The organism is Microbacterium sp. MTN4-26, assembly GCF_042846595.1.
GTDB lineage: Bacteria > Actinomycetota > Actinomycetes > Actinomycetales > Microbacteriaceae > Microbacterium > Microbacterium luteum.
This window is the reverse complement of the sequence record NZ_BTGO01000011.1, coordinates 54,977-144,092: the sequence shown is the minus strand read 5'-3', so window position 1 is coordinate 144,092 and position 89,116 is coordinate 54,977. Positions and strand designations below refer to the sequence as shown.

At 65.4% G+C, this 89,116-nt stretch carries 85 protein-coding genes and 1 pseudogene (1 of these 86 only partly in view); 49 read left to right on the top strand and 37 right to left on the bottom strand.

What is annotated here, in order from left to right; all coding sequences use genetic code 11:
• Window positions 1-271: 271 nt before the first annotated feature.
• A complete protein-coding gene (ald, locus tag ACGG9C_RS11260; RefSeq protein WP_194384062.1) occupies window positions 272-1,369 on the bottom strand; it encodes an alanine dehydrogenase in 1,098 nt (365 codons plus the stop codon).
• Between the two features lie 190 nt (window positions 1,370-1,559).
• On the opposite strand from ald, the gene ACGG9C_RS11255 reads away from it, so the two are divergent.
• Entirely contained in the window at window positions 1,560-2,063 is a 504-nt protein-coding gene (locus ACGG9C_RS11255) for an Lrp/AsnC family transcriptional regulator (protein ID WP_194384063.1), read from the top strand.
• Window positions 2,064-2,105: 42 nt separating this feature from the next.
• Here ACGG9C_RS11255 and ACGG9C_RS11250 read toward each other — a convergent pair whose 3' ends face one another.
• Window positions 2,106-3,035, bottom strand: coding sequence for an NAD(P)/FAD-dependent oxidoreductase (locus tag ACGG9C_RS11250; protein WP_194384064.1), 930 nt, complete (start codon window positions 3,033-3,035; stop codon window positions 2,106-2,108).
• Between the two features lie 137 nt (window positions 3,036-3,172).
• On the opposite strand from ACGG9C_RS11250, the gene ACGG9C_RS11245 reads away from it, so the two are divergent.
• Entirely contained in the window at window positions 3,173-4,153 is a 981-nt protein-coding gene (locus ACGG9C_RS11245) for an endonuclease/exonuclease/phosphatase family protein (RefSeq protein WP_194384065.1), read from the top strand.
• A gap of 25 nt (window positions 4,154-4,178) precedes the next feature.
• Here ACGG9C_RS11245 and ACGG9C_RS11240 read toward each other — a convergent pair whose 3' ends face one another.
• Window positions 4,179-4,787, bottom strand: a complete 609-nt coding sequence (locus ACGG9C_RS11240) for a LysE family translocator (protein WP_194384066.1) — start codon at window positions 4,785-4,787, stop codon at window positions 4,179-4,181.
• A 64-nt stretch (window positions 4,788-4,851) separates the two neighbouring features.
• A complete protein-coding gene (locus ACGG9C_RS11235) occupies window positions 4,852-5,223 on the bottom strand; it encodes a DUF2834 domain-containing protein (protein ID WP_194384067.1) in 372 nt (123 codons plus the stop codon).
• A gap of 134 nt (window positions 5,224-5,357) precedes the next feature.
• On the opposite strand from ACGG9C_RS11235, the gene ACGG9C_RS11230 reads away from it, so the two are divergent.
• The 3 genes from ACGG9C_RS11230 (at window position 5,358) to ACGG9C_RS11220 (ending at window position 7,525) form a co-directional block, all read left to right on the top strand.
• Complete coding sequence (locus ACGG9C_RS11230; RefSeq protein ID WP_194384068.1) at window positions 5,358-5,816, top strand: MarR family winged helix-turn-helix transcriptional regulator; 459 nt, start codon at window positions 5,358-5,360, stop codon at window positions 5,814-5,816.
• Entirely contained in the window at window positions 5,813-6,199 is a 387-nt protein-coding gene (locus tag ACGG9C_RS11225; RefSeq protein ID WP_194384069.1) for a hypothetical protein, read from the top strand. Before ACGG9C_RS11230 ends, ACGG9C_RS11225 begins: the two co-directional genes overlap by 4 nt.
• Window positions 6,200-6,475: 276 nt before the next feature.
• On the top strand, window positions 6,476-7,525 hold the full coding sequence (locus ACGG9C_RS11220; protein ID WP_194384070.1) for a zinc-binding dehydrogenase: 1,050 nt from the start codon (window positions 6,476-6,478) through the stop codon (window positions 7,523-7,525).
• Between the two features lie 55 nt (window positions 7,526-7,580).
• On the opposite strand, the gene ACGG9C_RS11215 is transcribed toward ACGG9C_RS11220, so the two are convergent.
• Together ACGG9C_RS11215 and ACGG9C_RS11210 are read right to left on the bottom strand one after the other, a co-directional pair.
• Window positions 7,581-8,600: an aldo/keto reductase gene (locus ACGG9C_RS11215; protein WP_071045273.1), complete on the bottom strand. Its 1,020-nt coding sequence runs from the start codon at window positions 8,598-8,600 to the stop codon at window positions 7,581-7,583.
• A 44-nt stretch (window positions 8,601-8,644) separates the two neighbouring features.
• A complete protein-coding gene (locus ACGG9C_RS11210) occupies window positions 8,645-9,499 on the bottom strand; it encodes an aldo/keto reductase (RefSeq protein ID WP_071045274.1) in 855 nt (284 codons plus the stop codon).
• Between the two features lie 170 nt (window positions 9,500-9,669).
• Between ACGG9C_RS11210 and ACGG9C_RS11205 the strand changes: the two genes are divergently transcribed.
• From ACGG9C_RS11205 to ACGG9C_RS11185, 5 genes are all read left to right on the top strand, one after another.
• Complete coding sequence (locus tag ACGG9C_RS11205; protein ID WP_194384072.1) at window positions 9,670-10,551, top strand: helix-turn-helix transcriptional regulator; 882 nt, start codon at window positions 9,670-9,672, stop codon at window positions 10,549-10,551.
• Complete coding sequence (locus ACGG9C_RS11200) at window positions 10,548-10,910, top strand: DUF2255 family protein (protein WP_194384073.1); 363 nt, start codon at window positions 10,548-10,550, stop codon at window positions 10,908-10,910. The genes ACGG9C_RS11205 and ACGG9C_RS11200 overlap by 4 nt, the downstream gene beginning before the upstream one ends.
• An 80-nt stretch (window positions 10,911-10,990) precedes the next feature.
• Entirely contained in the window at window positions 10,991-11,269 is a 279-nt protein-coding gene (locus ACGG9C_RS11195) for a DUF6412 domain-containing protein (RefSeq protein ID WP_194384074.1), read from the top strand.
• Between the two features lie 103 nt (window positions 11,270-11,372).
• Window positions 11,373-12,131 carry a membrane protein insertase YidC gene (locus tag ACGG9C_RS11190; RefSeq protein WP_194384075.1) on the top strand — a complete coding sequence of 253 codons (759 nt, stop codon included), beginning with the start codon at window positions 11,373-11,375 and terminating at the stop codon, window positions 12,129-12,131.
• A gap of 127 nt (window positions 12,132-12,258) precedes the next feature.
• Complete coding sequence (locus ACGG9C_RS11185; RefSeq protein WP_194384076.1) at window positions 12,259-12,816, top strand: AAA family ATPase; 558 nt, start codon at window positions 12,259-12,261, stop codon at window positions 12,814-12,816.
• 165 nt (window positions 12,817-12,981) lie between these two features.
• On the opposite strand, the gene ACGG9C_RS11180 is transcribed toward ACGG9C_RS11185, so the two are convergent.
• Both ACGG9C_RS11180 and ACGG9C_RS11175 read right to left on the bottom strand, forming a co-directional pair.
• Window positions 12,982-14,103 (bottom strand): hypothetical protein, encoded by a 1,122-nt coding sequence (locus tag ACGG9C_RS11180; protein ID WP_194384077.1) that lies wholly within the window; start codon window positions 14,101-14,103, stop codon window positions 12,982-12,984.
• Window positions 14,104-14,307: 204 nt separating this feature from the next.
• Window positions 14,308-16,062 (bottom strand): hypothetical protein, encoded by a 1,755-nt coding sequence (locus ACGG9C_RS11175; protein WP_194384078.1) that lies wholly within the window; start codon window positions 16,060-16,062, stop codon window positions 14,308-14,310.
• Between the two features lie 712 nt (window positions 16,063-16,774).
• Between ACGG9C_RS11175 and ACGG9C_RS11170 the strand changes: the two genes are divergently transcribed.
• From ACGG9C_RS11170 to ACGG9C_RS11160, 3 genes are all read left to right on the top strand, one after another.
• Window positions 16,775-16,954: a LysE family transporter gene (locus tag ACGG9C_RS11170; protein ID WP_005050722.1), complete on the top strand. Its 180-nt coding sequence runs from the start codon at window positions 16,775-16,777 to the stop codon at window positions 16,952-16,954.
• 309 nt (window positions 16,955-17,263) lie between these two features.
• Complete coding sequence (locus ACGG9C_RS11165; protein ID WP_250646196.1) at window positions 17,264-18,088, top strand: alpha/beta fold hydrolase; 825 nt, start codon at window positions 17,264-17,266, stop codon at window positions 18,086-18,088.
• The gene (locus ACGG9C_RS11160; protein ID WP_171024213.1) at window positions 18,085-18,999 is read left to right on the top strand and encodes an alpha/beta hydrolase; all 915 of its coding nucleotides are present in this window, start codon (window positions 18,085-18,087) and stop codon (window positions 18,997-18,999) included. The genes ACGG9C_RS11165 and ACGG9C_RS11160 overlap by 4 nt, the downstream gene beginning before the upstream one ends.
• A gap of 33 nt (window positions 19,000-19,032) precedes the next feature.
• On the opposite strand, the gene ACGG9C_RS11155 is transcribed toward ACGG9C_RS11160, so the two are convergent.
• On the bottom strand, window positions 19,033-19,779 hold the full coding sequence (locus ACGG9C_RS11155; protein ID WP_274636617.1) for a class II aldolase/adducin family protein: 747 nt from the start codon (window positions 19,777-19,779) through the stop codon (window positions 19,033-19,035).
• A gap of 145 nt (window positions 19,780-19,924) precedes the next feature.
• Between ACGG9C_RS11155 and ACGG9C_RS11150 the strand changes: the two genes are divergently transcribed.
• The 7 genes from ACGG9C_RS11150 to ACGG9C_RS11120 are packed head-to-tail and all read left to right on the top strand — an operon-like array spanning window position 19,925 to window position 25,323.
• Window positions 19,925-21,319 (top strand): aromatic-ring-hydroxylating dioxygenase subunit alpha, encoded by a 1,395-nt coding sequence (locus tag ACGG9C_RS11150; RefSeq protein WP_005050729.1) that lies wholly within the window; start codon window positions 19,925-19,927, stop codon window positions 21,317-21,319.
• Window positions 21,316-21,909 (top strand): 3-phenylpropionate/cinnamic acid dioxygenase subunit beta, encoded by a 594-nt coding sequence (locus ACGG9C_RS11145; RefSeq protein WP_005050730.1) that lies wholly within the window; start codon window positions 21,316-21,318, stop codon window positions 21,907-21,909. Before ACGG9C_RS11150 ends, ACGG9C_RS11145 begins: the two co-directional genes overlap by 4 nt.
• On the top strand, window positions 21,906-22,220 hold the full coding sequence (locus ACGG9C_RS11140; protein WP_005050731.1) for a hypothetical protein: 315 nt from the start codon (window positions 21,906-21,908) through the stop codon (window positions 22,218-22,220). Before ACGG9C_RS11145 ends, ACGG9C_RS11140 begins: the two co-directional genes overlap by 4 nt.
• 14 nt (window positions 22,221-22,234) lie before the next feature.
• Window positions 22,235-22,429, top strand: a complete 195-nt coding sequence (locus ACGG9C_RS11135) for a ferredoxin (RefSeq protein ID WP_005050734.1) — start codon at window positions 22,235-22,237, stop codon at window positions 22,427-22,429.
• 1 nt (window position 22,430) lies between these two features.
• Window positions 22,431-23,654 (top strand): NAD(P)/FAD-dependent oxidoreductase, encoded by a 1,224-nt coding sequence (locus ACGG9C_RS11130; RefSeq protein WP_298745227.1) that lies wholly within the window; start codon window positions 22,431-22,433, stop codon window positions 23,652-23,654.
• 39 nt (window positions 23,655-23,693) lie between these two features.
• Window positions 23,694-24,473, top strand: a complete 780-nt coding sequence (locus tag ACGG9C_RS11125) for an IclR family transcriptional regulator (protein ID WP_390178654.1) — start codon at window positions 23,694-23,696, stop codon at window positions 24,471-24,473.
• Window positions 24,474-24,489: 16 nt separating this feature from the next.
• Window positions 24,490-25,323, top strand: a complete 834-nt coding sequence (locus ACGG9C_RS11120) for an aldo/keto reductase (protein WP_138173439.1) — start codon at window positions 24,490-24,492, stop codon at window positions 25,321-25,323.
• 516 nt (window positions 25,324-25,839) lie between these two features.
• Here ACGG9C_RS11120 and ACGG9C_RS11115 read toward each other — a convergent pair.
• From ACGG9C_RS11115 to ACGG9C_RS11105, 3 genes are read right to left on the bottom strand one after another with little or no spacing between them, the layout of a single operon-like run.
• On the bottom strand, window positions 25,840-26,586 hold the full coding sequence (locus ACGG9C_RS11115) for an rRNA methyltransferase (protein ID WP_175987716.1): 747 nt from the start codon (window positions 26,584-26,586) through the stop codon (window positions 25,840-25,842).
• An 8-nt stretch (window positions 26,587-26,594) separates the two neighbouring features.
• Entirely contained in the window at window positions 26,595-27,425 is an 831-nt protein-coding gene (locus ACGG9C_RS11110; RefSeq protein ID WP_212743493.1) for a TrmH family RNA methyltransferase, read from the bottom strand.
• Window positions 27,412-27,894: a GyrI-like domain-containing protein gene (locus tag ACGG9C_RS11105; RefSeq protein ID WP_138174566.1), complete on the bottom strand. Its 483-nt coding sequence runs from the start codon at window positions 27,892-27,894 to the stop codon at window positions 27,412-27,414. The genes ACGG9C_RS11110 and ACGG9C_RS11105 overlap by 14 nt, the downstream gene beginning before the upstream one ends.
• A 247-nt stretch (window positions 27,895-28,141) precedes the next feature.
• Here ACGG9C_RS11105 and ACGG9C_RS11100 point away from each other — a divergent pair, with 247 nt between their 5' ends.
• The 4 genes from ACGG9C_RS11100 (at window position 28,142) to ACGG9C_RS11085 (ending at window position 30,296) form a co-directional block, all read left to right on the top strand.
• Window positions 28,142-29,020, top strand: coding sequence for an AraC family transcriptional regulator (locus ACGG9C_RS11100; protein WP_138174568.1), 879 nt, complete (start codon window positions 28,142-28,144; stop codon window positions 29,018-29,020).
• Window positions 29,021-29,201: 181 nt separating this feature from the next.
• Entirely contained in the window at window positions 29,202-29,813 is a 612-nt protein-coding gene (locus ACGG9C_RS11095) for a LysE family translocator (protein ID WP_138174570.1), read from the top strand.
• A 75-nt stretch (window positions 29,814-29,888) separates the two neighbouring features.
• The gene (locus ACGG9C_RS11090; RefSeq protein ID WP_212743495.1) at window positions 29,889-30,068 is read left to right on the top strand and encodes a hypothetical protein; all 180 of its coding nucleotides are present in this window, start codon (window positions 29,889-29,891) and stop codon (window positions 30,066-30,068) included.
• Between the two features lie 18 nt (window positions 30,069-30,086).
• Window positions 30,087-30,296 (top strand): hypothetical protein, encoded by a 210-nt coding sequence (locus ACGG9C_RS11085; protein ID WP_212743496.1) that lies wholly within the window; start codon window positions 30,087-30,089, stop codon window positions 30,294-30,296.
• A 481-nt stretch (window positions 30,297-30,777) separates the two neighbouring features.
• On the opposite strand, the gene ACGG9C_RS11080 is transcribed toward ACGG9C_RS11085, so the two are convergent.
• Complete coding sequence (locus tag ACGG9C_RS11080) at window positions 30,778-31,728, bottom strand: LysR family transcriptional regulator (RefSeq protein ID WP_138174572.1); 951 nt, start codon at window positions 31,726-31,728, stop codon at window positions 30,778-30,780.
• Between the two features lie 63 nt (window positions 31,729-31,791).
• Here ACGG9C_RS11080 and ACGG9C_RS11075 point away from each other — a divergent pair, with 63 nt between their 5' ends.
• Window positions 31,792-32,652, top strand: coding sequence for a sulfite exporter TauE/SafE family protein (locus ACGG9C_RS11075; RefSeq protein WP_228480871.1), 861 nt, complete (start codon window positions 31,792-31,794; stop codon window positions 32,650-32,652).
• Window positions 32,653-33,374: 722 nt separating this feature from the next.
• Here ACGG9C_RS11075 and ACGG9C_RS11070 read toward each other — a convergent pair.
• Complete coding sequence (locus ACGG9C_RS11070) at window positions 33,375-33,770, bottom strand: peroxiredoxin-like family protein (protein WP_212743497.1); 396 nt, start codon at window positions 33,768-33,770, stop codon at window positions 33,375-33,377.
• A gap of 236 nt (window positions 33,771-34,006) precedes the next feature.
• On the bottom strand, window positions 34,007-34,669 hold the full coding sequence (locus ACGG9C_RS11065) for a LysE family translocator (protein WP_228480872.1): 663 nt from the start codon (window positions 34,667-34,669) through the stop codon (window positions 34,007-34,009).
• A 48-nt stretch (window positions 34,670-34,717) separates the two neighbouring features.
• On the opposite strand from ACGG9C_RS11065, the gene ACGG9C_RS11060 reads away from it, so the two are divergent.
• The gene (locus tag ACGG9C_RS11060) at window positions 34,718-35,254 is read left to right on the top strand and encodes a CGNR zinc finger domain-containing protein (RefSeq protein ID WP_138174574.1); all 537 of its coding nucleotides are present in this window, start codon (window positions 34,718-34,720) and stop codon (window positions 35,252-35,254) included.
• A 228-nt stretch (window positions 35,255-35,482) separates the two neighbouring features.
• Here the strand turns inward: ACGG9C_RS11060 and ACGG9C_RS11055 are convergent, their stop codons facing one another.
• The 4 genes from ACGG9C_RS11055 to ACGG9C_RS11040 all read right to left on the bottom strand — a co-directional run bounded on the left by ACGG9C_RS11055 (window position 35,483) and on the right by ACGG9C_RS11040 (window position 39,148).
• On the bottom strand, window positions 35,483-35,827 hold the full coding sequence (locus ACGG9C_RS11055; RefSeq protein WP_138174576.1) for a hypothetical protein: 345 nt from the start codon (window positions 35,825-35,827) through the stop codon (window positions 35,483-35,485).
• Window positions 35,824-36,279, bottom strand: a complete 456-nt coding sequence (locus ACGG9C_RS11050; protein ID WP_375237438.1) for an LD-carboxypeptidase — start codon at window positions 36,277-36,279, stop codon at window positions 35,824-35,826. Before ACGG9C_RS11050 ends, ACGG9C_RS11055 begins: the two co-directional genes overlap by 4 nt.
• A gap of 287 nt (window positions 36,280-36,566) precedes the next feature.
• Window positions 36,567-37,961 (bottom strand): hypothetical protein, encoded by a 1,395-nt coding sequence (locus tag ACGG9C_RS11045; RefSeq protein ID WP_138174580.1) that lies wholly within the window; start codon window positions 37,959-37,961, stop codon window positions 36,567-36,569.
• Between the two features lie 167 nt (window positions 37,962-38,128).
• Entirely contained in the window at window positions 38,129-39,148 is a 1,020-nt protein-coding gene (locus ACGG9C_RS11040; protein WP_138174582.1) for a PIN domain-containing protein, read from the bottom strand.
• Between the two features lie 638 nt (window positions 39,149-39,786).
• Here ACGG9C_RS11040 and ACGG9C_RS11035 point away from each other — a divergent pair.
• The 7 genes from ACGG9C_RS11035 (at window position 39,787) to ACGG9C_RS11005 (ending at window position 50,613) form a co-directional block, all read left to right on the top strand.
• The gene (locus tag ACGG9C_RS11035) at window positions 39,787-42,354 is read left to right on the top strand and encodes an AAA family ATPase (protein ID WP_138174587.1); all 2,568 of its coding nucleotides are present in this window, start codon (window positions 39,787-39,789) and stop codon (window positions 42,352-42,354) included.
• A 242-nt stretch (window positions 42,355-42,596) separates the two neighbouring features.
• Window positions 42,597-44,033 carry a DUF3375 family protein gene (locus tag ACGG9C_RS11030; RefSeq protein WP_171024258.1) on the top strand — a complete coding sequence of 479 codons (1,437 nt, stop codon included), beginning with the start codon at window positions 42,597-42,599 and terminating at the stop codon, window positions 44,031-44,033.
• Window positions 44,030-44,695 (top strand): DUF4194 domain-containing protein, encoded by a 666-nt coding sequence (locus ACGG9C_RS11025; protein WP_138174591.1) that lies wholly within the window; start codon window positions 44,030-44,032, stop codon window positions 44,693-44,695. Before ACGG9C_RS11030 ends, ACGG9C_RS11025 begins: the two co-directional genes overlap by 4 nt.
• Window positions 44,695-48,105: an ATP-binding protein gene (locus ACGG9C_RS11020; RefSeq protein WP_138174593.1), complete on the top strand. Its 3,411-nt coding sequence runs from the start codon at window positions 44,695-44,697 to the stop codon at window positions 48,103-48,105. The genes ACGG9C_RS11025 and ACGG9C_RS11020 overlap by 1 nt, the downstream gene beginning before the upstream one ends.
• Window positions 48,102-49,307 (top strand): Wadjet anti-phage system protein JetD domain-containing protein, encoded by a 1,206-nt coding sequence (locus ACGG9C_RS11015; protein WP_138174595.1) that lies wholly within the window; start codon window positions 48,102-48,104, stop codon window positions 49,305-49,307. Before ACGG9C_RS11020 ends, ACGG9C_RS11015 begins: the two co-directional genes overlap by 4 nt.
• A 128-nt stretch (window positions 49,308-49,435) precedes the next feature.
• A complete protein-coding gene (locus ACGG9C_RS11010) occupies window positions 49,436-49,897 on the top strand; it encodes a zinc ABC transporter ATPase (RefSeq protein ID WP_138174597.1) in 462 nt (153 codons plus the stop codon).
• An 80-nt stretch (window positions 49,898-49,977) separates the two neighbouring features.
• Complete coding sequence (locus ACGG9C_RS11005) at window positions 49,978-50,613, top strand: metallophosphoesterase (protein ID WP_171024259.1); 636 nt, start codon at window positions 49,978-49,980, stop codon at window positions 50,611-50,613.
• Between the two features lie 153 nt (window positions 50,614-50,766).
• Here the strand turns inward: ACGG9C_RS11005 and ACGG9C_RS11000 are convergent, their stop codons facing one another.
• From ACGG9C_RS11000 to ACGG9C_RS10975, 6 genes are all read right to left on the bottom strand, one after another.
• The gene (locus ACGG9C_RS11000; protein WP_175987719.1) at window positions 50,767-51,156 is read right to left on the bottom strand and encodes a hypothetical protein; all 390 of its coding nucleotides are present in this window, start codon (window positions 51,154-51,156) and stop codon (window positions 50,767-50,769) included.
• Window positions 51,157-51,408: 252 nt separating this feature from the next.
• Window positions 51,409-53,499, bottom strand: a complete 2,091-nt coding sequence (locus tag ACGG9C_RS10995) for a TniQ family protein (protein ID WP_390178653.1) — start codon at window positions 53,497-53,499, stop codon at window positions 51,409-51,411.
• Entirely contained in the window at window positions 53,496-54,653 is a 1,158-nt protein-coding gene (locus ACGG9C_RS10990; RefSeq protein WP_138174604.1) for an AAA family ATPase, read from the bottom strand. The genes ACGG9C_RS10995 and ACGG9C_RS10990 overlap by 4 nt, the downstream gene beginning before the upstream one ends.
• Window positions 54,650-56,785: an integrase gene (locus ACGG9C_RS10985; protein WP_390178652.1), complete on the bottom strand. Its 2,136-nt coding sequence runs from the start codon at window positions 56,783-56,785 to the stop codon at window positions 54,650-54,652. Before ACGG9C_RS10985 ends, ACGG9C_RS10990 begins: the two co-directional genes overlap by 4 nt.
• A gap of 60 nt (window positions 56,786-56,845) precedes the next feature.
• Window positions 56,846-57,157, bottom strand: a complete 312-nt coding sequence (locus ACGG9C_RS10980) for a hypothetical protein (protein WP_138174608.1) — start codon at window positions 57,155-57,157, stop codon at window positions 56,846-56,848.
• On the bottom strand, window positions 57,154-57,843 hold the full coding sequence (locus tag ACGG9C_RS10975) for a TnsA-like heteromeric transposase endonuclease subunit (protein WP_228480874.1): 690 nt from the start codon (window positions 57,841-57,843) through the stop codon (window positions 57,154-57,156). The genes ACGG9C_RS10980 and ACGG9C_RS10975 overlap by 4 nt, the downstream gene beginning before the upstream one ends.
• Before the next feature lie 314 nt (window positions 57,844-58,157).
• Here ACGG9C_RS10975 and ACGG9C_RS10970 point away from each other — a divergent pair, with 314 nt between their 5' ends.
• From ACGG9C_RS10970 to ACGG9C_RS10960, 3 genes are all read left to right on the top strand, one after another.
• A complete protein-coding gene (locus ACGG9C_RS10970; RefSeq protein WP_138174610.1) occupies window positions 58,158-58,481 on the top strand; it encodes a hypothetical protein in 324 nt (107 codons plus the stop codon).
• 177 nt (window positions 58,482-58,658) lie between these two features.
• A complete protein-coding gene (locus ACGG9C_RS10965) occupies window positions 58,659-58,985 on the top strand; it encodes a helix-turn-helix domain-containing protein (protein ID WP_138174612.1) in 327 nt (108 codons plus the stop codon).
• A gap of 31 nt (window positions 58,986-59,016) precedes the next feature.
• Window positions 59,017-59,613: a hypothetical protein gene (locus tag ACGG9C_RS10960; protein WP_138174614.1), complete on the top strand. Its 597-nt coding sequence runs from the start codon at window positions 59,017-59,019 to the stop codon at window positions 59,611-59,613.
• Here the strand turns inward: ACGG9C_RS10960 and ACGG9C_RS10955 are convergent.
• From ACGG9C_RS10955 to ACGG9C_RS10940, 4 genes are all read right to left on the bottom strand, one after another.
• On the bottom strand, window positions 59,564-60,709 hold the full coding sequence (locus ACGG9C_RS10955; protein WP_138174616.1) for a hypothetical protein: 1,146 nt from the start codon (window positions 60,707-60,709) through the stop codon (window positions 59,564-59,566). The genes ACGG9C_RS10960 and ACGG9C_RS10955 overlap by 50 nt on opposite strands.
• Window positions 60,706-61,749, bottom strand: coding sequence for an ImmA/IrrE family metallo-endopeptidase (locus ACGG9C_RS10950; protein ID WP_171024262.1), 1,044 nt, complete (start codon window positions 61,747-61,749; stop codon window positions 60,706-60,708). Before ACGG9C_RS10950 ends, ACGG9C_RS10955 begins: the two co-directional genes overlap by 4 nt.
• 340 nt (window positions 61,750-62,089) lie before the next feature.
• A complete protein-coding gene (locus ACGG9C_RS10945) occupies window positions 62,090-62,857 on the bottom strand; it encodes a hypothetical protein (protein WP_390178651.1) in 768 nt (255 codons plus the stop codon).
• 215 nt (window positions 62,858-63,072) lie between these two features.
• The gene (locus tag ACGG9C_RS10940; protein ID WP_390178650.1) at window positions 63,073-63,981 is read right to left on the bottom strand and encodes a hypothetical protein; all 909 of its coding nucleotides are present in this window, start codon (window positions 63,979-63,981) and stop codon (window positions 63,073-63,075) included.
• 131 nt (window positions 63,982-64,112) lie between these two features.
• Here ACGG9C_RS10940 and ACGG9C_RS10935 point away from each other — a divergent pair, with 131 nt between their 5' ends.
• The 3 genes from ACGG9C_RS10935 to ACGG9C_RS10925 all read left to right on the top strand — a co-directional run bounded on the left by ACGG9C_RS10935 (window position 64,113) and on the right by ACGG9C_RS10925 (window position 66,107).
• Window positions 64,113-64,541 carry a hypothetical protein gene (locus ACGG9C_RS10935; protein WP_375237097.1) on the top strand — a complete coding sequence of 143 codons (429 nt, stop codon included), beginning with the start codon at window positions 64,113-64,115 and terminating at the stop codon, window positions 64,539-64,541.
• A complete protein-coding gene (locus ACGG9C_RS10930) occupies window positions 64,541-65,743 on the top strand; it encodes a hypothetical protein (protein ID WP_390178649.1) in 1,203 nt (400 codons plus the stop codon). Before ACGG9C_RS10935 ends, ACGG9C_RS10930 begins: the two co-directional genes overlap by 1 nt.
• Before the next feature lie 79 nt (window positions 65,744-65,822).
• Entirely contained in the window at window positions 65,823-66,107 is a 285-nt protein-coding gene (locus ACGG9C_RS10925; protein WP_279071115.1) for a helix-turn-helix domain-containing protein, read from the top strand.
• On the opposite strand, the gene ACGG9C_RS10920 is transcribed toward ACGG9C_RS10925, so the two are convergent.
• The 5 genes and pseudogenes from ACGG9C_RS10920 to ACGG9C_RS10900 all read right to left on the bottom strand — a co-directional run bounded on the left by ACGG9C_RS10920 (window position 66,061) and on the right by ACGG9C_RS10900 (window position 72,405).
• Window positions 66,061-67,857, bottom strand: a complete 1,797-nt coding sequence (locus ACGG9C_RS10920; RefSeq protein ID WP_390178655.1) for a LysR family transcriptional regulator — start codon at window positions 67,855-67,857, stop codon at window positions 66,061-66,063. The genes ACGG9C_RS10925 and ACGG9C_RS10920 overlap by 47 nt on opposite strands.
• Before the next feature lie 168 nt (window positions 67,858-68,025).
• A pseudogene (locus tag ACGG9C_RS10915) lies at window positions 68,026-68,424 on the bottom strand (TniQ family protein); the annotation flags it as partial.
• 26 nt (window positions 68,425-68,450) lie between these two features.
• Complete coding sequence (locus ACGG9C_RS10910) at window positions 68,451-69,572, bottom strand: AAA family ATPase (RefSeq protein WP_375237530.1); 1,122 nt, start codon at window positions 69,570-69,572, stop codon at window positions 68,451-68,453.
• Window positions 69,569-71,686 carry a hypothetical protein gene (locus ACGG9C_RS10905; RefSeq protein WP_390178648.1) on the bottom strand — a complete coding sequence of 706 codons (2,118 nt, stop codon included), beginning with the start codon at window positions 71,684-71,686 and terminating at the stop codon, window positions 69,569-69,571. Before ACGG9C_RS10905 ends, ACGG9C_RS10910 begins: the two co-directional genes overlap by 4 nt.
• The gene (locus ACGG9C_RS10900; protein ID WP_375237608.1) at window positions 71,683-72,405 is read right to left on the bottom strand and encodes a TnsA-like heteromeric transposase endonuclease subunit; all 723 of its coding nucleotides are present in this window, start codon (window positions 72,403-72,405) and stop codon (window positions 71,683-71,685) included. The genes ACGG9C_RS10905 and ACGG9C_RS10900 overlap by 4 nt, the downstream gene beginning before the upstream one ends.
• Window positions 72,406-72,655: 250 nt before the next feature.
• On the opposite strand from ACGG9C_RS10900, the gene ACGG9C_RS10895 reads away from it, so the two are divergent.
• From ACGG9C_RS10895 to ACGG9C_RS10855, 9 genes are all read left to right on the top strand, one after another.
• Window positions 72,656-73,009, top strand: a complete 354-nt coding sequence (locus ACGG9C_RS10895) for a helix-turn-helix domain-containing protein (RefSeq protein ID WP_300595077.1) — start codon at window positions 72,656-72,658, stop codon at window positions 73,007-73,009.
• A gap of 52 nt (window positions 73,010-73,061) precedes the next feature.
• Complete coding sequence (locus ACGG9C_RS10890) at window positions 73,062-73,457, top strand: hypothetical protein (RefSeq protein WP_390178647.1); 396 nt, start codon at window positions 73,062-73,064, stop codon at window positions 73,455-73,457.
• A 28-nt stretch (window positions 73,458-73,485) separates the two neighbouring features.
• The gene (locus ACGG9C_RS10885) at window positions 73,486-73,890 is read left to right on the top strand and encodes a hypothetical protein (protein ID WP_375237731.1); all 405 of its coding nucleotides are present in this window, start codon (window positions 73,486-73,488) and stop codon (window positions 73,888-73,890) included.
• On the top strand, window positions 73,883-74,692 hold the full coding sequence (locus ACGG9C_RS10880) for a hypothetical protein (protein WP_375237732.1): 810 nt from the start codon (window positions 73,883-73,885) through the stop codon (window positions 74,690-74,692). The genes ACGG9C_RS10885 and ACGG9C_RS10880 overlap by 8 nt, the downstream gene beginning before the upstream one ends.
• A gap of 48 nt (window positions 74,693-74,740) precedes the next feature.
• Window positions 74,741-74,923: a helix-turn-helix domain-containing protein gene (locus ACGG9C_RS10875; protein WP_390178646.1), complete on the top strand. Its 183-nt coding sequence runs from the start codon at window positions 74,741-74,743 to the stop codon at window positions 74,921-74,923.
• A 68-nt stretch (window positions 74,924-74,991) separates the two neighbouring features.
• Window positions 74,992-78,480, top strand: coding sequence for a helicase-related protein (locus tag ACGG9C_RS10870; protein ID WP_390178645.1), 3,489 nt, complete (start codon window positions 74,992-74,994; stop codon window positions 78,478-78,480).
• Entirely contained in the window at window positions 78,477-81,173 is a 2,697-nt protein-coding gene (locus tag ACGG9C_RS10865) for a DUF1156 domain-containing protein (RefSeq protein WP_375237081.1), read from the top strand. The genes ACGG9C_RS10870 and ACGG9C_RS10865 overlap by 4 nt, the downstream gene beginning before the upstream one ends.
• A gap of 28 nt (window positions 81,174-81,201) precedes the next feature.
• On the top strand, window positions 81,202-84,558 hold the full coding sequence (locus ACGG9C_RS10860) for a DUF499 domain-containing protein (RefSeq protein ID WP_390178644.1): 3,357 nt from the start codon (window positions 81,202-81,204) through the stop codon (window positions 84,556-84,558).
• 3 nt (window positions 84,559-84,561) lie between these two features.
• Window positions 84,562-85,569: a hypothetical protein gene (locus tag ACGG9C_RS10855; RefSeq protein WP_375237079.1), complete on the top strand. Its 1,008-nt coding sequence runs from the start codon at window positions 84,562-84,564 to the stop codon at window positions 85,567-85,569.
• Between the two features lie 265 nt (window positions 85,570-85,834).
• Here the strand turns inward: ACGG9C_RS10855 and ACGG9C_RS10850 are convergent, their stop codons facing one another.
• The 3 genes from ACGG9C_RS10850 to ACGG9C_RS10840 are packed head-to-tail and all read right to left on the bottom strand — an operon-like array spanning window position 85,835 to window position 88,089.
• On the bottom strand, window positions 85,835-87,058 hold the full coding sequence (locus ACGG9C_RS10850) for an MFS transporter (RefSeq protein ID WP_101305188.1): 1,224 nt from the start codon (window positions 87,056-87,058) through the stop codon (window positions 85,835-85,837).
• Entirely contained in the window at window positions 87,055-87,435 is a 381-nt protein-coding gene (locus tag ACGG9C_RS10845) for a metalloregulator ArsR/SmtB family transcription factor (RefSeq protein ID WP_067121069.1), read from the bottom strand. Before ACGG9C_RS10845 ends, ACGG9C_RS10850 begins: the two co-directional genes overlap by 4 nt.
• Before the next feature lie 48 nt (window positions 87,436-87,483).
• Window positions 87,484-88,089 carry a TetR/AcrR family transcriptional regulator C-terminal domain-containing protein gene (locus tag ACGG9C_RS10840; protein ID WP_067121071.1) on the bottom strand — a complete coding sequence of 202 codons (606 nt, stop codon included), beginning with the start codon at window positions 88,087-88,089 and terminating at the stop codon, window positions 87,484-87,486.
• 93 nt (window positions 88,090-88,182) lie between these two features.
• Here ACGG9C_RS10840 and ACGG9C_RS10835 point away from each other — a divergent pair, with 93 nt between their 5' ends.
• On the top strand, window positions 88,183-89,116 hold the 5' portion of the coding sequence (locus tag ACGG9C_RS10835; protein ID WP_067121073.1) for a cation diffusion facilitator family transporter. Its footprint extends 8 nt past the window's final position; the window shows 934 of its 942 coding nt (coding positions 1-934); the start codon lies at window positions 88,183-88,185; its stop codon lies off the right edge, out of view.

The window sequence follows — 89,116 nt, the reverse complement described above, 5'->3', positions numbered from 1 at the left end:
AGATTCATCGATCGACCCTCACCCTGACACGGGGGTGAGGGTCACCCCCGTCACCATCGACACTCGGCGGCTCTGAACCGCTACGCCTGGCGGCTCGCACGGCCTCGACGGCGGCCGAGGGGGACCCCCCGGAACGCCGGGCCGTGTCCCGGGCGCACCCGATCCGCGTCCAGCCCCGCCAGGCCTCGGCCCGCCTCCCCGGGGTCAGTCGGCCTGGGCGTAGCCGAGCGCCGCCGCCACCCCCGCCAGGCCTCGGCCCGCCTCCCCGGGGTCAGTCGGCCTGGGCGTAGCCGAGCGCCGCCGCCACCCCCGCGTTGACGACCTCGCCGCCACGCACGTTGAGGCCCTTCGCCAGTGACGGGTCGGCTGCGGCCGCGGCATCCCACCCCCGGTCGGCGAGCGCTGTGACGTATGGGAGCGTGGCGTTGGTGAGTGCGCGGGTCGAGGTCTCCGGGACCGCGCCCGGCATGTTGGCGACGCAGTAGTAGAGCGCGTCGTGCACGGGGAACGTCGGTGCGTCGTGGGTGGTGGCGTGCGACCCCTCGAAGCAGCCACCCTGGTCGATCGCGATGTCGACGAGCAGAGACCCGGGCTTCATGCCCGCGACCATGTCGTCTGTCACGAGCTTGGGGGCCGCGGCGCCCGGGATCAGAACCGACCCGATCACGAGGTCGGCGCTCTGGAGGGCCTCGGCGATCGCGTAGCGGGTGGACGCACCGGTCTGCAGTGCGTTGCCGTAGCGGTGCTCGAGCTCGCGCAGTCGCGCCAGGTTGACGTCGAGAACGGTGACCTGCGCACCGAGGCCGATCGCATTCGCGGCGGCGTGCTCGCCGGCCACTCCGCCACCGATCACGACCACCTGCGCGCGCCGGGTGCCGGCGACTCCACCGAGCAGCATCCCGCGGCCACCCTGTGCGCTCATGAGGTGGTACGAGCCGACGGCGATCGACAGCCGCCCGGCGACCTCGCTCATGGGTGTCAGCAACGGCAGCGAGCGGTCGGGCAGCTGAACCGTCTCGTAGGCGATGGCCGTGGCACCGGATGCGACGATCGCATCGGTGAGCGGGCGATCGGCGGCGAGGTGCAGATACGTGAACAGGGTCAGGTCGGGCCGGAGATGGGCATACTCGGCGGCGATCGGCTCTTTCACCTTCACCAGCAGGTCGGCGCCATCCCAGACCTCGGCGGGGTCCGGCACGATCACGGCGCCGGCGGCGGCATAGTCCTCGTCGTCGATGCGCGAGCCCGCCCCCGCACCGGCCTGCACGAGCACCTCGTGCCCGCGGCGGGCGAGCTCGTCGACGCCGGCCGGGGTGATCGCGACGCGGTTCTCGTTGTTCTTGATCTCCGTGGGGATGCCGATGCGCATGTCGTTACTCCTGAGTGACGAGGAAAGGACGGCCGTACTCTTCGATGATCGCCGGATGTTCGTTACAGTGGGATTTCCTCCGAAGATACTTCCGCGATGCGTGACCGAATGACCGCACGGGCGGCACGAAGAGCACATCGGTGACCGTGCGACGAAAGCATCTTCGCAGGCTCCGACGAAAGGATCGGATATGCCCGGGCCGCAGCGTGACATCCGCGTGAAAGAGGTCGCCGACCTCGACGCCGTCGACAGGCAGATCATCGCGATCCTGTCCCGCGACGGCCGCACCACCAACGCCGACCTCGCCGCGTCGCTGGGCGTCGCCCCGTCGACGGCTCACACCCGGATGCGCTCCCTCGTCGATCGCGGCATCATCACCGGCTTCCACGCCAGCGTGGATCACCAGCGACTCGGCCGAGGTCTGCAGGCCATGATCGGGGTGGCGCTGCGCCCGGGCGCCCGCCACGACAGCATCGTGGCGTTCGCCGACGAGGTGCGCAAGCTGCCGCAGGTCGTCCAGTTGTTCTTCGTCGGCGGCGTCGACGACTTCATGGTGCACATCGCCGTCGCGGACGCCTCGGAAGTGCGCGAGTTCGTCGTTGAGCACCTGTCCGCGCAGCAGTCGGTCGCCACGACCCGCACGAGCATCGTCTTCGAATACCACCGCAACGCCGTTGCGGCATCCTTCCGCTGAGACCTCGCGACCGAGGAGTCGCGTCGCCGAGCGAGGGATGCGTCAGGCGGCGGCGAGCGCGAGGCCGAGGGCGTGACCGGAGCTCCACGCGGTGCGGACGGCCGGGCTGTCGCCCCACGCGTCGCCGCATGCGGACAGGCCGGGACCGCGGAAGTACGACGCACCGGCCGTCTGAGCGGGTCGGGCGAACCTCCAGCGGTGGGCGAAGGTCTCTTCGGGCTCGGTGTGGATGCCCAGCAGGTGCCGGGTGGCGGCGACGACAGCGGGGACCGCGGTCGCCGGCTCGTCGAGATGCTGCCGCGCACGCTGTGCCGTCGTATGCACCACGAGCACGGGCGCCGCGTCGCCCCGGCGGTCGCCGTCGTCGGCGATGAAGGACACGTCGGGGTGCTCGTCGACGAACGCGCCGTGCAGGTCCCCCGGCCACTGCCGGCGGTCCCATCGCAGGGCGACGGCGATGACCGGCTCCCACTCCAGGTCGGCGCCGGGTGCGGCGCCGGTGAGGCGGGCCGCCTGCGGGCCGGGCATGGCGAGCACGACCTCACCGGCATCCTGCCAGTCGACGCGGTAGGGCTCGACACGTTCGATCGTGCGGTCCAGGTGCACATCCAGGCCGTCCGCAAGGTCAGCCGCGAGCGATCGCAGACCTCGCGGCGCGGCCCAGCGGATCGGCCCGGGCTTCTGCGTCTGCGACCCGTCGGCGCCGATCACGACGAACGTGTCGGTCCACGGGCGCGCAAGTCCACGTTCCTGCCACCCGGCGACGACCGCTTCGAAGGGCGCAGAGTCGCCGACGACGAAGTACGACGCGCCGTGGTCGACGGGGCGCCCCCAGAGCGTGCGGCTCGCCAGGCGGCCGCCGACGCGGCGCCCCCGGTCGAGAACCCGCACCGAGAGTCCCGCGGCGGTTGCCGCCCGTGCGCACGCGAGACCCGAGATCCCCCCACCGATGACGGTCACATCCGCTGCCATACGCCCATCCTTCCGTGTGCTGATCTAACGAGGCGCGGCACGATCAGCGCGACAGCGGACGGAGCTGGTCTTCTGCGACCGGGAACGCCACGGGGTAGGAGACCTGGGTGACGGATCCAAGTGACAGGATGAGGGCGATGGCCAGCGAGCAGGGACGACGCATCGTCCGCCGCAGAACCCGACGCCAGGTGATCACCTGGACGACTGTCGCGGCGACGATCTCCCTCCTCGCTGCGGCGCTCCCCTATCTCGAGATTCGCGGAGTGGCCGCCATTCCGGTGCTTCAAGCGCTCGTTCCGCTCGGAGCTGTGGCCCTGCTGGTGTTCGCGTTGACGTCGATGGTCTTTCGACTGTGGGCGGCCGCGTTGGTCTTCGTCATCGGCGCCGGGATCAGCGGCATCCCGACCCTCACCCCGATTCGCGAGGGAGAGGTGTGCGAGGCCGGAACTCCCCTGACCGTGTTGTCCTTCAACGCGAAGCTCTCGGGCGCCGATCCTGCCGCGCTGTCCGAGCTCATCCGCACCGGTCGACCGGATGCCGTCGTCCTGCTCGAGACGAATGAAACGCTCATCGACGCGGTGCGCATCCAGAACGACCTGGCCGACGCGTTGCCCTACCGAACCCGCGAGGTCACCCAGGGCCAGGCGAGCGGAAGTGTGATCCTCTCTGCCCACCCGCTGTCGCTGGAGGAGAACGTCCCCGGGAGTGAGTTCGACCAGGTCAGCGCCGTGGCGACGATGCCGGGAGACGTCGACGTGAGGTTGGCCGCGGCGCATCCGCCGCCACCGGTCTGGCAACCGAACGGCTGGCTCAGTGGTCTCGACGACATGGCCGCGTGGGTGGATCAGACCTCCGACGACCGACTCATCGTCGCCGGTGATTTCAACGCCTCGTTCGCTCATCCGGCGCTTCGTCGCCTGGCGTCGGAACTTCGCACCGGCGCCGAAGCGGCCGGTCCCATTCCCTGGCCCACCTGGCCGGAGGGGAGATTGGTGCCGGCGTTCACGGCGATCGACCACGTCTTCGCGAGGGATGCCGCACCTACCGACTGGCACAGTTACGCCGTCGACGGCAGCGACCATCGCGCTGTCGTCGCTCGGTGGACTCTCTGCGCGTGACGCGCGACCACGGGGGCAGACGCCGTTAGCGGCTCTCGATAGCGAGGCGCCCCGCAAGCAGCACGTAGGTCGCCGCGAACGTGCGCCGCAACCAGGCGACCACTCTCGGCCGCGTGATCACGTGCGTGCGAACCGACGCGGCGAACGCACCGTAGAGCCCGAAGACGATGAAGGTCACCGCCATGAAGATCAGGCTCAGTCCGACCATGTGCCAGGTGGCGTCCGCGCGGGCCGGAACGAACTGGGGGAGGAAGGCGAAGAAGAAGATCGTCAGCTTCGGGTTGAGCAGGTTGATGAGCACAGCGGTGCGGATGACGCGCCACGACGACACCGGGGCGGCGTTCACATCCGGGTCGATCGTCGAGGTGTCGCGCAGGGTGCGCCAGGCCAGATAGAGCAGGTACGCGACACCGAGCCACTTGATGGCCTCGAAGGCGACGGCGGATGCGTGCAACAAGACCGCGAGGCCGGTGATCGCGGCAATGAGGTGAGGGATGACGCCGAGTGTGCACCCGAAGGCCGCCACGATGCCGGCGCGGACACCCCGCGACAGGCCCGCGGCGACGGTGTAGACGGCGCCGGTGCCAGGGGTAGCCACCACGACCAGCGTCGTCAAGAGGAAGGCGAGGCTCATGGGGATCCTTTGTGGAGTCTTCTTCGGACACAGTAGTGCGGCGGACAGTGCCCACGTGTCCGGCTCACACCGCGCCATCCGGTGCCGTTTCGTCACGACCGCTCTCCGCACGCCGGGCGGCGAGCCGGCGCTCGCGCATCGCGAGCCACAGCGGAAAGGTGAACGCGAACGCCGTCAGCGCCGAGCCGACGATGTACAACCAAGCGAAGCGCATCCCGATCCGGCGCGACTCGACGATGATCAGGATGCTGCCGGCCACGGCGACAAACAGCAGATCGTTCGTGATCGACGACACCGCCGGGCCGCTCGAGAGGAGGTCGCCGATGAAGTCGTTCCCCTCGGCGATCGCGATCGCGTTGAAGGTCCAGGTGACGACGAGGCCGGCAACCGCGAGAACGAGGTAGACGACGGCGAGCGGAGTCCAGTGACGGGTCATGCGCCCAGTGTGGCGGTCGGCTCCGTCACGACGACGGATGCCGCGGCCGCGCGTCCTGACGACAGGTAGCGGCGAGAGGCGGCGCCACGGAGGTCCGTTGACAAGATCGATCCAATATTGTTAAGTACTTAACTATGAGAGAGGACGAAACCCGACGGGCGCAACACCTTGCGCTGACTCTTCACCGCGCCACAGCGCTCGTGGACCGCGTCGCCGACGCATACCTCCGCCCCGCTCATGGCATCGGCATCTCGGCATTCGCTGCGCTTGTCACGATCGACGCCCTTCAGCCGGCGCGACAGAGCGAGATCGCGCGGGGGCTCGACATCTCACGCGCGGCCGTGACCCAGCAGCTCGGCGGCCTCTCCACGCGAGGACTCATCGCGATCGAACCGGATGCCGCGGACAGCCGTGCCAAGCTCGTGCGCCTGACGCCTGCCGGTAGACGACTGCTCGCTGCCGCCTGGGAGAGCCTGGCCAGCCAAGACGACGGCGTGGAGGACGGAGTCGACCTCGACGCGCTGCAGTCGGCGCTGGACACTCTGATCGCGAATGCCACCCGCTACCTCGATGGCGTGGAGGCGACGCGATGAGCGAAGCGGCGACTGTCGTCGCGGCCACGGTGGCGATCGTCGTGCTCGCAGCGCTGGCCGTGCTACAGGTCCTCGTCGCGCTGGGCCGCCCGTACGGACACCTGGTCTGGGGCGGTCAGCACCGCATCCTCCCTCGGCGCCTGCGGATCGGCAGCGCGGTGTCGATTCTCCTCTACGCCGCATTCGCCGCGATCCTCCTGTGGCAGGCCGGGGTGTTCGGCGATGCGGGCGCCGTCGCACAGATGGCGACCTGGGTGCTGTTCGCGTACTTCGGCGTCGGCGTCGTGCTCAACGCCATATCGAGGAGCCGTCCGGAGCGCATCATGGGCACGCTGGCGTCTGCTGTGCTTGCCGCCTGCACGCTCGTGATCGCGCTCCCGTGACGATAACCCTGCCGGAGCGCGGTCCCGTCAGCCGCGCACGGTCCGCGACATGCGGGGCTGGTCGACGCCGATTCTCGTGATCGGGCTGTGGTCGGCGTCGATACCGGCACCGATCCCACGCTCCCGAGAGGGGGTACTGCTGGTACCTGTACGAAGCGTCACTCCCGCGACCGCGGGTGTGACGATTGGGTGGGTATTGGTCGGAGATGCCGCGCGTCCGGAGACCGGATGGTGGGGCCCACAGCATCCGACCGCCGAGTCACAGGAAGAGACTTTATGAAGGCCACGCTCATGTACGGCGCCGGTGATGTTCGCATCGAGAACGTCGCCGACCCGATCATCCAGTTCCCGACGGACGCGATCGTCCGCACCACCCGCACCTGCATCTGCGGCTCCGACCTGCACCCCTACCACTCGATGGCCGCGTCAGAGCACGGCACCTCGATGGGACACGAGCTCATCGGCGTCGTCGAGGAGATCGGCGCCGAGGTCCGGACCGTGAAGAAGGGCGACTTCGTCATCGTCCCGTTCGCATTCAGCGACAACACCTGCGTGTTCTGTCGCGAGGGCTTGCACACGGCGTGCAGAAACGGCGGCTGGTACGGCACCCCCGCCGCGGCCGGCCTGCAGGCCGAGTACGGCCGGGTTCCCCAGGCCGACGGATCTCTGGTCGTCGTGCCCGGCGTCGATCCCGACACCGTCGACGAGGGTCTGCTGGCTTCGCTGCTGACCCTGTCGGACGTGTACCTCACCGGGTACCACGCGGCTTTCATGGCGGACGTGAAGCCTGGCCAGTCGGTCACGGTGATCGGGGATGGCGCCGTGGGCCTGGGAGCAGTGCTCGCCGCGAAGCAGATGGGTGCCGAGCGGATCATCCTCATGGGCCGTCACACGGTGCGCACCGATCTCGGCATCGAGTTCGGCGCCACCGACGTCGTCGCCGAGCGCGGCGGCGAAGGCGTTGCGAAGGTTATGGACCTCACGGACGGTGAGGGCAGCCATGCTGTGCTCGAGGCGGTCGGCCACATGCCCGCATACGAGCAGGCGTACGGCATCGTCCGCCCCGGTGGTGTGATCTCGCGCGTCGGTGTGCCCCAGTACGAGAAGGCCGGGGTCGGCTTCGGCTCGCTGTTCGGCAAGAACGCGCGCCTGGCCGGCGGCCCGGCCCCGGTGCGCGCCTATCTCGAGCCCGCGATACAGCAGGTGCTCGACGGAGTCATCAACCCCGGTCTCGTCTTCGACCGCACCGTCTCGCTCGACGAGGTGCCGGCGGGCTATGCCGCGATGGATGCCCGCGAGGCGTTGAAGGTCATGGTCACCGTGTGACCTCAGCATCCACTCTCGGCCGCCGGCGACCCGGGCGCCGGCGGCCGAGCCTGTCTCAGCGACGGCGCGCGTGCGGCAGCAGTTCGTGCGCACCGTAGCTGTTGTCACCGGGGTTGATCGTGACGCCCGGGGCGACGAGTTCGTCGATCCGGTCGAGGATCTCGCTCGGCAGGGTGCGCTCGACCGCGGGGAGGTAGGACTCGAGCTGCTCCATCGTGCGTGGTCCGACAATCGCCGCGGTGACGCCGGGGTGGTTGATCGCCCAGGCGATCGACATCTCGATCAACGTCATCCCGTTCGCTTCGGCAAGGCTGGCGAGCTCCTCGACGATGTCGAGTTTGCGTTGGTTCTCGGGCAGGCTCATGTCGAACCGCACGCCCGGCCGGGCGGCCGAGGTCGGCTTGCCGACGGCATCCTTGCGCCACCGTCCGGACAGCCATCCGCCGGCGAGCGGACTGTAGACGAGCGTGCCCATGCCGTAACGCTGCACGGTCGCGAGCACGTCCTCTTCGATCCCGCGGACGAGGATCGAGTAAGGCGGCTGCTCGGTGATGAACCGCTCGAGGTTGCGGTCGCGGGACGCCCACTGGGCTTCGACGATCTGCGAACCGGAGAACGACGACGAGCCGATGTAGCGCACCTTGCCCTGGTGCACGAGATCGCTGAGCGCGCCGAGAGTCTCCTCGATGTCGACATGCGGGTCGGGGCGGTGCACCTGGTACAGATCGATGTAGTCGGTGTCGAGACGACGCAGCGAGTTCTCGACCTCGCGGATGATCCACCGCCGTGATCCCCCGCGACGGTTCGGGTCGTCGGCGTCCATCGGCATGAAGAACTTCGTCGCGAGCACGACGTCGTCGCGACGGCCCTTCAGCGCCTTGCCGGTGATCTCCTCCGACCGACCGGCGGAGTAGACGTCGGCGGTGTCGACGAAGTTGATGCCCTCCTCGAGCGCGCGATGGATGACGCGGATCGCATCCGCCTCATCGTCGTTGCCCCAGGGGCCGAACATCATGGTGCCGAGGCACAGTGGCCTGACCTGCACACCGGTGCGGCCAAGCGAGCGGTACTTCACTTCTGATCTCCTTCGGTCCTGCCGGGGTATTCGTCGCGGTACTTTCAGTCTTCGGGGATCGGGAACAGCGTCTTTTCGCCGAACTCACGGTCGGGGTCAGGACCGCTCTCGCGGCCCGTGTCGAGCGCGTCGATGCGGGCGAGCTCGTCAGACGCGAGGTCGAAGTCGAAGACGTCGAAGTTCTCGGCGATCCGACCCGGGTTCGTGGATTTCGGGATCGCCGAACGACCCTGTTGCAGGTGCCAGCGGATCATCACCTGTGCGGGCGTCTTGCCGTGCGCGGCCGCGATCGCGGCGATGGTGTCGTCCTGCATCACGTTGCGGCGCTCATCACCCCACGGGCCGGGGTAGAAGGTGATGCCGCCGATCGGCGACCAGGCCTGGGTCACGATGCCCAGCGCCGCATCCGCCTTCTGCGTGGCAGGCTGCGAGTGATACGGGTGCAGTTCGATCTGGTTCACCGCCGGTACGACCGTTGCGGCATCCATCAGTCTGTCGATCGCGGCGGGGGTGAAGTTGCTCACGCCGATCGCCCGTACTCGCCCGTCGGCGAGCAGCGTCTCGAGCGCCCTGTAAGCGGCGATCGTGCGGTCGAAGAGGTTGGCGGCCTGCTGGTGCAGGATGAGCAGGTCCAGCTGCTCGACGCCCAGCTTGCGGGTGGACTTCTCCCACGCGTGCAGGGTCTCGTCGTACCCGTAGTCGGATGGCCACACCTTGGTCTCGATGAAGACGTCTGCGCGGTCGATCCCGGAGCGTCGGATGCCTTCGCCCACCTGCCGCTCGTTGGCGTAGGCCGCGGCGGTGTCGATGTGCCGGTAGCCGACCTGCAGTGCCGTCTCGACGGCCGCAGCGGTCTGTTCGGGTGCACTTTGGAACACGCCGAGCCCGAGTGCGGACATGCGGACGCCGCTGTTGAGGGTCAATTCTTCTGTCACGACCGCGACGGTACGCCGACCCTCGGGCAGGAGGGAGGCCCCGGCGTTACCCCTTTCTTGGTGCATCGCGATGTGGTGAGCGAGGTAATGGCAGGGCCTCCCATCGCGTCTCGCCGCGGCATAGCGTGGTCCACATGGGAGACATGCGAGCCGAGGTCAAGGAGTTCCTCGCCACCCGCCGTGGCCGGCTCACGCCGGAGCAGGCGGGGCTGCCGGTCTACGGCGGCAACCGTCGCGTCACGGGGCTGCGCCGTGAAGAGGTCGCGATGCTCGCCGGGGTGTCGGTCGACTATTACGTACGCCTCGAGCGAGGCAACCTCGCCGGCGCCTCCGAGAGTGTGCTCGACTCGCTCGCGACCGCGCTGCAGCTCGACGACGCCGAGCGGCAGTACCTGTTCGACCTCGCCCGCGCCGCCGGACCAGCCGCGCGCCGCAAACGGAAGTCGGCGACCGTCGTGCGGCCCGCCGTGCAGCAAGTGCTCGACGCGATGGCCGACGCGCCCGCGTGGGTGCGCAACGCTCGACACGACATCATCGCGACGAACACCCTCGGCCGCGCGCTCTACTCACCGGTGTTCGACGACCCGCACCGTCCCGTCAACACCACCCGATTCGCCTACCTCAACCCGACCGCGAAGGAGTTCTGGCGCGACTACGACCAGATCCTGCACGACGCGGCATCCATGCTCCGAATGGAAGCCGGCCGCAACCCCCACGACCCCGACCTCATCCAACTCGTGGGAGAACTGTCGACCCGCAGCGAGACATTCCGCGAGCGATGGGCGTCGCGCGACGTGAAGTTCCACCGCACCGGCGTCAAGCGGCTGCATCACCCCGTGGTCGGCGACCTCGACCTCAACTACGAATCGATGGAACTCCCCGGCGAACCCGGACTCTTCCTCAACGTCTACACCGCTCCCGCCGACTCACCGTCGGCCGACGCGCTTCGGATGCTGGCGTCCTGGGCCGCCACCCGCGAGGGCACTCCCACGACCACACAGGAGAAGACACGGTGACCTGGACCGCTGACGAACTGCGCGAACTCGACCGCGCCCATGAAGTGCGCGTCGCGGGGCGCCGCGTCGACGGGTCGTCGCGCACCCTCACGATCGTGTGGCACGTCGTCGTCGACGACACCCTCTACCTGCGGTCCGTGAAGGGCCCCGCTGGCGAGTGGTACAAGGGCGTCGCCCGGCACTTCGAAGGATTCCTCCGATGGGGATCGACCACACGCGAGGTGACCTACACGCTCGATTCCTCACAGGATGCCGCGATCGACGCCGCTTACTTCGCCAAGTACGGCACCGGTTCCCCCAGTCAGGCCATCACCAGCCCCGCCGCGAAGCAGACCACACTCCGGGTCGTTCCGCGCTGACCAGGATGCCGGGGATATCGCCGAGTGATGCCACGGCGAGTGCTACGGTGGGCGCATTCCAGCGGGGAGGTGACGGCGCGATGATCGACGCTCTGACGTCCTTCCTGCAGGTCCTGCTCTTTTCTTCGACTCTGGTCGGCGCGTCCGCTGCCGGCTCGGCACCGATGTGGGCACTGGTCTTGGCGGCGGTCGTCGTCATCGTTCTGCTGCGAGCCGCGGGTTCGCCCCGATCGATCCGAGCCTCCCTGGCCCGTCCGGCTCGGGCCATCGGCGTCTCGGCGACGGTGGCGCAGAGTGACCCGGATGCGGCGGGCCATCCGCGTTCGCGCGCTCCGGGGATCGCGGCTTCGGCCGCGTAAGCACCCGACGCTCCTCCACCCCTTCTGCAGGGGTGATGTCTGTGTTCGTCGATGTCTGGCGTGGCCGCTCTGCGACCACCTCTCACCTCACCGGACGGACATCATGGACCTCTTCTCCTTCCCACCCCTCTCGGCCACCCTCGACGCGGCATACGCCGTGATGATGGGGTTGGCGTCACTGCTGCAACCGGTCACGGGCGGGCTATCCGCCGCCGTCGCCGTCGTCATCCTCACGCTCGTGGTGCGGACGATCCTGATCCCCACGGGTGTCGCGCAGGCCAAAGCCGATCAGACACGCGCGCGTCTGGCACCGAAGCTCCAGGCGCTGCAACGCCGACACAGGAACGACCGCGAGCGGCTGCAACGCGAGACGATGAAGCTCTACGCCGACGAGAACGCTTCCCCGTTCGCCGGGTGCGCCCCGGTGCTCATTCAGGCGCCGATCGTCGGAATCATCTACGCGCTGTTCCTGCACAACGCCATCGCCGGTCACCCCAACGAGCTGCTCACCGAAGACCTCTTCGGCGTCCCGCTCGGCGCGAGCCTCATCGGATCGATTGGAAGCGGATCACTGACGCTACCGGCCGTCGCCGTCTTCGGCATCGTGATCCTGGTGATCGCGGCGGTTGCCGAGCTCACCCGCCGGCTGCTGCGCCCGGATCCGTCGGCGTCGACGTCGACACCGGGCGGCGAGGGGATGCTGCGCATGGCAGGCCTCCTGCAGTTCGGCACCGCCGTCGCGGCGATGCTCGTTCCGCTCGCCGCCGGCCTCTACCTTCTCGTCACGGTCGCGTGGAGCCTCGGCCAAAGACTCATCCTGCGCCGCAGGTTTCCCCTCGAGCCTTCCAGCCATCGGAGTTAGGAGCCCCGGGCGTGGATGGTTCGCGAAGTCCAGACAGGATCCTCGTACGGGCATGGCTCGGTAGAGGTCCGCGTGGGCATTGGGGTCAGCGCGGGCAACGTCCATGGCGTCGTTCTAGAGTCGCGACATGCGGATCGTCGTTTCCGGGACCCATGCGAGCGGGAAGAGCACGCTCGTGTCCGACTTCGCGCTTCGCCACCCGGAGTTCGTCGTGCTCCCAGATCCATTCGAGCTGGTCGACGAGGCCTGGGACAGCCCGAGTGCCGTGTTGTTCGCCGCCCAACTGCGCCTGTCGGCCGCGCGGCTCCATCCGAACGGGACCACGGAAAGCCTCATCGCCGAGCGCGGCCCGATCGACTTCCTCGCCTACCTGCTGGCGCTGGATGAACTCAACAGAGCAGCTGCTTCGCGGGAGCTCATCGAACAGTCGATCGACATCACCCGGGAGGCGATGCGACATGTTGATCTCCTCGTCGTCCTGCCTCTCGATACCGGCGCCGGAATCTTCGCTCCTGCCGACGAGGACCTTCCGTTGCGCGAGGTGATGAACGACGTGCTGCTGGATCTCGCCGCCGATGAAGAGATCGCCGGCGCCGCCATGAACGTCGTCGAGGTTACCGGCGGTCGGAACCAGAGACGCGCAGCCCTTGAGGAACTCATAACCCCGGCGCCCCCTCACCCCTGAAGATCGGGCGATCCCTATACGGGCGCGGCACGAGAAGGGGACCTCAGCGCGCGTTCTACAGGTGAGACGCCGCTGGCGTATGGAGTCAGGCCCTGGGCTGCGAGGCGTATTCGTGAGGCTGGGGTCGTCCGCGGTCAGCGTTCGCTCCGCGTTGAGAAGCGCCGCCTAGATCACAAGCGTCGTGTTGACGATCGTGCTCGTCTCGTCCGGACCACGGAGGAAAAGTACCGCGACCTGTTGGTTGCCGTGCTCGTCAAACCACTTGACGGACAGATTGACGCCGAAGGTGATTCCCTGCGGAGTGAAGACACCCATGAACGTGCCAGACGCGCCGCCCGTCTCGGTGCCGGACAAGTCCTGCCAATGTCCAGCATCGACGATCTTGAAGTCCGGATCGGCGTCAAGTCGAACCTCCCGCGCCACACTCCGAGGAACCGAGTTGCGCAAGACGTACACGTCCTCCTCGTCCGTGTTCTCCGGCGCGACCATCCATCGCGGTGCGGGCAGTGGAATGGGCGCAAGCCGACTCGCTTCGGCCTCCGCGATGGCGTTCTCATAGAACTCCTTCGCGTGTGCGTACCCCTCCTTCCAGCCAGCGGACCTGGCCTCTTCTGCCGCGCTGTCGGTTCCCTTCCGAATCTCCTCAGGCGACATGAACACCTGTCGCGAGTAGTCGTTGCCGTGCCCGTCGAGCCACGTCACCGTGAACGTAACGCCATCCATGCGGCCCTTCTCGGTCGGTGCGCCGCGGAAGTACTTGCCGATGATCCCGCCAGGACGCGCGTCACCGAACTGGCCTCGAAAGAACACCTCGCCGTCCGTTCTGAACTCAGACGAGTCAGCGGTCAGGCGTACGTCGTAGCCCGCGTAACCGTGGTTGTGAAGCCAGTGGAGCGCCATGTCGCCCATCAGACGGTCTTCCGCGCTCACGCTCCAGCGCGGTTGACGAGCGCGTTCACGCTCGGTCTCGATCTCGGCCTTGTGGCTCTCGTATCCCTCGCCGATGAGAGCTGCACGCTGCTTCGCTGTGACGGGGCGAATGGCCAGCGCCCACTTGGCGAAGCGTTGCACATTTCCCCACGTGGCTCGACGCCAGACCGGAATCACCGCTGATCCGATCAGCAGGGCTACCCCGGCGACGACAAGATACGCCCAGAACGGGAGGTTGGCCTTCGTTGCTTCAGAGATCAGCGCGGGGACGCCCCAGACGATTACGGCGACGATAAGGCCACCGACGACATTCGCCGATAGCTGGCGGTCGTACCATTTCGACTGGTCCCCACTCACCGCGCCAGATTACTGGAGTGGTGGCGTCCCACTGAGCGTCAGGAAATATTGGCCCACCTTGGCGTGGAGGAGCGAACGACTCCTAAGCGGTCTCTCGCTTCTCGATTTCCTTCAGGGGCATGCCCGCTATCGTCGGCGCGCATGTCGGTTGGCAAGCGTGCGCGCAGTCCAAACGTTGCGGCGGAAAGTGGAAGTGTCGCCCCTTCAATCTGCGGCGTGTGGAGGGAGACGAACGCCGGCCTCGGCGAGTCGGGCCGCTCGTAGCGCTTTGGGCTCCGGCGGCCAACTCGCCATTTCGAGTGTTGCAGCGAATTGGCTGTAGCTCTCCGCCCGCGTGAAGAAGAGGTCATTGTGTCCGAGTCGCAACAACTCACGGGAGTCGCTTCTCGGTGTGAAGACCAGCTCTGGCATTAGCACGAACCCGTCGATTTCGTAGCCGGAGAAGTCATAGTTATCTCCGACGGGGTTCTTGGTCAGCGTGGCGATTCGGTCCTGCCATTGATCCAGCGCCTTGTTGAGCCGGTCGGTCCCACTCCGCACCGCGGCGTGCTCGCCGGCGAGGTAGTCGACGGCAGTAAGGAACCGCTTGCAGGAAATTAGGAAGAGCTTGGTGCCGACAACGAGCAGAGCGTCGGCGTCGGTTACTACCGATCCGTTCAGGCGGAGTTCCTTGCCGCGCATTGGGCGGAGCTCAGCGGACGGAGCGAGAACGCTTCCATCGATGAGCTCCTGGACGACGAGCTCGAATTGCGCCCCGGTCAGATTCGATATCAGGCCTCCACTCGGCGACAGTTTGAGTCCCTGCGTCACGTGCCACGCGTACGCCCACGCGTCGACCAGAGTCCTTCCCTCGTGGTCCTGGAGGACTGGTCCAGGAAAGCTGCGTCGACCCGCTTCGTACAGGCCCTGGACGTGATCCATGACCTCGCCCGGGGTGAGGCTGCTTTGGCCATGGGCTGACAACCACTTCGAAACATCCACATCTCCGAGGGCGGCCGCGACTTGTGCTTCCAGGTCTTCTGTTGGGAGCGACATGAGTCCAAGGCGGGGCAGAGTCCGTCCAGCGTCGTTGTCGGCGAACATGACGCACCGGAGGAGGGTGTTGCCGAAGACAATCAGCGATACGACCCGTGCAGGATTGTCGAACGACGCGAGCACATCGTGCCGCTCGAGGACCATGTACTTCTCGTCCCCTGTGGTGAAGGCCCTGACCGTGAACTGCACGGCATCTTCGGTTGTCGCTGCAGCGGCGTAAGGTCCATCCCAGGTCTCGTCGAGCGCGTACCCGTGCGTGAAGCGGAATGCGACGAGCATCGGCGGGTCGCCCTCGAACGAGTCGACGTCGATCTTATTCAGACGGATCTCATCGTCAGCGGAAGACCAGGAGGTGCGGACGTCGAATTCGTGGAGAGCATCGAGCAGTGCGTCGCTGTCGACGACGGCAGGGCGGCGCGTGCTCTGGACCTTGTACTTGACGCCTTTGGAAGCGCTGCGAATTGCGCCCTCTAGCTCGTCGACCAATCGGACGAGCGCCATGAACTTTGCCAACTTCGCTGAGACGGCGATCGGAACGGTTTCGGCCATCGCGTCGAGCCTGTCGCCGCGAGCGGTGCCGACAAGGTTCTCCGCAATACGTTGTCTCGAGTCGCCTTGGGTATCCGTCGTACCTGATTCTGCGAAGGTCAAAGCGTGAGGGGTGAGCCTACGAATGAGATGTAGCCATGTCGCTGAGTCGTAGGCCGCGGCAACTTCCGTCGCAGCAGTCACAATCCCTTGGCGAAGCGCGATCATGTAGTCGAACGCTGGCGCCCCTTCGAGTACAACGCCGTCCTCAACCGCAGGCAGCGCGGCGCGCAGGGCCTGAGTCGCCGCCTCGGCGGCGGACGAGTAGCACCGTACGAATGCCTCATCGAATGCGTTAAAGCCTGCCCGTGTCTGCGGGCCCGCGTGCGTGGGCATAGGAGTCGCCGCAGACGGCGCCGGCGGCGGAACCAGCCGGGGCAACGCGCGCAGATCGGGGCGACGAAATGAGTCTCCTTGGGCCACCTCCACATCATGACGCACAGCCTCGTCAAGGCGAGCGTGTCGTCGCCCGATCGGTGCGCGATTGCCGTCACGGGCCAGGTCCCGTCGCCCACCGCGCGGTTGCGGCCTGCAATTCAGACGCAGCCGTCGTGCACGCAAGCCGGTGCCTCAACGAGCGTTCTCTTGATCGGACACGCTTCAATTCCGACGTCACCGCATCAAGGGGTCGGATTCTCACAAACCCCGCCCGGGTGGACTCTCGCTTGCCGGGGCCTTTGCGCGCAGGAGTCGTGGCGCTGCTGTGGGTTCCCGCTCGAGATGGCATGAACCCCTCGCGATTCCACGGTAGTTGGCAACGGTTTCAGGGCCAGGATTCCACGCGAAATGGCATTTTCCTACAGTTGGTCCGACTCAACTCAGATGCCCGCTTGCGGCAGGCAGATCGACCTAGAGTGTGTTAACGAGTGAGCAGCCGCGCCGTTCAGAGGCGAGGGCGATCGCCGACGGGGCGGCTCACTCTTCTCCTCATCCCGGTGTTGCTCAGCGCGACCGGCGTCCTCGATCTCCGCATTCCTTGGCCGTGGCTCCATGGCGAGTCCGCGGGGGATCGTCCGGTCGAGCACTCACCCCTGAGAGCCCTGTCAAGGTGAGCTGGACCGGGACAGCCGCTGGAGTGCTCTATCTCGCGTGGCTGGCGTCCGCAACCCTGCGCCCCGGCGGCAACGGGCTATTCGAGACACAATCCCACGCGCGCGACTCCCGGTCGAAGCTGTTCCGGATGGGGCTCGTCACCAACCTGCTCAACCCCAAGGCCGCTGTCATGTAACTCGCGATCATCCCGCAGTTCATAGATCACGGGCAGGGAAACACGACCGCTCAGGGATTCGTTCTCGGCGGAGTTCAGATCATCGTCAGGATGATCGTCAACTCCCTCATCGTGCTGGGCGCCGGCACAATCTCCGGATTCGTGTCGACGCGACTCACATGGATCCGGCACCCCGCTCGGCGCAGTGGCGGTCACGCTGGCCAGAGAGGTCCCGCAATGCATCTCGCCCCTGAACCGGGCGATCATGCTGCAGGACCTCCGTGAGACGCCGCTCAGATAGACCGTCCTCCGGAAGCTCGACGAGTACGAATGACCCTTTCTGAAGGGATTGAACAGGACTGTTGTTCTGCACAGATTCTGCTAGGTAGAGTGGGATTCCATCCGACGGAACCCGCCGTCGGTGAACAAAGGAGTTCCAGAATGCGCATCGTCTTGGTTCATGGAGGTTGGCAGGGTGGTTGGGCGTGGGACGGCGTTGTCGCTGAGCTCACGAAGGCAGGCCACGAGGTATGGGCCCCAACCTTGCAGGGTCACGGTGACAACGACGACCGTGCAGGTGTCACGCTCTCGACCATGGCGGACAATCTCATCGGCCGGATCGCCGACAAGGGGTGGGACCGGTTCGTCGTAGTCGGCCACAGTGGCGGCGGCCCGCTCATCCAACTCGTAGCTGAGGCGATGCCGGAGCAGGTGGAGCAGGCGATCTTCATCGACGCGTGGGTACTCGCCGACGGCGAGTCGATCAATGCGATCCTCCCCGCCGAGTTGGCGAATTTCGCCCGTGGCACAGCCGCGTCCTCGCCCGACCAGAGCGTGCCGATCCCGCCGCAGCTATTCATGACGGCTTTCTTGCAGGACGGATCGGAGGAGCTTCACGCGCAGGTCGAGCCTCGTCTGGTGCCGTCGCCTGGCGGTTGGCTCGACGAGCCGATCCGTCTTCGGACGGCCGGCACCGGTGACGTGCCGAGCGGCTACATCTTCCTGCAAGAGGATCGGGCTGTGCCGCAGGAGTTGTACCGCGCATCAGCAGACCGGCTCACGAACCCCACGACCGCGAGCTCGCCGGGGAGCCACCAGGCAATGTTGACGCGCCCTGTGGAACTGGCAGCAGCCATCGTCTCCGTCATGTCGTGACGACGTTTCGCTCTTTCGCGACTTCCGCTGGGACCGTCGCTTACGCCGAATGGCTGCCCGGCGGCCCCGCCCGTGCGACGGTGCTGCTCGTTCACGGCGGGGGGGTGGGCCCCGATGGCTGGAGTCGAGCGATCGGCGGGCGACCCGGGTGGGCGCCCCGTCTCGCCGAGGCCGGATACCGCGCGGTCGTGATGACGTGGCCTGGGTTGTCGGCTGGCGGCGCATGGGACCCCGACACGCCGCTGGATGGGGCGGCGGTCGCCGGCGCGATCGTGGAGCTAATCGCTGCGCTCGGCGGCCCGGTTGTCCTCGTGGTCCACTCCATGTCCGCCGCTTTCGGCTATCGGGTCGCTTTCCACCATCGGGATTCACTGATCGCCCTAGTCGCGCTGGCGCCCGCTCCCCCCGGGGATATCCAGCCCGAGCCCGCCGTGCTGGAAGAGGACGCCGATCACATCGTCGTCCAGGGACGCCCGCTCACCTGGAGGCTTCCCCGTCGCGGCTGGTGGCATCCCGGACCAGAGTTCATCGAGGCGAAGCTGGTCGGTGCGAGCGAGCAGTTCCCACCCGGTCACCTGGACGAGCTCCGTTCACAGCTGGTGCCAATCCCAGCCGGGCTCCTCCTCGAGCGGCAGAACGTCCGCGGTGCGCAGGTCCACATCGGCGACAGGGAGTTGGACGGCCTACCGACCCTCGTGATGGTCGGTACCCACGACACCGATCATCCGATCGAGTCGGACCGCGCGACTGCAGACTGGCTCGCCGAGCGGGGCGGCGATGTCAGGTTCGTCGCGTTGACGGCAGCGAACGTGGCTGGCAACGGCCACATGCTGATGCAGGAGTCGAACAGCGATGCGGTGCTCAACCTGGTGACGGAGTGGCTCGGTCCAAATGTACGCCCGCGGCGGTGAGGATGGTGCAGCTGATCGCGACCCGGGCGCCGGTCATCTCTGATGGCCCGAGTACAGCAGGAGCCGTTGCTCAGCAAGTTCCTGCAGCAGGAATCGCCAGAGATGCCCGTCGTTGAATGCGTCACCCAGGTCGGGCAGGTCGGCGAGATCGTCGTCGTCGATCGGCATAGGCTCGGCCCCTGCCTGCAGAACGGCGAGGTGCACGCGAGCCAGGCTGTCGACATTGATCGCGCGGATGACGGCCTGCGGGACGCTCTCGCCGACGGCGGTGAGGCCGTGACCGCGCAGGATGCCGACGGGCCGCGTGCCGAAATCGTCCGCCATGGCCGTCGCGCGTGCGTGGTTGCGGATCAGCGCAGACGAGGGGTGCGCGGGGATGCCGCCGCGCGCCATCCGCATAGCGGGGATGTTGAAGGCACCGACAATCGGTAGCAACGTCCGTCCGGTCAGCGAGAACGCGACGACAGCCGGCGGATGCGCGTGGACGACGGATCGAGCCGCAGGATTGCGGCGCAGCAGCTCAAGATGCAGAGACAGCTCGTTCGGCGCCCGGTACCCGCCGGCGAGCTCGAACGATCCCTCAAGGGGCACGGCGAGGATGTCGTCGGCGGTGGTGAACCGCAGCCCTCGCTCCTGCGGTCCGCGGGCTCGGATGAGGACGGTGTCGTCGTCGACCCGCAGGCTGACGTGCCCGAGGATGTCGTCCACGAGCCCCCGGACCGCGAGCACGCGGCAAGCATTGGCGACGAGCATGCGTTCGTCGACGTAGTCGTTCATCATCCACTTCTCCTTCGAGGCGTGATCTCCGATTGCGAATTCCTGGAAAATCTAGCAGAATCAGATTCTGTCTTAAAGAAAACCGGTCTCGACCGACATCATCTTCAAGGCGCGGAATAGGACTCTGACATCAGGAAGCAGCGACCCAATGGCGAGCAAGACGACGATCTTCGAGGACGTGCGGCGCGGCATGATCCCGGCGCACATCTATAACGACGAGGAGATCTTCGAGCAGGAGAAGAGCAAGCTCTTCAGCCGCGCGTGGATTTTCGTCGGACATGAATCCGAGATCCCTCAGCCCGGTGACTACGTGGTGCGGCATGTGCTCGACGACTCGTTTATCGTCGTGCGCGATGAGAGTGGTGAGATTCGGGCGCACTTCAACATGTGCCTGCACCGCGGGATGCAGGTGTGCCGCGCCGAGGTCGGCAACGCCTCCCACTTCCGTTGCCCCTACCACGGGTGGTCATACCGCAACGACGGCCGGATTATGGGCCTCCCGTTCCACGAGGAGGCCTACGGGGGTGAGGCAGGGTTCAACAAGAAGGGTGCACGACTGCTCCCGGCGCCGAACCTGGACACATACAACGGTCTGATCTTCATCAGCATGGACCCGAACGCGCCGACCCTGCGGGAATACATCGGCGACTTCGCGTTCTACCTCGACTACTACACCGGGCAGAGCGCCAAGGGCATCGAGCTGCGTGGCCCGCAGCGGTGGCGCGTCAACGCGAACTGGAAGATCGGCGCCGAGAACTTCGCCGGCGACATGTATCACACGCCCCAGACCCACACCTCGGTCGTCGAGATCGGGTTGTTCCGTGAGCCGAAGGCGGAGAAGCGCAAGGACGGCAACACGTACTGGGCCGGCAACGGCGGCGGCACGACCTACAAGCTCCCGCCGGGCAGCCTCGAGGAGCGGCTGCGCTACGTCGGATATCCCGACGCGATGATCGAGCGGATGAAGGAGCAATGGTCGCCTGAGCAGCTCGATGTGATTGGCCGTGACGGGTTTATGATCTCAGCGGCATCGCTCTTCCCGAACATGAGTTTCGTGCACAACTGGCCGAAGGTGGAGGACGGGGACGACGTGCTGCCCTTCATCTCGATCCGTTCGTGGCAGCCCATTAGCGAGAACGAGACGGAGGTCTACTCCTGGTTCGCGGTCGATGCCGAGGCGCCGGAGGAGTTCAAGGAGCTCTCGTACAAGGCCTACCTTATGTGCTTCGGTAGCACGGGAATGTTCGAGCAGGACGATGTCGAGAACTGGGTCTCGCTGACCACGACTGCCAAGGGTTCGATGGCTCGACGGCTCCTGCTCAACAGTCGGATGGGGACTCTCAAAGACGACACTCCGGTCGTCGCTGCGCTGACGCCTGAACAGTTCGCCGGTCCAGGCGTCGCGCACGTTGGTTACGGCGAGTACAACCAGCGTCATCTGCTCGATCGCTGGGCCGACTACCTCGACACCGATGACGAAGTCGAGGTGCAGGTCGCGAGCATCGGTACAGGCATCACCAACAACGGGGAGGCACCCGCATGATGAACACCGAGACCGGTGTCCAGATATCCGAGCAATCGCCTCTCGGCGCCCACGCCACGCGCGCCGATCGAGTCGGGCGGTCCCTACTGTTCTCCGACGAACTGCATCTCGAGGCGCATCGTTGGTTGATTGAAGAGGCTTACACCCTCGACGAGCAACGGTACGAGCACTGGCTTGAGACGCTTACAGAGGATATTCACTACATCATGCCGGTGCGTCAGACGACGGCTCTCGGGTCTTCCTTCACGACGGCGAGGGGGATGTCGCACTGGGACGAGAATAAGTACTCGCTCAGCCGCCGGGTCGCGCGATTCCTGACTGAACACGCTTGGACGGAGGACCCTCCCTCACGCCTGCGTCACTACGTGACGAACGTGCGCGTGTTCCTGTCCTCGGTCGAGGACGAGCTCATCGTCGACTCCGCCGTCCTGCTGTTCCGCAGCCGGGGAGACGTCAACGAGCCGTCAATCATCTCCGCTCACCGCGAGGACGTATTGCGTCGCGTCGGTGACGACCTGCAGTTGGCACGTCGGGTGATCATGGTGGACGAGTCGGTGCTCCGCACCCAGAACCTGGCGATCTTCCTGTGAGCGGCCTCGACTGGGAGGGTGCCGACGTCGATCGTGATGCCGCGGCGGCTGCGGCGGCGGAGCGCGAGCGTCTTATTGCCCGCACCGTCGGAGAGCCGCTCGTCATCGCCAACGAGTTTTCGGAGATCGAAGTGCGCCGCGTGGAAACTCACAACGGCACGAGGCTACTGATCGACGCCCCGAAAACTGGCCAGTGGATCGCGATCGACCCCATGGAACTCGAGGCCCTGACCTGGCAGACCACGCAGACGTTCTCCGAGATGATCGCGCGGCCTGACCAGCCGATGTTTCCCGAAATGCGACCGCAGTAGAAAAGGAGAGACCGATGGCACGGATCATCGCCGACCGCAGCGCCTGCCAGGGCTACGCCAATTGCGTTGTCGCCGCGGGCGACTACTTCGACCTAGATGACGACGCCCTAGTGATCGTTCTGCGCGAGGACCTGCCCGACAGTGACCGCAAGCGAGTAGAGGAGGCGGCGCGCAGCTGCCCCGTCTCCGCCTTGGTTGTGGAGGACTGACGTGTCCCGGGTCGTCATCGTCGGCGCCTCTGTTGGTGGGCTCAAGACCGCCCAAGCTCTTCGAAGCGAGGGGTTCGAGGGCGAGATCGTCCTGATTGACCAGGAGCGCCATCCCACCTACGACAAACCTCCGCTCTCGAAGAAGTACCTCACCGGTGAGACGGCGCGACACGAGATCGAACTTCTTTCCGAGCACGAGACGCGGGGGATCGGAGCCATCTCGATCTTCGGCACGCCCGCGGCATCCGTCGACCTCGAAGGCCAGGTTGTGACGCTCGCGGACGGTGCAGCTGTCTCATACGACACACTCGTGATCGCCACCGGGTCACGCGCCCGTCGCTCTCCGTGGGGTGAAGGTGAGCATATTCACTTGCTGCGTACCAGCGGCGATGCCGAGCGCTTGCGGGATGAGCTGGCCACAGCGAGGCACCTTGTGGTCATCGGCGCAGGCTTCATCGGGGGGGAGGCTGCCGCGACCGCGATCACGGCGGGCGTGCGGGTCAGCATGGTTGACCCGTTCCCGGCGCCGATGTCGCGGGTGCTCAATGCCGAAGTCGGCCAGATCTTCAGCCGCAAGTATGCGCATGAGGGCGTCGAGGAGTACTTCGGAAGGACAGTCGAAGGCGTCGAACAGACGGCAGACGGGGTGCGCGTGGTGCTCGATGGCGGCGAGATCATCGAGGCCGATGCAGCTCTCGTCGGTATCGGAGCTGTGGTCAACACGGAGTGGCTCGAGGGTTCCGGCATCGAACTCGACAACGGGGTGATCTGCGACTCTGGGCTGCGGGCCATCGGGCATCCTGAGATCTTTGCCGTCGGCGATATCGCACGTTGGGCGAGTGCGTCGCGCAACGTCTCGCTGCGCCTCGAACATTGGACCAATGCCGTTGATCAGGCTCGCGTCGTCGCACACAACATCGTCCACCCTGATGATTGCGAGGACTACGACACGACCGAGTATGTCTGGAGCGACCAGTACGACTGGAAGATCCAGGTGGTCGGGCGCACCGGCGCCGACGACATCGTCATCATCGGGTCCGAGGAGGACCAGCGCTTCGCCGTGCTCTACTCGGAGAGTGGCGACTCGCTGACCGGCGCGCTCGTCGTCAACTGGCCGCGGGCGCTCGTTAACACGCGGCGAGCGGTGGCTACGAGAACCGATCGAGCCGAGGTCGCGGCGCGCCTGAGCGGCGACGGCGCGCGGTCGGTCACGCCCGCGGTCTGAGGATGGTCCCCGTGACCACAAGAGGATACGATTTCTGTTGTGCAGAAATCGCCCGGCGACGGTGTAGCGCCCCAATACCCGATCGAGTCAGTGGACAACGCACTGCGGTTGCTCCTCCTTCTTGGCGAGCGTACGGAGGAGGTAAGGCTGACCGACGTCAGCGCCGAACTCGGGGTGGCGTCTTCGACGGCGCACCGCATCCTCGCAATGCTCATCTGGCGCGGATTTGCCCGTCAGGATCCGCGCACGAAGACCTACGGTCCGGGTCCGACACTCACGAGCGTGGCCTTCTCGATTTTCCGGCGCATGGATCTTCCGCGCCTGGCGCAGCCGATCCTCGAGGATCTCAGTTCCTCGATGGGCGAGACGAGCCATCTCGGCATCCTCGAAGGCGCGAACGTCCGCTTCATCGCGGCGTCCGAGCCGGCGGCGGCAGTCCGCGTCGCCTCACGCCTTGGACAGGAGATCCCGGCGTACGCGACCTCGACCGGCAAGGCGATGCTTGCCAGCCTGCCGACAGAACAGCTCGGGCGCTTGTTTCCAACGGACTCACTCCCCGCGGTGACCTCGCATACCGTTCAGTCCCTTGCGGACCTCGAGAAGGAACTCGAAACCGTTCGGCGCCAGGGCTACTCGACGAACCGCGAGGAGAGCGAGGACGGTGTGGCATCGGTCGCAGTCTCGGTCGCGAACTCAGCAGGCATCAATCTCGCCATCAACCTCGCTGCCCCAGTCCATCGTCTTCCGGTCTCGAAAGTCGCGACCTTCGGGCGAGCACTCAAGGACGCCTCGATGCGGTTGAGCGAGGCGTTGGGCTAATCACGGGGGTGCTCCAGTGAACCCCGCCCCGATCCCGCTCCTCCACGGACACTCGATTCCGCGTCTGGGTCTCGGCACGTGGCCGCTCAAGGGCGACGCGGTGCACGAGATGGTCGCGCTGGCGCTCGACATCGGCTATCGACTGATCGACACGTCTCACAAGTACCTCAACGAGGCCCCGGTTGGCGCGGCGATCCGAGAGAGCGGGATCGCTCGCGAGGAGATCTTCGTCACCAGCAAGTTCAACAAGGAGAATCACAGCGTAGATGGTGTCCAGCGCGCCTATGACGAGAGCCTCAGACGGACCGGGCTCGACTACCTCGATCTATTCCTCATTCACTGGCCAGTGCCTTGGCTCGACACCTACGTTGCGGCCTGGCGGGGTCTTGTAAGACTCGTCGAGCAGGGGCGGGTCGGGGCGATCGGCGTCTCAAACTTCAAACGACCACATCTGGAACGGATCGTCGCCGCTACCGGACGCGTGCCCGACGTCAACCAGATCCAACTGAGTGCCGACCTGGCGCGCGACGATATCCGTGATCTGCACAAGCGGTGGGGCATCGTGACCGAGGCCTGGAGTCCGCTCGGGCGCGGCGGCCCCTTGCTCACACATCCCGTCGTGGTAGACATCGCAGACCGGGTCGGTCGCACCCCCGCGCAGGTGTTGTTGCGGTGGCATGTGCAGCACAACATCGTCCCGATTCCGCGCGCGGACGACCCCAGACAGCTGCGGGAGAACGCGCAGATCTTCGATTTCAACCTCACTCACGACGACCTTGCGGAGCTGAGGAACCTCGATCGCGGTGAATCAGCGGCACGAGATTCCGACTCAAAAGAGAACGGACATTAGCGCGTTTCTCCCTGACTCGATCGCGTTTCAAGTTTCAGGGGCCGAGCGATCACGTCGAATCCGGAAACGATCAATTTCGGGATGCGTGCGGAGGCTAACCGTTGTCGAGCAGTTCGAGCAGCCGTGTAGTTACGCGCCAGGTTCGGACTGTCATCTGTTGAAACATCGGCATAGCGAGTACGCGCTGAACGCGGGTCTTGGTCGCTTGCGCGGCTACCCGCGAGAAGTACAGGACACCCGGCCCGATTGCCATCGCGTCGACGCCCTCGCGCATTTCGGGAGGATCTGCAAACGCCGCTTCGGCCGTGAGGGGATCCTTTACGAAGAACACTTCGCTGCGTAGCCGATCTGATCCGTGGTCCGATGGTGCTTGGGCGATAATCGCTGCTAGCTTCCAACAACGTCGCCGGCCAGTACGGTCGGAACCAAGACAGTGCTCAACGCTGTAACCGGGCTCTATGCAGCCCCACGAATTTTCTGCCCGAAGGAACAATGCTGACGAGCTACACGGAAGATTCAAACTCGATGCTGGAGTCGGCTGGCGATGCGGCAGAGGATGACTGCTCGGCTTCCGATTCGGAACCATGCGAGAGGTCGCCGGGGGCCGGTTAGGCGCACCTTGCGGGCGCGGGTCGTCACTGCGATCACGGTTCCCTCGTCGAGTACCTCTTCCAGCGAATTCAGCATGCCGTCGAGGCCTCGTGCAGCATCCGGTCCGTGCCACGCTGTCTGCTCGCCGTAGGGGATATCGGTGACCACGACATTGGGGCGTCGCCCGTTCAACGCGCGCCGGAGTTGTGCGGGGTCGAAGACGTCGGCTGGTGCGATGTTGTAGTCGAATGAGCCGTCGCCTGACGCGAGCCGGCGAGCGAGTCGCTGTGCAGCGGCGGCGGCATCGAGGTAGGCGGGTTTGCTCAGGCGCTCGGCGCGGGCCTGCAGTTCATTCGCGCGGGCGGTCATGCCGTGCTTGCTCAGAAGGGCGAGGTTCTTCCGGGCGAGTTCCAGCGCCGCGTGATCGACGTCGGAGCCGAGGACGCTGGTGATTCTGTCTCTATGCAGGAGTGTGAGAGTGGTGAGGAGGTGGCCGCTGCCGCAGCATGGATCCCATACCTGGGCGGTGGGGTTCGGGGTGAGCGCCAATGCTCGCTGGAACATCTCGCTGGCGAGGCGTGCGGGGAAGGCGGGGAACCCGGGGGCAGAGTGGAGCACGCCGCCGGAGAGGTCGGCGTAACTCTCTCGCGTGACGGCGTAGCGGTAGGCCATTCGCGTGCCTATGCCCGTCCGCGCTGGCGCGCGGCCTCGTAGAGAGCGATCGATGCCGCGTTGGCAGCGTTCAGCGAGCTGGCGGCGCCGCCGATGGGGATGCGTGCGACGACATCGCACGCATCGCGCCATCCCGCGCTGAGTCCGGCGTTCTCATTGCCGATCGCGAGCAGGACGGGGCCTGTCAGATCCACGTCGGCGATGTCGTCGGACCCGTTCTCGTCGGTTCCGACGATCGTGAGGGGGATGCCCGCAGCGCGTTGCTCCCGTACCCAGGTCACCAGTGGTTGATGAGATGGTTGTCGGATCACCGGCACCGCGAACAGCGACCCAGTGGAGGCGCGGACGGCTCTGGGGTCGTACGGATCTGCGCCGTGTCCGGTGACGATCAGGCCCGACCCGCCGAAGGCATCCAATGAACGGATGATCGTGCCGATGTTGCCGGGCAGGGAGGGGCGGTCGAATGCCATCCCGAGGAACGACGGCCCCATAGGTATGCGAGACAGCTGATCGTCCGGCACGGCGGCTACGGCGATCAGCTCGGGGGAGCCGTCGTCTTGGTCGCTCAACTGATGCAGCAGCTGAGCCGCGACGGCTACCCGCTCGCCTCCTGATCCTTCGATAACCTGTGCACCCCACCGCGACAGCGGCCGATCCGCGTCATAGAGGACTGCGCGGATCGGCCAGCCCCGCTCGAGTGCGAGGCTGATGGGGCGCACACCCTGCACGATGAACTCGCCGGCCCGCTGGCGCTTGTTGCGGTTGTGGAGCAGAGCTTCCCACTGTTGGAATCTTGCGTTCGGCCGGGAGACGCGCAGAGTTGGCTTACGCGCGTTCAACGGGAATCCAGACCTCGGCGGTTGCGGCGCGCTGCTCGCCTGGTCGGCGCTCAGTGACGATCGACGGCCCCGGACGCAGGCGCCACGGGTGTGACGGAAACCACTCGCTGACAATGTCCATCCAGGCCGACGCAAAAGGAGCGCCCGTGCGGAACACCGCCCATTTGCCGGCAGGAACCTCGATCACATCGAGGCGCTCAGGTGCGGGCGGAGCCGCATCGAGGGCGACACCGACCATGAACGTGAACCGACTGTTCACTGCGTAGTCGGCGTCGACCTCCGTACTCACCTGAAGCAGACCCGAGGGCTCCGAGCAGCCCAGTGCTCGGAGCCGCTCCACGTTCTCCGCAGACAGCGCCGTGATGTGTGCCTCGACATGAGGATTCCGGAATTCCGACACGACCGGGACGCACGCGGCGTAACCGATCAGGCGGAAGGCCGTCCGCTCGACGATACGGGCGTCTAACATGCTTCCCTTCAGCTTGGACTCTCGTGGTGCGAGACGATTTCCAGGGTGTTCGTCACGCCGGGTCCAGCGCCCGACAATTGGAGACCGATCAAGTCGGGTGAAGGCGCCCGGGACGCCTGATGGTGTGTGGTGTTGCGTGTCGTCGGACGTCGCCGGCCGTCACGAGCCGGCCCGCTCGGATCGGAGTCGCACGTTCGGACAAACCACTGCACCCCGGCAAGCAGAATTGGAATGAAGGGAGGCTTGTGTGATCAGTGAGCTCAACAGGCTCATCGAGGTCGTCGAAGCGGATCTGTCCGACGACCTCGACATCGGTGCGCTGGCTGCTTCCTTCGGCACCACGGAGTACCACTTGCGGCGGATGTTCGCATCGCTTGTCGGCATGCCGTTGTCCGAGTATGTGCGGCGTCGGCGGATGACGGTCGCCGCGGCCGACGTCATCGCGGGCGATCCGCTTCTCCAGGTTGCGGTTCGATTTGGTTATGGCTCGGCCGAGGCATTCGGACGTGCGTTCCGGGCGGTCCACGGTGCGGCGCCTATCGAGGTGCGGACGAACGGCGGCCCGCTTCGGTCACAGCCGCAACTCACGCTGCGACTGACTGTCCACGGCGCCACGTCGATGGACACGCGTATCGTGGATCGACCCGCGTTCCGGCTCGTCGGCCATGCTGCACGCGTTCCGCTCATCCACCGGAGCGCGAATCCTCACATCCAAGCGCACGTCGCTTCTCTGCCGGCGCACGAGCACGCGCGACTGACGGCGCTCGGCAACACGGATCCTCACGGACTGCTTCAGATAAGCGCAGATGTCGATTCCGACTACACCGAGGGAAGCACACTGACCTATCTGCACGGCGTTGCCCGGGACGCCGCGACGACCACGCCGGAAGGACTCGACGTGATCGAGGTTCCTGCCGGCACGTGGGCTGTGTTCCGGGCATCTGGACCATATCCCGCGGCTCTGCAGGAGACGTATGCGGCATCGGCATCCGAGTGGTTTCCGTCGAACCCGTGGCTGCTGCGACCAGGCCCCTCGATCGTCGCGATCCTCGATCGCGCTGAAGACTTCCGTTCCGCGACGACGGAGTTGTGGCTGCCGATCGTCCGCCAGCGTGATGACGTGTAACCGCGACACGACCATGACCTCGCTACCCGAGGGGCGCGACTTCATGCCATCCCGATCTCGCGGACGAATGTCTACACGGTGTCCATCTGGGCGATTCGCTCGTCTTCGGCTGATCGCTCGTGTATTTCGGGATTACGCGGACGCGGTACTGTGCGGAAGCAACGACTCTCGAAGGACGACGATGAGCATTGCATTCCTGCTGACCACCCTCGTGGTGGTCGCCACCCCCGGCACCGGCGCCGTCTACTCGATCGCCGCTGGGCTCTCCCGCGGCGCAAAGGCTGGCATTATTGCGGCGTTCGGCTGCACCCTCGGGGTCATCCCTCACATGGTGGCCGCGATCACCGGACTGGCCGCGATCCTGAATGCCTCCGCGATCGCGTTCCAGACGATCAAGTGGCTCGGTGTCGCCTATCTGCTTTACCTCGCCTGGCAGACATTCCGCGACAAGACGATGATCGACGGCGACGCGAACCCCGCCCCGGTTTCGTTCTGGCGGGTCATCCGTACCGCCGTGCTCATCAACCTGCTTAATCCGAAGCTGACCATCTTTTTCTTCGCGTTCCTCCCTCAGTTCGTTCCCGCGGGCGAGGCGAAAGGCACGTGGCACATGATCTGGCTCAGCCTTGTGTTTATGGCGTTGACGTTCGTCGTGTTTGCGCTGTATGGGGTGTTCGCCGCGGGGATGCGCAACCAGGTCATCACGCGCCCGAAGGTCATGGCGTGGCTGCGTCGCACCTTCGCGGGCACGTATGGGCTGCTCGCCGGCCGTCTCGCCCTCGAAACCCGCTGATGCAGCTCAGTTCATGACTCGGCGCTGCGCGCTCATTTCCCTCAGCTCGCCGTCGCGACACTCACCCTCGATGGCGTGACCGACACGGCGGACGTCTCGGCGACCGCGGCACCATTCCGCGAGCGGGCCTCCATGCGCCTCTCCGAACGACCGGAGAGCGAGTTCCCCGAGATCGTCGCCTGGCGGCGCGCATTCAGTCAGATGGGACTCAAACCCACCCAGTACCGGTGCGCGTCGGAAGCGCTGCCACGCTGATTCAAGAGCGACGGGGAATTGCCCTCGATCCACCCGCTCGTCGACCTGTGCAACGCCGTCTCACTCGCTTACGCGATTCCCATCGCCGTGTTCGACCTCGTCCACGAGGCGCCCCTGCCCGGTGGCAGCGGCACCTGGGCGGAGAAGGTTCTCGTGACCAGTGCCCACGTCGCGCGCGTGCCCGACGGCTTGGCGCCGGCGGCCGCTCACGCGGAGTCAAGTACGTGATCGAGCTCTGACAGCGCCGGACGTGAACGCCGGGGTCCTCGCTGCGCCCACGAGTTGTTATCGATAGTTCAGGGCGCTCGTGCCCGTCATTGTGGCGCTCGTGGTGTCGGCCATTTGCTTCACGATCATCGTCGCGGGCTCCGGATATGAATCCGGCCACGATGAGTGGAATTGGCACGGGCCACGGCAGACTGCCTACGCGCGTTGTTCCATGCACTCGTGGTCGTCAACAACATCGGTGCGCTGAGCATCTGCTCCCGTTCGGAGGGGGTGAGGGGAGGATCGCCGATCGGTAGCCGACCTTGCATTCCAGTAACAGACGCTCTCGGTGCGGTCTGGGTTGCTTGGGCCAGCCGGAATCTTGCCGCGCTGCGCCAGCGAGTCGTTACGCTCGGCAACGCTCACTAACTGGTGCCGAGGTCCTTTCCGAGCTTGGCGTACAGCTCTATCACCGACCGGGGTGGATCTCGTATCGGGTTCGCTACCCGCGGCGGGCTTGCTCAGGGGGCGAGCCGAGGATGACGACTCCGAGCGGCTCGGTGACATCGACTTCATCCCGGTAGCGCAGAAGCGCGTCGATGAACTCCTGCTGCGCGGGGGACGGAACGTAGGTAGACCGAGTGATGAGGAGTGCGCGGCGGTCGGCCCATTCCTCTGCCACCGGATGTATGGCAGCAGGCAGTGTGGGAGAGCGGCTGACGGTCCCATACGGGACGATCGCCGCGCCAGCCCCAGTGCTGGCGACGGCGTACACCGCGTTGAGGGTTGGCAACCGCACGCGGTACGCCGGTGACACACCGAGGATGCGCGCCTGCTCGTCGATGAGTGTCTGAAGCGGGTTTGCCGCTGGCAACCCGATCAGCGGCCCCCGCATCACCTCCTCGAAGGAAGGAGCCACGTCGTCTCCGCGGAACACCGAGCCACGAACGACGACAAGGGGATCCGCCCATAACTCACGAGCGATCAAACCGTCGCCCGTCGGTGGGAGGGAAACGATCCCGAGGTCAGCACCCCCCTCGCGGACCCGAGACGCGACCTCGACGCTGCTTGTCTCGACCACCGCGATCCGCATCGTAGGGAATCGTGCGAGAGTCGCGGCCAGGAACTCGGTCAAGGTATCGACGGCTGATGTGTTGCTGGCGAGCCGGATCTCGTGGGCAGAGTCCCCGCGCAGCCCGTCCATCGCCTGCCGCAGTTCATCAGCACGTTCGAGAAGGGCACGGGCATGTATCGCCAGGGTCGTGCCGGCCGTGGTCGGCACGATCCCACCTCGTCGACGCGACAACAGCTCGACTCGCTCTTGCCGTTCCAGTAGAGCGATCCGGCTGCTGGCCGACGACAGCGAGACCCCCACGGCGCGGGCGCCCGCCGTGATCGAGCCGGCGTCGATGATCGCGACGAACAGCTCCAGATCCCGCAAGTTGGGCGCCACGAACTAGCTTTCGGATTTCGCGTACATCCCTTCCGATTCTATCAACCTGCGTCCAGCGCACTTTTGGAAGCCTTGAAGGCCTCCGGGACATCTTGTGACCCGGGCGAGGAGGAGGCCAACGTGCTGATAGAAATCGCGCCGCTTCTGCGAGGAGCGGCGGTCGTCGGCGCAGGCTTCCTTGCAGGAGGTCTGAACGTCGTCGTAGGCGCGGGGACACTGGCGTCCTTCCCCATCCTCGTTCTGCTGGGGTTTCCGCCGTTGACGGCGACGATGGCGAACACGGTCGGCATCGTGCCCGGCAGCCTGTCGGGGGTATTCGTCTACCGACGCGAGCTGCGCGCACACTACCGCGTTACTCGCCTACTGCTTCCCTCATCCAGCGCCGGCGGCGTCACCGGCGCGCTCCTCCTCCTGCACTTGTCCGCCGACATCTTCGCTGCCGTCATCCCTTGGCTGATTGGTATCGGTACGCTTCTGGTACTCAGCGGACCCGCCATCAAGAACCGCATCGGCCGCGTGGCGGCAACCGACGACGTCGACGCGACGCCATTCCCTCGCCGAGGTTCGAAAGTCGCCTCCGTGGTCGGCGCGTTCCTGCTCGGAGTTTATGGTGGCTACTTCAGTGCAGCGCAGGGGATCCTCCTCGTCGCCCTGCTCGGGATCACGACGACGTTGCTGATGCAAGAACTCAACGCCGTGAAGAACGCCAGCGTCGCCGCGGTCAACATCATCGCCGCCACGGTCTTCATCTTCGTCTCACCAGAACTGATCTCGTGGCCCATCGTCGCCCTCGTTGCTCTCGGCTCGATCCTGGGAGGATTGGTCGGCGGCAGGTTCGCAAGACGACTCCCCGCAGGCCTGTTCCGCGGGTTCGTCGTCATCGTCGGCATCACCACCGTCACGGCAACGGTCTTAAGCCATTGACCACCCTCGGTCGGCAGGAACGGTCGAGCCAGATGTCAGCGCCGGAATCACCCCGGCACGCGACGATCGATCTGCCCGTCCGGGCCCCGGGCGTAGGCCGAACTCGTTGACGTGGAACCGGTTCACGGAGTTGCTCGCTCAGTGCAGCCGCTGGCGGCCGCCGCCCGCGAGGTCGGCGCGATGCGGACGGCCGCGTACCCCCGGCGCGATGGCACCGCGGTGCGGCGCAAGGATAGCGCGGTGAAGGTCGTGCCACAGCCCTGGCCCGCTTTCGCTTCTCCCCATCTCCTCGAGGCTTCTTTTCGAAGAGGAGCGCGTTCTGATCGCGATCTCGCGAGCCGAGGTGCGCGGCCAACGGAGATCGCCGCGCTGCATGACCGATCTCCGTCCACAACCAGCCGGGAGTTGCGTCGCAGCGCGCACGGTCGCACGAGAGGCGCGTGACTCCTCCGTCCGTCGCCTCTGCAGCAGTCAGCGGATCGCATCGAGCGCTGCGATGATGTCCCGCGGTTCCGCACGTCTGGTGTGGTCGCTGTCCACGAACGACCACGATATAGACCCGCTCTGCCTGATCACATAGGTCGCGGGGATCACAAGCGTTCGACCATCGCCACCGTTTCGACGGATGAGATCGTGACCTCGTCGCTCGTAGAGCGCAGCCAGCTCCGTAGGAATGACGAAGGACAGGCCGTAGCTTTGGGAGACAGTGGCCCCCACGTCGCTCAGAACGTCAAAGTGAGGCTGTGTTTCTCAGCGGTCGACAATGACTCGTCAGGCACCTGCGGCGAGATCGCAACGAGCCGCGCGTTGCGCGCCTTGAACTCCATGATGTTCGCTTGAAGCGCCCGCAGCTCGAGATTGCAATACGGGCACCAGCTGCCTCGGTAAAAGCTCAGCACCACGGGGCCATCCTCAAGCAGATCACTCAAGGTCACCGTTTCGCCAGTGGCGCTGGGGAGAGAAAACACCGGCGCCACATCTCCGACGGCCTTCGCGCGGTCTGCCGTACCGGCGTCGAAGAGCTCCGCAGCCGCACGATCCGTCGTCTCGTTCTCCTCGGAGGACCGGTTGGACCGCGCGTCCTCGTAGACACGCAGAAGCTCTTCCCGCAGGTTCATCTCGCTCCCATTCTGCGGCCGTTGACATACACGCTCAGCTGTCCACGCCCTCGGCTTCTGATGTACGGGGTTGCCGTCGTCGGCGCTCGTGCGCACGTGGCACTCACGACGTGTGCCGCGAGAGCGATCAGTCGATGTCGCAACGAATCGGTTGAACGGATTCGTCCATTTCAGGTTACATCGGCGCTGCGATGGCTGGCGCGCTGGCCACACGCGCGCGACCACCTGCAGGTTGTCTACGCGCGGGCAGCCTGGGGAACTTCCCTGGCCAGCATGACGGCGACCGCGGCAAGAAGGCTGCCGGTGATGCGGCGCTGCCACTTGAGCCAGGACGGGCGGGTTCCGATGAATCCTGCGATCGTCCCGGCGGCCAGCACGATTGCTGCGTTGACGATCACGCTGACAGTGATCTGGACTGTGCCGAGCGTGAACCCCTGCGCAATCGGGTTGCCGTGCGATGTGTCGATGAACTGCGGGATGATCGCCAGGTACATCACCGCCGCCTTCGGATTCAGCAGGTTGGTAAACAGCCCCATCCGGAAGAGCTTCCCGTGCGTATCGCGGGTGAGCGGTCCGGGTTCGAACAGTCCTGTCCCTCCTGGGCGGAACGTCTTGAACGCGAGCCAGGCGAGGTACAGCACTCCTGCGGCCTTCAGACCGATGTAGAGCCACGGAACCACAACGAACACGACACTGAGCCCCAGGTTCGCCATCGTCATGTAGGTGAGGAATCCCACGCCCGTCCCCGCCAGCGAGACCAGACCTGCGATTCGCCCCTGAGCGATACTGCGCGACACGAGATAGATCATGTTCGGCCCAGGCGTGAGCACCATCACCAACGCCGCCAACCCCATCCCGCCGACCGCGGCCCACGGGAGTCCAGTACCCAGCACCGTCATAGTCAGTTCCTTCCAACGATTCACGTTCCAGTGTGATGTAATGCCCTTATGCATCTCAACCCTTACGGCGAGTACGCGGTCCTGCTCGCCGCGTCACTGGCAAACGACTGGCCCGAAGATCGAGCGGGCATTGTCGACCGTGCGGAGTCTTATGGGATGCAGACGCCGTTCGCGAATCCGCAAGCGGACGACTACACCGGTGTCCGCAGGGTAATCGACCGATGGCTCGAAGTCGTTGATGAACCTTTGCCGCAACGACGCGCCGACCTCCTCAACCAACACCTCGCAGAGGCGGCCGCCTACCCGCGCCTAACCGACCACCATGATGAAGGCTGGCACCTCCACTATCGAGACCAAGACCAAGCCCTGCCGCATGTGCTGGAGGCCGTCATCAGCGTCGGCACCGCACTCCACCTGACAACGCGGGGAATGCACCGCCTTCACCGATGCGACGCCGGCAAAGTCCCGGGTGACCCGTGCCACAACGTCGTGGTAGACGTCACGCGCAACGGCCGCCAGCGGTACTGCAGCGTCCGCTGCGCCAACCGCGCTGCAGTACGTCGGCACCGCGCGCGACACGCGTGAACATGGAGACCTGACTACGCCCGGCCACCCACATCGCAATGAGCCTCATCGCCAGCAGCACCGGATCCCACACGCCGGTAGCGGCATCGTCGCCTCCCGCTGGCCCGCTCAGAAACGGAACTACGCCTCTCGACCTCCTCGAGGAAGGCGCCGACGCCGGGGAAAGTACGGCACCAACGTCGCATGCCGTGGCTCCACGAGCGGGGCGGCAACGCGGCTGACTCGCCCTCACCGGAGTCGGTCGACGCCCAGGTTCCAGATGGTCACGTTCGGTTCCGCGCCGTCGTGGCGAGCGGCGTACTCATGGAGCGCGTCCGTGCGCACGTGCTCCGGGTCCTCGCCGTCCGCGAGTCGGCGGATGAGCGGAGCCATCCATTCCCATCCCTGATCGACGAGCCGACTGGACCACCGCGACAGGAACCCGTCCGCCGTCCAGACTCCCGCGTGATCGTCGGGACCGTACCTCTCGCCGGTCGCGACGAGGCGCTCCTCGAACGCGACCCAGACGAACACGGAGCGGTAGGGCTGCGGCGTCCACCCAGCGAGCTCGGTGAACCGAACCGGGGACGTCATGCTTCCGTGATGCGCACAGGCGAGCGACTGGTCAGAGTCGGTCGTGGTTCGCCGGACTGTTCTGCACGAGCCACCTCCCCGTGAACGGGTAGACGAGGTCGACCGGATCCACCGTAGAAGCTCCGCACGCCGAGGTTCCAAAGAAGGTTGTGCAGGTTCGTGTTATCGCTGTACCCGAGGAACGGCTTCGGGTTCGCCGCGATCACGGCGGCATCGAAGTGCGGAATGACAGTGATCTGGTCATCACCACCGATGGCGGCCAGCACCGCGCGAATGCTCCGATCCGCGAACACCGCGTTCACGTCTGCCGCACGGGCTTCCGCGCTCGCGCCGAGTTGCCGCGTCGTGGGGTACTCGACCGGGATGAACCCGGTCGCCTCCTTCAGACGCCGCATCGCTTGCTCGTGGAGAACGGGCGAAATCGCTGGGGCGGCGAATGCCGGCGAGATCACGGCGACACGATCACCCGGACGGACTTTGGGAACGGCTTCAACGAAGCTGCGACCATCCACCGATTAGACCAGACTCCCGCACCGCGGCCCCGTTCGTCGGAGAATACGCCCACTTCGAGCGTATCTACACGCGGCCCCTTGGCTGGCGCGCCAGCGGCGGCGGGCGGCGGGCAGCGGCGGCGGCGGCGATTACGTCCCCACGACACTGCAATTCGCAACTCGCTCGAAAGACCTCGTGGAATTGGCATCTCGTATCGAGAACCTTCAACTGCCGGTCGTGTCGGCCCTCAGGCCTCTCCCGGCCTTGAACTGACCACGATTACCTTGGGTTCGACTGGTGCTCCGTGGGAACCCTTCACATACGACGCGATCCAGATCAGTCGGGTGCGCACGTGGCCGTCGTCGTCGAGCCCGAGTGAGGGGTAGGGCTGTCGCCGCCAGTGGCCGCGAACCGACCAGGCCGCACGATCGGGCGGCTCGCCGTCGCTCCCCTCTCGATAGACGGATACGTGATCGCTGCCCGCTTGCACGCGCACGATCGTCAGCTCGCCCTGCGGCTCGCCGCTGGGCACGACGACGCCTGTGACGCGTTCCGACTCAGTTATGCCGCCCTGGGCCATTAACGCCCACACCGCGGCAAGCAGTTTCTGTTCCGGTCGGGTGTCATCCCAGACCGGGACGAATGGCACGCGGCCGGACAGCTGCGGCCCGACCTGTTTGACATTGACCGCGCCGGATCCCGCAACGCCAGCAACGTATGTGCGTATGCGCCACATCGAGCCGCCCTGCCGGTACCAGACCGCGCGGACATGGCGGTCGCTGTCGCCCGCCCGCTGCATCACGATCGGGCGCGCGAAGAACCAGATCGCGTTGATATGCACGGGCAGCGGATCGAGAACGTCCGCGTCGACGAGGCTGTCGACAGCCAGACGCAGAAGCTCTTCGTGAAGGAGGAACGCTTCTTCGGGACGATCCGACCCCTCGCCGACCGCCGCGACGACGGACGGCACTTTGTTGGCGGTGAAGAGCTGTGCGCGAGGGTTGATGCGGGGCGGTTCACCGGCGCTAGGGGGTGGCACCCGCACGAGCGAGTCCGCAGCCAATCGTTCACCAGGATGCCCGATCGTCTTCAGCGACCTTCCTAGCCAGACGTGTTGATGGGCGAGGTCGAAGGCGATGTAGAGATTGGGTGGCGTCCACCCGCGAGCGACATAGTCGCGGTCAACGTCCCGCAACGGCGCCAACAGCCTCCGTGCATCCGAAGCGTTGAGCACAGTGGGTGGCAGCGGCCCGCCCGACAGGGTGCAGAACCCGTACCGCGCGACGGCGTCACGGTTGTGGAATGCGACGATGACTTCGTTACCCTCGGGCAGCCGAGCGGCAACGGTCAAGCCCGCCGCGATGGTGGGGATGACGCGACGGATTGCGTCGTCATGCTGCTCCCGAATGCCTTGAGCAAACCTCGACCGGCGGCGCGCTGGCTCCACACCCCGCCGCCGCTCCGGCACAGCCCCGCCACCATTCAAATGCACTCGCACCTTGCGAGCGAGCGACTCACTCAGCTGCGCCTCAGGGCGCACTTCCGCCTCACCCAGGCTCCGCAGCGCGTCGAGCACGGTGCGCACGTCAACGCCGAGCTCATTTGCAACCTCGAACACTCGGCGTCGGTACACGAAGTCCATGATGACTTGCCGAGCGTCACCGCCGAACCGCGAAGGCCGCCGACATAAAGCGAGGACAGCCGAGTGCCGATCAGATGCACGCCCCACCTGAACAGCGGCGGCCGCGCCGGCGGCCCTCGAGGTAGCTCCTACCCGCCCACTGTCTATGCCGGTGCGTCTCCTTCGATCTATGCCGGTGCGTCTCCTTCGATGGTGTCGAGACGCAGGGAGGCGACCTCGTCGATGCGGTTCCCTGACGAGTAAGCATTGCCGCTGAGATCCAGGACCCATACGGCGGTGTCCCGATGGGTGGCGTAGTCGCCGGCGTCCTCGTCGAGGATCTCGACGCTCTCGAGCTTCACGAGGCACGTTGCCTGGGCGGTGTAGTTGATCCATAGATCGCGCGACTTTCGCTCGATCTGCACCCCTTCCACGTTCACATCCAGTAACAAGACTTCAAGCACATCAGCAACGTCGAACTCGGTCTTCGCTGCCAGCGAGTGAGTGAAGTCCTTGGGTGTTCCGCCTGCCAGCACCGCATCCTGTACCGCGTCGTGAAGCTGTCGCTCCTGCTCGTAGTCCAATGAGCCCTCGTCATCGAGGAACTGCCCGGGAACCTTGAAATCGGAGATGCTTTCAAGGATCTTCACCTCCCACTCCACATCGAGTTTCTCGATCTCGGCCAAGAGTTCGCGCCGTCGCGCTGGTCCGAACGCACGCTTGTCAGCCGACAGAAGAAACGCGTGCGGATCTTCGGGTTCGCACGTGAGAAGCAGATCGACAAAGACGTACCAGTGCAGCGCGTCACGGTATCCGTTGCCCTCCCTGTCGAACGGTGCCGACCGTGAGATCGCCCGCAACGCGACCTCACGATGCTCTACCTCCGGGTAGCCGACGATCTCTGCACCCATCTGTTCGAGGCGCGCCCGCAGAAGACTCTCGTACTCGGCGGCGAAGGACTCTGAAGCGTTGATGGCTTCCTGGACGAGTTCCCGTGACCTCGGCGGCCATGTCTTGAGAGCCTTCTTCGCCTCGCGTTCACGCAATGCTGCACTGTCGCGGTACCGTGCCACGGCTTCATCGACCGCAAGCTCGGGCACATAAAGATCGAGCGCTTCGGAAGCGACCGCATCCGCGACGGCGTCCCACTGCCGCCCGCGCAGAAGCGGATTGCCGACGATCACGTTGGCGTCAAGCAGCAAGAACACAGCTCGACGGTACCCGGTGGAGTGTCAAGGTGAACGTGGGGCCGCTCCGATGAAGCAGAGCTCGTGATTCGTTACAGGTTCAGCCCGTGAGCACGCGCCAGCAGATCGGCGACATCGTTCAGCCCCTGATGGCGGAGGTAGGGGATGAAGTGGGTCATGGGTGGCTGATTCGAGCGGTACGGGTTCGGGTCTGCACCGTCATACAGCCCACCCCCAGGCAGCGAGGAGAGACCTCCGCCAGGAAGCGTAGACAAGCCGCCCCCGGGAAGCGTCGACAGACCACCGCCAGGAAGCGTCGACATACCGCCACCAGGGAGCGTGGATAAACCGCCACCAGGAAGGGTCGACAGGCCACCACCTGGGAGTGTCGACAGACCACCGCCGGGAAGCGTAGAGGCCCCGTCACCCGGCAGGGTGGACAAGCCGCCACCAGGAAGCGTCGACAGGCCACCGCCAGGAAGCGTCGACCGGTTGCGTGGCCAGGTGTTTCGTTCAGTCATCCGATCAGCGTGCCCCATCTCCCGCACCAACTCCAGCGGCCCGCGCGACGCACAGCTCGGCGTCCTGTCAGGGCGACGATAGAGTCGGCGGTGAGCAGCGCGTTCCATGGACACCGCTGTCGCGACGGAGGTCGGTCGATGACGGACGCGGTGCAAGCGGACACACGGGTGGACCCCCGTCAGCTTCTTGGCGCGTGGGCGAACAGTTCCGACGAATGGGTGCGGTACATCGTGCGCGTCGTACTCACCGGAGCTGGCCCTCTCAACTCCGACGAAGAGGACCACGCGTACACGCTGTTCCGGCAAGAGAAGGCGCTGGACGCCCGGGAACTGTCGACCGAGGATCAGCTCGCGATGATCGACGGGGAGGACGAGGCGCTCGAACCTTTGACCGTGACCTCACTGTCAGAGGTTGCGGGGGTGAACGCTCTGATCGGTGGTGGGGTCATCGAACCGCATCAGGGCCTCACCATTCTGTTCGGTGAGAACGGCACCGGCAAGACCGGGTACTCGAGAATCTTCAAAGCGCTTGCTGCCAGCCGCACCGCGGACGTCATCCTCGGGGATATCGAGGCGACGGCGCCGCAATCCCCGTCCGCGACGATCGGCTACCAACTCGGAGCGGAAGCGAAGACGTACGCCTGGACAGGGCAACGGGGGGTTGCCCCGTTCACGCGCATCTCGATCTTCGACAGCCCATCGGTGAGCTTCCATGTCGACGAAGACCTCGAGTATGTGTACGTCCCCGCCGCGCTTGCCTTGTTCAACCACGTCATCGCCGGAATCAAGGCCGTCCAGGCCCGCATTGATGCGGCAATCAGCGACCTGCGATCCGGCCCCACAGGACTGCTGGGCCGATTCCCGCGAGCGGCGTCGGTGTACCCGCTGATCGAGACGCTCGGCGCCGCGACAGACCTGGACCAGCTCAGGGCGATGGCCGACCACCACACCGACGCTGATACCCGCATCGGGACACTGCGCCGCACCGTGGCCGCGCTGGAGGCCGACACGATCAGCGCCGAGATCACCCTGCAACAACGCGCCGAGCGTGTCCTAGCCGAGGCGAGCACGGCCGCACAGATTCTCGGTCGGTTCAGCCCCGCCACGTACAGCAGCGAGCTCACCGCCCTGGCGTACCTGCAGGAGGAGTATCGAGCCTTCCGCGCGGCGCTGTTCGAAGCGGCGGACCTGCCCGCCGCCCCCGACGACACCTGGACCCGGTTCATCCAGGCCGGTGAGGAGTACGAAGCACACCTGAGCGCACACGACGCGCACGACGCAGACCGGTGCCTCTACTGCCGCCAACCGCTCAGTGACCCGGCACGGGCGCTGATCGGAAAGTATTCCGAGTTCCTCGAGGAAAAGATCGCCGGCGACATCGAAGCCGCCAAGGGGCGGCTCAGCGCCCTGACCTCACCCGTGTTCGGCATCCGGACCAGCGATGTCGACGCCTACGCGCGCGACCACGCCACGAGCAACCCGCAGCCCGTGTTCTTGCCACTGCTGGAACGCACGCTCAGCACTGCCACCGCGCTCCTTGACCACCTCCGCGACAACACCCCCGTCACAGCCGACCTCCTGGCTCACGTGGCCGCCGACGCAGATGGCCTCACCGAAGCACTCGAGACCACCAGCGGCGCCCTGGTGGAACTGCGAGGACAAGCCGCGCGGCGCGCGGAAACACTCGCTGAGAAGAAGAAGGAACTGGTCGAACTCGAAGCTGCCGCCGAACTCGCCCGGTCCTGGGCGATCATCGAACAACAGGTGCGCGACGCGAAACAAGCCGACCGCCTCGCACTGCTCGCCAAGCCCATGCCTGCGCTACTACGCGCGGTCACTGGCCTTGCCAAAACCGCGAGCGACCAGATGATCAACGAAAGCTTCGACGCGCTGTTCGCCGAAGAACGCACCGCGCTCCGTGCACCCGAACTTCAAGTCGAGTTCGTGGGCCGTCAGGGACGAGCGCACCGCCGCAAGGTCCTCACCGGCAAGCACAAGCCGTCGAAGGTCCTCTCCGAGGGCGAGCAGAAGGTTCTCGCGATGGCGGACTTTCTCGCCGAAGCACGCCTCGCCGGCATCACCGCACCGGTGATCTTCGACGACCCGGTCTCCAGTCTCGATCATCGCCGCATCAACGAGGTCGCGCAGCGTGTCGCGGCACTCGCCGACACGACCCAGGTGATCGTGTTCACCCACGACATCTTCTTCGCCACCACACTGCTGAACCTGATGGCAGCGTCCAAACGATGCTCGTACTTCCACATCACCGACGAGGACGGCAAGGGGCAGGTCACCCGAGCTACCGGGCCCCGCTGGGACAGCATCAGCAATCTGAAGAAGAACATCAACGAGACCATCCAGGCCGCCAAGTCCCAGCAGGGTGATGCGCGCGCCGCGCTCGTACGCACCGGCTACGACTGGATCCGGGCCTGGTGCGAGGTGTTCACCGAAACTGAGCTGCTGCAGGGGGTGACGCAGCGTTACCAGCCCAACGTGCGGATGACCGCGCTACCGAACATCAAGACGGCCGCCCTGCCTGCCGCTATCGAGACTGTGAACCGCGTGTTCGAAGAAGCCTGCCGCTACATCGACGGACACTCCCAGCCGCTCCCCACCCTGAACGTCAGCCCCACTCTGGCCGGCCTCGAGGCGCACTGGGCAGAGTTGAGCGAGGCCAGAGCCGCGTACCTCAGCGCCGGCGCGTGATTGGCCGTCGTTCGGGTGGGAGGAGACCCCGGCCTCGACAAGAACGCTACGTACCCCGGGCTGCCGACCCCGACCACATACCGCCGAGGGCATCTGGCGGATGAGGGTGCCCAGGCGCACGCATCCTCGCCCTCCTCGAGCCCCCGTCCGCCCGCCAAAGCGGCACCGTGTCGTCGGTATAGGAGATACTGGCGACACCTGAGGCCGGCAGGGGGGACCCGTTGACAGCAACACCACAGCAGTTGGCTGAAGCCGTCGACACCAACCCGACTCTTCGTCTTCTCGGCGCATACAGTCGCGACTGGGTCCTGCCGCTGTTCGCCACCCACCTGGGGACCATCGATGGTTCCGTCTCCGCGGAGTGGTTCCATGAGCGGGTCGCTGAGACCATCGACGCCTTGCCGAGCATGACGGGAGATCGTACTCCCGCCGAGCACTGTAAAAAGTGGGTCGAGGACCGGTGGCTGGAAACGGAGATGGACGCTGGCCGCCTGCGATACCGGCTCTCCGCCTACTCGCTGCGAGCCCTGCAGTTCGTCCGTGAGATCGTCGACGGTGAAACCACTGTCACCACGGCTCGGTTAGAGAGCATCGCGCATGCCGTCCACACGCTCGCGGATATGACCAACCCCGACCGGCGCGTGCAGGTTCGTCGGATCGATCGGGAGATCTCCCGGCTCAAGAAGCAGCGGGACGACATCAAGTCTGGTCGGACCCGGCTGTCTACCGTGGAGGAGCAGCAACAGCAGCTGCGTGAGATCTTGGCGATGACCCGCACGCTGCCTGCGGACTTCCGGCAACTGCGCACCCTTGTCGAGGACCGTCACCAGCGAGTCGCCCGACGAGCGATGGCCGACGGTCCTACCAAAGCAGAGCTCGTCGAGGACTACCTCCACGAGCACGACCTCCTCGGCGACACCCCCGAGGGCCGCTCCTACCAAGGGTTTTCGAGGCTGTTGACGTCCAAGCAGGCCCAATCCATCCCGGACGACATCGATCAGATCCTCTCCCAGGAGTTCGCCCGCGAGCACATGACTGTGACCGAGCGGGCGCAGCTCGAGACGATGTTCTCGACCCTGCTCGCCGCGCAACTTCGCGTACAGCAGAGCTACGTCAAATGGACCTCGTCACTGCGGCGCTTCCTCACCAGGAGCACACACGAGAAGCACCGGCGCCTCCTCGCCCTCGCTGACCGGGCGCTCAGCGCCGGCGCCGAATGGGTCGAACGGCACCCCGGCCCCGCGGTGATCGACAGCGACGTGCTCGGCATCGGAACGATCGACACCACCGACATCTCCCAGACCCAGTTTTGGATCGACCGGGGACCTCAAGAGGTTCAGGTCCGCGCGATCTCGCCGCACGCAGACCTCCCGACTGCGGATCGTGAGGCGTTGCGGCTGGCGGCTGGGACGAGCCCGAGAGTCGTCGCCCGGACCGTGAACCGGCTGATCCGTGAGCGCGGTGCGGTGACCGGCAGCGAAGTCTTCGACGCGACGCCGCCAGACTTCCGACGGCTGGGAGCACTCGTCTCCCTCCTTGATCTAGCCATCACCTACGGCCAGGTATCAGACCACATCAGAGATCGCGTCGCACTCCAGCCCGCGCAGGAACGTGCACTCCACGTCGCGCTCCCCCATCTACGCTTCGACACACCCATCATGATCGGTGAGCACGAATGAGCGACGGACACGGCACCACCGATACAGGAGAGCTAGCGCCTGACGCCCCCGAGGATTTCCCTGACGGTGCCCGCCGCGCGCTCGTCGTGCTTCTCACGAACCGGTTCATCACCCGGACGAGGAATCGCGCCGTGTGGGACATCCTGCGTGGGTATGAAGAAGAGATCCGCGGCCGCCTCGCAGATCTCTACCTGACACTGGAGATCGACCACGACCACGGCGTCGCATTCAAACGGCAGATCATGGAGGAGGACACTCCCCGCATCCTCCGCAAAGATCGCCCGCTCAGTCGCGACGCCTCGTTCCTGCTCATCTTTCTCTGCCAGGAGTGCGCCCACGCCGACCCCCAGGACGAGCTCGTCGTGGTCACCCGGGCTCAGATCGACGAGTTCCTTAGCGCCTACCGCCAGGATGACGACGGCGACCAGGCGAAGTTCGATCGTCGCGTCACCGCCGCCATCCGGCAGCTGCAGGATCTGCGGCTGCTCAACCAGGACCCTGACGCCGACTACCTCTACACGATCTCGCCAGTCGTGGTACCTCTTGTCGGTGTCGATGAACTGACGCGGCTGGAAGCGGCATACCGGCTCGGGGCAGGCGCCACCGCAAATGACGGGAATGGCACCGAAAACTCAGCCCAGCTCCTTGACGAGGAGTCCTGATGCTAATCAATGGGCAGTTCCGCATCGAGAAGGTCCAGGTCCTGAACTGGGGCGGATACTCCGACCTACAGGTCATGCATGTCGAACGTGCCGGCACCGCGATCCTCGGACCGTCCGGACGCGGCAAGTCCACCCTGCTCGATGCGATGGCCTCGGTCATCCTTCCCAACCCGCAAGAGTTCAACCAGGCCGCACGCGACGACAAAGGCCAGAAGCGCGAGCGCACCGTATACACGTACGCGCGTGGGCTCACTGACCGGCGGCGTGACGAGAACCGACGCTCCGGCACAACCACCTACGTGCGTCCACCCGGCACAAACGGGTTCGCCAGCGGCGCTGCGATCACGTGGGCTCATGACGATGGCCGACGGGTCACGGTGTTTCGACTCGCATGGGTTGCCAGCGACACCACCGGCGCCGACGCGATCAACGCGAATACGATCTACGGGTTCGTCTCCGGCGACTTCGACCTGGACCGCCTGAACGGGCTCACCGGTGTCCGCTCCGGCTCATCGCCCCTGACCAAGACGACGCTCAGCGGCCTGATCGACACCAGCCGCGGTGATCTCGTCGATTCCTCACAGAGCAAGATCCACGCGAAGATGCGCTCCGTGATGGAGATGGGCAAGTCCGACGAATCCCAGCGCCTTGCCATGCACCTGCTGCGCCGCGCCCAGGCCTCCAAAGGCATTTTCAACATCAACGCGCTGTTCAAGGAGTTTGTGCTCACCGAGCCGCTCGCGCTCGACCGGTGGGGAACCGCGCTCGAGGCGTACCGAGAGGCGTCACGTCTGTATGACGAGTACGAAGCCACCCGACGCCAGCTGGAGACCCTCACCCGCCTCCCTCAGCTCGCCGAGAAGTACCAGCACGCGGGCAAAGACCACACACGCAAGACTTCACTCCTCTTGGAGCGGGCCGAAGGGACCCCCGCGCGCCTACGGATCTGGCACGCCCACAAGCTCCTCGACTGGTTGCGCGCACGGATCGATGACAATCGCCTGACGACGGCAGAGACCAACGAAGATCTGCAGGCAGCGAACACGCGAAGGACACACGCGAAGACAACGTTCGACAACCTCCTGCTCAGCCTCACCTCGGCCGGCGGAGACAAAGCACCCCTCCTCAAGGTCCAACTCGACACCGCCCAGCACAACCTGGACCGGATCGGCATTCACCGCGCAGCCGTCTCCCGTCGCCTATCTGAGTTCGACCGCACCCTGCCCGCCTCGCAGGGTGATCTGTTGCTTCTGCAGGACGACCTCAGCGATATGCGCACCCAACTGGAGACCCAACAGATCGCTCTTGACGCCGAGGCCAAGGCTGCGGTGCTCCGCGCGGGCATGATCGCCGGACAACGGAAGTCGGTCGCACACGAGCTGCATCAACTCAGCTCCCGACGATCCAACATCTCTCCCGAGGCGGCTCAGCTGCGCGCCGACATCGCCGCAGCTACCAACGTGCCGCTGGACCGGCTGCATTTCTTCGGTGAACTCATCCAGATCAAGGCCGAGCACCAATCATGGGAGGCTGCCGTCTTCAGTGTTCTGCGCGGCGTCGCCAAGGATCTCGTCGTCGATCAGGAACACTTCATCACCGTTCGGCGATTCATCAATGAGCATGACACCCGGATGCACGTGTCGCTCGTTCCCGTTCGCGAACAGGGCTCTCAGCGCGAGCCGGTACCCGGCACCGTACCGGCGATTGTCGAACTGGCGGACTCACCGTTCGCCCCGTGGGTACTCAACGAGCTCGTCGACCGATTCTCCTACCAGCTCGTGGAACGCGACTCGGATCTGGACACCAAACGTGCGTCACACCTCAACGGCGCCGTCACCCGCGCAGGGATGCGCACCGCAGCATTCGGACGGTTCGCGAAGGACGACTCGGTACAGAGGTACTCGTTCATCGGCTGGGACACCGCCGATCTACGCCGCGACCTTGAGCAGAACCTCGCGTCGCTTACCGCGGAACTGGCACCCGCTGACGCCGCGTCCAACACCGCTCAAGCCACACGCGACGACGCACGCGATCGGGCACAGCGCCTCACGACACTCCTCGAAGAACTCGACTGGTCATCCATCGATACGGCACCTGCAGCCGACCAGGTGCGACAGCTCCAAGAGGAGATCGCCGAGGCCAACACCCCCGAAGTCACCGAACTCCAGAAGCAACTGGACGACGCGCGAACAGAAATGACCGAGTCGGAGCTGCACGCACGCGAGATCGAGACGAAGCTCACGACTCTGAACGCAGCGTGGGGAGTGCTGGTCGACCTGGAAGACGAGTCATCTCTTCTCATCGACGACTCCGCCGTGTTGGACGCCGACGAACGCGAGGCCACCGGCACACTCGGATTCCTCGCACCTCCCGTCGATGTCACGACGGCGACGGGTCGCGCGCTCCGTGCGGCAATCGAAGCCAGCTACGGGCAAGCGGCCACGGATCTGCAGAACCAGCTCGTCTCACTCAGGAAGGAACGCGAAGCACTCGAGACCGCTGTCCTCGCCACCATCCGTGCATTCCGCGGCCTGGAGGATCGAAACCAGAGGGAAATCGACGAGAGCATCGACAGCCTGCCGGCGCTGCTCTCCATTCACGACCAGCTGCTCACCGATGACCTCCCCCGCACCAAGCAACGCTGGCTCGAGCAGGTCGACCAGGACATGAACACACAGCTGCGAGGACTTCTCGTCCAGATCGATGACGATCGCCGCTCAATCGTCCGAGGCCTCGCCCCCATCGATAGGGTTCTCGAGCGTGTGGCGTTCCGCGTCGACTCCACCCTCACGATCGACGTCTCCGACAAACCCAGCGGTGAGCTCAACGAGTTCCGCTCCACGATCTCGGAGTACACCAGCAACACCCTCCACCAATCCATCGAACGCGACGCGGAGAAGATCGAACGCGACTTCAACCGGCTGCGCCGCAAACTGGCCCTCCTCGACGACCTCACCCGAACCGGCGAGAGCTGGCGTCGCCGCGTATTCGACGCGCGCGAACACGTCGAGTTCAAGGCAATCGAGAAGAGAGCCGACGGCGTCGAAATCGTGCACGACGGTGTCTCCGGGATGAGCGGCGGGGAGGGGCAGGAACTCATCGCATTCATCCTCGGCGCAGCCCTGAGATATCGGCTGGGCGAAGGAACGGACGCCCCTCCCACCTACGCGTCGATCGTGCTCGATGAAGGATTTGTCAAAGCCGATAGCGACTACACCGGACGGGCCCTCGCCGCCTTGTCCGCGCTCGGGTTCCAGCTCATCATCGGCGCGCCGCGTGAGAAGGCAACGGCGTTCGAGTCCCACGTGGAAACCGTCGCATACATCAACTCCGACCCAGCCAACCCGCAGGGCGTGCGCATCTTCGAGATGACGATCAGCGAAGCGCTCAGTATCGAGGAAGCCGCGTGAGGAGCCCCGCAGACGTTGAACGTCTTATCACCACCCGCTACAAGTCGTCCTGGCGCGCCTGGCTCACACAATCCTCCCCTGAACAGATCACCTTCCCCCTCCAGCCACCCACCGCGTCAACCATCCCCGCACAAGAAGAGGCCGTCCGGACGTGGCTACATGCGTGGCGTGCCTGGCACGACCTGCACCCCGCTACCAGCCTGCGAACCGCGACCGTCCGCACGGCCGCTGGCGCTCAGGTCGTCTACACACACATCGACATCCCTGGGCCAACAGCGCTCGCTGGACTCGACCCCGCGACCGCTAACCACTGGCAGACCGCGATTTCCCGCTACCCCCAACTGGCAGACCTCGACGTCTCCACCGACCAGCTGCGGCCGATCCTGCCCCGCATTGTCGACCTCGACGATTACGACTTCGAACTGCTCCTGCGCGTCGTGGAATGGTTCCGCAACAACCCCGCATCCGGGCTCACCGCCCGCCAAGTCCCTGTCACAGGTCTCCACACCAAGTGGCTGGGACGGCACAAGGCGATCGTCATCTGCCTGCTTCGAACCGACATCCCCAACCGGGTGGCTGATCTTGGCGCAGAAGCCGTCGACCCTGAACTCGACATCAACGACCTCGATCTACTCGGACTGCGGCGACTGCCGAACCACGTCGACGTCATCCTCGCCGACCCCGCCGACCGCCGACTCGTGGGCGGCATCCGCCAACTCCGAGCACCCGTCGAAGAAGTCGCCGGCCTCCCCCTCACCCCCGATGACGTCCTGATCATCGAGAACAAGGAGGCCGCGACGCCAATAGAGGACCGAGCAGGGCTTGTAGTGATTCATTCGCTTGGCAACTTTCTCGACGTGCTCGACGCGCTCCCATGGCTGCGGTCCGCACGCACCTGGTACTGGGGAGACCTCGATCGAGCCGGGATCACACTGCTGTCGCGTGCCCGGGCTAGGGTGCCCGAGATCGCCTCCCTACTCATGCACGCCGACACTGTCCGGGAGTTCGAACCACTCGCGAACGCCGACCCGAGCGGTCGCGTAGACCCACCCGAACCAGTCCTCACGCAAGATGAACGTGCCGCGCTGGAATATCTCGACGCTGGACAGCCGCCGCTCCGCCTCGAACAAGAACGCATTCCATGGCACACAGCGCAAACCACCATCAACCTGGCGATCGACCAGGCCGCTGTCCTCGATTAGCGCTCGTGTGGCACCATCCCAGACCACCTCGAGGACACCCCGACGTGGACGGGCTCTGATCCCCGATGCCGTGGACACCGCGTCATCGGCATGACAGACTGCTCTGTTCTGCTGGAAGGGGAACCACCGTGCCGCACACAGACGACCACACCGACTGGGAACAGATCATCCGCGACATGATCGCGCGGAGCAGCGAATCCGCACCTACCGAGCCAGGCGTGTACCGGATGCCGTGCGGGAACTGCTACGTCGACTTCTTCCGCACCTCGGACGGCACCGAAAGTTGGCTCGTCCCCGGCGACGAGCGCAGCTACACTCGCGACACTGTCGCCATCGACCGGCACGGCGACCACCCGTGGGAGCGGATGTACACCCTCGGCCACGCCGCCGCCGAGATCCGACGCCGCGCGACCGCCGACGATACGCCCGTCGAGGTGCTGGTCGAGCAGCTGGCGGCGATCGCCGCGGTGGAGGACGCGGCCGAGGCGGAGGAGATCGCCCGCATCGCCCGGGAACGTCCCGCCGACAGCCCGGACGTCCCGCTCGCCGATGTCGCTCGGAAGTTCGGGATCGATCTCGACGAGCTCTAGCGATACCTGTCGTCGCCTACTGGCACGCTAGAGACACCAGATCATGCGAGACACCGATCACCTGCGAGAGGGGCGTCGTCGTGAACCTGTATCCGCGGTTCGACTTCGACCAGGTCGACTTCGTCACCGCGGACACCCACTTCAGCCACGCGCGGATCAGCGAACTCGCGGATCGCCCGTTCGCAACGGTCGACGAGATGAACGCTGAACTCATCCGCCGCTGGAACGAAACGGTCAGTCCGACAGAGGTGGTGCTCCACCTCGGAGATGTCGCGCTCGGCCCGATCGAGGAATCGATCGGTATCACCGCGCAACTGCACGGCCGCCGATTCCTGGTCCCCGGAAACCACGACCGGGTGTCACCGGCGACGCAGTCGAAGAAGGCGATCGAACGGTTCGCGGCGCTCTACGAAGCGGCCGGTTGGACGATTCTGCCGGAGGTCATCGAAGGCACCCGACGCGGGTATCGGATCCTCGCTTCTCACTACCCATACAAGGGCGACTCGCAGGAGTCGGATCGGCACACCACCCATCGACCGCGCTGGGACGACGGGATCCCACTCCTACACCCACGCCCGCGACCACGGACCGAACGGGCACCAGTTCCACGTCGGCGTCGACGCCCACGGCTACACGCCCGTCCCCTTCACCGAAATCGACGCGTGGATCCGCGGCCTCCCAGACGCCGAACCATGGCTCGACATCGCAATCCGTGAGGCCCGCCAGACCATTACCGACCTCGACGGCAGCGAAACCTCAAACTCCGACGCGCTGTTCTACACGATGGGCTACAACGAGCTACGGGTCGCGCTGGAAGAACTCCTCGGCGCGTTCGACTCCGCCCACCCCGACTCGCCCCCGGGGACTGTCTAGGCGCGGGACTTCCGCGTCGGCGTATACCGCGTGGGCCCGAGTGTAAACAGTTCGCCTGCCGCGGGACCTGATCGGAGGGTACGCGGTTCCCGTCGGAAGCGGATCCATCCGCGACGCCGCCAGTGCACCATCGTCAGGTACCGCACCGACGCCGAAGACCACGCCTCCTGACGCTCCGCGGCGTCGGGGTCGTGGGCGGCGAGCTCCGCGAACACCTCACGGAAGGTCGGCGGCTGACCACGCTCGCGGGTGTGGCGGTGGATGAACCTCACGGCGCGGCGCGCCCACACCGGCGCTGTCTCATCAGCGGTGAGTTCAGTGAACAGCGGCACGAGGTGCGGTGCCGACCACGGCTTCTCGTACACTTCACCGTCGTTCGACACCACCCTGCAGCTCCCCTCAGCGGTCATCCCAGATATACCGCCGCCGAGCCCAGCCAGGGGCGCGGGCGTCGTCAGAAGGATGATCCTCGCCAGGGGAGGATGTCAGTGTCTCGCGTGGGGCGGTCGGCGAGGATGTGCTCGGCAACGGCGCCGCATCGATGAGTGCTTGCAGTGCCGTGGTGTACTTCTCTCCGGTCGCCTTCATGCGTTCCCTGGCGGCTTGCTGCAGCCGACGGGAGGTTCGCTTCTCAGTTGTCATGACGTCCCTGCTTTCCCGCGGGGGCGGACGGTGATGCCGGCGGCGTGCAGGTGCCGGTTGATGGTCATCTCGCTGCATCCGGCAAGGTGCGCGATCTGTGCCATAGTCCTCCCTTGCGTCTCATAGTGGTCGCGTAGCCAATCGGAATCGAGGGTGAAGGTGGGGGGTCGTCCGCGACGCGACTTGGTGCCCGTGTCGGCGAGGATGCGGCCCACGGTCTGCCGGGACACGTTCACGTCCGCGGCGATCTCGTACGTCGACGCCCCCGCCGCATACGCCCGCGCTAACACATCGGGAGGCATCACGTCCGCGGCCGTTGATCGTGCTGGGCGGCTCCGCGCCCACGCCGCAGGCGCGTCCGGGACACCGTCCGAAGGCTCGGGTGTCCATGTGACGGGCTCATCGATGCCGTTGACGAGAAGGAAGTCCGCGGCGAGCTGGTCGAGTCCCGTCCGCACCGCTGACGGCAGTCCATCGGCGAAGCGGGCGACGGCCGGCGCGGTCACCCCTGCCTGATCCCACTCCGGCGGGATCGAATGGATCGGATTCCCCGACAGTGTCCGGTGCAGGAGCGCCCGGGCCAAACGCCATCGTCGTCCACCCCCAGCCGATACCCCCGCCACCCGGCACACCTCCTGCCACTGGGATTCGAGGAGGATCCCGCTGTAGTCGAGGGCGCGACGTCGGGCGTAGTCAACGGGCACGTCATGCGTATCGAGGAACGCGGCCAGCCGGAGGATCGCGTGCAGGGTGCCCACGTCATGAGAGCTGCGACCGAGGTCACGCATCACATGGGTCACCTGGCGGGCCGGCGCCTGCGGATCGAGCAATGCAAGAGCGGCGGAGTGTGTGAGCCTCGTGCCCGTGAACACCACCGCCGCCGCCAACGCCGACGCCACCACCTCACTGCCGACCCGTTGCGGCGCGTACCGGGTGATCCACTCGCCCCACAACTGTGCCGGTACCTTTCGCGCTCGTTCGACCGGGCTGACCCCTGACGGTGGTGCGGACTGCAGGAACACCGTCGGCCGGCGACGACGCCCCAGCGCGGCCGCGATCAGGGTCTGCAGTTGCGGCGTGTGCGCCGTGTACGACGAACTCTGAGCCAGCCGCCCCTGCAGCAGCGCGGCGACACTGCCCGGCTTCGCCAGTGCGGTGACGGCGAGGGTGGTGCCGACGGCGGCCCCGACGGCAGAATCCGGTCGTGCCCGTACTGCCGTCGTCCAATCCTCGCTCGCCCTAAACAGCGCCACGAGCTCCTCACCAAGCGGACTGATGTCGAGGCGATCGCCGGCGGCAATCGCGTGCCGGGCGGTACGGGACAGCAACCGAGTGTCTTCCAGCACCGCGACCGCCGGCTGCGGCGCCTCCGCATAGATCCCGAACCCTGCCCCGCCGGTGGAAACGATCCGCATCAACGCCCGCTGCGCATCCAGGACCGCCCGCGACACTGGAGTGCGGGTCGGGTCGGCCGTGAGGTCGGCCCGACACCGGTTCGCTTGCGGGCCCCGTCCCGGCCCTTGGACGGGATTGTGGCACCGGCCAGGAACGGGAACAAGCGCGAGCGGGTGGGCACGGTACCGGGCAGGACGATCACACACGGGGCACCGGTCCACGAGCAGGCGGCGGTGGCGAAAACTGGCGAACCCGAACGGGAACTGCCACGACATCCGCCACCGGCCACCCGAATCGACCAGGCACTCCGGGCAGTAGCGTCCCGCGGTCCCCGCCGCCGGGCATTGCGAACTGATCCGCCCCCGCCGGGTGTACCGGATCGCATGGTGCGCGAACCGCATTCTCGTCATCTCCTGGAACTGATCCGCCGGAATGCCCGTCGACGCCTCGAGCCGCGACGCCTGCTCATCAGTCAGCGCGGTGGCCCAACTGTCCGCCATCCACGCGGTCGCCGACACCGCCACACCCTCCTGCTGCTCGATGAGGCCGAGCGCGCAGGCCATCTCGTTCATCGTCGCCCCATAGGTGGCCGCCATCTTCTCCAGCCAAGAGTCGAACGGCTCATCAGGCAGCGGCCGCACCCGAAACGGCAGCACCCGCACCTCATAGGAAATCGTCGACGTCGTGGTCATGCGGCGGCCGCCTCGCCGTCCTGGTTCTTGCGGCGGCGTGCCTGGTGGTTTCGCAGCTGCTGATCCAGCTTCGCCTCAAGCTCGCGGCGCTCCGTCTCCGCGCCCTCATCGATGCGGATGTCGTCGAGCAGTTCCCGATCGATGACCTCCCGCCCTGTGCGGATCGCGCGGGACGCGCCGCGACGGATCAGGTCCATGAGGGATCCGATGTTGCCGGTGGTGCGGGCGAACAGGTACCGGGACAGGTCGACCAGCATCCCGGGGCGAGCACCGGTGAGGACGAGAGCTTGTTCGACGCCGAATAGCAGCCGGTCCCACTCCTCCCTGCCCCTCTTGTGGGTAAGCGTGAAGGGGCTGAGCCCGAGGACGGTCCATCGGCGGAAGGTCTGCGCCATCGCCGCCTCCCGGCCGGTCTCCCCTTCACCCACCAGGCCGCGGGCGCGGAGGGCGACGCCGGCGAACAAGAACGTCGCGTTGTATTCGTTTGCGAGCCACTTCAGCTGGTTGGCGACTTCGACCCCGTCGCGGGTGCGCATGTTCAAGAAGTGCAGGTCGTCAACGATCACCAGCCGGGTGTCATGCCGTTCGATGCACTCCGCCGCCGCCCGGGCCAGGTCCCGGCCGGCCATGGAGCGGTGCAGGATGCCGGCGGTGGCGGGGTGGGCGTAGAAGCCGAGGATCATCATGTGCAGGCCCTTGATCGTCAGCCGCCCCGTCAGCGTCACATGACACACCGGCAGGTGCCGCACGTCCCTGTCCGCGTCCAGCCATCCCCCGGCCTCCGCGATCCGCTGCTGGTGGAACACGCGGCCGAAGTTGTTCACCACGGTCGACTTCCCGAGCGCCGGCGGGGCGTCGATCGCTGCGGCTGACTTCACCCGGTCGGAGTCCTGCAGGTTGGAGTCGAGGATGTCCGCCAGCTGCAGTTCGATGTCCTCTACCTGCCGTGTGCGCAGCAGGATGTTCGCGTGCCACACCCGCCGCTCCAAGTCGTAGACGACGCGATCGCGAGCAGGCAACGACTCCAGCTGGGCGCGCGAGAGCTCCTCAGGGCGAGCGCGGGGAGGCCGTTCGGCGAAGTCTGTCCAGCCCTCGTAGGTGGAGAGGCTCCGTTGGCGGGGCGGCTGCTGCGGGGCGCTCGTCGGGCTGGTCATCGGAGCATCTCCATCGGTTCGAAGTGGTAGTCGCCGCGGATGGTGGGCTCGTCGATGTCGTCCTCGTCGTCATCATCACCGGTCTCGGGCGTGTCGACGCGTCGGCGCGGGTCGCGGACGGAGCCGGTGAGCTCGGTTCCGAGATCAGACGAGGCGGTCAGTTCCGCGTCGAGCATCCGTTGCACGGTGCGTAGCGACCACACCCCGTCCGGGTCCGGTTCCTTGTCGTTCAGCTGTGCGGCCATCCGGGCGCTCATCCGCCGCTCCGATGGCGTCAGACCACGGCCGGCGCCCCAGTCCTCCAGCAGCTGCGCGGCGACGTCGTCAACCTGGGAGGGGCGACCCTGCCGGATTGCGATCTTCTTCGCGTACTCCAACGCGTCCAGGCTGAACGGGGTGTCGAAGCTGCCCTTGTGCTCCCATTCGAGGGTGTGCCAGGTGTGGTCCTCGGGGTCGTGGAAGTAGATTCTGGTGAGGTCGTCGGGGTTGACGAAGAATGGCCACTCCGTACCCTTGTCGCGGTGGATCGACCGGGCCCGGTTGCGGTACTTCGCGACCGACTCGCCGGTGTAGCGGAGTTTGTGGATCTCCACCCCGTAGTGGTTGAACTGCCGCTTCACCACCGGCAGCAGCTCCAGCAGCACGTTCCGGTCGGTGGGCAGACGCAGCTGTCCCGCGACAGCCAGGCCCTGTTCGTATCGTTGCGCGGGGCTGAGCTTTACCCCGGGCAGGTTTGGATCCTCCAACGAACTGTGGGGACGAAGGTGGTAGACGGTGGCTACCCATTCCCGGATGATCTGCTCCAGCTGCGGCACCGTGTAGACGGCCTCTGCTTCGGGGTCCTCGCCGCGTCCGGCGACGTCCGCGCCCTTGTAGCCGGGCAGCTCTTGCAGCAGGTCGTCGAGGGTGCGGAAGAATCGTTCCACGGGGCTCTTGTCGGTGGGCTGGTAGATCCGGGCGGGTTGGATCGAGATCCCCAACCGGGCGCACCCGCTGGTGAGATGCTCCGACAGGTAGGCGGCGCCGTGGTCGACGACCAGCGTCTCCGGCAGGATGCCGGCGCGGGTGAACCGGGACACCTTCGTACGGGTCGGGTCTACCAGCAGCGTGTCGGGCAGACCGTGGTACGGCCAGCGAGCGGACGTGCCCCAATCCGTGGGCGTATCAAACGGTTGCAGCGCCTCCATCAGCACGCCGGTGACGTCGATCGATTTCGTCGAACCCGGCGTGAGCCGCAGTCCGAGGATGCACCGCGAGTACAGGTCCATCGCGATCGTGAGATCCGCTGACACCCATTTCCCGGTCACCGGGGCGACGGCGAACACGTTCAGCGGCGTGGTGTCCATCAGCACGTACTCGCCCGGCCGGACCGCCGACAACCGCCCGTAGGGTGCGGAGGGTCGGTTCGCGGTCGACCGTTTGCGTTTGGTGGGGCCGGTGAATGTGGCCCGGCCTCGATCCAGCTCAGCCAGCGCGTTGTACGCGCTCGCGCGCGAGGGGCGCTTCACTGTCCCCGGGCCGTGGACGCGCTCGGTGCGTGCATTGATCCGGTCGATGATGATCTTCTTGGAGACCTTCGCTTCGGGGGTCTGCTCATCCAGGACCGTCTGCGCGGTAGCGATCCACCGCGGGTCGAACCCGGTCAGCGCGTTTCCGGCTTGGGAGGACCGGTAGTCCATCAGGCCCGCCTCCCCGGACTCCCGGTACTGCGCCACCCAGCGGCGCACGGTCCGTTCGCCCTTCCCGAGTTCGGTCGCCTTCGCCGCAGTCCGCTGTCGCAGACTGTGCTGCGGGTGGTATTCCAGGCGCGGCTCACCCTCCCGCGGGATCTGCGGAGTGCCGGACTTGTATCCGGTGAGCACCTCGCGGACGTGGTCGGCGCGCTCCATGGTGCGTGCCTTCGCGGAGTCGGTAGCGTCCGCCCACAGCACCCCCAGCGGAGTAGCATCCCTTTCCCGCGTGTGGCCAGGGATGTGGGCCTTGCCGCCCTCGGCGGCGGGGCGCAGCACGTCGACCATCCGGAGTCGGCGGTGCCGGCCCGTGCGGTCGCGGATGATCACCGCCCCGTCAGCGATCTCCGCGACCGTGCACGCCTCCCCGTCGTAGACGAAGTCCATCCCAGGTCGCAGCATCCAGCTATCCATCATCATGCTTCCTCTCAAAGTGAGTAGTCGGGGATCGGGTGCCGGGACTCAGGCCGTGTCACGGAGGGATGAGCCGCTCTCCGCCGTCACGCGAAGATGCCGCGCCGGTGGCTGCACGACGCGCGTACCGAGCACTTGCCGCAGGTACTCCTCAACGGCGCGCAGCAGCTGGGCTGCCGCTTCCTTGTCCGCTCTCGGTGACTGCGGGGGCACCGGCAGGGCCACGGGGATGCCCAGCGCCTCGCATGCTCGCGCCGTGTCGGCCTCGCGGTCGCGCTCCGATCTCGTCGACCGCTCCGGGCCAGCCTCCTCGAAGAGCAGGGAGGGAGTGCCAGGTCGAAGGTCGTCTCGTGCGCTCATGTCAGCTCCAATACGCTCGTCGTGCTCAACAGGTGGGACAGGTCCGTGCGCAAACGCTGTGTCCACAGCAGGTGCAGCACGAGGGAACGGGCGAACCGCTGCTCTCCCGCGATCGGAGTCACGGCACGCACCGCTTCCCCGAACGTCACAGCGGCTCCCAGCACGGTCGCCGCGGCATCGACCTGCCCGGGATCGAACTGGAAGCTGCGCCGGTACCCGGCGAGGAACTGCACATTCGCCAGCAGCACCGGATCGGGCTCGGAGCACACCCGGTACTCCCAGCCATGCGCCTCGACCTCCCGCCGCGTCCAGTCCAGCGAGTCCCGCACCGCCGGGACCTGCAGCTTCGCCGCCGGCTTCACATCGACAACGCACACCAACCGGTCTGTGTGCGAGATCAGATAGTCCGGGATGTGCCTGCGGGTCGTGCCGTGATCGTCGCCCTCCATCAGGAACGGCTGGGACAGGATCCAGTCCACTCGCGGGTCGAAGTCGCACAGCAGCAGGTTCGCGTACTCCAGCCGCGACTCGTACCCCACGGGCGCCTGCATCGTCGCGGACCAGTACGAGCCGGAGAAGTGACGCTGCTTGCGGTACCAGCGGAACTCACGCCACGGCACCGCCGCCGCGAACACCCCCAACCGGGCATCCGGCAGCGAAACGACGTCGACGTGATCCTGCATCATACGGATCCGGATCGTCGACGCCACCGCGATCATCCCCGACCCGGCTCCCCGGCCCGCAGCTCACCATCGCCCGTGTCCCCGGTCGGAACCTGACAGCGGTGCGTGCGCATGAACACATGCTGTTGCCCCGCGACCGCGCAGCGGAACTCACCGACGCCACAGAAAGAAGTGAGCAGCTTTGTACTAAATCACTAAACAGCTAATCACTAGTAAATGTCACATTCACTACCAAGCTCGATGTTGCGCCTGTCAGATACACAACAAACCTCCGCCGACCAGTCGGCGGCGTCCGACGCATATGAGACACTCGGAGCATGACGGCGATCCACCCGATTGCCCCCGAAGACTCCAAAGCGCTCTTCGGGAACAGCTACATGCACACCGTGCTGGTCGAGATCACCCGGCACGGCGATGAACCGTTCTCCCCGAAGCAGATCATCGACGCCACCGGACTGCCCGGCGGGATCATCCACCCGCTCATCAAGAGGCTGAAGTCCAGGCATTTCATCGAGTACCTGGGCCGTGTGCCCGGGGAGAAGACCACGCTGTACCAGGTCCGCGACAACCCCTACATGCGCGCCGCCCGCGAGTACGCCGAAGCTGCGCCCGAGATCCCGCAGCATCGAGCCGCCAGCTAACCCACGGCGCCCCGGATCGACCCACAGCTCGGTCGCGACGACCGGTGAGCGACGTGTTCGACGTGCGTCGCGCCACCACGTGCCACCGCTGCCGAATTCGCAAGGTGCGGCGTCCAGAGCACACACTGGTGCGTTCTCCATGTTTCATGAATCTTGAATTTGATCTAGACTGGGTAGGTGCCAACCCTTGCCCGCGCGGCCGAGCTGTCGAAGGCGGTCTTCGGCAGCGAGCACATGCTTTCCGTGATGTGGCAGATCTCGCAGGCACCGGACGCAACGTTCAACGCTCCCGCCATCGAACGGGCCACGGGCCTGGCCGGGAGCATCGTGCACGGCATGCTCGCACGACTCAAACGCGCCGGCCTCATCGAGGTCGTGGGCCATCTCGAGGGAGAACGCACCCTCGCCTACCAGCGTCGCGACCATCTCGTATGGCAGGCGGCATCTCAACTCACGTCCGAGGTGACTGACACCCTGGGCATCGGAGGCCCCTATGACAGCTAGCCCCTCCACGACCGTCGCCGGGACGTCCGGGGTGAGTTGGCAAACCGGTGCCCATCGCGTCCACGTCGACCTCGAGCTTCACCTCCCGGAGATCCAGCGCCGCCGCGCCACAAACGCGGCGGGGTCTGTACAAGACCTGGACACTCTGCGGTTCCTGCTGACGCTCCCCGTCGATCAGCCCACCGCCCTCGCGGGCCTCGATGCGTACGAGCGGCGCCTGGCTCGGCGAGCCGTCCGCTGCGGGTTCGCCGAAGAGCGCGCCGTCGCCCGCAGCCAGTCCACTCTCATCCGAAGAGCGGAGCCTCCCGTGACGGTGCGGCTGATATCGGTGTTCGGCCCGTTCCGTCGCAGCACCCTGCAGTTGGCGACGACATTCGCCCCCTACGGGCGTCGTCGACTCGTCGTCCCCTCTGGACGGCTCGACGAGATATTGTTGCTCGAAGCAACCTTCTACGGTGTCGGCGTTACGGTGGCCGACGCCAACGGCGAGCGGACCGTCGCCGCGTCGGCGCCCTTCCAGCCCGCCCGGTTCACTGGCGCCTCCTGGCTGTTCGCTGAGCGCATCTACGGCCAGGCGCTCAGCTCAGCGACCGCCACCGGGCAAGTGTCGGCGGCATCGAGATCATGACACCCGTGTGCTGGGCGAGCCGAACATGCTCCGCTTCAGCCTCCGCCAGACGCTGATTCCACCACCGTGCCACTTGAGAGGTCCCCATCGAGGTGACGATACCTGCGATCTCGTCCAGCGCGGCCAGATTGTGCAGGTGAGCCCGGAGCCGATCCTCATCGGAGCCGGTGAACGAGTCCACCGCGCGTCCCTCACAGTGGCGACACGGGCACGGCCACGGAGTCGCGCTGGCGAACCACTTCAGGTGCATCTCGCTGGACCGGGCGAATCGCATCAGCTCCGGCATCAGCACGTGCGGCGTGCGATCACCAGGGCGACTCGAGTACGGTCGGCTGCCCGGCACCGGCAGGCGCCGCAGGCTCGGGATCTGCCCGATCACGGCCGCGCGAGCGCCGGACGCGAACGCATCGATGCCAGCGAAGTCCGCCCGCCACGGCACCGCACCCTTCACCTCGCCGAAGAACCGGCGATACGACTCCGGCGCCCCCTTGAGATTCAGAGGATCACCCGCCTTCGCTCCCAGCGCCAACGCCACCGGATGACGGCTCCGCGCGGCGACCGCGATCAACTGCGAGATGTGATCCGGCGTCGACCACTTCTGATGGACGGCCAACGGGAGGATCACGTCGTCGCGGTCGATATTGTCCGCAGCCGCGAGGACCGCCTTAAGCGCCCCCGGGTCTGCGACGTCCACAAACCCCGCTGGGATCACCGCGACCGCCGCGCCTGCATCGCGCTGCGCCTGGAGAGTCTCCTCCACCGTGGGCGCGATGAGCGCATCCACCGGTTCATCGATAATCAACGGGCGCTCGGCCGTCGCCGGAGCGAGCACCGAAGTCGGCTCGATAAGGAAAACCAAATCCTGATGCCGCGCCCGCAGGCGCCAGGCGGTCTGAAGAGCCGTCGGCCCCGACAACACCATGCCGCCGTGTTCCATGTTCACGTGCGGGGCGGTCTGCATCGTCTCACCGCCAGCCATCGTGAACACTCGCCCGCCCAAAGTGCGCTCGACCAGCGTGGCACCGGCGAGCGACTCACGCGTCGTCCGCGAAACCAGAGAGCTGTCGACCACCTCGATGTTGGCCCGATCGGTCATGCTGCGCTCCTCACGTAAAGGTCTTCGAACTCGTCCTGAACCAGGAACGCGTCGCGCGCGAGCTCTGCGACGCTCTCACCCTCATTCAGCCGCTGCTGCACCACCCGGTCGATCAGACCAGGATGTTCCTCGGCGATCGCTACCGGCTCTACGCTCCGATATCCGGCGCGGGAGAGCTCGATGTTCAACTGCCGGTAACGGCCCTCGCTGATCACATCCAGATCCACCGCACGCCGCAGCAGCGCCGCGATCGACACCCGCCACTTCGACTTCAACCGTGCCAAGCCCGGGATCGTCACCGGTGCCGCCGCCAGATCCATGCGCACATCCTGCGCCGGCATCAAGAACTCCGCCGCGAACCGATCCGCCTCAGACTCCTGCGTCTCCGACGGCACCTGATGCATCACCGCGTGCGCAAGCTCATGCGCCAGCGAGAACCGCTGCCGATCCGGCGGAATGTGATCTCCCAGCAGCACCACTGGTCGCTGTCCTTCCGGCCAGCTCACCATCGCATCGATCCGCTCCGACCCCAACGATCGCTTCACCACCACAACCCCGGCATCCTCCAGCGAGCGCACGAGGTCTTCCAGCGGACCGGACGCGATACCGATCGACGCACGCACCTCCTGCGCGATCTCCTCCGGAGTATCGAAGCCATCGGGCGGAAGCGGGTGCCGCACCAGCCGCACCGGCGTGTCTCCCGCGACGAGCCCCGTCACTTGCAAGTGCAGCAATTCCAGTTCTGCCCGCAACCGGTTCGCCACCGACAGGGGCAACGTGGAGCGCTTGCGATGGAACACATACGGCGCCGCTCCCTCATCCACCGGGACCGTCAGCAGCACCGGTGGAACACGCAGCACACCGCTCAGCTTCTCCAGGCGGTCGGGGTCCAACTCCACCAGCCCGGATTCCGCCTTCGACAGCACCGCTTGCGAGATCCCCGTGGCTTCGGACAACGCACCCTGCGTCCACCCACGCGCAACTCGGACCGTGCCGAGCATCACCCGGCCGGTCCGGCGATCAGAAGCAAACTCTGCCATGACTCCCATCTTAGTCAGCGCCTCCGACAATCGCGCGATCCATGTGCAGAAATATTCTCGCGTGTTGGATGTGAACAGCCCACTCTGACCGCGACCCCACGCCAGACCGGGTCGACGGAGATGAGCCGCCCGATCACGTCGATGCCAAATCCATCCACCGCACTTGGCCGAATGGCCAAGTGTAGGAACCGCTTAGAGATGTCCAGGATGCTCGCCATACTCCGCGGGGGGCCGGGGCGAAATGTCCACGATTCGATCGCGCAATCGTGCCACGACTTGTCCACTGGGCGGCTGCGCCGTGCGACTGTCTGAGCCGACGAGATCGCGCGGCAGCCACGGTCTACCTCGCGAAGCAGACGGTGTCGCCAGCAAGCCCATCGACGCGCAACTCGTACCGGACGTCGTCAAGGTCGGCGACGTTCCACTCGTCCGTGAAGGTGTGCGATTGTCCAGGCGCGACGTCCTCAGCGCCGTAGCCGGTTGGCCATTCGCCGTAGTTGATCACGGAAGTGTCCATGTCGGTCGCCGGAACTGCCAGAGCAAACAAAGAAGGGTCCCAGGTTCGGTCCTCCGATAGGTTCGCGATCGTTACCGTGAACACCGCGTTCGCCTCGGGATTGCTTCCCTCCGGAAGCGCGGTCGGTGGTTCCACCGTGATGGTGACCGGAATGTTTCCCTGTGTGTAGCGGAGCTCGATCGGGGCTGCGTTGCCGAATCCACCGCCGTCCTCACACCAATACGGCAGATCAACCGTCGCGGTCTCGGCGTCTTCCGGATCTGAGGCTTCTGGTGAAGGCTCCTCTTCGTCGGGGAAGGAATGGTAGTTGACCACGATGTTGACGTCGCGCTGAAAGACCTCGCCCTTTTCGAACGACGCGACGCCGCCGATCTCGACCTCGTCGACCTCCTCGGGCTTGTTTAGCCAGCCAGTGATGAGGTCACCAAGGGCGTTTGTCTCGATGCTCGTAAACCCAGCCGCCTCGAGCGCTTCGACCACATCCGTGTACATCTCACCCTCGAGATCCTTGGACGACGCTGGCATCCGCGCCTGGTCGGGCGGCAATGCCTCGGACTCCGACCCACTACACGCAGTGAGCGACAGAGTCATCGCGATCAGAAGGCTTGCAGCGAGAGCACGCATGGTCATCCCCGTCGTTCCCCAAATTCCCGAGCATCCGACGTTCGGACCCGATCACTGATGACCACCCTAGATGGGGCCCACCCCAACCCGACCACCTGCGACCGCGACATCCCCGGGTGATGCCGATAGTTTGCCGCGTAATGGTCCACGGCTGTCGGGCATACGTCGGCACGCTTCTGACCTCAGCCAACCCCTTCGGGGTTGGTATCGAATGCCGCTCCTTCAGCCCGAAACTCGGCCAGATGCTCGGGATCCATCGAATTGATCAACTCAGCGAGATGAAGCTGATCGACGAAAGGCTCGTGCTCGGCGCCGACCCAGGAGTGGATTGCGCGAGACCAAGCCTCAACCGAACGGTGGACAACCACCCCAATACGTCGTACGTAAATGTCGGGCGCATCCCACGAAACGGATAGGTGGGTGGAGTCCCCATGGGCGACCGCGGAAAGTGACGAGTAGAGGGCACCAACGGCCGGAATCTCGCTTAGGACACGCTGCGAGTATTGATAGCTCGTCTTGGCGTGGGAGCGGCCGACCGTGACGACAGCGACGTCGTCTTGCGCCTTCCCCCGCTTCTCACGGCGCTGGACACGCACCTGCTGATCCGCAAGCTCGACAATCAGCATCTCGCGGATTCGAGTCGCGCGCTCAGCGACCTGCGCACCGGATGTGGCGATGAGATTCTCTAGCCCTCGAAAGAGCGAGGCGTAGCTGCGCGCGGCGCGTTCGTCGACGTCTACATCGGCGAGCATCCAGCTGGAACCTGCTGCCACTTCGGCGATTCCGCGAGCTATCAGCGTGGCGGGGAGCGTGTAGAGCGTGTCGGCATTCATCACGACCTCGAGGCCGCGCAGATGTGACCGGAGGGCGTTGCTGGTCGTCTCCACGTACTCAACTCGCTCGTCGAAGGCCCGATGGTGCAGCCTGTTCGATGCCGCGTCCAAGTCCTGGGCATATGCCGTTGCCGACTCGGCTGCCAGCATTCGGTTCGTGAGGCCCTTGATTGTGCGCTCGACGTGCGATCGCGATTGAACGAGTACTTCGCGCGCTGCAGCCGCCACTACCTGGAGCCGTTCCTCATCTCCGTCCACACTCTGATGATGGCTCAGGTCGCAGCGGCGCAGCGCGACCGGCTCTCACCCGCGTGGCGGGATGCCCGGCTGATAGCCTCCATGAACTGGATGCGGGCATGGCGTCCTTCCTCGAGGAGTACTGATTTGGCATGACCCACCTGCGCCTCAGCAATCCGCCTGGCTCGCGATTCACGACCTGCAACGGTCGCAACTACTTCAGCCATCCCCACCATCGAGACCGCGGGATGTCGAACACGAAGTCGATCTGGGCGATCGCAGATGAGGTCGAGTGCCACGTCTTTTGCGACACCGAGACCAGGGAGTCGGCGAAGGTCGCCGCGCCATCGCAGGTGTGGGCGGTAGCCGCTGACCTTACACAGCCGTTCGGCACGAGGGGCGAGGTTCTCGCCAGATTCTTGCCACCGCAAGCGGGATCTGCCGATTGGCACGGTCACCCAGTTGGAAAGGGGAGCCCCGGAACGACCAAGACCGCGCCGGCCGATGTCATTGCGGACTGGGAGGCCAGCGGTTTGGTGTCACATGCACTCGCCAAGAAGTTGCGCAAGCAGGTGATGTGATGGACATCCGTCGCCTCACTTTGAGGATTCCCGGGCTATGGGAGGACGCCTGGCTATATAGAGAGAATCTTCTCGTTTGGGACCGCCGTGGGCAGCTCTTCTACGTCCCGATCCACACACTTTGGAGGCGAGTCGAGCAAGCACGGGATCATCACCATGCTGTCTTGGCCGACCACCTTGTGTTCCGAAGCGAACGGAAGTCCTCTCACGAGTTTCAGGGTCTACTCGCCATCCCATCAGTGAAGCGCGAGTTCGTTGCGCCGCTCACAATGACCGCAGAGGTCATAGTCGAGATCGACGCCTCCGACTTCCGGCAGGCTTCGATCGAGGCGACGCCTGGCAACCTCACCGACACCGTTGCGTACGGCAACAGGCTCTTCACGACGAGTGATGCCGGCGTCTTCGAGACGCAGTTCGACGCTCGCTACGACGAGGGCTCCCCGCTTCTTCAAGTGCACTCGGCTCCAGCGACCGCGATCGTCGCCGGAAACGGACAGTTCGCGGTCTCACTTGGCGAGGTTGGCTTGCTGTCCCGCGAGGTGGGATTCGGAGACGGTTACGGGTGGATCGACTCGGCACAGGAAGCGATCCTCGAGACGCTGGCACCGTACTCACGCCACGTCACACGATCCTCCGTTCACCTGGTCAACTATGGTGAGTCACCCATCCCGGACTTCATCCGTGCCACGACGCACATAGAACGCCGTCCAAATGGTTTCACGGAGAACATCATCACCGAGTTCAGTGAACCGGCCTCACTCGATGAGTCGCTCCGCCAGGTGGTCGGACAAGACATCACCTCGGATGAAGTCCGGTCAGGTGAGGCGTTTGATGTTCTAGGCAACGCGAACTACCGGCTTCTCATCCAGATTGGCAACGAGGTCAGCGTGCTGAACATGCTTGCAACACGCGACCGGCCCCTTCGGGTTAACCCGTACCGCCGGATCGATGTCAGCAACGAGACACCAAGGACCCTCAACCAAGCTCTCTCAACGCAGGCGTTGCGCTCGGGGTTCCTCGTCGAGCACGTGGGCGGCGTCCACGTTCTTGGCGACTCAGGCGTTATCGAACTCGCGAACGAACTAGTCGTGCAGGCTCGCACTTTCCCAGCCTCCCGCCGCTACGTCGACACGGTTGTCTTGGTGCGAGAAGGCAGCTTGGATCTTGTTGGCTTCATCGACCTTGATGGGACAGGCGTCTAAGCCAAGTAATGACACCCTCCAGGAGGAATGCCATACCGATTAGGCCATACCGACATGCGTTCGCGGGAACGCTGGATCGGTGGCGAAGCGGACCAGACCCGAGGATGCGGCCTGGAGTGACTACGCCGGCCAGCTCGCCACGAACCTTCAACGACTTCGCCACGAGCGCGGGCTCAGCCAAGAGGACGTCGCGTACCGGTCCGGACTGACGCGCTACACGTATCAAAAGTACGAGAAGGGCGAGTCGAAGCCGGGCACGCCGGCGAATCCGACGATTCGCACGCTGCTCGCGATGTCGCAGGCGCTCGGCGTCGAGCTCACCGAGATCCTTCCGCCGGACGCGCCGGATCTTCGACTCCGCTGATACCGAAGGCGCGCGACAACTCGAGACGCACTCTAACGCCGAGCTCGGTGAGAGCGAGGGGCTGACCTCGAAACGCGCGCTGGATCAGCGGTCCGCCGGCATCGACCCCGATGCGCCTCATCTGGTTCGCGAGGATGCTGAGTGTCACTCCGAGCTCGGTCGCGGCGGCTGTCATCGTGTCGTGACGGGCGACGATGAGGAATCGTTCGGCTCGCTGTGTGGCGTCCTGTCCGACGAGGATCCGGCGCAGCAGCGGCGAGTCGCCAGCGCGTGGATCAACCCGGATCGCGGTCGCTCTGCTCGCGCTGCCGCGGGCCCGGCGCGGGATCCCCGCGGCCTCGAGATGGCGGTTGATCGTGGTCATCGTCACGCCGACTTCGGCAGCGATCTCGGGGATGGTCTGACGCTCGTCGATGTAGCGGCGCCGCAGCCACTCCACATCGATGTCAGCCCTCCGTCGACCGATGCGTGTCTCGAGGCCGGCGTCCTCGAGCACGCGGCTGACGGTCTGACGAGCGACTCCGTGTTCGAAGGCGATCTCTCGCACCGACCGTCCCGCGGAGTACGCCGCGACCGCGCGGGTGGGTCTCACCGCGGCCCGGGCGGCGCGAGCTTGCGGCCATTCGCTTCCACCCGACGCAGGGACGTCAACGACGAAACCGGCGAGCTCTAGGTCCGGCATCCATTCCACTGGCTCGTCGATGTGCCGCGCCTTCAGGAATCCAGCAGCGGTGTCGTTGAGCGCACCGGACACGACCTCCGGCAATCCGTCGCGGAACGAGCGAACTTCGGCGAACGAGGGGAAGCCCGGCTCTTGAGCGAAGGGCGCCCGCGCCACGCGATTGCCGCTGAGCAGGGCGAAGAGGTACGCGCGAGCGGTCTGCCACCGCCGATCCCCACCGGGCAGGACGTTCGCCGCCCGGCAGATCTCGCGCCACTCGTCGCGGGGCAGGATGCCGGAGTAGTCGATGGCCCGCCGGCGTGCGAAGTCGATCGGTGTTGAGGTCTCATCGAGGAACGCAGCGAGCCGAGCGATCGCGCGGATGGTGTCGGCCTCGGGTCCGTTGCGGCCGAGAGACCGCATGACGTGGCTGACCTGGCGTCCCTGAGCTGCGGGATCGAGGAGCGTGATGGCCGAGCCGTGAGTGAGGCGGGTGCCCACGAAGACCACGGCCGCCGCCAGCGCACCGCCGGCGATCTCCGCATCCAGGCGCCGCGGTGCGAGGCGTGAGGTCCATTCGGGCCACAGGACGGCGGGGAGCTTTGCGGCTCGCGCGGCCGGATCCACCACCGACATCGTCACCGCCTGAAGGGTCGCAGTAGGACGCCTCATTCGTCCGAGCGCACGGCTCACGTGATCGCGCAGTGGCGGGGAGTAGTGGTCGAGCGCGGTGTGGACGCTGACGCGTCCGCGCAGCAGGTCAGTGATCCGGGCGCCTGACTGTAGCGCCACGAAGGCGATCGTGTTGCCGAGAGCAACTTCTCGGGCAGCGCCTGGCCGCAGATCCACCTTGCCGGTGCGGTTGTGAGACGCGATCAGGCTCACGTCAACCTGACCCGCAGGCATCCACTCGAAGTGCTCTCCGTCGACGAGCGCCTGTCGTGCCGCTCGTGACAGCAGCAGCATGTCGGACAGCACCTGGACGGTGCTCGGTCGCCCGTCGGCGTAGATGCCGAACTCGCCGACGCCGGTGGCGATGACCCTCAGGATCGCACGTTGCGCCTCGCGAGTCTCGGTGTCCGCCGCCACAAACTCCTCGCTCGTGGTGAGGTCGGCGCCGCAACGCGCGCCAAACGCTGGCGATTCGGTCGGCGGTCTGTTGTGACAGTGCCCGGGTTCCGGAACGAGCGTGAGGGGATGCGCGAGGAGCCGGGGAGGCTGGGCGCATCCCGGGCACCTGTCGACGAGGAGACGCCTGTGGCGTGGGCAGGCGAACCCGAACGGGAACTGCCAAGAAAGGCGCCAGCGGCCTCCCGAGTCGGCGAGACACTCGGGGCAGTAACGGGCGGCAACTCCCGTGGCCGGACAGGACGCGCTGATGCGTCCCTGAGGTGTGAGGCGGATGGCGTTCGCGGCGAACATGGTGCGGGTCATCGCACGGAACTCGTCACCCGACCGGCCGGTCGTCAGCTCGAGATTGCGCAGTTGCTGGGGTTCGAGCGCGGTGGACCACGCCCGTGAGGACTGGGATCCAGCGGCGGGAACCTCGTCGCTCCCGATCAGTCCGAGCGCTCGAGCCATCTCGCCGACAGTCGCCCCATAGCTGTGGGCCATGAACTCTACCCACGAGTCGAAAGGTTCATCTGGGAGCGGCATCGCGACGTGGAACAGGCGTCGGAGGCTCATGCGACGGACCGAGGCTTGCTCCGTTTGGCGGCGGCGAGCTTCTTCTCCTCGAGCTCCATCGCAACGACCTCCCGCGCATCCTCGGCCGCCACGTCGATGTCGATCTCGTCCAGCACCGCACGGGTCAGTTCCTCAGTGCCGTCACGCATGGCGTGCACGGCACCGAGGGTGATCAGCTTGAAGAGCGAGCCGATCATTCCGGTTGAGCGTTCGTAGAGGTAGTCCGCTTGCTCACGGAGCATGTGCGGTCGCGCGTTGGCCAGCACGAGGCGCGCATCGATCGCGCCCAGCAAGGTCATCCAGGTCTTTCGGTGCTCACCGACCGGGTGCGCGAATGGCGGGAGGGTCAGGCGTGTCCAACGCCGCGCGATCTGCGACATCACGAGCTTCTTGTCGGTCTTGCTTTCGCTGAGCAGTCCTGTGCTGCTCATGTTGACGCCGGTGAAGAGGAAGGTTGCCGGGTACTCGTTGGCGAGCCACTTCAGCTCGTTGGCCAGCGCGACTCCCTCGTCGGTGTGGATCTTCAGGAAGTGCACGTCGTCGACGATGATCAACCGCGTGCCGTGACGGCGGACCGACTCGGCTGCCAGCGCAGCCAGGTTTCGGTTGCGCAGGTATCGGCTCCTAGAGGCGTCGGCGGAAGGATGATTGTAGAAGTTCAGGATGGACTCGTTCAACGCGCGCGTCGTCGTGTTTCCGGAGAACGCCACTCTGCAGACGGGGATGTGGAGCGTCTGCCCGTCGTCGAAGTCACGCCCGTGCCGCAGGATCTGCCGTTGGTGGAAAGCTCGCCCGAACGCGTCGACTGCGGTGGTCTTGCCCAGTCCGGGTGGCGAGTCGATGACTGCGGCGCCCTTCACCCGTGACGGGCCCTGTTGGTTCGCATCGAGCAGGTCCCAAAGGCGTCCGTTCAGCCTCACGACCTGCGGAGTCTTCACCAGGAAGTTCGCGTGGTATCGCTCGCGGTGGTAGTCGTAGGCGACACGCGCGTCCTCGCTGAGCTGCTCGATCTGTTTCACCGACAGCCGCTCGGGCTGCTCAAGGGCTGGCGCTTCGGCGAAGTCCCGCCACCCCTCCCAGCGAGAGAGGAGTTCGTCGCGCTCGAGCGGAAGGATCACAGGTCCTCCAGGAGGTCGATGTCGTCGAGGTCCTCGTCGACGAGCTCGTCAGCGGTGAGGGCGAGAGGATCGTCGTTTTCGCTCGCCGGTGCTGGTGAGAGCGAGACCATGCCCAGCTCCTCGCTCAGATCCGGTCCAGCCACTTGCTGCGCGATCTGCTTGGCGATGTGCGGGAAGAACGGGCTGTCCGGGCCGTCCGCGGTCTCAGCGAGCTGGGCGGCAAGTCGCGCGCTGATGCGCTTCTCGGCGGGCGTGCTCGCACGACCTGCACCCCATCGTTCGAGGAGTTCACCGAGCACTTCGGACACATTCACACCGTTGCGACGGTCGAGAGCGATGCCCTTCGCGTACTCCAGCGCGTCAAAGCTGAACGGCACCGGGACCTTCGGCGCGTGCTCCCAACGCAGCACGTGCCAAGCGTTGTCGTCGGGGTCGTTGAAGTAGATCTGCGAGAAGTCGTCGGGGTTCACCGAGAACTGCCACTTCCGCTTGCTCTTCGCCATCGCCCGCGATCGGTCGTAGTACTTCCCGACGATGTCGCCGTTGTAGCGGAGCGTGCTGATCTCGACGCCGTAGTGATTGAACTTCCGCTTGACCACCGGGAGCATCTCCAACAGCAAGTTCGGGTTCGCCGGCACGCGGATGCGACCGGCCACGGCCACGCCCTGCTCGAACTTCTGCGCCGGGCTCATCTTGGCCGCGGGCAGCTGCGAGTCGACAAGTCCGTCGTGCGGGCGAACGTGGTAAATCGTCGCGATCCACTCCCGCAGGATCTGCTCCAGTTGCGGGATCGTGTAGACGGCTTCCACCTCGGGCGCCTCACCCCTAGACGCGATGTCTGAGCCCTTGTAGCCGGGTAGCTCTTGCAGCACCTCGTTGATGGTGCGGAACCACCGTTCCACCCACGCCTTGTCGGTGCCGGTATAGACGTGTGCGGGCTGGATGGAGATCCCGAGCCGCTGGCACACGCTCGCGACATGGATCGACATGAACGGCTTGCCGTGATCGATGATGATCGTGTCGGGAAGGATGCCGGGACGGCGGAACCGCAGCGCCTTGAGGTTCTCGACGTCGATGACGATGTTCTCCGGCACGCCATGGAAGGGCCAGGTGGCTCGGTCGCCCCACTCGGCCGGCATCTCGCGGGGTGAGAGAGCCTCCATCAGCACGCCCGCCACGTCGACCGCCTTGGTGGAGATGGGTGCAAGACGGAGGCCTAGGATGGATCTGTCGTAGAGGTCGAGGGCGACGGTCAGCTCGGCGCGCATCCACTTGCCGGTAACGGGTGCGACGCCGAAGACGTTGAGAGGCGTCGTGTCAAGAACGACGTACTCACCAGGTCTCGTCGCGACCAATCGTCCGTACGGCACGGGCGGCCGCGTTTCGATGGATCGCTGGGCCCGCATGCTGGCGCCGAACGTGCCCTTCCCGCGGGTGAGCTCGGCGACCGCGTCACGAGCGCTGGACTCAGAAGGTATCCGCACCTCGACATCCGGGTACTCGCGCTTGACCCTCGCCAACACGATGGCGAGCGTGGTCGTGACACTGCGCTTCGCGCCGCGGACGTTCTCCTCGACGACGCGTCGGCACATGTCGACCCAGCGCGGATCGAGCCCGGAGAGCGCCGGCGTCCACGACGTCTTCCGGAAGTCGAGCAGCGCGAGATCCTCGCCTTCGTCGAACCGATCGACCCACCGCTTCAGCGTCTTCGGGCTGACGCCAAGCTCTGCGGCCTTGGCGCGACGCCGCTCGTGGATGGTCGTGAGCTTCGGGTTGTACTCCGGTCGCGGCTCGTGCGGTTGAGCAAGAGTCGGCATCCCCGACGCGAACCCGGTGCGCATCTCTCGGACGTGCGCCGCCTTCCGCCGTGCCTCGTCGCGTTGCTCTTCCGTCGCGTCCGCCCAGATCAGGGCGAGCGGTGTGAGTACGACCTCCTCGGACGGTATCCCGAACGCATCCGTGGCGTCGCGCAGAAGCTCGACGAGTCGCACGCGTCGGGTCTTCTTCGCGCCGTCGACCAGGACAACAGCGTCGCCCGCGATCTCGATGACAGTGCACAGACTGCCGTCGAACGAGACGGTGCTGCCGATGCGGATGTCGAAGGTGTGGCTCATGGCGTCTCCAATGCGGTGTGGTTGGCAAGGGCAGATGTGAGGTCGCAGAGAATCGAGCGGCGCCAGAGCAGGTGGAGCACGACCGCTCGCGCATAGGGGATGTCATCCAAGGCGGCCCCGGCGCTCCGCATGGCCGCGCCAAGTGTGGGCGTCTCGCTGATCGTCGCCTCGACGACTTCCACGTCGCGCCGGGGGAACTGCCAGAGGCGTCGATACCCCGCAAGGAACCGGACGTTGGAGAGCAGCGCTGGGTCGGGCTCGGTGACGAGCCGATATCCCCATCCGCGGGATTGGATGATGTCGCCCGCCCACCGGAGTGCACCCGCGATCTCCGGGTCTTCCAGCCGACGCTTCGGCTTGACCTCGATCACCGTGAAGCGATGGTCATCGTGCTCGATCATGTAGTCGGGCACGTAGCTTCGCTCAACACCGTCTCGATCGGCGATCAACTCGAACGGCTGCGATGCGATCCGAACCGCCCGATGGTCGAAGTCCTCGAGGAGAAGCGCCGCGAGCTCGAGGCGACTCTCGTACCCGAGGAAGCCTTCCGTGGTGGCGCACCAGTAGCGCCCTGGGTAATGCCGCTGTCCCCGATGCCAGCGGAACGTCCGCCGAGGCTCGGCCTCGAAGACGTGTCGAGCCTCGAGATCCGCGAGTTTGCCCCGCTCGAGGTCATTCCCGTCGAGTCGCAGCGTGTACTGCGGTGGCGATGTTGGCACGTCAACTCCTACGAGTCGCGAACAATGAGTCATAACTCTTGATTCGTTAACGTACGAAGGTCTCTACCGTTCTTGAGGTTCGACACGCGGGTCGAGTTCTTCGCGTTGGAGTTCTCTCGCATGCCGATGGCTGCAAGCAGTGAATGTGACATTTACGCTGGGGAAGTCAGATACACAACACGCGCCACGCCGTCGGACCACGCCCTGCGATGCTCCTGCTGCGCTGAGCGCCTCATGCGAAAATGAGGCGGTGGAGACCGTGCCGAGCGAACAGAGCGAGGAGCTTTCGAAGCTTGCCTTCGGGAGCAACCACATGCTCGCGCTCATGGCCGAGATCGCACGGTCTCCCGACGGAAAGTTCTCCACGCCCTCCGTCGCAACCGCCACGGGGCTGTCGACCAGCACCATCCACGCCCTACTGAAGCGCCTCAAGCAGTTGGGGCTTGTCCGGCGAACGGATGAGGTCACCCCCGAGCGGATCAGGATCTATCAGCGCGCAGTGCACCCGACATGGGACTACGCACTACGGCTTGAAGCAGAGGCAGACGCACGCGCAGCCGGAACTTTCACCATCCAGTGGGAAGCAACGACGGCGCGTCGCTAGTAGACGCTCACGAAGGTCCTCGGATGCCTAATCAGTATGGCATCCTTCCTCTATGAGCGTTGCCGAGGACCACTACGAGGCATTCGCGACTGCGGCTGAGGACCCGTACCTCGGCGCCCTCCTTGGGACAATCGATGAGCCTGGCGGAACCTCGACTGCCAATCGCGCCGGCAGGCTCACGCTGGCCTGGTGGGACGAACATGGCAACGGACCCACGTGCGCCGAACTCATCGAAGCGGTCTTCGAGATCGACGATTGGGATGCCGCGATCGAGGATCCCGGACGAACACTCTTCGAACGCCACGAACAGCGCGACCTGCTTCAGCGATGGCTCATCAGCTACTGGACTCGGCTCGGAACGATCGCGTTCGTCCCGGGATTCGACGACATCGTCCGGCCAGGACGCGTCGACGTGATCTCCGAGGCGCACCGAACCGAGTCCGAGTAGATTGGCCAGTTCGGATCGAGGAGGACGCGTGCGAGAAATCAACATCGGCGGGCGCTCCATCACGGTCTCCCACGTCGAGACCGAGACGACGGAGTATGGCGAGATCCAGCGCTACCGCATCGATGTGCCTGGCTCGGATGCCGTCAGCCACCTGTCGATCCTGCGCTCGTCGCCAAACGTCGATGCGCGTGTCGTGGCGTCGGTGATCGACACCGAGCTGCTGCTCGGCTACGAAGGGAGCGCAGAATCCGGCCTCCTGCGCGATCCTGGCATCCGCGCCTGGCGCGACCAACACCGCGCACTCATCGAACACGCGCTGAACGGGCTCCGCGACGAGATGAAGGACCTTCCTCCCGAGCCGGTGAGCGACGCGCAACGGCTCCTCCTGCGCGCCTTCGACATGAACGGCGACGACGAGGTACGCGGTGCTTGACTATCCGACGTTCGACTTCGACCAAGTCGACTTCGTCACCTCCGACAACCACTTCAGCCACGCCCGCATCAGCGAACTCGCCGGTCGGCCATACTCCACCGTCGACGAGATGAATGAGGATCTCGTGCGCCGGTGGAACGACACGGTGTCGCCCGACAGTGTCGTCCTCCACCTCGGCGACGTGGCGCTCGGCCCGATCGAAGAATCGATCGCGCTCACCGCGCGGCTCAACGGGCGCCGGCTGCTTGTGCCCGGGAACCACGATCGCGTCTCACCCGCGACCCAGTCGAAACGGGCGATCGAGCGATTCCTGCCCATGTACGAAGCGGCGGGCTGGGAGATCCTCCCCGAGGTCATCGAGGGCACCCGCCGCGGGTACAGGATCCTCGCCTCGCACTACCCCTACGCCGGCGACAGCCAGGAACAGGATCGACACACGTCGCATCGCCCACGCTGGGACGACGGCATCCCGCTCATCCACGGGCACACCCACGCGCGGGACTATGGCCCGAACGGGTATCAGTTCCACGTGGGCGTCGACGCGCACGACTTCGCCCCGATCCCGTTCAGCGTCATCGACGCCTGGATCCAGAGCCTGCCCGGAATCGAGACACGGCTGCAGACAGCGATCCGCGAAGCTCGAGAGGTCGTTGCCGACCTCGACGACACGCCCCCACTCAACATGGACTTGATGTTCTTCATGCAGGCGTACGACGAACTTCACATGCACCTCGAAGAGCTGCTGGCGGCCGTTGACGAAGTCGGGCACCTCGATGGCGACGAGGGCGAGGGTTCCCGATAGGATCGGCCATACCCGGAAAAATCCGGCTCAATCCGCATGGGGGCGTGAATGTCAGAGCCGTGGCTCTCTGCCGACGACATCGCTGAGCACTTGGGCGTGACCAAAGACACGATCTACGCCTGGATCTCAGACAAGGGGATGCCGGCGCACAAGGTCGGGCGCCTGTGGAAGTTCCAGGCGAGCGAGGTCGACGACTGGGTGCGCAAGGGGGATGCCGGATCGCCGGACTGAGGGGGCTTGGATGTCCGTGGTCTGCCATATCCTGATCGACTTGCCAGCTGAAGGAGTGAACGAGAGTCGTGTCGACATCATCGCTATTTGATCTCGTCCGCGTTGGCGCGACGCTTACGGGGCTGGCGGGGCCCGAGCCGGTCAAGATCATCGCGGTCGAACGACTAACAGACGACTCCGCGAACGTCACATATCGGACCGACAATGGCGTAGCCGAGAAGATCGTCTTCGCCAATGCCATCTCGCAAGTGCGCGAGGTCGTCGCTGGGCAGGTGTTTAGTTTTGACGCCGACCCGAACTCGTTCCTCCTTGCGGCCGAGGCGCGTCGGATGAAACTCGCGTACCTGTTCGACCCGCAGGCTGCGCTCGGCACGAGTGACGTGCAACCGCTGCCGCATCAACTTCGAGCCGTGTACGAGCTCATGCTCCAAAAGCAACCCCTTCGCTACGTACTCGCTGACGATCCGGGTGCGGGAAAGACCGTCATGGCGGGGCTGCTGATCAAGGAACTTCTCCTTCGTGGAGATGCGGCGAATGTCATGGTCGTCTCCCCGGGTGTGCTCGTCGACCAGTGGGACGAGGAGATGCGGGAGAAGTTCGATCTGGAGTTCGAGACGCTCACCCGCGACAAAATCCTCCACGAGGGGAACCCGTTCGCACGAGGTGGGCTCTGGCTGGCGCGGCTCGACGTTCTCGCGCGCAATAGCGAAGGCATTCTCGATAAGGCCTGCGAGATCGACTGGGACCTCATCATCTTCGACGAAGCTCACAAGATGTCGGCATCGGTGTGGGGCAACGAGGTCAAGAAGACCAAGCGATACCAGATGGCCGAGCAACTCGGGAAGCATACACGCAACCTGCTAATGATGACGGCGACGCCGCACTCTGGCAAGGAAGAGCAGTTCCAGCTATTCATGGCGCTGCTTGACTCCGACCGCTTCGAAGGTGTCGCCCGAGAGGGTAGTCGCAAAGCGGACGTCTCCGATCTCATGCGCCGCCTGGTGAAGGAGGAGTTGCGCACATTCGAGGGCACGCGACTCTTCCCCGAACGGTTTGCGTTCACGGTCAAGTACGAGCTCTCGCAAGCCGAGAAGGAGCTCTACGTCGCCGTCACCGACTATGTCCGCGAGGAAATGAACCGCGCAGACGCGATCGAGGGCGACAACCGTCGTCGGACTGCGGTCGGGTTCGCGCTTACGACGCTCCAGCGTCGCCTTGCCTCATCACCAGCAGCTATCCACCGTTCGCTTGAGCGCCGCAGGGCAAGGCTGGAATCCGAGCTGCGCGAAGCGCGCATGTACGCCGCTGTGAAGTCGGATGCGCCCGATGTTCCTGAGGATTGGGACGACCTCGAAGATCTCACCGACGAAGAACGTGAAGCCCTCGAGGATCAGGCGATCGCCGGCGCAACGAATGCGCGCACACCCGAGGAACTCGAGACCGAGATACGAGTCGTTGATCGACTCCTCGTCAAGTCGTCCGCAGTGAAGTCGTCGCCGACCTACGCCAAGTGGGATGCCCTGCGTGACACCCTGGACGACGCCGACGAGATGCGCGACGACACCGGCACCCGCCGCAAGGTGATCATCTTCACCGAGCACAAGGACACTCTCGACGACCTAGTCATGCGTCTGACGCAGCACCTCGGTCGAGACGACGCCGTGATTACCATCCACGGCGGCACCAAACGGGAAGACCGCAAGAAGGCGAAAGAAACCTTCGAGCAGAACGAGCGTTGCGTCTTTCTCATCGCCACCGACGCTGCGGGCGAAGGCGTGAACCTCCACAAGAACGCCCACCTGCTGATCAACTACGACTTGCCCTGGAACCCCAACCGCATCGAACAGCGCTTTGGGCGAGTGCATCGCATCGGTCAGCCCAACACGTGCTTCATGTGGTCGCTCGTCGCCGACGACACACGCGAGGGCGACGTGTACACGCGGCTTCTTGAGAAGCTGGAGGAGCAGCGCGCCACGCTCGGCGGGCGCGTCTACGACGTCCTCGGTCAGCTCTTCCAGGGCAACGCACTGCGCGACCTCATGATCGCGGCCATCCGAGAGGCAAACAGGCCCGACCGCCAGCGTTACCTCACCGAAGTCGTCGACCCCAAGATCGCAGACGGCATCCCCGAACTGCTGAAGGCGAACCAGCTCGTGCCCGCCGCGATGAGCGACACCGAGATCGACGACATGAGACGCGAGATGGAACGTGCCGAGGCAGCTCGGCTCCAGCCTCACCACGTCGAGGCCTTCTTTCACCGGGCGTTCGCTGACGTGGGCGGGCAGCTTCGCATGCGCGAGAGCCACCGCTTCGAGATCAAGCGAGTGCCTGGCGAGATCAAGGAGCGCGACCGCGTTACCGGCTACGGCCAGCCCGTGGTCGACGAGTACCACCGCGTCACCTTCGACCCAAAGTACGTCCGAGTAGACGGCAACAACCACCTCGCGACGCTCCTGCACCCGGGCCACCCGCTGATGTCGGCCACGATGAGCGTCGTCTCCGACCGCTACATCGATGCACTCCGTCGCGGAGCGGTCCTCGTCGACCGCTCTGACCTGACGACTCAGCCTTACGTTGTCAGCCTCCTTGAACACGACGTCACCGACGGACGCATCGCGCTGGATGGGCATCCTCGTGTCGTCTCGCGTCGTGCCCAGTACGTCCGTATCGACGAAGACGGAACCATCACGCCTCTCACGGGCTCGCCGATTCCGAACTTCGAGGTCCCGACCGACAACGAAGTGGCAGCAAGCCGAACGCTGCTCGGCGAGCCTTGGGCCCAGGCATCCGATCTCGATCGTCGCGTCATTCGCGAGGCATCGGTCACGATCGCTCGGCAGCATGCTGACGAAGTCAGCCGGCGCACCATCGAGCGCATCGACAAAACGGAGCGCCTCGTGCGCGAGCGGCTGACGCGGGAGATCAACTATTGGGACCGCCGTGCCTTCGAGCTGAGCGAGCAGGAGCGAGCCGGCAGGAAGACCCGCCTCCCGGCATCTCAAATGCAGGAACGGGCCGAGGCCCTGGCCCGTCGACTCGACCGGCGGCTCAAGGAACTCGAGCAAGAACGTGACATCTCGGTTCGCCCGCCCCGAGTTACCGGCGCGTGCCTGGTCGTCACGCAGGGATGGCTGGATGCTCAAGCTGACCCCGAGGGCGCGGCTGACCGCGCCAGAGAGACGACACGCGTGGAGCGCCTGGCTGTCGATGCCGTCCTCCGAGTGGAGAGCGCGCTCGGGCACAATCCGACAGAGATGCACCACAATAATCCCGGCTACGACATCGAGTCCGACACTGGGCGGAGTCTCGACTTCATCGAGGTGAAGGGCCGCGTCGTCGGCGGCCGAACGTTCGTGCTGACAAGGCAGGAAGCGGTCACTGCCCTGAACAAGGCCAGCCATTCGGTACTCGCCCTCGTCCAGGTCGCAGAGGATGACACGACGACAGTGCGTTATCTGCGACACCCTGTGAACCAGCCCATCGATCCACGCGCGGCGCGCGTGGAATACGACTGGGAGCCCTTCTGGAACGACGCAACGGAAATGAGCCAACAGTGACCGAGACAGCCCGAAAGAAGAAGCTGATCGAGGTTGCCCTGCCGCTCGACGCCATCAACGCTGCGTGCAAGGCAGATAAGGATCGAAAGACCGGCACGATCCGAAACCTCCATAAGTGGTTCGCGCCCATGCCGCTCCCGGCCTGGCGAGCACTTTTGTTCGCGGCACTTGCGGACGATCCAGAGGATGACAACCATCGGGTCTACCTTTTGGACCTGATCGAGCGCCTCGTGAAGAACGGCGCCGACTTGCCTGACACCTCGGACTTGGCTGAGGCGCGAACAGTTCTGGCCCAGCAGTATCCGGACGGCCTGCCAGTCGTTATGGATCCCTTCTGTGGCGGGGGCTCGACCCTGGTTGAGGCGCAGCGGCTGGGGATGGAGACTTACGGAAGCGACCTCAACCCGGTCCCCGTGTTGATCAGCCGCGTCGTCTCGGGGATCTTGCCCGAAGTTGCCGGGCAGCAAGGACTACAAGCATCGGTGGGCGCGAGTCGTGTGAAGCCCGGTGAACTCTTTGCCGCAATCGGTTCCCAGGCGTCGCCATACTCGGGCCTTGTTGCTGATGTCAGGCACTATGCAGAGGCGATCGAGCGGGATGTGCGAGCACGCCTGGAGAGTCACTATCCATCGAACCTGGGAGAGAGAACCGTCGCGTGGATCTGGGCCCGCACCACGATCTGCCCGAACCCCGCCTGCGGGTTTGAAACCGTGCTCACGACATCATGGTGGTTATCGAAGAAGAAGAATGACTTTGCTTGGATTGAGCCTTCAGTGGTGGCCGGATCATTGGAACTGAAGGTGCGCCAGGAGCCAAAGCTTGGTCTTGTCGCGGAGTCCCCGAAAACCGCGCGCGGCGCAAACTTCACGTGTGTGGCTTGCGCAAACACGATCAGCGAAGCCGAGGTTGATGCGAGGGCCGCCCAGCAAGGGCTCGGTCTGCGCCTCGTCGCGGTGGTTGCCGAGAAGGGTCGCCGCCGCATCTATCGAGAGCCCACCGAGAGTGAGGTCTCCGCCGCGAGAGTGGATCTGGGAGACCTCGACATTCCCGACGGCGTTGCTGTGAGTGACGGTGGCAATCGCCGACGTTTCGGCTTGAACACACAGGCCGACCTGTACACACCTCGTCAACTGCTGACTTTGAGCGCATTTGCGGACGAGGTAGCGGCGACCTATGACCGCGTCTTGCGAGATGGGGGAACGCCGGAGTGGGCACGCGCAGTCACAGCCGTCTTGGCGCTGGCAGTGGGCCGCCTTGCGATGAGCAACTCCAGCCAAGCGCGAGTGACCATCCGAAACGACGGGACGACGACGCGGTTCAACGCTGCGTTCGGACGCAACGACCTCCCGATGACGTGGGACTTCCCCGAGCTCAATCCGCTAGGAGAGTCCGGCACCTGGCTCGGCTCAATGCCGACGATCCTCGACTCGCTGGATTTCCTGCCTAGTGGTGTGGGCAGGGTCGACAAGGCGGACGCGCGGGTGGTTCGGTCGGATCGCCCTTCGCTGGTTGCCACCGACCCGCCATACTTTGACGCAATCGGTTACGCGGACCTATCCGACTACTTCTATGTGTGGCATCGAAGGTGCTTGAGGCGTGTCTTCCCCGACCTCTACGGAACGCTCGCGACCCCCAAGACGAACGAGTTGACGGCCCTCCCCTCGCATCACGGGAACTCGAAGGATGCCGCACGCAAATACTTCATCGACGGCTTCACTGAGACATTCGTGAACCTCCAGCAATCAATGGCTCCGGACCTCCCCTTGCTGGTTGTCTATGCTTCCAAGGAACAAAAGGGCGGTGTCGAAGAGGAGACGCGCTGGTCGTCGATTCTCACAGCGATGATCGCGGCCGACCTAGAGATCACAGCAACTTGGCCGATCCATGGAACGGGATCCACCCGAATGATCGGTCAAGGTGCGAACGCCGTCGCGAGTTACATCGTTATGGCCTGTCGTCCGCGGGTGGCTACTGCTGGACCTACGAGTTTGACCGACTTCAACAGGGCCCTCCGTAGAGAGCTTGGCCCCGCTGTTCGTGATCTTCAGGCTGCCTCAATCCTTCCCATTGACCTTGCGCAGGCAGCGATGGGGCCGGGCATGCAGATCTTCTCTCGATACCCTGCCGTGCTTGATCAGCAGGGCTCCGGCATTGGCGTCGATCACGCTCTGCGACTAATCAACGCGGCCTTGGCTGAGGTTCTGGAAGAACAGGAAGGAGAACTGGACGCAGTTTCACGATTCGCCGCTCGTTGGTGGGACTCGCACGCCTGGGAACCCGCAGCGTTCGGCGAAGCCGATAAGGCGGCGCGTCCGCTCGGAATCAGCGTTGACGAGGTAGTGCGCGCCCAGGTCGCTACGAGCCAGGCGAACAAGGTTCAGTTGCTCGGCCGTGACTCACTGGACCGGGAGTGGACCCCAACAACCGACGCCCTACCGACAGCGTGGGAGGTCGTACATCACTTGGTCGATCGTCTCGTCGACGGTGGTGGCGAACTCGAAGCGGCCCGGCTCATGGCTCGTGTCGGGACGCTTCGAGATCCCGCGATGGCACTCGCATATCGTCTGCACAGCCTCGCGGTGAAGAGAAGTCGAACTGCGGATCAAGAGCGGTACAACGCTCTCATTAGCTCATGGTCGGAGTTGATTCGTCTAAGCGGCGATGGCAAGGCATCAGCGGAGGGTTTGTTCTGAGATGGCGGCGCTAACAAACAAGGAGCGTGTGGGTCGGGTCCTGGATCTGGTCGCCGAGGGCCTCGGTCCATGGATGATCGCGTTGCTGCAAACGAAGTACGGGCCAAACTGGGCGACGGAGGTCGGCCGCACCGCCGGACTGACCGGGCGTGATGGTTCGCCAAGCCCCAGCGACCCGGCATATCTCTTCTGGGTCTTCGACAAGCAGTGGCACCAAGTCTTCAAGGAGCAACTCACCTTCGAGGACAAGCGAGTGGTGTCGGCGCTGTGGGATGCGCGCAAGGAGTGGGCGCACGGCGAGCGAATCTCGTCGGAGCGCACCGAACGCGTTCTCATGGACGGTGAACACATCCTCCGATCGATCGGCGCCGTTCAGCACGCGGACAAGGCCGACGAGATGCGGCGTGAATTCCGTCGCCTCATGTTCGAGGAGGACCAGAAGCGGCTCCAGCGCGCCCAGGAGAAGGCCCTCTCGGTGCAGGTGGACTCGACTGGTCTCCCGGCGTGGCGCGACGTCGTAGAGCCTCATGACGATGTCGCCCGCGGCACGTTCGAGTTGGCCCAGTTCGCGGCCGACCTCCGGCAGGTGCACCAGGGCGTGGCTGGCCCTGAGTACGGCGACCCCGTCGAGTTCTTCGGTCGCACCTACCTCACCCGCGGCCTGCGCTACCTGCTGGAGCAGGCGATCAGGCGCCTCAGCGGCCGCGGCGGAGAACCCGTCATCGACCTGATGACGACCTTCGGTGGCGGCAAGACGCACTCGCTGTTGGCTGTCTATCACGCAGCAGCGGGGCTGCCAGCGGAGCGGCTGCCGGGCATGCGCGAGTTGCTAAACGGTGTCGGCTTGGCGGAACTTCCCGCCAACGTCAATCGCGCGGTCCTTGTCGGTAACGACCTCTCGATACTGGGCATGCCGAAGCCCGAGGGCTTCACCGTCAATACGCTGTGGGGCGAGTTGGCTTACCAGCTCGGGGGCGTCGAAGGTTACGAACGACTGAAGCGATACGACGACCAATCTGTGCCGCCAACGACGACGGCGTTGGTCGATCTCTTCGGCACGTACGGGCCGTGCATCATCCTCATCGACGAGTGGGTCGCATACCTGCGTCAACTCTGGTCGCGTGAGAAGCCGGCGCCCGCAGGGACGTTCGACGGCCACATGACGTTCGTGCAGTCCCTGACCGAGGCGGTAAAGGCCGTTCCGACCGCGCTCCTCGTCGTCTCGCTCCCGGCGTCCGACGTCGTCCGCGACATGCCCGGGGCAGAGGCGTCTATCGAGAACGAGCACGAGGTCGGCGGCACCGCGGGCCTGGAGGCGCTCCGACACCTACGTTCAGTAATCCACCGTCTCGAGTCTGCCTGGCAGCCGGCCACGATCGAGGAGTCGTTCGAGATCGTTCGCCGGCGCATCTTCAAGCCGTTTGGTCGTGAACAGGACGCCGCGCGCGACCTCGTCGTGCACAAGTTCATGGACCACTACATGCGCTACGGCTCTGACGTGCCGAGCGAGGTTCTGCAGCCCGGCTATCGCGCGTCGATGCGTACCGCCTATCCGATTCACCCAGAGCTGTTCGATCGGCTTTACAAGGATTGGTCGACTCTGGAGCGATTCCAGCGCACCCGCGGCGTGCTGCGTCTGATGGCGACGGTCGTATACGCCCTCTGGACGAGCGGTGACCGATCGCCGATGATCCTCCCCGCCTCCATCCCGCTCGACAACGCGAAGGTCTTCGACGAGTTGGCCAACCACCTCGACGATACTTGGAAGCCGATCGTGGATGCCGACGTCGCGGGGGAGACCTCGACCGCCAATGTCGTGGACAGCGATATCAAGATCCTCGGCCGGTCCATGGCAACCAAGCGAGCCGCTCGCTGTGTTTTCCTCGGCACCGCGCCGATGGCGAACCTCCGCAATCGCGACGGCAGCGCCGCGACCATCCGCGGCATCGAGCAGAAACGCGTGGTGCTCGGGTCGACATACCCGGGCGACAACCCCGCGCACGTTTCCGACGGTCTGCGGCGACTCGGCGACCTCGGCAAGTACATGAACCGCGACCAGGACCGTTACTGGCTGTCGTTGCAGCAGACGGTCGCGCAGATCGTCCAAGAGCGCGCCGATTCGTACCACGAGGATCAAGTGTTCGACGAGCTGGCGCAGGTCGTGCGACAGGAGACCGACAAGGGACTCTTTGAGCGCGTGCACCGACTCCCCCACGGCAGTATCGACGTCGAGGACGACCCGGGAATCGGTCTCGTGATCTTTGGGCCCGACCGTTCATTCTCGAAGCGCGGGCGCTCCGTCGCCGAGGACGCGGCGATCGAGTTCCTGACGAAGCGTGGCACCAACGCACGTATCCACAAGAACTCCCTCGTCTTCCTCGCTCCCGAAGTCGACCGCGTCGATATTCTGCTCAGCGCCGTTCGGCAGCGCATGGCGTGGGAGTACATCCTCGAGAACAGGGACTCATTGAACCTGGACCAGCACAATATCAAGGTCGCCGAGTCGCGCGTTGCCCAGCAGAAGCAGACGGTGAAGGACGCGATCCGCGAGGCCTACCGCTGGATTCTCGTTCCGACTCAGGAGCCTGGAGCCTCCGAGATCGAGCTGGAGTCGATTCTGATGAACGGCGACGGCACACTCGCCGAGCGCGTGACCAAGAAGGCCGACGCAGGCGAGTTCGTTGTTCGCACGTTCTCACCGTCGTTGCTTCGAATGCAGATCAATCGGCTGAACCTGTGGCGCGAGAAGCCGTACGTGCCACTCGACGTGTTGGTGGGGTACTTCAGCCAGTACGTCTACATGCCGAAGGTCGTGCAGCCAAAGGTCGTCATCGACGCCGTGTGGCACCTCAACGACACCCTCGTCGTGGAACTCGACGGCTTCGCCTACGCCGACTCCTACGAGGACGGCAGGTTCAGCGGCCTCACGATGAAGGCACCGACCGCGGTGCGGCACGGTGGACTGCTTGTAGACCCGGTGGTCGCGACCCAACAGATCGAGGCTGACGCCAAGGTCGACCAGGGCCAGAGTGGCGGTGAGACGGACCATACGGGCCCTGGCTCAGGGAGACCAGGCGCGTCATCTACGGAAACGGGGTCCGAATCATCTGGGTCATCGACAGGTGCCGGAGGCGGGCGACCCACCGCATCTGTGCCCACGCGTTTCCACGCGACGAAGGACCTGACGGTGAATCGCGTCGTTCGCGACGCCGGGCAGATCTACGAGGAGATCGTGTCGCACTTCGTCACTGCTGGCGTCCCGGTGCGCGTCACGATCGATATCGAGTCCGAGCAGCTCGCCAAGCTCAGCGATGATCAGCGATCCGCGATTCGGGAGAACCTCAAGACGCTCGGCTTCGGCGACGACGACTGGTCTATGGATTGACATATGACAGGGTCAACCCCCACAGCCTCGACAGCTGACGTCCTTCGCCTGATCCAGCACGCTCTCGACGAGTTTGAAACCGTGCCCCTGGAAGCCTCAATCCGTCGGGCAATCCGTATCGCCAATCTTCTGGGTGAGACTTATGCCGCCCTTCGGCTTTCGTACGAGATCAAGCCGACGGGGGGTCACCCGGCTGCCAATGCAGACATGACCCGCCGGCTGATGGCGGACCCGAGCGGCTGGGATGACAGGACTGGCGTAGCTCAGCGGGCGCTGGACGAATTCATGAACGAGCGTCGCCGGCCTGATGGATTGATCACATCCCACCCAATCGGCCTGATCGAGTTCTGGCAGCGCGAAAGGGTTCCGACCGACGAACTTGCGCCGTCGCAGTATGAGTCTCAGATGAGCTGGCAACTCGAGATGCTCGAGATCCATTCAAGAGCGCGTCACAAGGTCTTCACCTACCTGTGCAGCTGGGAGCGTCAGGTCACGTTTGCGGCCAATCAGAATGACGCTCTTGCCGCAGTAAGCCGTCGCGTCGACGAGTTGCTCGCCCTACGAGCGCCAGACGCGCTGGATCGGTTCAACGTGGCATTCCGACGACTGCGGGAAGCGGCCGCACGGGAGTCGGCTGTTGAGTCGGGTGAGGAACTTTCGCAGGCCCTTGCCTCATGTCGACGAATCCTCAAGACCGTAGTCGACTACGTGCAGCCAGCCAGTCCCGAGCACCGAGTCTCGGACGATGGGCATGAACTCACTGATTCGCATTACAAGAACCGTCTCGTCGAATTCCTGCGCAAGCGTGTGGCTTCGGAATCCTTCCGCGGCTCACTCGGTAAGCACGCGGAATCGCTCTTCCAGCGCTTTACCGCGGTCGATGAGCTCGCGAGCAAGGCCGTCCACGCGAGCGTCGCGATCGTTGAGGCTGACTTCTGCGCGTTGGCTACGTACACGCTGGCCGGCGAGGTCCTCGCGGCTATGGAGCTGGAGACGCCGCCCGAGGCCTGACGCGCCTTTACCTACCAGCGTTCAGAAGGTCAGCGAGTCCGAAATGTCCAGATGGACACATGGTGGACATTTCACCTGCGAAATGGACAACTTCAAAAAAAACCTACACCTGTAGGAACCGCTCAGAGATGTCCACGACGACTCGACGAGACCGAGGAATCGCGGCTAAAGTGTCCGCGTCCAACGCGTGTGTCTACTCCTCGAGTTGTCCATCGCGGTTCGAGCTGACGACACCCGCCAGAAACATGTGCTCGCAGCTCATCGTTTACAGAGTGGTGACGACGGTACCTGCTGGTTTGTACAGCACAGCCAAGGCGGTAACGCCGACGATGGCGAATCCGAGCAGCGCGCTAGCCGCGATGGGCAGTCCAATGACACCGAGCCAGCCCGCGATCGGGTAGCTAACCAGAAAGCAGCCGTGCGAAAGTGCGAATTGTGCGGTGTATACCAGGTTGCGGTTAGCGGGGGTGGACGCGTCGGCTAGAAGCCGTGACGAAGGGGTGTTAATCAGCGAGGTACTGGCACCGAGCAACGCCCAGGTGGCAAGCAGCATCCACCAGCCCTCTCCCGTGGTCGTGGCGATAATCGTCATCGCGATGGCCGCGATCAGACCCGAAACAAGCGTCCAGGCACCGATGCTCATGGCGCACAAGACACCGATGCGGTCGACGATCCACGGGACGTTGAGGGCAATGATCAGGGAACCGACCCCATACGCGCCGAGGGCGAGGGCGAGGGCGGTGTCATCCAGGTCGAACACGCCTTTGGTGTAGACGACGGAGTTGACCAGGACGATAGCGGTGCCGGCCGCGACGACCACGTTGGCGGCCATCAGGAAGCGGAGGCTGGGCGTGCGGGCGAACACGCGCAGCCCGGTTGGCAGCCGCTCCCAGAACGTGCCGGTGGACGCATCGGGTACGTGTGCGGGAAGGCGGGCGATGAGGACGAGGGTGGCGGAGGCGGCGAAGCCGACGGCGGTGCCCACGAACAGGTTGTTGTAGCTGATCACGGCAAGTAGGGCTGCGGCGATGACGGGGCTGAGGATCGAGTCGAGATCGTAGGCGAGGCGTGACAGCGCGAGGGCACGAGTGTACTGCTGGGGGTCGGGCAGCACGCTCGGGATGAGTGATTGGAAGGCGGGGGTGAAGGTCGCGGACGCGGACTGCAGCACGAACACGAGCACGTAGATCTGCCAGGTGTCCTGGACGAAGGGCAGGGTGAACGCGATCGCGAGTCGAACGGCGTCGGCGCCGACCAGAACGGCCTTCTTGGGGAGCCTGTCCACGAGCGCTGCAACCAGGGGTGCGACGCCGACGTAGGCGACCATCTTGATCGTCAACGCGGTGCCGAGCACCGATCCGGCGGCATCTCCGGCGATCTCGAACGCGAGCAGTCCGAGGGCAACGGTGAGCAGGCCGGTGCCGACAAGGGCGATGACCTGGGCGAAGAACAGCGCCCGGTAGGTGCCGTTGCGTAAGACGGTGATCATGGCGCCACAGGGCGGCTGGCGTCGGCTCCGGCGTGGTGGTGCGGGGCGGCGCCACCGAGGGAGTGCTCGGCTTGGAAGATCGCGTCCGTGACCAGCTGGCGCGCGTGTTCGTCGGCGAGGGCGTAGAACACGCGGGTGCCGTCTTGTCGGGTGGTGACCATACGGGCCAGGCGCAGCTTGGCGAGATGCTGGGAGACGGCGGCGGGTGACTTGTCGACGATGTCGGCGATGTGGTTCACGGACAACTCCCCGGCTCCCTCGAGCGCGAGGATGATCCGCACGCGGGTGGCGTCAGCGAGCATCGCGAAGACCTCGACGGCGAGCTCTACGTAGAGGCTGTCGGGGTCGCGGCCGCATGTCACGTTATCTGCATTCATACGCAGATTCTTCCATATGGAGGGATGGCTCGCCGCTGACGATGATGCTCAGTCGAGGTGGCGGGCGCGGTGCAGGAGCGCGTCCATGCCGAATTCAAGGTGTGCGGCGGCGTTGTCGTCGAGGAAGAGATCGCGGACGCTGGTGAGTGCGGGGAACGAATGTGCGGCGAGTTCCTGCTCGAAGCGGTGGGCGCCGTCCTCGGGGGTGGTCTGTTCTTCGTGGACGAGTCCGACCACGAGGTAGTTGAGGCTCCAGAAGGTGGTGACGGCGAGGTCGGGGTCGACGCCGGCATCGAGCAGCGCGGCAATCACCGCCTCCCCTAGCCGCAGGGTGTTGGTTTCGGAGACCCTCGTACCCGAGACGAGATGTGCGCCGTCGCGGTGGTTCAGAAGGACCTGGCGGTAGCGGCGGAAGATCTCTTTGACCCGGTCGATCGGCGGGTGTGGGAGGTCGTCGAAGGAGAGCTCGCCGAGAATGGCGTCTGCCATCAGGTCGAAGAGGCGCGCTTTGCTCCCCACCTGCAGCGACACCGAGTTGAGGTGAACGTCGAGATGTCGGGCGATCCCACGGAGGGTGATGGCGTCCGCCCCGCCGCGATCGAGCAGGGCCAAGGCGGCGTGGATGACGTCGCGGCGGGATAGTCGGTCGGCCACAGGTCTCTCCTCCGAGCTTGGTCAGTGACCAACACTGTAGTATCTTGGTCACCGATCAAGGAAATTGGTCACTGACCAAGTAAGGAGTGGGACATGGGTGCGGGTCACAACCACGGTGCACCGACTACCGAGGCAGGAGCGCCCGGGGATCACCGAGCACGACTGTGGATCGCGTTCGGCCTGACGGCGACGATCGTGATCGCGCAGGCGATCGGTTCCATCGTCACCGGCAGCCTGGCGCTGCTGACGGACACCGCACACGCGATCACCGACGCGTCCGGTCTGCTGGTCGCGCTGATCGCGGCGACGCTGATGCTGCGGCCGGCTAATCCGAAGCGGACCTGGGGATTCCGACGCATCGAGGTGATCGCCGCACTCGGGCAGGCCGCACTGCTGCTGGTGGTGGGCACTTACGCCGCCGTCGAAGGTATCCGACGCCTGTTCGAGCCGCCGGAGGTCGCCGCGGGAGAGATGCTCGTGTTCGGCATCGTCGGCCTCGCGGCGAATGTGATCGCGATCGTGATCCTCTCCTCGAGCCGCGGCGCGAACTTCAATATGCGGGCAGCGTTCCTGGAGGTGATCAACGATGCACTCGGCTCGCTCGGGGTGATCGTGGCCGCGATTGTGATCGCCACGACCGGGTTCCAGCAGGCCGACGCGATTGCAGGGCTCCTGATCGCGGGACTGATCGTGCCGCGCGCGATCATTTTGATGCGCGACACCACCCGGGTGCTCATGGAGTTCACCCCTGCCGGGCTCGACTTGGACGAGGTACGCCGGCACATCCTTGAGCTCGAACACGTCACCGACGTGCACGACCTGCACGCATCGACGGTCGCCACTGGCCTGCCCACCCTGACCGCGCATGTGGTGGTCGAGGATGAGTGCTTCACCGACGGGCATGCCGCGGAGGTGTTGCACGAGGTACGCGAATGCGTGGCCGGTCACTTCCCGGTGTCGATTCAGCACTCGACCTTCCAGATCGAGACCGCGCACCTCACCGAGGACGAGCCAGCCCTTGTCCGCC

Coding starts and splice junctions, on each gene's coding strand:
- ACGG9C_RS11205 (WP_194384072.1), top strand. CDS start 9,670: ATGGGAGACATGCGAGCCGAGGTCAAGGAGTTCCTCGCCACCCGCCGT.
- ACGG9C_RS11105 (WP_138174566.1), bottom strand. CDS start 27,894: ATGTTAGACGCCCGTATCGTCGAGCGGACGGCCTTCCGCCTGATCGGT.
- ACGG9C_RS11035 (WP_138174587.1), top strand. CDS start 39,787: ATGACGGACGCGGTGCAAGCGGACACACGGGTGGACCCCCGTCAGCTT.
- ACGG9C_RS11255 (WP_194384063.1), top strand. CDS start 1,560: ATGCCCGGGCCGCAGCGTGACATCCGCGTGAAAGAGGTCGCCGACCTC.
- ACGG9C_RS11150 (WP_005050729.1), top strand. CDS start 19,925: ATGGCGAGCAAGACGACGATCTTCGAGGACGTGCGGCGCGGCATGATC.
- ACGG9C_RS10935 (WP_375237097.1), top strand. CDS start 64,113: ATGACCCACCTGCGCCTCAGCAATCCGCCTGGCTCGCGATTCACGACC.
- ACGG9C_RS10850 (WP_101305188.1), bottom strand. CDS start 87,058: ATGATCACCGTCTTACGCAACGGCACCTACCGGGCGCTGTTCTTCGCC.
- ACGG9C_RS11190 (WP_194384075.1), top strand. CDS start 11,373: ATGGACCTCTTCTCCTTCCCACCCCTCTCGGCCACCCTCGACGCGGCA.
- ACGG9C_RS11185 (WP_194384076.1), top strand. CDS start 12,259: ATGCGGATCGTCGTTTCCGGGACCCATGCGAGCGGGAAGAGCACGCTC.
- ACGG9C_RS11235 (WP_194384067.1), bottom strand. CDS start 5,223: ATGACCCGTCACTGGACTCCGCTCGCCGTCGTCTACCTCGTTCTCGCG.
- ACGG9C_RS10995 (WP_390178653.1), bottom strand. CDS start 53,499: ATGACCACGACGTCGACGATTTCCTATGAGGTGCGGGTGCTGCCGTTT.
- ACGG9C_RS10975 (WP_228480874.1), bottom strand. CDS start 57,843: ATGATGCAGGATCACGTCGACGTCGTTTCGCTGCCGGATGCCCGGTTG.
- ACGG9C_RS11055 (WP_138174576.1), bottom strand. CDS start 35,827: ATGACGTCCCCGGTTCGGTTCACCGAGCTCGCTGGGTGGACGCCGCAG.
- ACGG9C_RS11115 (WP_175987716.1), bottom strand. CDS start 26,586: ATGGCCTACCGCTACGCCGTCACGCGAGAGAGTTACGCCGACCTCTCC.
- ACGG9C_RS11095 (WP_138174570.1), top strand. CDS start 29,202: ATGAGCATTGCATTCCTGCTGACCACCCTCGTGGTGGTCGCCACCCCC.
- ACGG9C_RS10845 (WP_067121069.1), bottom strand. CDS start 87,435: ATGAATGCAGATAACGTGACATGCGGCCGCGACCCCGACAGCCTCTAC.
- ACGG9C_RS11240 (WP_194384066.1), bottom strand. CDS start 4,787: ATGAGCCTCGCCTTCCTCTTGACGACGCTGGTCGTGGTGGCTACCCCT.
- ACGG9C_RS11025 (WP_138174591.1), top strand. CDS start 44,030: ATGAGCGACGGACACGGCACCACCGATACAGGAGAGCTAGCGCCTGAC.
- ACGG9C_RS10970 (WP_138174610.1), top strand. CDS start 58,158: ATGACGGCGATCCACCCGATTGCCCCCGAAGACTCCAAAGCGCTCTTC.
- ACGG9C_RS11220 (WP_194384070.1), top strand. CDS start 6,476: ATGAAGGCCACGCTCATGTACGGCGCCGGTGATGTTCGCATCGAGAAC.
- ald (WP_194384062.1), bottom strand. CDS start 1,369: ATGCGCATCGGCATCCCCACGGAGATCAAGAACAACGAGAACCGCGTC.
- ACGG9C_RS11195 (WP_194384074.1), top strand. CDS start 10,991: ATGATCGACGCTCTGACGTCCTTCCTGCAGGTCCTGCTCTTTTCTTCG.
- ACGG9C_RS11045 (WP_138174580.1), bottom strand. CDS start 37,961: ATGGACTTCGTGTACCGACGCCGAGTGTTCGAGGTTGCAAATGAGCTC.
- ACGG9C_RS11155 (WP_274636617.1), bottom strand. CDS start 19,779: ATGATGAACGACTACGTCGACGAACGCATGCTCGTCGCCAATGCTTGC.
- ACGG9C_RS10855 (WP_375237079.1), top strand. CDS start 84,562: ATGACAGGGTCAACCCCCACAGCCTCGACAGCTGACGTCCTTCGCCTG.
- ACGG9C_RS11165 (WP_250646196.1), top strand. CDS start 17,264: ATGACCCTTTCTGAAGGGATTGAACAGGACTGTTGTTCTGCACAGATT.
- ACGG9C_RS10875 (WP_390178646.1), top strand. CDS start 74,741: ATGTCAGAGCCGTGGCTCTCTGCCGACGACATCGCTGAGCACTTGGGC.
- ACGG9C_RS11020 (WP_138174593.1), top strand. CDS start 44,695: ATGCTAATCAATGGGCAGTTCCGCATCGAGAAGGTCCAGGTCCTGAAC.
- ACGG9C_RS11060 (WP_138174574.1), top strand. CDS start 34,718: ATGCATCTCAACCCTTACGGCGAGTACGCGGTCCTGCTCGCCGCGTCA.
- ACGG9C_RS10985 (WP_390178652.1), bottom strand. CDS start 56,785: ATGCTGCGACCTGGGATGGACTTCGTCTACGACGGGGAGGCGTGCACG.
- ACGG9C_RS11145 (WP_005050730.1), top strand. CDS start 21,316: ATGATGAACACCGAGACCGGTGTCCAGATATCCGAGCAATCGCCTCTC.
- ACGG9C_RS11065 (WP_228480872.1), bottom strand. CDS start 34,669: ATGACGGTGCTGGGTACTGGACTCCCGTGGGCCGCGGTCGGCGGGATG.
- ACGG9C_RS10890 (WP_390178647.1), top strand. CDS start 73,062: ATGAGCGTTGCCGAGGACCACTACGAGGCATTCGCGACTGCGGCTGAG.
- ACGG9C_RS10980 (WP_138174608.1), bottom strand. CDS start 57,157: ATGAGCGCACGAGACGACCTTCGACCTGGCACTCCCTCCCTGCTCTTC.
- ACGG9C_RS10930 (WP_390178649.1), top strand. CDS start 64,541: ATGGACATCCGTCGCCTCACTTTGAGGATTCCCGGGCTATGGGAGGAC.
- ACGG9C_RS11135 (WP_005050734.1), top strand. CDS start 22,235: ATGGCACGGATCATCGCCGACCGCAGCGCCTGCCAGGGCTACGCCAAT.
- ACGG9C_RS10945 (WP_390178651.1), bottom strand. CDS start 62,857: ATGACTCTGTCGCTCACTGCGTGTAGTGGGTCGGAGTCCGAGGCATTG.
- ACGG9C_RS11210 (WP_071045274.1), bottom strand. CDS start 9,499: ATGTCCGCACTCGGGCTCGGCGTGTTCCAAAGTGCACCCGAACAGACC.
- ACGG9C_RS11175 (WP_194384078.1), bottom strand. CDS start 16,062: ATGCCCACGCACGCGGGCCCGCAGACACGGGCAGGCTTTAACGCATTC.
- ACGG9C_RS10950 (WP_171024262.1), bottom strand. CDS start 61,749: ATGGCAGAGTTTGCTTCTGATCGCCGGACCGGCCGGGTGATGCTCGGC.
- ACGG9C_RS10990 (WP_138174604.1), bottom strand. CDS start 54,653: ATGACCAGCCCGACGAGCGCCCCGCAGCAGCCGCCCCGCCAACGGAGC.
- ACGG9C_RS11225 (WP_194384069.1), top strand. CDS start 5,813: ATGAGCGAAGCGGCGACTGTCGTCGCGGCCACGGTGGCGATCGTCGTG.
- ACGG9C_RS11250 (WP_194384064.1), bottom strand. CDS start 3,035: ATGGCAGCGGATGTGACCGTCATCGGTGGGGGGATCTCGGGTCTCGCG.
- ACGG9C_RS11230 (WP_194384068.1), top strand. CDS start 5,358: ATGAGAGAGGACGAAACCCGACGGGCGCAACACCTTGCGCTGACTCTT.
- ACGG9C_RS10905 (WP_390178648.1), bottom strand. CDS start 71,686: ATGAGCCACACCTTCGACATCCGCATCGGCAGCACCGTCTCGTTCGAC.
- ACGG9C_RS10955 (WP_138174616.1), bottom strand. CDS start 60,709: ATGACCGATCGGGCCAACATCGAGGTGGTCGACAGCTCTCTGGTTTCG.
- ACGG9C_RS11070 (WP_212743497.1), bottom strand. CDS start 33,770: ATGAACCTGCGGGAAGAGCTTCTGCGTGTCTACGAGGACGCGCGGTCC.
- ACGG9C_RS11245 (WP_194384065.1), top strand. CDS start 3,173: ATGGCCAGCGAGCAGGGACGACGCATCGTCCGCCGCAGAACCCGACGC.